The 115,343-nt window shown below is 38.3% G+C and carries 105 protein-coding genes and 2 tRNA genes (1 of these 107 running past the window's edge); 59 read left to right on the top strand and 48 right to left on the bottom strand.

The window, feature by feature from the left end:
- A protein-coding gene (locus tag JIV24_RS01480; RefSeq protein WP_200463224.1) for a YfhO family protein crosses the window boundary here: on the bottom strand, positions 1-1,181 show its start. The gene continues 1,312 nt to the left of window position 1, outside the view; 1,181 of the gene's 2,493 nt are visible here — the first part of the coding sequence; it begins with the start codon at positions 1,179-1,181; its stop codon lies beyond the left edge, outside the window.
- A gap of 117 nt (positions 1,182-1,298) precedes the next feature.
- Here JIV24_RS01480 and JIV24_RS01475 point away from each other — a divergent pair, with 117 nt between their 5' ends.
- The 3 genes from JIV24_RS01475 (at position 1,299) to JIV24_RS01465 (ending at position 3,829) form a co-directional block, all read left to right on the top strand.
- Entirely contained in the window at positions 1,299-1,979 is a 681-nt protein-coding gene (locus JIV24_RS01475; protein WP_200463223.1) for a pseudouridine synthase, read from the top strand.
- Between the two features lie 106 nt (positions 1,980-2,085).
- Positions 2,086-3,147 (top strand): bestrophin family protein, encoded by a 1,062-nt coding sequence (locus tag JIV24_RS01470; RefSeq protein ID WP_200463222.1) that lies wholly within the window; start codon positions 2,086-2,088, stop codon positions 3,145-3,147.
- A gap of 448 nt (positions 3,148-3,595) precedes the next feature.
- A complete protein-coding gene (locus JIV24_RS01465) occupies positions 3,596-3,829 on the top strand; it encodes a hypothetical protein (RefSeq protein WP_200463221.1) in 234 nt (77 codons plus the stop codon).
- 86 nt (positions 3,830-3,915) lie between these two features.
- On the opposite strand, the gene JIV24_RS01460 is transcribed toward JIV24_RS01465, so the two are convergent.
- The gene (locus tag JIV24_RS01460) at positions 3,916-5,466 is read right to left on the bottom strand and encodes a glycine--tRNA ligase (RefSeq protein WP_200463220.1); all 1,551 of its coding nucleotides are present in this window, start codon (positions 5,464-5,466) and stop codon (positions 3,916-3,918) included.
- 373 nt (positions 5,467-5,839) lie between these two features.
- On the opposite strand from JIV24_RS01460, the gene JIV24_RS01455 reads away from it, so the two are divergent.
- Positions 5,840-5,986: a hypothetical protein gene (locus tag JIV24_RS01455; protein ID WP_200463219.1), complete on the top strand. Its 147-nt coding sequence runs from the start codon at positions 5,840-5,842 to the stop codon at positions 5,984-5,986.
- A 78-nt stretch (positions 5,987-6,064) separates the two neighbouring features.
- Here the strand turns inward: JIV24_RS01455 and JIV24_RS01450 are convergent, their stop codons facing one another.
- Both JIV24_RS01450 and galE read right to left on the bottom strand, forming a co-directional pair.
- Positions 6,065-6,283 (bottom strand): DUF5684 domain-containing protein, encoded by a 219-nt coding sequence (locus JIV24_RS01450; RefSeq protein WP_200463218.1) that lies wholly within the window; start codon positions 6,281-6,283, stop codon positions 6,065-6,067.
- 290 nt (positions 6,284-6,573) lie between these two features.
- The gene (galE, locus tag JIV24_RS01445; RefSeq protein ID WP_200463217.1) at positions 6,574-7,602 is read right to left on the bottom strand and encodes a UDP-glucose 4-epimerase GalE; all 1,029 of its coding nucleotides are present in this window, start codon (positions 7,600-7,602) and stop codon (positions 6,574-6,576) included.
- A 503-nt stretch (positions 7,603-8,105) separates the two neighbouring features.
- Between galE and JIV24_RS01440 the strand changes: the two genes are divergently transcribed.
- The gene (locus JIV24_RS01440) at positions 8,106-9,029 is read left to right on the top strand and encodes an HU domain-containing protein (protein ID WP_200463216.1); all 924 of its coding nucleotides are present in this window, start codon (positions 8,106-8,108) and stop codon (positions 9,027-9,029) included.
- A gap of 96 nt (positions 9,030-9,125) precedes the next feature.
- Here the strand turns inward: JIV24_RS01440 and JIV24_RS01435 are convergent, their stop codons facing one another.
- A complete protein-coding gene (locus tag JIV24_RS01435) occupies positions 9,126-10,331 on the bottom strand; it encodes a dipeptidase (RefSeq protein ID WP_200463215.1) in 1,206 nt (401 codons plus the stop codon).
- 229 nt (positions 10,332-10,560) lie between these two features.
- Here JIV24_RS01435 and JIV24_RS01430 point away from each other — a divergent pair, with 229 nt between their 5' ends.
- The 24 genes from JIV24_RS01430 (at position 10,561) to JIV24_RS01320 (ending at position 36,072) form a co-directional block, all read left to right on the top strand.
- Complete coding sequence (locus JIV24_RS01430; protein ID WP_200463214.1) at positions 10,561-10,872, top strand: hypothetical protein; 312 nt, start codon at positions 10,561-10,563, stop codon at positions 10,870-10,872.
- 34 nt (positions 10,873-10,906) lie between these two features.
- Positions 10,907-12,052: an HlyD family secretion protein gene (locus JIV24_RS01425; RefSeq protein WP_200463213.1), complete on the top strand. Its 1,146-nt coding sequence runs from the start codon at positions 10,907-10,909 to the stop codon at positions 12,050-12,052.
- Positions 12,053-12,082: 30 nt separating this feature from the next.
- Positions 12,083-12,445, top strand: coding sequence for a four helix bundle protein (locus JIV24_RS01420; protein WP_200463212.1), 363 nt, complete (start codon positions 12,083-12,085; stop codon positions 12,443-12,445).
- 50 nt (positions 12,446-12,495) lie between these two features.
- The gene (locus JIV24_RS01415; RefSeq protein WP_200463211.1) at positions 12,496-14,664 is read left to right on the top strand and encodes a peptidase domain-containing ABC transporter; all 2,169 of its coding nucleotides are present in this window, start codon (positions 12,496-12,498) and stop codon (positions 14,662-14,664) included.
- 40 nt (positions 14,665-14,704) lie between these two features.
- The gene (locus JIV24_RS01410; RefSeq protein ID WP_200463210.1) at positions 14,705-15,016 is read left to right on the top strand and encodes an HTH domain-containing protein; all 312 of its coding nucleotides are present in this window, start codon (positions 14,705-14,707) and stop codon (positions 15,014-15,016) included.
- A gap of 260 nt (positions 15,017-15,276) precedes the next feature.
- Complete coding sequence (locus JIV24_RS01405; RefSeq protein WP_200463209.1) at positions 15,277-15,486, top strand: class IIb bacteriocin, lactobin A/cerein 7B family; 210 nt, start codon at positions 15,277-15,279, stop codon at positions 15,484-15,486.
- A 5-nt stretch (positions 15,487-15,491) separates the two neighbouring features.
- Positions 15,492-15,680: a class IIb bacteriocin, lactobin A/cerein 7B family gene (locus JIV24_RS01400; RefSeq protein ID WP_200463208.1), complete on the top strand. Its 189-nt coding sequence runs from the start codon at positions 15,492-15,494 to the stop codon at positions 15,678-15,680.
- An 866-nt stretch (positions 15,681-16,546) separates the two neighbouring features.
- Entirely contained in the window at positions 16,547-17,032 is a 486-nt protein-coding gene (locus JIV24_RS01395; RefSeq protein ID WP_200463207.1) for a hypothetical protein, read from the top strand.
- 924 nt (positions 17,033-17,956) lie between these two features.
- Positions 17,957-18,253, top strand: a complete 297-nt coding sequence (locus JIV24_RS01390; RefSeq protein ID WP_200463206.1) for a Bor family protein — start codon at positions 17,957-17,959, stop codon at positions 18,251-18,253.
- Positions 18,254-19,201: 948 nt separating this feature from the next.
- Complete coding sequence (locus JIV24_RS01385) at positions 19,202-20,653, top strand: FAD-dependent oxidoreductase (RefSeq protein ID WP_200463205.1); 1,452 nt, start codon at positions 19,202-19,204, stop codon at positions 20,651-20,653.
- Between the two features lie 61 nt (positions 20,654-20,714).
- Complete coding sequence (locus JIV24_RS01380; protein ID WP_200463204.1) at positions 20,715-21,899, top strand: DegT/DnrJ/EryC1/StrS family aminotransferase; 1,185 nt, start codon at positions 20,715-20,717, stop codon at positions 21,897-21,899.
- 1,088 nt (positions 21,900-22,987) lie between these two features.
- The gene (locus tag JIV24_RS01375; protein WP_200463203.1) at positions 22,988-24,355 is read left to right on the top strand and encodes an amidohydrolase family protein; all 1,368 of its coding nucleotides are present in this window, start codon (positions 22,988-22,990) and stop codon (positions 24,353-24,355) included.
- A 346-nt stretch (positions 24,356-24,701) separates the two neighbouring features.
- Complete coding sequence (locus JIV24_RS01370; protein ID WP_200463202.1) at positions 24,702-24,980, top strand: transposase; 279 nt, start codon at positions 24,702-24,704, stop codon at positions 24,978-24,980.
- A 425-nt stretch (positions 24,981-25,405) separates the two neighbouring features.
- The gene (locus tag JIV24_RS22340) at positions 25,406-26,062 is read left to right on the top strand and encodes a proline iminopeptidase-family hydrolase (protein WP_234445663.1); all 657 of its coding nucleotides are present in this window, start codon (positions 25,406-25,408) and stop codon (positions 26,060-26,062) included.
- Positions 26,063-26,173: 111 nt separating this feature from the next.
- The gene (locus tag JIV24_RS22335; RefSeq protein WP_234445662.1) at positions 26,174-26,449 is read left to right on the top strand and encodes an alpha/beta hydrolase family protein; all 276 of its coding nucleotides are present in this window, start codon (positions 26,174-26,176) and stop codon (positions 26,447-26,449) included.
- Positions 26,450-26,544: 95 nt separating this feature from the next.
- Positions 26,545-27,075: a CIA30 family protein gene (locus tag JIV24_RS01360; RefSeq protein WP_200463201.1), complete on the top strand. Its 531-nt coding sequence runs from the start codon at positions 26,545-26,547 to the stop codon at positions 27,073-27,075.
- Between the two features lie 749 nt (positions 27,076-27,824).
- Positions 27,825-28,340, top strand: a complete 516-nt coding sequence (locus JIV24_RS01355) for a hypothetical protein (protein ID WP_200463200.1) — start codon at positions 27,825-27,827, stop codon at positions 28,338-28,340.
- A 48-nt stretch (positions 28,341-28,388) separates the two neighbouring features.
- Positions 28,389-28,748: a hypothetical protein gene (locus tag JIV24_RS01350; protein ID WP_200463199.1), complete on the top strand. Its 360-nt coding sequence runs from the start codon at positions 28,389-28,391 to the stop codon at positions 28,746-28,748.
- 351 nt (positions 28,749-29,099) lie between these two features.
- Positions 29,100-30,278 carry a hypothetical protein gene (locus JIV24_RS01345; RefSeq protein ID WP_200463198.1) on the top strand — a complete coding sequence of 393 codons (1,179 nt, stop codon included), beginning with the start codon at positions 29,100-29,102 and terminating at the stop codon, positions 30,276-30,278.
- A 329-nt stretch (positions 30,279-30,607) separates the two neighbouring features.
- A complete protein-coding gene (locus JIV24_RS01340) occupies positions 30,608-33,829 on the top strand; it encodes a VPS10 domain-containing protein (RefSeq protein WP_200463197.1) in 3,222 nt (1,073 codons plus the stop codon).
- A 266-nt stretch (positions 33,830-34,095) separates the two neighbouring features.
- Positions 34,096-34,629 (top strand): hypothetical protein, encoded by a 534-nt coding sequence (locus JIV24_RS01335; protein ID WP_200463196.1) that lies wholly within the window; start codon positions 34,096-34,098, stop codon positions 34,627-34,629.
- Between the two features lie 74 nt (positions 34,630-34,703).
- Positions 34,704-35,159 carry a DUF5713 family protein gene (locus tag JIV24_RS01330; RefSeq protein ID WP_200463195.1) on the top strand — a complete coding sequence of 152 codons (456 nt, stop codon included), beginning with the start codon at positions 34,704-34,706 and terminating at the stop codon, positions 35,157-35,159.
- A gap of 71 nt (positions 35,160-35,230) precedes the next feature.
- Complete coding sequence (locus JIV24_RS01325; protein ID WP_200463194.1) at positions 35,231-35,518, top strand: hypothetical protein; 288 nt, start codon at positions 35,231-35,233, stop codon at positions 35,516-35,518.
- An 80-nt stretch (positions 35,519-35,598) separates the two neighbouring features.
- Positions 35,599-36,072 carry a hypothetical protein gene (locus JIV24_RS01320; protein WP_200463193.1) on the top strand — a complete coding sequence of 158 codons (474 nt, stop codon included), beginning with the start codon at positions 35,599-35,601 and terminating at the stop codon, positions 36,070-36,072.
- A gap of 23 nt (positions 36,073-36,095) precedes the next feature.
- Here JIV24_RS01320 and JIV24_RS01315 read toward each other — a convergent pair whose 3' ends face one another.
- Both JIV24_RS01315 and JIV24_RS01310 read right to left on the bottom strand, forming a co-directional pair.
- Positions 36,096-36,902, bottom strand: a complete 807-nt coding sequence (locus JIV24_RS01315; protein ID WP_200463192.1) for a hypothetical protein — start codon at positions 36,900-36,902, stop codon at positions 36,096-36,098.
- A 16-nt stretch (positions 36,903-36,918) separates the two neighbouring features.
- Entirely contained in the window at positions 36,919-37,344 is a 426-nt protein-coding gene (locus JIV24_RS01310) for an SRPBCC family protein (RefSeq protein WP_200463191.1), read from the bottom strand.
- Positions 37,345-37,472: 128 nt separating this feature from the next.
- Here JIV24_RS01310 and JIV24_RS01305 point away from each other — a divergent pair, with 128 nt between their 5' ends.
- The gene (locus JIV24_RS01305) at positions 37,473-39,287 is read left to right on the top strand and encodes an AMP-dependent synthetase/ligase (protein ID WP_200463190.1); all 1,815 of its coding nucleotides are present in this window, start codon (positions 37,473-37,475) and stop codon (positions 39,285-39,287) included.
- 55 nt (positions 39,288-39,342) lie between these two features.
- Here JIV24_RS01305 and JIV24_RS01300 read toward each other — a convergent pair whose 3' ends face one another.
- From JIV24_RS01300 to JIV24_RS01270, 7 genes are all read right to left on the bottom strand, one after another.
- Complete coding sequence (locus JIV24_RS01300; RefSeq protein ID WP_200463189.1) at positions 39,343-40,884, bottom strand: ArnT family glycosyltransferase; 1,542 nt, start codon at positions 40,882-40,884, stop codon at positions 39,343-39,345.
- Between the two features lie 60 nt (positions 40,885-40,944).
- Positions 40,945-41,430 carry an arsinothricin resistance N-acetyltransferase ArsN1 family B gene (locus tag JIV24_RS01295; RefSeq protein WP_200463188.1) on the bottom strand — a complete coding sequence of 162 codons (486 nt, stop codon included), beginning with the start codon at positions 41,428-41,430 and terminating at the stop codon, positions 40,945-40,947.
- A 170-nt stretch (positions 41,431-41,600) separates the two neighbouring features.
- Complete coding sequence (gene glmS / locus JIV24_RS01290; RefSeq protein WP_200463187.1) at positions 41,601-43,436, bottom strand: glutamine--fructose-6-phosphate transaminase (isomerizing); 1,836 nt, start codon at positions 43,434-43,436, stop codon at positions 41,601-41,603.
- A 177-nt stretch (positions 43,437-43,613) separates the two neighbouring features.
- Positions 43,614-44,420: a glucosamine-6-phosphate deaminase gene (gene nagB, locus JIV24_RS01285; RefSeq protein ID WP_200463186.1), complete on the bottom strand. Its 807-nt coding sequence runs from the start codon at positions 44,418-44,420 to the stop codon at positions 43,614-43,616.
- A gap of 23 nt (positions 44,421-44,443) precedes the next feature.
- Positions 44,444-46,432, bottom strand: a complete 1,989-nt coding sequence (locus tag JIV24_RS01280) for a DUF4954 family protein (RefSeq protein WP_200463185.1) — start codon at positions 46,430-46,432, stop codon at positions 44,444-44,446.
- A gap of 255 nt (positions 46,433-46,687) precedes the next feature.
- The gene (locus JIV24_RS01275) at positions 46,688-48,439 is read right to left on the bottom strand and encodes a DUF4270 family protein (RefSeq protein WP_200463184.1); all 1,752 of its coding nucleotides are present in this window, start codon (positions 48,437-48,439) and stop codon (positions 46,688-46,690) included.
- Between the two features lie 12 nt (positions 48,440-48,451).
- The gene (locus JIV24_RS01270) at positions 48,452-49,258 is read right to left on the bottom strand and encodes a glycogen/starch synthase (protein WP_200463183.1); all 807 of its coding nucleotides are present in this window, start codon (positions 49,256-49,258) and stop codon (positions 48,452-48,454) included.
- 246 nt (positions 49,259-49,504) lie between these two features.
- Between JIV24_RS01270 and panC the strand changes: the two genes are divergently transcribed.
- The 4 genes from panC (at position 49,505) to radA (ending at position 52,716) form a co-directional block, all read left to right on the top strand.
- Positions 49,505-50,359 (top strand): pantoate--beta-alanine ligase, encoded by an 855-nt coding sequence (gene panC, locus JIV24_RS01265; RefSeq protein ID WP_200463182.1) that lies wholly within the window; start codon positions 49,505-49,507, stop codon positions 50,357-50,359.
- Positions 50,356-50,706, top strand: a complete 351-nt coding sequence (panD, locus tag JIV24_RS01260) for an aspartate 1-decarboxylase (protein ID WP_200463181.1) — start codon at positions 50,356-50,358, stop codon at positions 50,704-50,706. The genes panC and panD overlap by 4 nt, the downstream gene beginning before the upstream one ends.
- A 146-nt stretch (positions 50,707-50,852) precedes the next feature.
- Positions 50,853-51,347 (top strand): D-glycero-beta-D-manno-heptose 1-phosphate adenylyltransferase, encoded by a 495-nt coding sequence (gene rfaE2, locus JIV24_RS01255; RefSeq protein ID WP_200463180.1) that lies wholly within the window; start codon positions 50,853-50,855, stop codon positions 51,345-51,347.
- 1 nt (position 51,348) lies between these two features.
- Entirely contained in the window at positions 51,349-52,716 is a 1,368-nt protein-coding gene (gene radA, locus JIV24_RS01250) for a DNA repair protein RadA (RefSeq protein ID WP_200463179.1), read from the top strand.
- On the opposite strand, the gene JIV24_RS01245 is transcribed toward radA, so the two are convergent.
- The 3 genes from JIV24_RS01245 to JIV24_RS01235 all read right to left on the bottom strand — a co-directional run bounded on the left by JIV24_RS01245 (position 52,713) and on the right by JIV24_RS01235 (position 57,874).
- A complete protein-coding gene (locus JIV24_RS01245) occupies positions 52,713-55,208 on the bottom strand; it encodes a ligand-binding sensor domain-containing protein (protein ID WP_200463178.1) in 2,496 nt (831 codons plus the stop codon). The two genes, radA and JIV24_RS01245, sit on opposite strands and share 4 nt — an antisense overlap.
- Positions 55,209-55,303: 95 nt before the next feature.
- Positions 55,304-57,049 carry a PAS domain-containing sensor histidine kinase gene (locus JIV24_RS01240; protein ID WP_200463177.1) on the bottom strand — a complete coding sequence of 582 codons (1,746 nt, stop codon included), beginning with the start codon at positions 57,047-57,049 and terminating at the stop codon, positions 55,304-55,306.
- Entirely contained in the window at positions 57,050-57,874 is an 825-nt protein-coding gene (locus tag JIV24_RS01235; protein ID WP_200463176.1) for an alpha/beta fold hydrolase, read from the bottom strand.
- 297 nt (positions 57,875-58,171) lie between these two features.
- Between JIV24_RS01235 and JIV24_RS01230 the strand changes: the two genes are divergently transcribed.
- Together JIV24_RS01230 and JIV24_RS01225 are read left to right on the top strand one after the other, a co-directional pair.
- Positions 58,172-59,461 carry an MSCRAMM family protein gene (locus JIV24_RS01230; protein WP_200463175.1) on the top strand — a complete coding sequence of 430 codons (1,290 nt, stop codon included), beginning with the start codon at positions 58,172-58,174 and terminating at the stop codon, positions 59,459-59,461.
- A 141-nt stretch (positions 59,462-59,602) separates the two neighbouring features.
- On the top strand, positions 59,603-60,052 hold the full coding sequence (locus JIV24_RS01225) for a nuclear transport factor 2 family protein (protein WP_200463174.1): 450 nt from the start codon (positions 59,603-59,605) through the stop codon (positions 60,050-60,052).
- A 107-nt stretch (positions 60,053-60,159) separates the two neighbouring features.
- On the opposite strand, the gene JIV24_RS01220 is transcribed toward JIV24_RS01225, so the two are convergent.
- Together JIV24_RS01220 and JIV24_RS01215 are read right to left on the bottom strand one after the other, a co-directional pair.
- A complete protein-coding gene (locus tag JIV24_RS01220) occupies positions 60,160-61,266 on the bottom strand; it encodes an Sb-PDE family phosphodiesterase (RefSeq protein ID WP_200463173.1) in 1,107 nt (368 codons plus the stop codon).
- 754 nt (positions 61,267-62,020) lie between these two features.
- Positions 62,021-62,332 carry a hypothetical protein gene (locus JIV24_RS01215; protein WP_200463172.1) on the bottom strand — a complete coding sequence of 104 codons (312 nt, stop codon included), beginning with the start codon at positions 62,330-62,332 and terminating at the stop codon, positions 62,021-62,023.
- A 120-nt stretch (positions 62,333-62,452) separates the two neighbouring features.
- On the opposite strand from JIV24_RS01215, the gene JIV24_RS01210 reads away from it, so the two are divergent.
- Positions 62,453-62,611 carry a hypothetical protein gene (locus JIV24_RS01210; RefSeq protein ID WP_200463171.1) on the top strand — a complete coding sequence of 53 codons (159 nt, stop codon included), beginning with the start codon at positions 62,453-62,455 and terminating at the stop codon, positions 62,609-62,611.
- 82 nt (positions 62,612-62,693) lie between these two features.
- Here JIV24_RS01210 and JIV24_RS01205 read toward each other — a convergent pair whose 3' ends face one another.
- The 9 genes from JIV24_RS01205 to metG all read right to left on the bottom strand — a co-directional run bounded on the left by JIV24_RS01205 (position 62,694) and on the right by metG (position 77,982).
- On the bottom strand, positions 62,694-63,215 hold the full coding sequence (locus JIV24_RS01205) for a hypothetical protein (protein WP_200463170.1): 522 nt from the start codon (positions 63,213-63,215) through the stop codon (positions 62,694-62,696).
- A gap of 694 nt (positions 63,216-63,909) precedes the next feature.
- The gene (locus JIV24_RS01200; protein WP_200463169.1) at positions 63,910-65,820 is read right to left on the bottom strand and encodes a S8 family serine peptidase; all 1,911 of its coding nucleotides are present in this window, start codon (positions 65,818-65,820) and stop codon (positions 63,910-63,912) included.
- A 296-nt stretch (positions 65,821-66,116) separates the two neighbouring features.
- Positions 66,117-68,264 carry a hypothetical protein gene (locus tag JIV24_RS01195; RefSeq protein WP_200463168.1) on the bottom strand — a complete coding sequence of 716 codons (2,148 nt, stop codon included), beginning with the start codon at positions 68,262-68,264 and terminating at the stop codon, positions 66,117-66,119.
- A 10-nt stretch (positions 68,265-68,274) separates the two neighbouring features.
- On the bottom strand, positions 68,275-70,176 hold the full coding sequence (locus JIV24_RS01190) for a transglutaminase domain-containing protein (protein WP_200463167.1): 1,902 nt from the start codon (positions 70,174-70,176) through the stop codon (positions 68,275-68,277).
- 269 nt (positions 70,177-70,445) lie between these two features.
- Positions 70,446-72,602, bottom strand: a complete 2,157-nt coding sequence (scpA, locus tag JIV24_RS01185; protein ID WP_200463166.1) for a methylmalonyl-CoA mutase — start codon at positions 72,600-72,602, stop codon at positions 70,446-70,448.
- Positions 72,603-72,636: 34 nt separating this feature from the next.
- Positions 72,637-73,008, bottom strand: coding sequence for a four helix bundle protein (locus JIV24_RS01180; RefSeq protein ID WP_200463165.1), 372 nt, complete (start codon positions 73,006-73,008; stop codon positions 72,637-72,639).
- A gap of 56 nt (positions 73,009-73,064) precedes the next feature.
- Positions 73,065-74,936, bottom strand: coding sequence for a methylmalonyl-CoA mutase small subunit (gene mutA / locus JIV24_RS01175; protein WP_200463164.1), 1,872 nt, complete (start codon positions 74,934-74,936; stop codon positions 73,065-73,067).
- A gap of 196 nt (positions 74,937-75,132) precedes the next feature.
- Positions 75,133-75,582 (bottom strand): DMT family transporter, encoded by a 450-nt coding sequence (locus JIV24_RS01170; protein ID WP_200463163.1) that lies wholly within the window; start codon positions 75,580-75,582, stop codon positions 75,133-75,135.
- 357 nt (positions 75,583-75,939) lie between these two features.
- Positions 75,940-77,982 carry a methionine--tRNA ligase gene (metG, locus tag JIV24_RS01165; protein WP_200463162.1) on the bottom strand — a complete coding sequence of 681 codons (2,043 nt, stop codon included), beginning with the start codon at positions 77,980-77,982 and terminating at the stop codon, positions 75,940-75,942.
- Between the two features lie 191 nt (positions 77,983-78,173).
- Between metG and JIV24_RS01160 the strand changes: the two genes are divergently transcribed.
- The 7 genes from JIV24_RS01160 (at position 78,174) to JIV24_RS01130 (ending at position 82,596) form a co-directional block, all read left to right on the top strand.
- Positions 78,174-79,076, top strand: a complete 903-nt coding sequence (locus tag JIV24_RS01160) for a S66 peptidase family protein (RefSeq protein WP_200463161.1) — start codon at positions 78,174-78,176, stop codon at positions 79,074-79,076.
- Between the two features lie 3 nt (positions 79,077-79,079).
- The gene (locus tag JIV24_RS01155) at positions 79,080-79,442 is read left to right on the top strand and encodes a YraN family protein (RefSeq protein ID WP_200463160.1); all 363 of its coding nucleotides are present in this window, start codon (positions 79,080-79,082) and stop codon (positions 79,440-79,442) included.
- A gap of 96 nt (positions 79,443-79,538) precedes the next feature.
- A complete protein-coding gene (locus JIV24_RS01150) occupies positions 79,539-79,889 on the top strand; it encodes an MmcQ/YjbR family DNA-binding protein (protein ID WP_200463159.1) in 351 nt (116 codons plus the stop codon).
- A 35-nt stretch (positions 79,890-79,924) separates the two neighbouring features.
- Positions 79,925-80,278, top strand: coding sequence for a four helix bundle protein (locus JIV24_RS01145; RefSeq protein ID WP_200463158.1), 354 nt, complete (start codon positions 79,925-79,927; stop codon positions 80,276-80,278).
- 46 nt (positions 80,279-80,324) lie between these two features.
- Positions 80,325-80,906 (top strand): DUF502 domain-containing protein, encoded by a 582-nt coding sequence (locus JIV24_RS01140; protein WP_200463157.1) that lies wholly within the window; start codon positions 80,325-80,327, stop codon positions 80,904-80,906.
- Positions 80,907-81,374, top strand: coding sequence for a septal ring lytic transglycosylase RlpA family protein (locus tag JIV24_RS01135; protein ID WP_200463156.1), 468 nt, complete (start codon positions 80,907-80,909; stop codon positions 81,372-81,374).
- Positions 81,375-81,720: 346 nt separating this feature from the next.
- Entirely contained in the window at positions 81,721-82,596 is an 876-nt protein-coding gene (locus JIV24_RS01130; protein WP_200463155.1) for a tetratricopeptide repeat protein, read from the top strand.
- Between the two features lie 74 nt (positions 82,597-82,670).
- Here JIV24_RS01130 and JIV24_RS01125 read toward each other — a convergent pair whose 3' ends face one another.
- Together JIV24_RS01125 and JIV24_RS01120 are read right to left on the bottom strand one after the other, a co-directional pair.
- Positions 82,671-84,122 (bottom strand): DUF5723 family protein, encoded by a 1,452-nt coding sequence (locus JIV24_RS01125; RefSeq protein WP_200463154.1) that lies wholly within the window; start codon positions 84,120-84,122, stop codon positions 82,671-82,673.
- Complete coding sequence (locus JIV24_RS01120) at positions 84,123-84,752, bottom strand: hypothetical protein (protein WP_200463153.1); 630 nt, start codon at positions 84,750-84,752, stop codon at positions 84,123-84,125. It abuts the gene before it with no gap.
- A gap of 217 nt (positions 84,753-84,969) precedes the next feature.
- Here JIV24_RS01120 and JIV24_RS01115 point away from each other — a divergent pair, with 217 nt between their 5' ends.
- Positions 84,970-86,949 (top strand): thioredoxin domain-containing protein, encoded by a 1,980-nt coding sequence (locus JIV24_RS01115; protein WP_200463152.1) that lies wholly within the window; start codon positions 84,970-84,972, stop codon positions 86,947-86,949.
- A gap of 113 nt (positions 86,950-87,062) precedes the next feature.
- Here JIV24_RS01115 and JIV24_RS01110 read toward each other — a convergent pair whose 3' ends face one another.
- The 3 genes from JIV24_RS01110 to JIV24_RS01100 form a co-directional block, all read right to left on the bottom strand.
- On the bottom strand, positions 87,063-88,529 hold the full coding sequence (locus JIV24_RS01110; RefSeq protein WP_200463151.1) for a M56 family metallopeptidase: 1,467 nt from the start codon (positions 88,527-88,529) through the stop codon (positions 87,063-87,065).
- Between the two features lie 94 nt (positions 88,530-88,623).
- Complete coding sequence (locus JIV24_RS01105; RefSeq protein WP_200463150.1) at positions 88,624-88,998, bottom strand: BlaI/MecI/CopY family transcriptional regulator; 375 nt, start codon at positions 88,996-88,998, stop codon at positions 88,624-88,626.
- 62 nt (positions 88,999-89,060) lie between these two features.
- Positions 89,061-89,636 carry a flavodoxin family protein gene (locus JIV24_RS01100; protein ID WP_200463149.1) on the bottom strand — a complete coding sequence of 192 codons (576 nt, stop codon included), beginning with the start codon at positions 89,634-89,636 and terminating at the stop codon, positions 89,061-89,063.
- A 135-nt stretch (positions 89,637-89,771) separates the two neighbouring features.
- Between JIV24_RS01100 and JIV24_RS01095 the strand changes: the two genes are divergently transcribed.
- The 4 genes from JIV24_RS01095 to JIV24_RS01080 all read left to right on the top strand — a co-directional run bounded on the left by JIV24_RS01095 (position 89,772) and on the right by JIV24_RS01080 (position 93,629).
- Positions 89,772-90,680, top strand: coding sequence for a porin family protein (locus JIV24_RS01095; RefSeq protein WP_200463148.1), 909 nt, complete (start codon positions 89,772-89,774; stop codon positions 90,678-90,680).
- Positions 90,681-90,694: 14 nt separating this feature from the next.
- Positions 90,695-92,245: a WG repeat-containing protein gene (locus JIV24_RS01090; protein WP_200463147.1), complete on the top strand. Its 1,551-nt coding sequence runs from the start codon at positions 90,695-90,697 to the stop codon at positions 92,243-92,245.
- A gap of 130 nt (positions 92,246-92,375) precedes the next feature.
- A complete protein-coding gene (locus JIV24_RS01085) occupies positions 92,376-92,780 on the top strand; it encodes a hypothetical protein (protein WP_200463146.1) in 405 nt (134 codons plus the stop codon).
- A gap of 243 nt (positions 92,781-93,023) precedes the next feature.
- Positions 93,024-93,629, top strand: a complete 606-nt coding sequence (locus tag JIV24_RS01080) for a DJ-1/PfpI family protein (protein ID WP_200463145.1) — start codon at positions 93,024-93,026, stop codon at positions 93,627-93,629.
- Positions 93,630-93,689: 60 nt separating this feature from the next.
- Here JIV24_RS01080 and JIV24_RS01075 read toward each other — a convergent pair whose 3' ends face one another.
- The 3 genes from JIV24_RS01075 to JIV24_RS01065 all read right to left on the bottom strand — a co-directional run bounded on the left by JIV24_RS01075 (position 93,690) and on the right by JIV24_RS01065 (position 94,482).
- Positions 93,690-93,977, bottom strand: coding sequence for a GIY-YIG nuclease family protein (locus tag JIV24_RS01075; protein ID WP_200463144.1), 288 nt, complete (start codon positions 93,975-93,977; stop codon positions 93,690-93,692).
- A gap of 312 nt (positions 93,978-94,289) precedes the next feature.
- A tRNA-Asn gene (locus JIV24_RS01070) sits at positions 94,290-94,363 on the bottom strand.
- 45 nt (positions 94,364-94,408) lie between these two features.
- A tRNA-Asn gene (locus JIV24_RS01065) sits at positions 94,409-94,482 on the bottom strand.
- Positions 94,483-94,719: 237 nt separating this feature from the next.
- Here JIV24_RS01065 and JIV24_RS01060 point away from each other — a divergent pair.
- The 5 genes from JIV24_RS01060 to JIV24_RS01040 all read left to right on the top strand — a co-directional run bounded on the left by JIV24_RS01060 (position 94,720) and on the right by JIV24_RS01040 (position 98,273).
- Complete coding sequence (locus JIV24_RS01060) at positions 94,720-95,700, top strand: adenosine kinase (protein ID WP_200463143.1); 981 nt, start codon at positions 94,720-94,722, stop codon at positions 95,698-95,700.
- Between the two features lie 99 nt (positions 95,701-95,799).
- Entirely contained in the window at positions 95,800-96,987 is a 1,188-nt protein-coding gene (gene kbl / locus JIV24_RS01055) for a glycine C-acetyltransferase (protein ID WP_200463142.1), read from the top strand.
- A gap of 393 nt (positions 96,988-97,380) precedes the next feature.
- A complete protein-coding gene (locus tag JIV24_RS01050; RefSeq protein ID WP_200463141.1) occupies positions 97,381-97,569 on the top strand; it encodes a hypothetical protein in 189 nt (62 codons plus the stop codon).
- A 16-nt stretch (positions 97,570-97,585) separates the two neighbouring features.
- Complete coding sequence (locus JIV24_RS01045) at positions 97,586-97,759, top strand: hypothetical protein (RefSeq protein ID WP_200463140.1); 174 nt, start codon at positions 97,586-97,588, stop codon at positions 97,757-97,759.
- A 118-nt stretch (positions 97,760-97,877) separates the two neighbouring features.
- Positions 97,878-98,273: a hypothetical protein gene (locus JIV24_RS01040; RefSeq protein ID WP_200463139.1), complete on the top strand. Its 396-nt coding sequence runs from the start codon at positions 97,878-97,880 to the stop codon at positions 98,271-98,273.
- Between the two features lie 192 nt (positions 98,274-98,465).
- On the opposite strand, the gene JIV24_RS01035 is transcribed toward JIV24_RS01040, so the two are convergent.
- A complete protein-coding gene (locus tag JIV24_RS01035) occupies positions 98,466-98,837 on the bottom strand; it encodes a YccF domain-containing protein (protein WP_200463138.1) in 372 nt (123 codons plus the stop codon).
- A gap of 109 nt (positions 98,838-98,946) precedes the next feature.
- Between JIV24_RS01035 and JIV24_RS01030 the strand changes: the two genes are divergently transcribed.
- On the top strand, positions 98,947-99,594 hold the full coding sequence (locus tag JIV24_RS01030; protein ID WP_200463137.1) for a hypothetical protein: 648 nt from the start codon (positions 98,947-98,949) through the stop codon (positions 99,592-99,594).
- A gap of 138 nt (positions 99,595-99,732) precedes the next feature.
- Here JIV24_RS01030 and JIV24_RS01025 read toward each other — a convergent pair whose 3' ends face one another.
- Both JIV24_RS01025 and JIV24_RS01020 read right to left on the bottom strand, forming a co-directional pair.
- The gene (locus tag JIV24_RS01025; RefSeq protein WP_200463136.1) at positions 99,733-100,347 is read right to left on the bottom strand and encodes a deoxynucleoside kinase; all 615 of its coding nucleotides are present in this window, start codon (positions 100,345-100,347) and stop codon (positions 99,733-99,735) included.
- Between the two features lie 11 nt (positions 100,348-100,358).
- Complete coding sequence (locus tag JIV24_RS01020) at positions 100,359-101,870, bottom strand: GH3 auxin-responsive promoter family protein (RefSeq protein WP_200463135.1); 1,512 nt, start codon at positions 101,868-101,870, stop codon at positions 100,359-100,361.
- 513 nt (positions 101,871-102,383) lie between these two features.
- Between JIV24_RS01020 and JIV24_RS01015 the strand changes: the two genes are divergently transcribed.
- From JIV24_RS01015 to JIV24_RS01000, 4 genes are all read left to right on the top strand, one after another.
- On the top strand, positions 102,384-103,256 hold the full coding sequence (locus JIV24_RS01015) for a D-hexose-6-phosphate mutarotase (RefSeq protein WP_200463134.1): 873 nt from the start codon (positions 102,384-102,386) through the stop codon (positions 103,254-103,256).
- Between the two features lie 305 nt (positions 103,257-103,561).
- Positions 103,562-105,172: a hypothetical protein gene (locus tag JIV24_RS01010; RefSeq protein WP_200463133.1), complete on the top strand. Its 1,611-nt coding sequence runs from the start codon at positions 103,562-103,564 to the stop codon at positions 105,170-105,172.
- 91 nt (positions 105,173-105,263) lie between these two features.
- A complete protein-coding gene (locus JIV24_RS01005) occupies positions 105,264-105,650 on the top strand; it encodes a hypothetical protein (RefSeq protein WP_200463132.1) in 387 nt (128 codons plus the stop codon).
- Between the two features lie 69 nt (positions 105,651-105,719).
- Entirely contained in the window at positions 105,720-106,553 is an 834-nt protein-coding gene (locus tag JIV24_RS01000; RefSeq protein ID WP_200463131.1) for a C45 family peptidase, read from the top strand.
- Between the two features lie 178 nt (positions 106,554-106,731).
- Here the strand turns inward: JIV24_RS01000 and JIV24_RS00995 are convergent, their stop codons facing one another.
- The 9 genes from JIV24_RS00995 to JIV24_RS00955 form a co-directional block, all read right to left on the bottom strand.
- Complete coding sequence (locus JIV24_RS00995) at positions 106,732-107,658, bottom strand: glycosyl hydrolase family 18 protein (protein ID WP_200463130.1); 927 nt, start codon at positions 107,656-107,658, stop codon at positions 106,732-106,734.
- A 52-nt stretch (positions 107,659-107,710) separates the two neighbouring features.
- On the bottom strand, positions 107,711-108,655 hold the full coding sequence (locus tag JIV24_RS00990; RefSeq protein ID WP_200463129.1) for a flotillin-like FloA family protein: 945 nt from the start codon (positions 108,653-108,655) through the stop codon (positions 107,711-107,713).
- A 110-nt stretch (positions 108,656-108,765) separates the two neighbouring features.
- Positions 108,766-109,554, bottom strand: a complete 789-nt coding sequence (locus JIV24_RS00985) for an SDR family oxidoreductase (protein WP_200463128.1) — start codon at positions 109,552-109,554, stop codon at positions 108,766-108,768.
- 10 nt (positions 109,555-109,564) lie between these two features.
- On the bottom strand, positions 109,565-110,374 hold the full coding sequence (locus JIV24_RS00980; protein WP_200463127.1) for a metal-dependent hydrolase: 810 nt from the start codon (positions 110,372-110,374) through the stop codon (positions 109,565-109,567).
- Positions 110,375-110,579: 205 nt separating this feature from the next.
- Positions 110,580-111,410 (bottom strand): alpha/beta hydrolase, encoded by an 831-nt coding sequence (locus tag JIV24_RS00975; RefSeq protein WP_200463126.1) that lies wholly within the window; start codon positions 111,408-111,410, stop codon positions 110,580-110,582.
- A gap of 247 nt (positions 111,411-111,657) precedes the next feature.
- A complete protein-coding gene (locus JIV24_RS00970; protein ID WP_200463125.1) occupies positions 111,658-112,503 on the bottom strand; it encodes a carbohydrate-binding protein in 846 nt (281 codons plus the stop codon).
- Between the two features lie 342 nt (positions 112,504-112,845).
- Positions 112,846-113,241, bottom strand: coding sequence for a ribosomal maturation YjgA family protein (locus JIV24_RS00965; protein WP_200463124.1), 396 nt, complete (start codon positions 113,239-113,241; stop codon positions 112,846-112,848).
- Positions 113,242-113,306: 65 nt separating this feature from the next.
- Positions 113,307-114,104, bottom strand: coding sequence for a hypothetical protein (locus JIV24_RS00960; protein ID WP_200463123.1), 798 nt, complete (start codon positions 114,102-114,104; stop codon positions 113,307-113,309).
- 147 nt (positions 114,105-114,251) lie between these two features.
- On the bottom strand, positions 114,252-114,956 hold the full coding sequence (locus JIV24_RS00955; protein ID WP_200463122.1) for a Bax inhibitor-1/YccA family protein: 705 nt from the start codon (positions 114,954-114,956) through the stop codon (positions 114,252-114,254).
- Positions 114,957-115,343: the final 387 nt, after the last annotated feature.

Here is a 115,343-nt window from a genome sequence, read left to right as displayed (position 1 = left end):
TTATACAATGGGAAATTGTAGAACATAAAATAGTTAAAGGCCGGAAAATTCTTCCCCCAGGCCAACATGAGTGAAAAGACAGTGATACCAATTAACCACCAACGCTCTTTACCTTTATAATAAAAGGCCCCAATAAAAAACAAGAAGCAGATTAATGCCCCTGCATACACTGGCCCACTGGTAAAGATTCGTCCGCCCCAATATTGACTTGATTGACCAACATATTCTTTTAATCGTGGGTCGACATGCTTCATGGCATCTTCAGAATTAGCCAAGCCAGCCGATTCACCACCTACCACATTAGGCATTAACAGCGTTAGTGTTTCATGCAAACCATAACTCCAGCCAAAGGCGTAATCAACATCCAAACCTGAATGTTCTTTCTGACCTTCTTTAGGCGTTAACTCCGATGCCCCACGAATGGATTCCTGCCCGTATTCATAGGTAGTCAAAAGGTTAGTGATGTTAGGCAACACCGCCAGCATGGCTGCAATTACCAATATGCCTGTTGTGTGTGCAAAAGGCTTGATGGCCTTTTCTTTAATGGCATACACCAAACGCGATAACACAATAAAACCAACCATAAATGCCAGGTAATAGGTTATTTGCACGTGGTTATAGGCAATTTCCATACCCAGGGCTACCGCCGTTATAACACCACCTATAAATCGATTGCGATTGTATGCAAAGAGCACTCCTGCAATCACTGGTGCCATCAGTGCAATGGCATAAGTTTTAGTAATGTGTCCGGCAATTATTATTATCAGGTTGTAGGAACCAAAGGCAAAAGCGATGGCTCCAATCACACAAAGCCAATGATCGACTTTCATACTTAATAACAACAAGTAAAAACCCAGCATGTATAAAAAGACAATGGCTACTGTTTCATATGGTAATCCAAAGCGTGTTGCTTTATTCAGGTAACTAAAAACATTTTTTGAGGCATCGCCTTTGATCTGATAAGCTGGCATACCACCAAACATCGTATTGGTCCACATGGCTTTTTTACCTGTTTGCTTCTCAAAATCAACCAACTCTTTTGACATGGCTTTCGCATGTGTATTATCGAGCTGAGGTAATTTCTTGCCTTCAAGAACCGGCGAGAAATAAACAAAACTTAGTACAATAAATAATAGAAAAGCTCCTAAATAAGGCAGATAGCCTTTAAACTTGTCGAACATGATAACGTATTTACTATTTAGCTTGTGAAAATACGTAATGTTATTGGAATAGAAAAAGCTAATAGCGCTTAGCTAAGAGCTACTGCCTTTTAAATTACCTTTGTAAAAAAATTATCGATGCTCGAAATCATATATCAAGATCAATACATGGTTGTTATCAACAAACCACACGGTTTATTGGTGCACCGCAGTCCCATAGCCGCCGATGCCGAAGAGTTTGCCTTACAAATGCTGCGCGATCAGATTAAAAAATCGGTTTTCCCACTGCACAGGCTCGACAGAAAAACATCGGGTTTATTGGTATTTGCACTCTCAAGTAGTGTAGCCGCTAAGCTTCAAACAATTTTTGAAGATTCAAAAACACAAAAAACATATACGGCAATTGTACGCGGTCATTTTCCGGATGCCATAGAAGTGGATTATGCCCTGACCAATGACAGGGGCAAAACACAGGATGCCATCACACATTTTAAAACAATTAAACGAAGTGAACTACCTATTCCCTTTGGTAAATTCGAAACATCACGCTACTCCTTAATTGAAGCTTATCCAAAGACGGGCCGTATGCATCAGATACGTAAGCACCTCAACCATCTGCGCCATCCTATTATTGGCGATCGACCACACGGCTGCAACAAGCAGAACCGTTTGTTTAAGGAGCGTTGGTACATGACAAATATGCTACTACATGCCCAACAACTGGACATGATACATCCCGTTACAAAAGAAGAGCTCATTTTGAAAGCCACACCATTTGATGTATTTGACAGGATGAAACAAACCCTATTACTGGAGTAATTCCTGAGAGTGCTCATGAGCAACGCGAGGGAATTAGCTTCAGCTCCCTTCAACACTTCAGCTACATTTTTGTTAGTTTACTGAGAACCCCAAATGTGAATATCAGATGCTGACGAAAACTCGCTACTCCTTAAAAGACATGGTGCTATGGACTCGCGCCGAAACACTATTCTTTGTTTTATATGCCCTTTTGATCACTTTCCTGTATGAAGCAATGGGCTTTGTGTTTATTGACATGCCCTGGACACCTATTGCTTTGGTAGGTACCGCTGTGGCTTTTATTGTCGGATTTCAGAACAATGCCGCTTATGGTCGTATTTGGGAGGCTCGCAAGATATGGGGTGGTATGGTTAACACATCGCGCAGCTGGGGCATGATGATACAAGCAATGCTCAGTAATGAATATGCTAAGGAGCCATTGAGCGATGATGAAATCAAAGAACATAAGCAACAACTCATCTATCGGCACATTGCCTGGCTCACAGCCTTACGTCATGCCATGCGGCAAGGCAAAAAATGGGAAGTATTTGAAAAGCATCGCACCAATCGTGAGTGGTCGCGCATGGCCTACATACCCGAACGTGTAACATCATTAAATGATGATTTATTGATGTATCTAGGTCCCGAAGAGCATCAATATGTGATGCAAAAGGACAATAAAGCAGCCGCCATATTATACCTGCAATCATCGCATTTAAAGGATCTGAAAGAGAAAAAAATAATCTGGGAATTTTCCTTTCTGGAACTTGAGCAAAAGCTCAGTGAACTTTTTGACTTGCAAGGTAAATCGGAACGCATTAAAAACTTTCCTTATCCGCGGCAGTATGCCACATTATCGCACCAGTTTGTATGGCTGTTTTTATTAATGCTGCCATTGGCATTAGTCTCAGAGTTTGAAACCATTGCTCAAAAGGTACAAAGCAGTTTTCCATTGGCTGATACTTATTTCGTTTGGTTAGCCGTTCCTTTTTGCGGTGCTGTTTCGTGGATTTTCCATACCATGATGCGCATTGGCACAGTGGGAGAAAATCCTTTTGAAGGCTCGGCCAATGATGTGCCTATCTCCACCATTGCCAGAGGTATTGAACGCGACCTGCGACAATTGATGGATGAGGATGTGGAAGCCATTCCGTCTCAGTTTCCTGAGAAGTTTCATGTACAGATGTAATAAGCTGAGCTTATTTGTAAGTAGCTATCTAACAGCACAGCAATTGCATTTAAGAAATTGTTTTACAACTCAAGCCGTTGAGGCTTCCCCTTTTTGCCTCCAGCTCAAAAAGGGGAGAAAAAAAGCCGCCGACCGAAGCACTCGTTTACCCATTAAGACAACTCTACGGGAAAAATTACTGCTTGTTTATTGCTTCATTCAGCATTATTCAAACAAGTTTGATACTGCTTTCATTTATCGCAATAATTTAAAGATTAACAGTTTGGTATCAAATTTTTCTTCCCTCCGTTTATGTCAATGGGTCCCAAACTACGCTGCTTATGTCGGTATTATGCAATTCAAAAAAAAGATCCTTTTAATACGATTGACGTGTATCCAACCGCCATCAACCATCCTCTAAGGAGAATTTTATTACATTTGGTTAAACGATAAAGCTAAACTCACCTCTATGAAGCGACTAAACATTGTTGGAATCCTTTTACTTATTGTCGTATTAGCAAGCTGCAAAAGCATTGAAATAAGTGGAAGCGGACATGAAGAATATCCGGAATTTAAAGATGGTTACCGGGATGGCGATCCGGATGAAGTAAAGTATACCACAGTTGAAGAATGGAAAAAACTGGAAGAAGAGAAGAAAGCTGCCGAAGAAGAACAAGCCATAAAGGAAAAGAAGAAGAAATAAAACAGCAAAGCCCGATTGAATACTCAACCGGGCTTTATATTTTGTGTCAGGCAATCATTTTCTGCCTGATAACTACTTAGCTATTTCTACAAGTTCTTAAACGCTTCGCGCATGCTTACTTTCTTACTGATGATACCCTGTAGGTCAGTAATTTTCACACGCTCCTGCGCCATGGTGTCGCGGTAACGAATGGTTACTGTATCATCTTCCAGTGCCTGGTGATCAACCGTTACACAGAAAGGTGTACCAATGGCATCCTGACGACGGTAGCGTTTACCGATACTGTCTTTTTCATCGTACTGGCAGTTGAAATCAAACTTCAAGTCATCAATAATGGCGCGTGCTTTTTCAGGCAGACCATCTTTCTTCACCAATGGCATTACGGCCAATTTGATTGGAGCCAATACCGGCGGTAAGTTCAATACCACACGTGTTTCTTTCTTGCCACCTTTACCTTCTACTTCTTCTTCATTATAGGCACCAGCCATAATACTAAGGAACATGCGGTCAACACCAATTGATGTTTCTACCACATAAGGCACATAGCTCTTATTTAGTTCAGGGTCGAAATATTGGATTTTCTTACCTGAATGCTCCTGGTGCTGCGATAAATCAAAGTCGGTACGCGAGTGAATACCTTCTACTTCTTTAAAGCCAAATGGCATTTTAAATTCGATGTCGGTAGCCGCATTGGCGTAATGCGCTAATTTCTCATGGTCGTGGTAACGGTAGCTTTCATCGCCCATACCCAATGACTTGTGCCAACGAAGACGAGCGTCTTTCCAATACTCGAACCACTTCATTTCTTCGCCCGGACGAACAAAGAATTGCATCTCCATCTGTTCGAACTCACGCATGCGGAAGATAAACTGACGGGCCACAATCTCGTTACGGAAAGCTTTACCAATTTGTGCAATGCCAAATGGCAGCTTCATACGACCAGTCTTTTGCACGTTCAGGTAATTTACAAAGATACCCTGTGCTGTTTCGGGGCGCAGGTAAATGGTTTGTGCCCCATCGGCCGTTGAACCCATTTCGGTTGAGAACATCAGGTTGAACTGACGTACATCGGTCCATTCTTTCGTGCCTGATATCGGACAGGCAATTTCATAATCGACGATGATCTGACGTAAATCTTCCAAATCATTATCGTTTAAAGCCTTTGCAAAGCGCGTGTGAACCTCATCAATTTTCTTTTGATTAGCTAATACACGTGGATTGGTTTCCAGGAACTGAGCCTTATCGAAACTTTCACCAAAGCGTTTTTCAGCTTTCTTTACTTCTTTGTTGATTTTCTCTTCGAACTTCTGAATCAGATCTTCAATCAACACATCGGCACGGTAACGTTTTTTCGAATCTTTGTTATCAATCAAAGGATCGTTAAAAGCATCTACGTGGCCCGAAGCTTTCCATGTAGTTGGGTGCATAAAAATAGCTGAGTCGATACCCACCACATTTTCGTGCAACAATACCATGGCATCCCACCAGTATTTTTTGATGTTATTTTTTAGCTCAACACCATTTTGCGCGTAATCATACACAGCGCCTAATCCATCGTATATTTCGCTTGATTGAAATACGAAACCATACTCTTTACAGTGAGCCACCAGCTTCTTAAAAACGTCCTCTTGTGCCATATCTTTTTTCTTATATTTCGTAATCTGAAACATCTCACTTACTGCGAGACAAGTCCTTCCGCCACAGCGGAAGGGCAAAAATAGTTGAAATTTGAAAAGTAGAGAAGTTTTTTGGTAATAACTTAAATTACTTCCTAAAAGCGCCATAATTACAAAACACACATAAATTAGGACTTATTATTACATGAGGTAACTATTCCCTAATTATTACGTATTCCATCATCAACAACTTGTTGTAAGCTTGTAATATTTAATAAAACGAATAGTGATTGACACGCCTGTGTCGAGGGAATGCTTTATTGTGGGAAGAAAAAAATACATTAGACCAACTATATCTGTGGTTAAGATAGATAGGAGTATCTCATTAATTCTGATGAGTACTCAGCTGGGCAATGGGCATGGACAAGGCGGCGGTTATGGACCAGGAGGCAAGCCCAAAGGTGCGGCGCAAGCAAGTTCTCCTTTTAGCGATACGCAACTGGACAGTAATCAATTCAATGATAACCCTTTCGGCGGATAACAACTCGGTTAGATAAATACTTCTTTAAAAAAGCCACTTCAAAACTGAGATGGCTCCATCATACTATACGGTATTGAATTACGAACCAGCTGGTCCTTCATATTTCGCATCACCTAATCCTAGTATTGGATAGAAAATAAATGTGAATGGAGGAATTAACAATCCTAAAGTGAAACCAACGCCTTTACCAAAGCTTTTGGCCAACAAGTTGATTAACCAAATTGCAAAGATGATATTAACACCTGGAATCAAAAGCCATACAATCCATAATATTGGCTTACCAACGATTTCAATCATTACAATGATTGAAAATTGGAATCAATGAAGCCCATCCTGGCTTACCGGCCTTTTCAAAAATACGACACATCGACACAATCATTAAAACAAGAACGACCATGTAAATAAGGCCCCCAAATAATCCTACATTTTCCATATTTCTGTTTTTTAAAATAGGTTAGAAAAATGGTTATACTGAGCTACCCTTGTTTTGTTACAAAAAACAAAAGCTGCCGGTAAAAAACCAGCAGCTTGTTATATTCTGACGACCTATCATCATCAACTCTTATGAAATAACCTTGCTCGCGGACTTAAGATAATCCTCGCACATTCTTTTCCCAGGCCCAGGCCGATGCCAATGTTTCTTCAAGGGTCTTTTCGGCTTTCCAGCCCAACTCGTTATTACCATAGCTTGTGTCGGCCCATATTTTTTCAATATCGCCAGCTCTGCGGTCTACAATCTTATATTTTAGGTCTACTTTGTTGACTTCGATAAAAGACTTCACCAATTGCATCACCGAGTAACCAGCACCTGTACCCACATTAAAGTACTCGTAGTTGGCTTTCGATTTGCCATTTAGCATACGGTCGATTGCTACCACATGCGCTTTAGCTAAATCTACCACATTGATATAGTCGCGAATGGCTGTTCCATCTTCGGTATCGTAATCGTCACCAAAAATGCTTAGCTCATCGCGCAAACCAGCAGCTGTTTGCGTAATAAAAGGCACCAGGTTATTTGGTACACCTACAGGCAACTCACCAATTAATGCTGTAGGATGAGCCCCAATCGGGTTAAAATAACGCAAAGCAATACAGTTCACCTTCTCATTGGACTTTGTATAGTCGCGCATAATATCTTCACAAATGGCTTTTGTATTGCCATAAGGTGACTCCGCTTCTTTACGTGGTGTTTCCTCGGTAACAGGTAATACATCGGGCTGGCCATAAACAGTACATGATGAAGAAAATACCATGTGCGGTACCTTGTACTTATTCATACACTCCAACAAGTTCATTAATGAACCCATGTTGTTACGGTAATATTCCAAAGGCTTCTGCACCGACTCGCCAACAGCCTTGAATGCGGCAAAATGTATGATGGCCTCAACATTGGTGTACTTTTGAAAGAAAGCATCTGTTAAATCTCTTTCTGATAAATCAAATTGCTCAAAAGCCGGACGAATGCCCGTGATTTTCTCAATGTTATCTAATACTTCAATTTTTGAATTGGAAAGGTTGTCAACGATTACAACATCAAATCCTTGTTCCTGAAGCTCCACCACGGTGTGTGAACCAATGTAACCTGTTCCGCCGGTTACTAAAATTTGCTTTGCCATTAGATTAGCTTTTTTTCACCTGACACGTTTGTATTTCATCTCAGGTTGAACTAACAAGCTGTGTATTTTTCTTACGTTTAAGCTTAAAATCACATCAGACTTGTTCGTTTCATCATTAAACGAGCCGTAAAAGTAATAAATCGTTTACAAACCAAGCTCTGAATGATGGGCTAATTTGGCTTTCAGTCTATTAATAAAAGTTAAATATACTTTTATCGGCACGAGTGCGCATTTGAATCATGCTGCAAGCCATCCCTTTTGAGTGGTTTAGAATCATTGATGCACCTGATTTGATGTCATCAGAACTGCTTATTAACAATGCACTTTAATTTTTATCCACAATTCATTATTCGCTATTTCTGCTCTTATTTAGTAACTTAGTCACTTCATCAGCGTTTAAAGGTTAATAACTCGCTTTGTTATCAACCATTTTTCAACAGCTTACCAACACCTGTTGAAAGAAAGTTAATCGTGTAAACAACGTTTTTACTAATTTTGTAATTATGACAGCAGTTGACCAACACATATCTAATCTATTATTTACACATGAATGTGTGATAATTCCTGAATTAGGAGCGCTTGTTTCTACTAATGTGAGTGCCCGTTTTGATGCCGATAAAAACATGTTTTTACCACCATCGAAAGAAATAGGTTTTAACCGAAGTCTATCGCACAACGACGGTTTGCTTATCAGCACTCTGGCACAAGCTAACGACACAAGCTACGGTAAAGCCAAAATAATGGTTGAGGAGTTTGTGGCTGGCATTCGCGCGAATATTGAAAATGGAACACAGGCCAGTATTAGTAAGGTGGGCATCCTGAAAAAAGATGCGTTAGGTTATTTACAGTTTGTAGCCGATAACTCAGAAGCCTACTTAACAGATGCCTATGGCTTATCATCATTTCATTTTAAACCAGTTGTGTCAGCTCAAAAACCACTGACTGAAAACGCTCAGGTTCGTCGATTATTGCAACCGGTAGGCTTGAAACAAATTGCTGCCTCAGTGGCCATGATTGTTGGTTTATTTGCTATTTCTCAGTCGCTTGATAATCCTGTTCGCAAGGACTTACAGTCGGCCAATGCCTTATCGATTATAATGCCTGCTGCCAGCAATGAGTATAGCAGCGAAGAAAGCCTGACGGTTTCAAGGGAAGATATACAAGAAGCCATTGAGGATGAAGAACCAGTAGTGAAAAACAGTTACTACTTGATTGCCGGCAGCTTTAAGACCGAGAGCCAGGCCAAACGCTTTTTAAAAATTGTACAAGAAATGGGTGAAGAACAGGCATTTGTACTGGCCAGCCCCAACAGCAGATACCGAGTAGCCTTAAACGGATATCCTAATAAGACGAGTGCTGTGAATGATTTAGGCGCTTATCGTCAATTGGAGGATTTCAAAACCGTGTGGGTGCTTACTCAGCGATAAGAAACGTTTGTACTTAAATACAAAGGTTGCTTCAGAGTTATTCTGTTGCAGCCTTTTTTTGATGATTATTTTAAAACCTGACAGGTTTAGGTATTCTTATACCTTCGCCGCCTTTTCAACCGCTTTAAATACGCGTAAGAAGTTGCCACCCCATATTTTTAGAATATCCTCTTCGGGATAGCCACGCTTAACCAGCTCTGCTGTAATTTTAGGGAAATCGGCCACATCAACACAATCGGCCAATCCGCCGCCGCCATCAAAGTCGGAGCCAATGCCCACGTAATCGACCCCAACAAGTTTCACCACGTAATCGATGTGATCAACAGCCCGCGCAATGTTTGGCAATTGGGCCGGGTACTTCTTATTGATTTCGCGCCACTCGCCCCAGGCTTTCTTACGCTCTTCATCGGAGGTATAGGTCCAGTTGTTGTATTTCAGGCGAAGCTCCTCCTTTTTCACATAGTTAAGCGAAGTGGTGTCTTCATCCTGAATATAAGCACCCAGAATACAAATTTGAATCACCCCATTATGGGCGGCCAGTGTTTTTATCATCTCATCGTCCATATTGCGCGGATGATTACAGATGGCACGAACCGATGAGTGCGAGGCAAAAACAGGCGCCTTGCTTTCTTTTATCACATCATAAAAAGCCTTGTCGGAAATATGCGATACATCAATGAGCATGCCCAGGCGATTCATTTCTTTAACCACCTCGGTTCCATAGGCGCTCAAACCATTGTGCTCGGCTCCGTTTTTATCGGTTGACGAATCACAGATATCGTTGTTTTTGGTATGTGCCAGCGTTACGTAGCGCACGCCTCGCTTGTAAAACTCCTCTACCCTGCCAATGTCTTTATTAAGCGGAAAACCATTTTCCATGCCCAGGTAAATGGCGCGCTTACCTTGCTTTTCAATGGCGGCTGCATCGTCGGCTTTTAAGGCCAGTGAGGCCATGTCTTTGTTTAAGGCCAGGGCCTTTTCGGTTGAATCAATCATTTGATGCGCCATTTGGTAGGCCAGGGCATAATTCTCATCAGTACGCTGGCGCTGACTGGTGAAAATGGCGAAGAAAATGGCATCTAAGCCACCCGCTTTCATGCGTGGCAGGTCTACCCGGCTCGATGGTGCTTCGTGCGTTTGGCCAATATCAAAGGACTCGCGCAAAAAACGCATGGGCGTATCTACATGGGTATCGATGGTAATGGCTTTTTGATGCAGCTTGTGAGCATCCAAAGGTTTTTGCTGGCAGGCCGATAAAAAGCACAGGCCCATGGTAATGGTGGTTAATGTTTTAAGTCTCATGTGTGTCGATTTTTTACAATGATAATTAAAATCCGCCAAGAGAAAAATAAATCTAAATTTTTATATGTTAATTGAAGAACATGACATTAACCCACGTTCTCTAGCCGTTAGTCATTAAAAACCGTGTATTCGTCAAGGAAACTGAAATTAGCGTTCAAAAAGGTGTTACGATTTTCGTGTACTGCTATTAACTAGTAATTGCTGGTTATTCTCATTTCTCGATTTTGATATGAAATTATTTGACGAATTAAAAGTACTACGAAGAATGTTCGATTTGATTGAAAAGGAACAAACAGGATGCACATGCACATTCCCGAAAAAACTAGGCATTTCAAGAGGGAAACTCTACAACCTTCTTGATGAACTAAAGGATATTGGCATCATTATTAAATACTGCAAAAAACAAAAAACATTCTACTTTAAGGATGCAATCAAGATCAAGGTAGCCGCTCCCATACAAATTCTAAAAGCTGATGAATTGAGTAAAATTAACGGAGGAATCTATACCTCTGTCCATTTTTTTGGACAAGTTCTATTCTAACTTTACATACTTAATAATAAACCTCCTCTTATTTATGAAGCAAATCTTCCCTCCTGACATCACTGAATATTCATTTGAATCGCATTTTCATCGACATAAGCGTCAGTTTTATTGGGTATATATATTAGTTATTCTTTTAGTATCAGGAACCATATGTACACTTCCATTTATAACAATGGAGATAACTACTCAAAGCAGAGGTTCAGTAAAAACAGCATATGAAAATAATCTTATCCAGAGTTCCAATGCGGGCCGAATAGAATATCTGAATATCACTGAAGGAGAAAACGTTCATAAGGGTGATACCTTGTTAGTACTGTGCACCGATCTAATTCAGGAGCACATTCAGTTACTGGACAATACAATTGCTGAAAATAACTTATTCATTCACGACTTACGCAGGCTAATTAAAGGACATACAGATGTATCAACAACTAAATATCGGCAAGAAAGCATCCAGAATCAGGCTGAAGTTGAAAATTTCAATATTGATATAGCCTTGCTTAAAAAGGAATATCAACTGGCTCAAGAATTATATAGCGACAATGTAACACCAGAATTTGAGCTCCTTCTGAAGAAAAACAGATACGATGCTGCTGTATCAAAACTGGACGTCTACAAGAAACAAGCTTACACTGCATGGCAACAAGAATTGGTCAAATTGGAGCAAGCCAATAGAAGACATATGTCAGATATTTTAAAATCAAGAAAAGAGAAAGAATTATATGTATTACGAGCCCCTGTTAATGGCACACTAACACAAATGGCAGGTATTTATACCGGCAGTTACATTACACCCGGTCAGGCACTGGCGCAGATTTCACCAGATAAGGAACTTATTGCTGAATGTTACATCCAACCAAAAGACATTGGTTTTATTAAAAAAGAGCAAAAAGTTCGTTTACAATTTGATGCCTTTAACTATCACCAATGGGGCATGATTGAGACCCAAGTAGCCTGTATATCAAACGACATCATTCTTGTCAATCAACAACCAGTATTTCGGGTGAGGTGTAAATTACCAATCGACTATTTACAGTTAAAATCAGGACACAAAGGCATGGTGAAAAGGGGAATGACCTTAACAGGGCGCTTTGTGCTTACCGAAAGAACTTTGTACCAACTATTATTCGATAAAGTAGATGATTGGTTGAATCCGAAACTAAGAAAGAGTGACTAAAAGAGTGAAGAGTGAAAAAAATTAATAATAATGATGAAAAAGAATAGTCCTTTACGAGATAAGAGTTATCTGTTTGCAATCAAGATTGTTCAATTGGCGCGACAGGTTCAAAACGACAAAGAGTTTGTTTTGAGTCGTCAGATTATGCGTAGCGCTACCGCAGTGGGTGCATTGATTCGTGAAGCAGAATTTGCTCAGAGTAAACTTGATTTTATTCACAAAATGAGCATCTCGCTTAAAGAAGCCAACGAAACAGCATATTGGGTTCATCTCTTGTTTGACACTAAACACATAACCGAAACCAAGTTTACTGTGCTCAATAATCAATGCAACGAGCTAATAGCTATGCTGGTTTCCACCATTAAAACCATCAAAGCCAAGCTAAAATCATAACTATTCACTTTTAGTTCTTACCCCTTAACGATCCGTTCTAACCCTTAACCATGAAAATAAAACAACGCGACATCACCGATTGTGGAGCGGCATGCCTGGCATCAATAGCCGCACATTACAAGTTAAAGTTACCCGTTTCTAAGATTCGCCAGATTGCCGGAACCGATAAAAAAGGCACCAATGTGCTGGGTGTCATTAAAGCCGCCGAAAAGATGGGTTTTACAGCCAAAGGTGTTAAAGGCGGTATCGAAGCCTTGCCAAAAATCCCGCTACCGGCCATCGCACATGTGATTGTTAAGGAAGTATTGCAGCACTATGTGGTCATTTACAAGGTGAGTGCTAAGGAAGTAGAATACATGGATCCAGGTGATGGAAAAATGCATAAAGAATCGATTGCCGCGTTTAAAATGAAATGGACAGGTGTGTTGGCCCTCTTTGCCCCTAACGACGATTTTGTAGCACGTAATGAAAAGGTATCTAACCTCAGTCGTTTTGTGTTTTTGTTAAAGCCACACAAAAGCATGATTATGCAGGCCTTGATTGGCGCCATTCTATACACTGTGCTGGGGTTATCCACCTCCATATACATACAAAAGATAACGGACTATGTGCTGGTTGACGGCAACACCAACCTACTAAATCTGTTGAGCGTTGGCATGATAAGCATTTTGCTGTTTCAGATATTCATTGGAGCAGCAAAAACCATTTTAATGCTTCGAACAGGCCAGCTGATAGATGCTCAATTAATATTAGGCTACTACAAACATCTGCTACGATTACCCCAGCGCTTTTTTGACACCATGCGGGTGGGTGAAATTATATCACGCATTAATGATGCGGTAAAGATTCGTGCTTTTATCAACGATACGGCAGTTAGTTTGGTGGTCAATGTTTTTATCATCTTCTTCTCTTTTGGTTTAATGTTTATCTACAGCTGGAAACTGGCACTTATTATGGCCATTGTAATTCCGCTATATGCATTAACTTATTTTATTGCCAACAAGCTAAATAAAAAACAGGAACGCAAAGTGATGGAGCATGCAGCTGATCTGGAGAGTCAGTTAGTGGAGTCGCTTAATTCGGTACGCACCATTAAGCAGTTTGGTTTAGAAGATTTTACCAATGTTAAAACTGAGCTTCGATTTATCACATTACTTAAAACGGTGTATAAATCGGGTATTAATTCCATTTTTGCCGGAAACTCATCTGAATTTCTAAGCCGGGTATTCACCATTGTTTTGTTATGGGTGGGCTCCTATTTTGTCATCGACAAAAGTATAACACCTGGTGAGTTGCTGTCGTTTTATGCCATCATAGGTTATTTTACTTCACCGGCTGCCAGTTTGATTGGCATGAATAAAACTGTTCAGAATGCCTTGATAGCAGGCGACCGCTTATTCGAAATAATGGATTTGGAACGCGAATCGGATGAAAATAAAATAGAATTACGTAAGGATTTGTTGGGCGATATATGTTTTGAGAATATATCATTTAGTTATGGTACACGGGTGGATGTATTTGAGAACTTTAAGCTGACAATCGCCAAAGGGCAATTAACAGCCATTATTGGCGAAAGCGGTTCGGGCAAAACAACACTGGCAGCATTAATGCAAAAGCTGTATCCGCTTAATAAAGGAAGTATCTATATAGGAGATCACAATATCAATTACTTCGATAATGAGAGCCTGCGCCAACTGGTTAGCAGCGTTCCGCAAAAGCTCGATTTATTTGCCGGAAATGTGGTGGAGAATATTGCCGTAGGTGAGTTTAACCCAGATATGGAACAGGTGCTAGCTATTTGCAAACAATTGGGCATACTACAGTTTATCGAAAATCTGCCCAATGGATTCAATACTTATTTGGGAGAAAATGGCGCTAGTCTCAGTGGCGGACAAAAGCAACGCCTCGCCATTGCACGCGCATTATACCGCAATCCCGAGGTGTTGATTTTGGATGAAGCCACTTCTTCGCTCGACTCGGATTCAGAAGCCTATGTACAAAACACAATCGATCAATTAAAGCAGCAAGGCAAAACCATTGTTATTATTGCTCATCGACTAAGTACCGTGATGAAGGCTGATAAAATAGTGGTGCTCGAAAATGGAAAGTTAATTGAAGAAGGCAGCCATTATCAGCTATATGAACAGCAAGGGAAATACTATAAGATGTGGAAGAAGCAGATGCCTGTTTTTAGTGAAGCATTAAAAATGAAGAACTAATAGATGAGAATGAAAAGTTAAAAGTCCAAAACAAAACACTATGGCTAAACTAACCAAGACCATTGAACTAATGGAAAGAATTGATAAACTTATAAAGCGTCAAGCTACCGGCCCTCCGCCTGAATTGGCACAACGGCTGGAAATATCAAAAGCTTCCCTGTATCGAGTCATTGATGTAATGAGAGAATTTGGTGCACCGATTGAATATTGCCTTTATGAGCAAAGCTATGTATACACCGAAGATGTCGGATTTTATTGTGGCTTTTATTCCATGCCTTTGCAGGAAGACATAATGAAAGTAACAAACGGAGGGTTTAATAACTTAAATTGCTTAACATTTTTCACAATTTAATGTAAGCAGTCTCATTTTTTGAGACTCGCATGTTCTAATATTGCAGAGGTAACGTTACAATACCGATTAGTGATTTTATAAGCTTCAAATGCACTTCGTTTTTTGAAACTGTTAAATCATCTCTCGGCATTATACCAGAGTATTATTTTTCAATTGCTGGTATAAAATACCCCGATGGACGTCCTTGCAAAACTAACCCACCGGGGCGCAGGCCACAGCCTGCACAAAATTAATTATTTATAAACTTAAATTTTGTGAAAATGAAGAATTTAAATGAGTTAGGCGTTCAGGAGATGGATGCAAAGGAAATCAAGATTATTGATGGAGGGATTATTCCATTATTAGTAGTTGCTGCAGTTGGCTGGGGTGGCTTTGCCTTGAGATCCGCTGCAGTTGGTGCTGTAGCTGGAATGTTTAGAGAAAGAACCGGAGATAGTTATGAAAGAGGTTATGAAGCAGGTAATAATTAACAGATATGAAAGAACTAAATTTAATACGAGAGTTAGACTCAAAAGAACTTAAAGAAACTAATGGAGGTATCACACCGCTAGGTGGCGTTTTATTAGTTTTTGGAGTCATTGGAGCAGTTGAAACCGTTGCATATGGCATCGGATATGCACATGGTTGGATTGACAAACAAATTGAGAAGTATTCTACAGAATAATTAAATAAAGGCTGGTATTTATATACCAGCCTAAAATACTACTATGAAAAAAACTATCACCCTAATCATCAAGATATGTATACTATTATTCACAAGCATAGGATTTGTGAATATATGTCAGATAATTATTACAAAAATCTTTGTTTTCATTAATAGGTCCTTCATTATTTCTCACAACGAAAGCATAGTTGCCAAAATAATTGTCCTTGCTTTCTTAATCTTAATATCTATTAAGGAAGGATTTTGGAAAAGAAAAACATTCCTATAGAAATCCTACAGTACTAGTTAATCTATCAAACTTATTAGCTCATGTTCAAAATACGCATAAAAACAAAAAAGCTAATTTCATTACACCATTTTCCTTTGAAAACATAACAACATGTATCAATCAACGAAAAGAAAATCTAATACCTAAACAATCATGTATAAATACCTACTAGTCATCTTAACCTTGCTGCTTGGCCTAGCAAGCATGGTCTCTTCAGATTTTGGTTATATGGTTTCTGCAATTGTTTTATTCGTTATCGCATACAATGTAAGTACAATCAGCCATAAACCATCTATACGACAGCTTCACCTGTTCGCAGTATTATTGTTCGTTACAAGCTCAGTCAATGTACTTAGAAATTATAGTTGCCTGTTGTTAATTGAACCAATCCGAACATCTACAATAATCATGTTTTCAGTTTTTACCACCCCAAAAAAAAGGTGATTTTCGATATAATAAGGCAAAACGATTATCATCGTATAAAGCTTTCAAATTCGTTACGAAACTTCCCGTTTCGCATATAAAACATTGCATCAAAAAAATACAAATGGACAACCTGCTCCATGCTATAACTGATTTAACCTAAAAAAAGTTAACAATGAGTGATTCAAAAAATCAAATTTCTGTAACGATGACCGACGAGAGCATGTTACAAGTTAGTGACTTGCTTAAGCAAATCACTAATGCCATGCCATTTTTAATTGGCATCACACCAGAGCAGCGCAAACGACTGCCCAAAATCAATAAAAGCAATCAGAGTTTTATCAAAGATGTTGAAATGGCTATCAAAAACGATAGTAGCATTTTACCAGCATATGTTAAGCCCGATGAAATGACGAAGGACCTGAACTTGTATGACCAGCTGGAAGAAATAATTGTTCCGCTTAGTTATTTATTGGATCGCTTACGTGATACACAAACACTGGCAGGTTCAGAAGCCTACACAAATGCCTTAATGGTGTATAATATGGTGAAGGCAGCAAACAAAGCTGGCTTACCAGGTGCCAACAGCCTCTATAACCAGTTAAAAGGCCGGTTCGACAGAACCAGCACAATTAACACCGATGAGATAAGTAATAATTAATAGTTTCAGAGAATAGCATGGGGCAATGATTGCCACAGGGGGTACTTCGGAAGTACCCCCATTTTTGTTATCACCCGGGACTAATCGCTCCTAAATGGCATAGGTGGACTTGCAAATAGGAATAATGCACCTTAAAATATGAGGCATGCGATCAAATACCGGACTAAATGGCTTCTATGCAGCAGAGCGGCACTTATATATATGAAACAAGGACAAAAACATCGCATGTAGCCACTTAAAAAACAGAAAAGATAGGTACGAAACCGCATGTACCCCCTTACAAAGTGCTTGACTGTTAGCAGCCCAAAGAATGGTGCGCCATTTGCCACCATCGTTTCGCCAATAAAGCCGGCCTGTCAGCCAGGCCAGACCCCTACTCGATTTGAGGATGAGGTACATGACTAAGAGCAGCCAAACTGTCGTATAGAATTGAGGTGTGATGCTGTTTTAAAGCCCCCTGATGACAATTGTAAACGCACGACTCAATCAAGTAAGCGAATAAATGAGTTATAAAACCGCACACTTAACATACGGTGCACATTAATTATAATGCTAAATACCTAATATCACTGACTCACCCTTACTTGATGGGATATAAATCAATAGGACAGTGAAATAAAGAATATTTTTTATGAGCTAATACTACTTTACTCACGCGATAATGATTGAATTATTAGTAGTTTTATGTTGTATGACAATTTGATATATAGTATATATTAAAAACGTCAGGCGTAAAATAAATGAAATACCATAAGCGCGATATAAAGCATAGTGTGGTATATCGGTTACGTTATGGGCAATCTAGAAAATACATCATACTGAAACTAATATTAAAACAAGATAATGGAGGCCAGAAACCATTTTAAAAAAGGGGCGAATTCCGAAAAGCCTAAAGAGTAGGGCAAATAAATAATTTAAATAATAATGAAAAAAGGATTATTAAAAGTTTTAGGAGGAACCTTGTTAAGTTGTTTCTTATTGACATCATGTTACACTTACACAAGTGTAGTCGGAGATGGTGCACAAGGTAACACAGAAGTTACAGAATGGAATCACTATGTCATTTTTGGATTAGCTCCTGTAGGTGTGTCAAACAGTAAAGAAATGGCAGATGGAGCAGAAAACTATGAAGTGACAACAAGACAAACATTTGTGAACGGACTTGTTTCTGCGATTACATTTGGAATCTATACTCCAACAACTTCAACAGTGAAAAAATAAGAACTTTGAACACCGTAGGATTAAATTCTTACGGTGTTTTTAATTTTTCATTTATGAGAAAAATAATATTAGTGCTGTCAATAATAATTTCTGTAATTCTATTAATTAAAATAGTTGGAATCCTTATTAAGGATTTTAGTAGGTTGACAGAATATGGCTGGGGTTACCTTGTTGGACTATTTATTTTATTTTTAGTTTTTATGCTTGTTAGTTATCTGACAGGGAGGAAAGTAATAAAAAAAACCATAATCGAGTAGGCTGCCGATAGGCCATTAGCCTATCGGAGAACCTCTCGCACCACCCAGCGTACAGGTCTCGTACTGGGCGGTTCGTTAATCATCAATACTAAGTTCTTTTCACCTTAGTAGCTATGCTCTACTTTATGAATAGGCTAGATTCATACGAAAACTTCCTATTCTAATTTCGAGCAGATTAACGTTCAGCCCTTCACTGGTGTGTGAGTCCTCTGCATTTTTCTATGCCGCTCATTACAACTAGCTACGATGGCCTCGGCTGACTGCTCTGCTCTACCATCTCGTGATTACAGAGCTCTCCCTTGGTAAGGTAAATGTCCTTTGGTTAATCGCTGCCGGATCTACTGTTTCGGCATTTCGTTCCGTTGAACGTTCTGACGTTGGCATGATGTGTTACCTTATCCAGCGTCACTTGGAATAAACCAATTTCAACTTAGTTGCGGATGTCATGGCACAAATAGTTTTGCATCTTATGTCTGCTGTCGACTACCAACTACATTGAAACGACAGGCACCATCGTTTCAACCTGATAAACAATACTTTTCATATGCGATTCCTACTTTACTCACGCCTACTTGTGTTAATTATGTGTAGTTTTATATTATGCCGTCTAATATGACAAAAGTGAATGATCGAGGGCATGGGTGATTTATATTGAGAAATAGTAATAAATCTAGTAACTGCCTAGCACATTTTGAACGTAAAACAACATATTAACGAATACGATCTCCTAATACTAGGTGCAGGTATTAATGGCTCTATGCTATACAGGATAGCTACAGACTCTTCTAAAAAAGTATTACTATTAGATAAGAATGACTTTGCTTCAGGCTCTTCTCAAGCTTCAGGTATGATGGTTTGGGGAGGTATCTTGTACCTGCAAAATTTTGAATTCAATCTTGTCAGAAAATTATGCAAAGCCAGAGACAGACTTATTAAATACTCCAAGCATGTTTATACTCGGAGGTTCAGCTATACTTTTCTTAAAAACAGTGAAAGATCTTTTTTCATAATGCGAGCTGGCTTAGCCTTATATCGGATTCTTGGATTACTAAAGCGAGGAAAAACTAAATGCTTTGCTAACAATAAGCTTCCTTTCAACTGGTCTAAGACTCTTTTCAAAGGAGGATTGTCTTATGAAGAAGGATTTTTAAAACTGAGCGATTCACAATTCACACTGGATTGGATTTTCAGGCAAAACGCAACCGAATCAAAAGCATATAATTATACAAACATTCAATCCATAGAATGGGAAGAAAAAGAAAACCATTTTAAAATTCTGTTTATTAATTATGAAAAGGTTAAAACAACTGTATACGCAAAATCGATCGTAAATACCTGTGGCATTTGGGCTGATAATGTCAATAAACAGTTTAACATACAAACAAAGGCATCGCACCACTTAAGTAAAGGAGTTTACTTGCTTTTAAACAATCCTAAAACTCAAAAAGACGCGTTCGTTGTTGATATGGAAGAAAATAACGATACATTATGCTGGGTGCCATGGGGAAATACAATAATGTGGGGACCAACAGAAACTTCAATTATATCAGAAAAAGAACTGCCTGTTACAAAAGAAGATGTCACATTTCTTTTAGACAAGTTAAATGCTAAACTTAAAAATAAGATATCCAAGTCTGATATAATAAATGTTAGAACAGGCATCCGCCCACTTGTAAAACAAAATGATAACGAAGTAAAGTACAGTCTCGATCTAAGCCGAAAAGCCATATTCGAATCCAACAAAAAGATTCCATGGCATACTGTTTTCGGAGGGAAACTATCTGGAGGGTTAGAGTTTTCAAATGAAGTATATTACAAAATATTTAAGGAGAGCCCCAATCCTATCAATTTCAACTCAACAGTGCAAGCACCTACAACAAACGAATTTTATAATGGAATTGAATTGCCTGATGTTGATTGGACTGTAAAGAATACACAGGTGAGGTGTCTAGATGATTATTTAAGACGCCGAACTAATATTGCACAATGGATTCCAGTTGGTGGTCTTGGTTTCAAAAATGAATACCTTCACGATATAATGAAAATTAGTGAGTTGATTCATTGTTCAAAATCAGAAGCTGAATTCGATTTCAAAAAATATACAGAAACACAACGTAAAGAACGAACAACATGGGAAAACTAGCTTTACAGGGTGGTGAAAAATCTGTTCAATCTTCAACGGATACACATAAGGAACAAACACAATGGCCTCAGCTGGACAAGGTGAGTTATCCTCTATTAATTCTCTATTCGAAGATGCCAACATTTCAACTCATCCAATAATTAGAGAACTAGAAAAAGCATACCGAGAAAGGATTAGGTCAAAATATGCACTTGCACATAATAACGGCACATCTGCTTTAATGGCTGCTTTTTGGGCACTTGATTTAAAACCTGGTGACCAAATACTAGTCCCAACTGCAACTTTTTGGGCTAGTGCTCTTCCAATGATGTGGCATGGTCTGGTTCCTATCTTCTGTGAATCAGAAGACACAGAGCTTGGTCTTGATTTGGAAGATATCCGAGCTAAATGGAATCCCAATGTAAAAGCTATAGTAATTGTGCCTCTATGGGGTATACCAGGGAACTATGAAGCCATTCTCAACTTTGCTAAAGAAAAACGCTTACTTATAATTGAAGATGCTTCACATGCGCATGGAGCTCAATTTAAGAATAAGCCTGTTGGATCGTTTGGAGACATATCTGTTTTCAGCCTTCAAGGTGATAAACTTGCTCCCGCTGGCGAAGGCGGTATGCTATTGACCAATAATCTTGAATATTATAATAAAGCAATACTCTTTGGAGATATAACCCGAATAGTTGAACTCGATACTCCTGACAGTAGATTTGCTGCAACAAGTTTTGGAGTCAAAACTAGAATTGCTCCCGTATCTGCATCAATCGGGCTCAACTCATTAAAAAAGCTTGATGAAAGAAATGCCATTAGAAAGTCTAATATGATCAGGTTATCTGAAGCATTAGAAAACTATGGCTTTAACTGTTATACTGATACTGAAAACTGGAGTCGCACATATTTTGAATTTGTAGCAAGACCTCAGTTGAATAATAAAAACAAATTAACAGCAACTGAATGGGTTAAAGCTCTTCTATCCGAGGGGTGCGATGTTTCTGAACCAAGATATCCTCTATTACATGAACAGCCATTTTTCACGGAAGGAGCATATAAAAAAGTCCTTAGATTGGATGATTCACTTTGCCCTGAATATAATCCAGGAGGGTTTGATAAAACTCGAAAAGTAAATGGTGAACTAATCAAATTCCCTTGTTTTACGACTACGCATACCGATCTGCTTGACGAATATATAGATGCGATTCATAAAATTGGGCGTTCGCAAGATGTAATTAAAACAATACTAGAAAACAGTTAAATGCAATACAAAATATACAACACCCTGATGCACCTTGTACATTGGGTAATTATATTAGCATCAGTTTTTGGTTTTCTATTGACTAACTACTTGTTAATTTACCTACTACTACAGTTTCTAATTCTGTGTTCATGGTTAGGATATGGCTTTTATGACAAAAGATGGGGGCGCTGTATAATCACAGAAATACAATGGAATATAAAGGATGCGTACAAACTTCGCCCTGAAACAGAATCATATATCCAATATTGCTTGAAATACAAATTCGGAATCAACTCAAACGAATCCAAAGTCGAAGTATATATAATAGCCATTTATGCAATTACTTTCATAGCAGGCATTGGGCGGTTTTATGAAGTCCTACCCTAAGGTACTTGCTACAATCGAGTAGGCTGCCGATAGGCCAATAGCCTGTCGGAGAACCTCTCGCACCACCCAGCGTACGGGTCTCCTACTGGGCGGTTCGTTAATCATCAATACGAAGCTCTTTTCACCTTAATAGCTATGCTCTACTTTATGAATAGGCTAGATTCATACGAAAACTTCCTATTCTAATTTCGAGCAGATTAACGTTCAGCCCTTCACTGGCGTGTGAGTCCTCTGCATTTTTCTATGCCGCTCATTACAACTAGCTACGATGGCCTCGGCTGACTGCTCTGCTCTACCATCTCGTGATTACAGAGCTCTCCCTTGGTAAGGTAAATGTCTTTTGGTTAATCGCTGCCGGATCTACTGTTTCGGCATTTCGTTCCGTTGAACGTTCTGACGTTGGCATGATGTGTTACCTTATCCAGCCTGACAGCCTCGTATCAGGTTTATTCGCAGGTATATTTTAATAGGAGCTTATGATACGCTTCGCTTAATTCTGTTCGTCAGTACCAACCACGCAGTCTGGCTTACTTCAATCCCAAGGTCACCCTTGACGAGCTTGCCACTTGCTTTGCTTCAGGTCGTTAATCCTGTGCATACGGGACTTACACCCTTTGGACTTTCTTCTGTAACTAGAAGAATTTTTATTATATTTACCATTCAAGACACACACGTTAGTATGAATAAGAAATGAGCGCAAACCATTTATACTATTAACTATGAAATCAAATTTATTTAAAAAAAACGCAATTTATGCTCTAATTGGATTTTGCATTGTCTTCGCTTCATGTAGCACACCAATACAGCACGATCTGGTTATCAGCAATATAAATATTATTGATGTAGAGACTGGAAAAGTCATACAAAATCAAACAGTTGCAATAGACAGTAACCGGATATCAGAAATATATTCAAAAAAAAATGATTTTTCAGTTTCAACGCAGATCATTGATGGTGATGGCAAATTTATGACTCCTGCCCTGTGTGATAATCATATGCATATTTCATTATTAACTTCTTACGGTGGAGATACTTTGCAAAATGAATTAATTGAATTTATTCGAAAAGGGGTACTTTATTTTCGTGATGTGGGAGGTCCGGTTGATGTGTTGCAAGAGTTAAAAAGTAAAATCAGTTCCGGTAAATTGGTGGGGCCCGACATATATTTCACAGGACCGATGTTGGAAACTGGTCCATTACATTGGGAAAAACACAATGAAAAACTTCCCGGTTTTACTGTTTCGTTAGATACAAGAAAGGATGTGGATTCGCTGTTACCAGTATTAGCTGAAAAAGGTGCATCAATGATAAAGACTTTTAATAATATCAATGCTGAATTGTATCCGTACATTGTGGATGTAGCAAGGAAATACAATCTGAAAGTTGTTCATGATCCAGGATTAGCTCTTTTAAACCAGGTACCAATTAATAAGGCTCTGGAACTGGGGGTTACCAGCATCGAACATTCCACTCCAGCTTGGTGCTATATTTTAAAAGATAAATATCGTGCAGAACATGAAACACTACTTCAACAAGATTCAAATCTTCAACAACGAAGGACATTTATGTCTAAGATGGCAGATGTTGGGATTGAAACTATTTCAGAAGATCGGCTGAGAGCATTATGCACTCTTATGAAGGAGAAAAATGCAGTGTACTGTCCTACACTGGGTGTATTCAATAGCAGGTTATTAAGAATAGAGGAACAGATAGCAAATGGTAATAACGATGAGATGCTAATCAAGGAAAAAAATATATGGAATAATTTTGCAATCATAGGTAACTATATTGTCCGCAAGTTCTCGGAAAATGGAGTTAAGTTACTTGTAGGTCAGGATAATATAGTGCCTGAAGGAACTGTAAAAGAAATGATATTCATGAATAAAGCAGGTGTGTCTAACATAGAAGTGCTGAGAGGAGCAACCCTCTATGCTGCTGAATGGTTGGGATTAACGGAGAAGTATGGATCAATTAAGCCCTCCAAAAGAGCTGACATGCTTATTCTTAATACTAATCCGCTTGACGATATTGCCAACATGAATGACCTGTTTATGGTAATTCAACATGGGAAAATTGTTAATCAATAAGGTTTACTAGAAATGAAATATTATTTTAATTCAAAAAGGAAAAGTAATTTGTCTTATCAAGACTTATCCAGCATTTATAATACAGATAATTAATAACACATGCTAACACCCTAGTATAAACCAATTGGCGTTCGTGAGGATTTGGAGGTGACGTTGGTTAATCGACCACCGCCAAATCTTTGATTTGGCTTTATAAAAAAGGTAAAAACAAATAAAAGATTTGGCTCAGAGAGTGTTTGGTGGTAAGGTTTCGTTAAATCGCCAACGCTTCATTCCGCCAACCGTCAGACTGTCTAAAAACCTATCTACTAAGAATCACGAGATCAGTTTTTTTGTATCTTCAGGTATGAAATACATCCAAGGTCAAAACCGCTCTCAAATTCAATTATTCACCCTTACGCTTGATGATGCTATTGAAGCTGATAATGAAGTCAGGTTGATAGATGCCTTTGGGTCACATCTTGATTTAGAAGAGTTGGGATTTGATATGCAAGCTGGGGAGAATGGACGCCCAAGCTACCACCCTGGTGATTTATTACGATTGTTTATTTATGGATATCTAAACCGCATTCGTTCATCACGCTCCCTTGAAAAAGAGTGTAAACGTAATATTGAAACCATGTAGCTGCTAATAAAGCAAGAATTGAAGCAAACCCGAAACTTTATAAACGCAGACAGGCCATTGTGGAGCATTCCTATGGTACCATTAAACGTCAATGGGGTTTTGATCATATCATAACAAAAAAGTCTATTAGCAGAGCCAGCGCAGATGTTGGCTTCATAATGACAGCCTATTGTCTCTTAATTAATATTGTGCGGTTAGATTTGTTAATAGGTGTTTTAAGCCTATTTAATGCGTTTAAAAAGGTCAAAAACGCTATATATGAGCATGATTAGTTATTTGGAAGAAATGAACGTAAAAACACATTCCCTTTTTAACTCTCAGAACTTAAAGCTATATTTAACTAATAATGCGCTAGCATAAATCGTTTTTAGACAGACTGTCGTTGTAGTGCATTTTAGAAGACATAGTAACTAAAACCATATATTATGAAGATCTTTTGGTTGTTTTATTTATTATTTCTAATCACTCAGAGTTGTTCCAATATTCAGGATACCAACAATGGTAAAGTAACAGAAAGTAGCTATTTTGATTATTCCGGCCGGGATGATAAATTGAGTGGGGGAGCCAGAATGATCCCGATTAATACACCTTCCGGTGAATATAAGGTTTGGACTAAAAGAGTCGGGAATAATCCTAAGATAAAAGTACTTTTACTTCATGGGGGGCCGGGTTCAACTCATGAATTTTTCGAATGTTTTGACTCTTATTTTCCTCGTAAAAATATTGAATATTATTACTACGATCAGCTAGGGTCTGCATATAGTGATCAGCCAGATGATTCCAGCTTATGGAATCTGGAAAGATTTGTGGATGAGGTAGAACAGGTGAGAGTTGCACTTGAGCTCGACAAATCAAATTTCTACCTGTTTGGCATTTCATGGGGTGGAATTCTTGGGATTGAATATGCTTTGAAATACCAAGAAAATCTAAAAGGACTGATTATTTCTAATATGGTATCATCAATACCTCTTTATAATAAATATGCAAGTGAAGTACTGGGACCTCAGCTTCCTCGTGAAGTTTTAAAGGAAGTAAAAGAAATTGAAGCAAAAGGAGAATTTGATAATCCGAAGTATATGTAACTTCTGAGAAAACATTACTATTCTAAACATTTGCTTCGAATTCCTGAGAAAGAGTGGCCGGAGCCGATATCTAGAACTTTTGCCAAGGGTAATCATGCATTGTACTTAGCAATGCAAGGTCCCAGTGAATTTGGAATTGTTGGTGATGCAAAATTGAAGAATTGGGACAGAAGTAAGGACTTGAGTAAAATAACAGTTCCTACATTAACAATTGGAGCTAAATATGATACAATGGACCCTGAGCATATGAAATGGATGTCTACTAAGGTTAAAAATGGGAAATATTTATATTGCCCAAATGGAAGTCATTCTGCTATGTATGATGATCAGGAAGCATATTTCAGAGGTTTGATTAGTTTTATTAAAGATGTGGATAGGAAAAGATAAAAAATACCGAACTACAATTCAACACGCTATTATAGCACATGCTATTGCACAGTGCCATATAGCGAGACCGTTGTAAATAATAAAAACAATTTATTATGCAGTGCTTAATTTATATAACAATAATATTAACCTATATGACCTCACACATAATCTTTGATTTTAACAAAAAAACAAACATTGAAAACTGGATAATTGTTGATGATGTTGTGATGGGAGGAAAATCATCAGGTACCTTTAAGTTAAGTGCTGAAGGCCATGGTGTTTTTGAAGGTGCTATATCACTGGAGAACAATGGAGGATTCTCTTCTGTCCGTTATAGGTTCGAAAAAACACTAATTAGGGAGTCTACTAAGATTATTCTTAAGATTAGGGGAGATGGTAAAAAATATCAATTTAGGATAAAATCCAATTCTGATGATTATTATTCCTACATATCACCTTTTTCGACAACGGGAGAATGGCAAGAAATACAAATTCTTCTAAAAGATATGTATCCTTCTTTCAGGGGTAGAAAACTTGACCAACCAAATTTTTCGAATGACTATATTGAAGAAATAGCCTTTTTGATCGGGAATAATAGTCAAGAAGAATTTAAGTTCTTGATAGATAAAATAGAATTAAAATAAATTGATATTCAAAAAAAATAGAAACTATTTAAAACATAAAATACACACCATTAAAACGGACGTTTATTCAAGTGGTTATACCCAATTTGGAATTCCAAGCTGCCAATGAATTCATTAAAGAAATTGTTTTGGATAAAGTAGAAAACGAAAAATAAAATCGACTCTTACGTTGAAATCTATCGAAGTAACTTCCTGCGATTTGTTGTGAGAAAGAATAGATTTAAAGTCAAGCGTCTGAATTCCAACAGTCTGAAATTGATATTTTTCTGGGTTTTTGATAGAGTTACATATCGAATGGCTCACAGACAATTGGCTATAAAATACACTGGCATTAATTCTTTAAGTAATGAAGTATTTAAAGAACAAAAAAGGCTATTAAAGCTAATAAATGAAGAGTATGAAGGTTGGTGTGAACAGAAAGATTGCAGATTAAGAAAAACTGGGTACAACACGCTGCAATTGTGCATTCGCGCTTAAAGCATATTGGTAAGTCTTTAGCTTCGGCTCCACACAATTTGAAAGTTTAGTAAGACCAAATTCCCTTACACACCATGCGGCAGGCCGTTAGGCTTAGCCATGACCCGAATACCGAGAGTTCAACTCTCTGATAATAGAGCCATATTAATAGTGACAGACAGGAAAAATAACACTCCATTGATCCTTAAATTATTTATAAGAACATAAATCTGAAATATCAATTAGCTTTGCTATTTGTCTTTAATTCTGTACCTTTAATAAAAATTATTGGTATGAAAAGGGTACTACTTTTTATATTAGCAATCGTGATTTTTACCACATGTGAAAAGGAAGACAATCCCACCCCTTCATCTACAGATACCTTTCGCATCTCTCAAATGGCCAGAATAACATCAGAATATATTTCAGAATCTCATTTTTCTTATAGTGGTAACAGGTTAGTTGAAATAAATGAATACAGGTCGGACGAAAGCGGTGAATTGATTCTAAACGGCACGTCCGTATTCAATTACAATGGAAACTATGTAACAGCAGATATTACAACTGTCAATTATTCGGGTGTATTTGCACCTGTATCATACCGTGAGTATGAAATTGATAATGGGCAGGTAATTGGATGTACAGGTATATGGGGAGATGATTATTACAACTACACCTATTCCGGAGATAAAATTACAGAAATGGTAGAAGATAGAATTGACGATATTTCAAGAGAAAAAAAGGATGTTTTTAAAATCATCTTTGAATACAATAACGACCTGTTAACAAAAGCTAATACATTTTCATGAGAATATAATCTAAATGGAAGCTATGGCGATTACCAGCCAAGTGGTAAAATGATTAGAACCTATTCCGGCACAAAAGTAATTTCAGAGGTTTCATATGAAATTGCTGATTCTGGGGAATTCCTTAAAACTACAGAAAAAGAATATTCATACAGTAATGATAATGTTCTAGGGGAAGAATACAGTGTTTACAACACACATACTGTTCCCATTGAAATAAAACATTTCGAGACCGCAATTTCAACGTTTAATTCACAAGGCTTTTTATTAGAAAGAAAAGTGTATGATGAATCAGGAGAGCTAAAAGAAACAATTACATTGAAATACGAACAAAAAGAGGGTAATGAAATGCTGTTGTTGCTACCTCCACATTTTCTGTTAATAGATTATCCATATACATTAAGATTATAATTAAGTTATACTACTAGTTAAATTATCAGTACATATAGCCTATGCACAACAATGTAAAAAAAATAGCTATTAATAGCTATTAGTCTGGCTTTTGCACAAGCAATGAACATCACCAAAACTTCTGTTTTGGTAAGCAATAAAATTAAATTTATAACCAAAATAAAAGCTTCGGCTCATGCATGGGGATAGTGAGGTGGTTTCTAATTCGGCTACTATTCTTATACGAGGCCATTAGGGCAAATTTTACGCAAACTCACATAATTTGAACAGGTAAAATAGCAAAATTAAGATTGATTAGAAGGACATTACTGTAAAATGTATCCATTAAGTAAACCTAAAAATAAATAGTATATGAAACGATTTATATTAATGGTTCTGTGCTTTCTTTTTTTCATCCAATTGAAAAGTCAAGAAGTAATGCAACTGGAACATTCACTTAGATGGGTATCAGAATATAACTTCCCTAATCTTCTGGAAAATAAGAGTTTTGAACATGAGCTGATTCAAAAAATAAAGAGTCGGCTTTCACAAAAGCTTGCCACAGATCAAATTAAAATGCCTGACCATATAAATTATCGATTAATCAATGCTTTCGGAAAATCAAAGATCAAATTTCCGAAAACAAGCACTAAGGAAACCCAAATTGCCATTACCTCGGCTATAACCCGAAGTACAGTTGGTTTTAGAATTCTTTGGAGCATGCATGTAATTGTTAAATCAGGGAAAAAGATAATACTGGATAATACCATGCAACACGAATTGGAACCTTTCTCGGTTAGTATAAGATTAAGCAATAAAGCTTGGTTGGACGAATCTAGTTTTGCCAACGTCTTCATTCAATTACTTGAAGAGTGCCTTGGTCAAAGAGAATATGCAAATAAGGTGATTACGCTAGGTTCTTTAGATATGGTCAAAAAACAGGTGGAACAACAAATTCAAATTGATAAAGAATATACTTTGGCAGTTTGCGGAGCCATGATGAAAGAAAGCAATGCTTTATACCGATTATTAAAAGATTCGGCAATCATAAACGAATTTTATTATAAAGAAGGATGGGATAAGGGAACGGGCGGATTACTAACATCGGAGTATATAGTAAAAAGTCTATTTTCAAGTTTAACAGGCATTGAATTGTATTACAGTTACGAGTCAACGCAAGTAAGACAAGGTACTATTACAACAATAAGTGGTAACAAACAGAGAGTAAAGTTAGAATGGCTAGCAGAATTAACAGAAGAAATATCCAGCGATGAAATTGTGGAGGGGAAGATTATTTCTCCGATAACAGGTCAACTGCATCAAAAAGAATCTTTAACCGCGCAGTTTGTATTATATTTGGAACATGAACCAATAGAAATCAAATGGAGAGACGCACATTTTAAGATGGGAACCGAGGATTGGATGGAATCTAAATATTCCATAGTTGGAGAATACAATAATCAACCCTTTGAATTGGTATATAAAGAAATTGACGCTTATGTAAGTATTTTTTTGGGGGGGTATAGAAGTAGCTGTTCTTTCTTTAATTAATGTGAATCCTAAAAGTAATTCTTCAGCAGGGGTATCCTTATCGAAAAATAAAGTTTTTATAACTGAAACAACCACCACTATAGGGAAACCTAAAATGGACATTAAAAGTGCCGAAATGTATCCTTTATATTCAACAAACCAAATATCCGATGAACAGGTATCAGAAATAGGATATCTTTTGCTGTTACTATTTTTTACTATTGGACAAATGGGTTAAATACATAAATCAGGAGGTATGAAATAAAAACGCCCTACAAAACGCTATTATCGCACAGTGCCATATAGCGAGACCATACTAGCTCAATAGATAATAACCTAAATACAAACACATGCCACAAACAAGAAACAAAGGATGGATGCTTGCAAGTGCTTTATGCATAGCCCTTATGGCTTTTAGCTTGCCATCCAATGCGCAGAAAAACAAAAAAAAATCTTCTTCAAAGTCAGAGCCCTTTGCCCTCACAAGTGAAATGCTCAACATGTACCAATTCAGGAACATTGGTCCGGCCGCTTATTCGGGACGCATCTCCGACTTTGCCGTTAATCCCGAGAATACTTCTGAGTATTATGTTGCTGTTGCATCTGGTGGTTTGTGGAAAACCACTAATCATGGTACCACCTTTGAGCCCATCTTTGACGATCAGCCGGTTTTTTCTATTGGTTGCTTAGCCATGGACCCTAACAACGCCAATGTGGTTTGGGTAGGAACAGGCGAAAACAACACGCAACGTAATCTGGCCTATGGCGATGGTGTATACAAGACAACTGATGGCGGTAAGTCTTTTACCAACATGGGTTTAAAAACCAGTTCTCAAATTGGAAAAATAATGATCGATCCACGAAACAGTAATGTGGTTTATGTGGCATCGCAAGGACAAGCCTGGGGTCCGGGTGGAGAACGCGGATTATACAAAACGACTGATGGTGGTCAATCGTGGGAACGCATTCTCGAAATAGGCGAATATACCGGTATATCAGATTTGGAGATGGATCCAAGAAATCCGGATATCCTATATGCGGCCTCTCATCAGCGCGAACGTCGTGTATGGTCAAAAATCAATGGTGGTCCTGAGTCGGCCATTTATAAATCGGTGGATGCCGGAGCAAGCTGGACCAAACTGAAGAAAGGCCTACCTGGTGGTGATGTGGGTCGAATTGGCCTTGCCCTATCCCCTGCCAATCCTGATATTATTTATGCTGTTATTGAGCTACCGGGTAACAAAGGCGGTGTTTATCGCTCAAATGATATGGGCGAAAGCTGGGAAAAGAGAAGTGACAAAGTATCGGGCAGTCCACAATATTATAACGAACTATATGCTGCTCCCTACGATCCGGATTTGATTATATTAATGGATACACGCGCGGCCCGATCGGTAGATGGTGGTCAAACATGGGAAAGCATCGAAGGCAAAAATAAGCATGTTGACAATCATGCCATATGGATGAACCCTGAAGATCCGGATCATTACATCATGGGTTGCGATGGCGGAATCTATGAGACCTACGATGCCGCAAAGACCTGGCAATTTGCCAGTAACCTGCCCATCACACAATACTACCACGTTAGAACTGATAACGAATATCCGTTCTACAATGTCTATGGTGGTGCCCAGGATAACGGTTCGTGGTTTGGACCTTCACAAACACATCGCCAAAATATTGTAAATGCCGATTGGACCTATGCCATTGGTGGCGATGGCTACCTGTCGATACCTGATCCTAAAAATCCTGACATTCACTACTGTGAATCGCAGTATTGCGGCATCAGACGATACGACCGAACAACCGGGAACAGTATTTCCATTCAACCACAACCAACCATAGATGAAGAGTATCGCTGGAACTGGAATACGCCATACCTTTTGAGTCATTTCGATAATAAGACCCTGTATATTGGTGGCAACTATGTGTTAAAAAGCACGGATATGGGTGGTACATGGGAAAAGATATCGGCTGATTTAACCAGACAGATTGACCAGAACAGCTTGCCAATGATGGGCAAGATATGGCCTCCTGAAGCGGTAGCGAAGAACATGTCGACATCGAAGTTTGGGAATATTTTTGCCCTGACAGAATCCCCCTTAAAACAGGGCATGCTTTATGCCGGAACCGATGATGGCTTAATCTGGCTAACTGAAGATGATGGTGCCAACTGGACGAAGTATGATACCTTTACCGGAGTGCCTGACATGACCTTTGTGAATTATATCACTCCATCGATGCATAACGAAAATGTGGTGTATGTTTGTTTCGACGGACGTAAGAACAGCAGTGATTTCACACCTTACCTCATCAAAAGTACCGACAAAGGTAAAACCTGGACGTCAATCGCATCTAATCTGCCTTCAGGAACGGTTTATTGTATTCAGGAAGATCATGTGAACCCTGATTTATTGTTTATTGGCACCGAATGGGGCGTTTGGACCAGTATTGATGGTGGTGAAAAATGGGTGCAAATCAAAAACGGCTTGCCAACTATACAGGTCAAAGAATTAACCATTCAAAAACGAGAAAATGATTTGGTGGTTGCTACTTTTGGCCGTGGTTTTTATGTCTTAGATAATTATTCGGCCTTGCGTACTTTAAGCGAGGAAATCAGCGAAAAGCAAGCACATCTGTTTGAAGTCAATGATGCGCTGCTGTATTTTCCTTCCAGCAACCTAAGATACCAGGGTGAAGTACATTTCAGAACGCCCAATCCGGAGCCTGCAGTTAAGTTTGATTATTATATTAAAACAGGCTACAAAAGCTTAAAGGAGAAACGCAAAGAGGCTCAAAAAGCAGCCGAAAAGTCTGGTGGCACCTTTAAATATGCCTCTGATGATGAGTTATTGGCCGAATCACAGGAAGAAAAACCAAAGCTGATTTTCACCATTTATGATGCCAATGACAACATCATGCGAAAACTCAGCACCAATCTGAAGAAAGGTTATAATAGCTTATCATGGGATTTAGCCTACCTGACTACACGAGGACCAAAAGTCCCACCGGGAGAATACAAAGTGGCTATTGACAAAAACGTGGCCGGAACATTTACTAGGTTAGTTGGCAAACAAGCATTTAATGTTGTTTCTATTCCTAATGCATTGGGCAAGGCTAATTACGCTGCTAATTTTGAATTCTTAAAAGATGTAAGCGATTTAAATGCCCGGGTAACTGCAGCAAGAGCTAAGATTAAGGAGATGAATACTCGCCTGGAGAATCTTAAAACCATTCTGGCAAAAACGCCTGTTGAAGCCAATGTATTGGTCAGCAAAGTGGATGAGGTACAAAAAGAAATCGATGCAGTATCCAAAGTGATTATAGGAGGTTTCGGAGCTAAAAATACCGTGAGCAGCAGAGTACGTTTCGCGATGTACGCCACTTCGTACGCACAGGTTGATGCAACAGGAGCTCAGAAAGAACAGTATGCGATGGCACTTAAAGCCTATCAGGAAAAAGAAGATGTTTTAGATGCATTGTTTAAAACAAAGCTACCAGCCTTAGAAAACGAAGTTGAAGAAGCTGGTGGTGTTTTATACAATACTCCTTCTACCAGTCGATGGTGGTAAAGGCAAATGAGATTTTATTTTAATATGAAGAGGCTGTTTTTATGACAGCCTCTTTTTGAACAATCGACTTAAATATCAGCGAATAAGCCCTTGACTTGCGGAGCTTATCATTACGTCGATTACAAAACATATTTAAAGCAATTTATCTGAAGGGGCAGACGTCACTTGCTACATAAATAATGAAGAGATTTTTATCAGCCACCACTACTTTACTCACGCCAAGATGTATTTGTTTTTAGTAGCTTTATGTTTACAACAAAAGACAAATGACAGACTTACTTAAAAAACTAAAACTACTTGCTTTTTTAAAAACAGAACTTGAGATTAGCAAACATGACTTTATTAGCAGACTTAGAACAACTGTTGACGAAGGCGAAACAGGCATGTTCGCAGAAGCCTTTGATGCCTTTTCATCAAGTAAAAATGAATATAAAGGACATGTTGGATTTGATGGCTTTAAAATTAAGCGACGCCGACGTTTCTTTGATATGAATATGAATCTGGCCATTGCTAAAGGAAGCTATATACAACACGGCGACAAACTGTTAATAGATACAGAAATTAATGGTTTTAGAGGTATGATGATTCCCTTCTATATCGGTTTAATTATCGTCTATGCAATTATTTTTATTGCCTTTTTAAGCGTTGATAATATTGAAGGCAATATGGATTATATGGCAATCCCATTTATAATCATTCACGCTGTATTTATGGGTGGTATACCATATTTAATGATGCGTAGAAGTGTAAGTCGGATGAAACATGAATTAGAGCGTGAATTTTTCTTTCTGACTAAATAAGAGGAATATCAAGCACCTTATTCTGTCCAAAGAATTATTAAACCGCATAAAATCAAGAAACTTTAACGCACCTCATGCAAAACCTTATTTTTATAACTACAGCTGTTTTATTACTGATAACTACTTTCTTTCTCATTCGTTCGTACTACCGAAATAATCTACTTTCAACCGTGGAAAGTGTCTCTATCATAGATATTCATAACGAACAAATCAGAGATTACGCCTTTTTAGCTGATATGCGAAGCGACTCATACTTTCCTTCATTTCTGGTGGATAAATGCGAAAGTATCCTCATTGAACTGTGTATTAACATTGAACAACGCCAACCCCAAAATTTAAAGGAATTGTATAAATTAACACATACTGCAACACGGAAAATGAACGCATTAGAAAGCGAGTTCTTTGAAAATGATAGTGAAATTGAGACAGCTGCTCGCGAATCTATTGGTAAGGAATTCGAATTTATTGCCAAAGCTTACACTTTTAATAATGCAAATATTGAACGATTAATTGCCCCAAGAAACTGGTGATAATAAAGCTTAGCCGTTTTATTATTTTGAAAGATGAAAATTAGCAATTTGTTTAACAAAAACCGAAAATAATGACTGGCGGATTAGGCTTTGTTAAAGACGGTACCAACAATCAAAAAAGCAATCGCCGAATGGTGAAGGATTTACATGACAAACATTTTAAGTCGTCATCACCCAAAAGTGATTTCTCCAGGAAATTTAGAGAACGCAATAAGGCTGATGCCGTGACCTTAGAAGCCATTAAGAAGAGAACAATATCAGAAAGACGAAAGAGCTTAATAAAGAGTCTTGTATTGATGGTCGTAGCTGTAACAATTGTTGTAGTAATTTACTTCCTGCCAAAACTACTCGACATATAAATAACAAGTAAACATACGTAGCCTCACTCTTGCTCCTGACTTTATAGATATATAAATACACAACTAAAGAACTATATTGAATGAATAAATTAAAACATGGCCTAGATCGTATTCCAGTTGACATTAAAGCTTCACTGCTGCTGGCATCTGTCATATTTATTTTCTGGATCATTATGGAATATGCCAATGATAGAGCAACATACGAATACCTTTTGCAGTTTACTGGGTGGAATCCAGGTTCACATTATAGTTCAATGGTATTTTTTATACCTTTATTCGGAGTTAATATTATTCTAGATGACAACAATGCCAATCGATATATTTTAATAATCAGAGGATATCTAATAATCATGTTATCATTGCGTATTAATTATGGAATCCAAGACGGGATGCTATTTACTCCCGAGTTATTAACTACAGATAACCCATACCTAAGAACCAGTCCGTATCGCCCAATTTATACAATACTATTACCATCAATTTGGCTGATATTAGTTGGCTTTAAAACTTTTATGGATTATCTACGCAATAGGAAACAATTACTAGCCAGGTAGGCTGAAATGGATCTTTCAGGGTATCATTTCACCTGCACATGAATATGGTCGTCGTGCCTAACTGAATGACAGCCATGGAATCGGATTTTCTTGTTTTTTAATCGTAAGCGTTCTTTTAGGTGAGGTTCTAAAAACACCTTTTCAACGGCCTCATTTTGTGTGAGTACATCCATTAATGCTTTATTGCCTTTTTCCGAAAATCGAAGTTCACTATTAATACTTCCGAGCGTAAGGTATTTAGGCATATCGTAATAAGAGAATCCGGCTGTTTGGCAGGCCTTATTTTGATTTACCTCTCCATTGCGCGGGCCTTCAAACACGCCATAGCCACTCACCGATTTGGATGAATTAACAATTTCTCCATGCCTGTTTTCATACACCAGACTTAAGTCAAGTTTTTTACCATCAAAATGGCTTAAGTGAGGTAACAATGGGAAACCATCAATCAGTGGAAAACAAGCATCGAGGTAACGTATAACTATCTGACTATCTTGTTGCCTTAATGATTCTGTCACCTCCTTCAGGTAGTCATTCACCTCCGCTCGTACATAGTTACGATTCATCAACACAGTCATGTAATTAGCTGGTTGCAAATTATCGTAATGTACAATGCGCTCACGATTAAAAAGTTTAGCCAGCATAGGGGTTGTTACAAATGTTCCCAGACAATAAATAATAACAAAAGCGGCTACCCCTTTTAACGGAAAGTTGTATTTGATACGACCACAAAACACAAAAGACATCAGATACACCACCCCACCAATTTGTGTTAGCAAGGTGAGTAAGATAAACACACTAACGTGCACCAATATCTTTGCTCTTCGTTTCATTAACTGCTGCGTTATGCTACGCAATATAGCTTTTTAATCGTTCTTTTATAAAATATCGCCATCCGTTTTCACAATTCTCGCGGGTAAACTCCGGCACTTTTGGCCGAAACGTTTCCAATCCTTCATTGGTCAGTATCAACCTCGTACGACCAGCCATCTCGTTCAATTCAAACGTGACATAGCCAACACCATCGAAACCGTCATAGGTCCATTGGTATTTAATCAATTCCTCTTCTTTGACGTCAACTATCTTCCAAACATGCATAAATTTTCGTTCGCCGGCATCCACCATAAAGCTCGTTTCAAAACCTAGCTCAGCTTTAAATGCCGGAATATTGTCAAAAAACCATTGGCGCATCTCCTCAACTTTGGTAATGGCCTGCCATAATTTCTTTGTTGAACAATTAAATTCCTCCTGACAAATGATTACATCTTCTTCCATCTTACATTTTCTTGCAAAATACAGGTTTATACCTAAACACCAAAGCGTTATACCTTTTCGTGTCGACTTTCAAAAAAATTATATCTTTGTCGGTTGAGTTTGAGTGGAAAATCCAATAAATCAGTTTTATGGAGATTAAAAGGACCTTTGATTTGCTTGCTAATCTCAAGCATAATATCAACAAAGACGATATGCTATGCGCCAAGCGCAATGGTGAATGGGTTAAGTTTAGTGTTAAAGAATACAGTGAGCAGGCAAGGCTATTTAGTTATGGTTTGCTGGCCAAAGGCTTTCAAAAAGGTGACAAAATTGTAACCGTTTCTAACAATCGTCCTGAATGGAACTTTGTGGATATGGGCATGTCAATGATTGGCGTGGTTCATGTGCCGGTTTACCCAACGATATCCGACGAAGAATATAAGTACATACTGGAGCATAGCGATGCCAAAATGCTTATTGTTTCAGATGTCATACTTTATAAGCGACTAAAAGAAGTATCTAAAGAGATTGAATGCATTAAAGAAATATACACCTTTAATGACATTAAAGACGCAACAAATTGGAGTGAAATAACCCAGCTAGGCGAACAGGAACGTATAAAATGGAAAGATGAGTTTAAAGTGATTCGCAACTCTATTTCTGACGAAGATTTGGTTTCGATCATTTATACTTCGGGAACAACTGGCAACCCTAAGGGAGTGATGCTAAGTCACAAAAACTTCATGAGCAATATGAAGGATGCCATTCCTCGTTACCCCTTAAGTCCAAAAGACAACATTTTGAGTTTTCTGCCTTTGTGCCATGTGTACGAGCGCATGATTAACTACCTTTTTCAGGCTAACGGCTGTAGCATCTATTATGCCGAAAACCTGGCAACTATCGCTCAAAACCTGGTGGAGATAAAAGCCACTGCCTTTGTAACAGTACCTCGCGTTATTGAGCGTATATACGACAAACTGGTTTCTAAAGGGAATGATTTATCGGGCATTAAGAAAACCTTATTCTTTTGGGCCATGAAACTGGGCGAGCGCTACCGAACAAATGGCAAGAATTATCCACTATATGCTGCCAAACTTAAAATAGCACGTAAGCTTATCTTCTCAAAATGGCAAAAGGCTTTTGGAGGCAACCTGCGCTTTGTGGTTAGTGGCGGAGCTGCCCTTCAGCCTCGTTTAAGCCGCTTATTTTTTGCTGCCGACATTCCATTGATGGAAGGTTATGGCTTAACCGAAACAGCGCCTGTATTGGCATCAAATTACATCCATGAACCGGGCAATTTAATGATTGGCACAGTTGGCACTGTGTTCAACAGCGTTGAAATACGAATTGACGAAGATGGGGAGATATTAGCCAAAGGGCCTAATGTGATGATGGGCTATTACAAAGACGAGAAAACAACTGCCGAAGTAATCGACAAAGATGGCTGGTTTCATACTGGTGATATTGGTACTCTCATTAAAGGAAAATACCTGAAAATTACGGACCGTAAAAAAGAGATGTTTAAGCTCTCAAGTGGCAAATACATTGCACCACAAGCCATTGAAAACCTATTGAAAGAGTCTGACTTTATTGAGCAGGCTATTATCGTTGGTGAAAGCGAGAAATTTGCCGGAGCACTATTGGCTCCAAACTTTGAGTATCTGCATATGTGGGCACACGACAACAAAGTTCATTTCCGCGATAATCAGGAGCTGATCAATAACGAGAAAGTGTTTGCCATCTATCGTAAAGAAGTGATGCGCTTTAATAAACTAATTGGTAAGCATGAAGAAATTAAACGTTTTCGTATGGTTCATGAAGCCTGGACTTCGGCCAGCGGTGAGTTATCGCCAACATTAAAACTACGACGTCGTATTATTTATCGCAAATACGCCGACATCCTACGTGAGATGTATGCTTATGCAGAAAACGAAGAAAACAAAGGTTCGATTAAGTTTAACTAATTCGAATTCCAGCATAAAACAAAAAGGCTTTAGAAATAATTCTAGGGCCTTTATTTTACTTAACAATTCCATCAAACCCCCAAATACTTACAAGACCATTTGATGTAAGTAAGTTTACTTTCTCATTGAATTCAGGATATGAGTTTAATACACCTTCAAAGTAGGCATTATGGGTTACTATAAAATCGTAATCTTTCTTTAGCTCTTCCTCTATTTGTTCATTAAATTTCCATGCTACCCTATATGCAGGTCTTCTCCATCCCATCATTGGAGAATTCCAACCAGCCCCCGAAATTATAAGAACCTTTGCATCATGTGAAACTACATTATCCAGAAACTCTGAGCTGTTAGAAAAATCCTTAATTACCAAATCAACTCCACTGACCTCTTGTTTATCACTATATTTTCTAACCTGATGTTCTAATGCAACAGAAAAGGTCCCAACAATGAATAAAGAAACCAATAGCATTACAACAGTTTTATTGTATTTACTAAAATCTATCGTATAAACACAATATAGCAAGCCTATTGTCAAAGGAGGCAACCAGGTATCAAGAGAATAATAATCGTGAGCTGATAGATGCCAAGACATTAGCAGAGTAAACATTACTGTGCCTATTACAGAGAAAAACAACCAGCTTTCCCAATCCCCTCCTCCTTTTGCCTTTTGCCTGTTTGCCAAAACAATAACGACAATCAATCCAAATAAGTGCGTAAACGGTAGAAATCCTCTTAAATATCCTTTACCAATCCGAAACAAATGTATCAGTAGTGCAGAAAACGATTCTGCTGGCAATGGACTACCTTGAAAAACGGAACCATATTTAAAGGTTAATATTTTATTATAAATGAAGTAGGCTCCAATGATAAGCAAACCAATAGTGACAGGAATTAATCGCTTTTCAAACTGACGCTTTCTATAGCTTGCCCAACTCAATGAACTAAAAACAGCAAGCAAAGTAATGACCTGAGTAAATCGCAACAAAGCAGCAAGTGTTAAAAACACAACACCCCAATAAAAATATTTATTTGTTCGATAATGCCAATACTTAAAAAATAAAGCGATACCAATTACCTGAATATTAAAGGCCGCTGCAGAAACATGGAATCCATTTTGATAATAGCTATAGATTGGCTGGAAAATGATAAACGAAACTACAAATAAAGCTATCCAAAGCCCTTTTATTTTATATAGAATCCTGTACAAAGTCAACAATCCTAAAAAGCTTATCAATAATGAAACTATCCTGAAAACCCAAGGCTTCGTAGTACCAAGTACATTCATTGAAACAGCAACAATATAATGCAATATTGGAAAGTCAACTGCAGTGATACCCTTAGCTTCATTCAATTCTTCATGTGCGGGAAACTGTAGACTTAAGGCAAAAGTTTGAGGATGAAAAAAATCAAAATTATTATCGATAAACCCTAATGCAAGCGCATAATGATCACTTTGAGCCCAAGCGTGAATTCGTGTTGGCATTTTGTTAAAACTCAAATAATGCAAAAACCCAATACTGATAACAAAAAACAAAATAAAAACAATTATTGGATTAGCCTTTTCAATTTGTCTGACCATAGGAAAATTGTTGTTCATTAATTCTGGTTATTAAAACGGATGGTTATATTGGATATTATGAAGTGCCATGTTTTTCAATTACAAAATTACGAGCTCCCAATATCCGACATCAATCCACTTATCGAACTTTCGTCCAACCTCTTTGAACTGACCTATCTTTTCAAATCCAAATTTCTCATGCAAAGCGACGCTGGCCTCATTAGGTAACGAAATACCGCCAATTAAGGCATGCATATTCATTGATTTAAGCTCTTCAATTAATTGCGTATAGAGTTTGGTTCCAATTCCCTTTCCTTTTGCTTCAGAATGCAAATAAACCGAGGTTTCAACTGTTCTGCTATAAGCTTTTCGTCCTTTCCATTCACTGGCATAAGCGTAGCCAAGTATTTGATTGTTTTCTTCGTAAACGAGATAAGGGTACTTATCACCGATACTCGCAATACGTTGCTGCATTGTTTGCGCATCTATTGGCTCAAGCTCAAAAGTAGCGATACTATGTATGATATAATGATTATAGATGGCGACAACAGCCTCTGCATCTGTAGGATTAATCTGGCGAATCATGATGAAGGTTTATCTAGTTAAATGCAATAAAAATAAATAAAAAACATGATGATGCCCAACAAAAAAGTAAAGCCCGTATGACGTTTCAAACGGGCTTTTACTGAGAGATAAACCTTAAAATATTACAATGATTGCCACTCTTAATCGAATGGCAACGAAGTAATGCAACTTTATTCCACGGTTACTGACTTAGCCAGGTTACGTGGTTGATCCACATTACAGCCTCGCATAACTGCAATATGATACGATACAAACTGAAGTGGAATACTTGTTAACAGCGGCGCAATTGCTTCGTGGCAATCTGGCACCTCAATCACATGGTCGGCCATCTTCTTAATCACATCATCACCTTTGGTAACAATGGCTATAACCTTTCCATTACGCGCTTTCACTTCTTGTATGTTACTAACAATCTTTTCGTACGACTTATCTTTTGTTGCCAATACAAACACTGGCATATTTTCATCGATAAGTGCGATCGGCCCGTGCTTCATTTCTGCTGCCGGATAACCTTCGGCATGAATGTATGAAATTTCTTTCAACTTCAATGCACCTTCCAAAGCGACCGGAAACAAATAGCCACGCCCCAAATACAATGCATTATTGGCATCTTTATAGGTTTCAGCAATGGCTTTAATCTGTTCTTCTGACTGAAGGATGGTTCTGATCTTATCAGGCACCTGTATTAATTCGCCAATTAGTTCTTTGTAATCTACATCTTTGATGTGACCTTTAGTCTTGCCAAGCAAGAAGGCCATCATGGTTAAAACAGTTACCTGCGATGTAAATGCTTTGGTTGATGCCACACCGATTTCAACACCAGCATGCGTATAAACACCAGCATGTGTTTCGCGCGGGATGGACGAACCAGCCACATTACAAATGCCTAAAATGGTTGCTCCTTGCTCTTTGGCCATTTTTATGGCAGCCAGGGTATCAGCCGTTTCGCCACTTTGCGAAATAGCAATGATGACATCATCTTCATTGATAACCGGATTGCGGTATCGGAACTCACTGGCATATTCTACCTCAACAGGTGTACGGGCAAATTCTTCGAATAAATATTCACCAACAATACCAGCATGCCATGATGTGCCACAGGCAGCAATAATGATACGTCGGGCTTGCGAGAGTTTAGGTAAAACATCAATAATGCCACCTAAAAATATTTTAGAGTGATCTAATGAAACACGACCACGGAAGGTATCTTCAATAGAGATAGGTTGCTCATAAATCTCCTTCAGCATGAAATGCTCATAGTTGCCTTTATCAATTTCATCAATGGTTAAGTTAACCTTCTGAATCTTTGGCTTCAAGGCATCATTTTCAATGCTCTTTAGCGTTAGATTATCCTTTTCAATAACTGCCACCTCCTCATCGTTCATATAAATGACCTGATCGGTGTACTCCACTATCGGTGTTGCATCTGATGCCAGAAAATATTCCTTCTCACCTACCCCGATTACCAATGGGCTACCTTTTCGAGCAGCTATTAACTTATCTTTCTCATCGGTACAGGTAATCACCAAACCATAGGCTCCAACCACTTTAGTAAGAGCCAGTCGAACCGCCATTTCAGCGTTTACCTTTTTATTGATGTAGATATTTTCTATCAGGTTGGCCAACACTTCGGTATCCGTCTCACTTTGAAACTCATATCCACGGCTAATCAATTCCTTTTTTAAGTGCGCATAGTTTTCAATAATACCATTGTGCACCACTATAAATTTACCATTTTGTGATACATGTGGATGCGCATTGTTATCACTCGGCTCGCCATGTGTAGCCCAGCGCGTATGCCCCATACCAATCGATCCTGAGATCGATTTTCCTTTGGCATGATTCTCCAGATCCTTAACTTTCCCTTTGCACTTATAAACGTTGATTTCACTATTTATAAGGGCCAAACCAGCCGAGTCATACCCGCGATATTCCAATCGTTGTAATCCCTTTACGATAATAGGGTAAGCTGTCCTTCCTCCTACGTATGCTACAATTCCACACATATACCTTTAGATTCTAGATTAAAGACATAAGATGTAAGACCTTCTTTTCAACTTATATCTGTATCAGTATTAAAATTCTATTTTTCCTAAAGCTGTAAGACGAAAAAGAGGAACTCTATTGGGAGTCCCTCTTCAAACAAATGTGTGTTATACCGATAAAGGCTTAAATGCCTTTTGCTATTTCAATAGACTTTCAGGTGCTAAATTGTCTTTTTCAATATCCTTGAAATAATTATAAGTCCCAACCTTTAATTCGTAGGTTGCTGCCTCATCACAAACAATTACCCCTTTAGGATGCATTTGCAATGCACTAATGGTCCACATATGATTGACTCCTTCTTCTACAGCATGTTGTAAAGCTCTCGCTTTGTTATGACCATTGACAATAATCAACACTTCTTTCGAATCCAAAACTGTTCCCACGCCAACAGTTAAAGCTGTCTTAGGTACTCTGTTTGGGTCGTTATCGAAGAAACGTGAATTAGCTATAATGGTGTCATAGGTTAACGTTTTAACCCTTGTACGGGAGCTTAATGATGATGCTGGCTCATTAAATGCCAGGTGACCATCAGGGCCAATACCTCCCAAAAACAGGTCGATACCACCCAACTCCTTAATTTTATCTTCGTAACGCTGACATTCTGCTTCAGCATCCTCAGCCTGACCATTTAATAAATTGGTATTTTCAGGCTTTATATCAATATGGTTGAAAAAGTTGTCCCACATAAATGTGTAATAACTTTGCGGATGTTCGCGAGGAATCTCACGGTATTCATCCATATTAAAAGTCACCACATTCTTGAAAGATACTTTTCCTTCCTTATTCAGTCTGATTAGTTCTTTATATGTCCCCAATGGAGACGAGCCCGTTGGCAAACCAAGTATAAAAGGCTTATCTCCCTTATGCTTGTTAATCTTTTGTGCAATGTAACTTGCTGTCCATGAAGAAGCCAGTTGATAATCCGGCTCGATAATTAATCGCATAGTAATCTATTTAAGGTTTATCTCTACTTTAAGAGGATAAGCCTTTCTTTCAGTTCTTCAGCCAGTCTGCTTTTTTCCCTGATATGATTACTGATGTCCTGCACCGACGGATGTTTCTCAAATTCACCACGCACCTGTTCAAAGTCAGAAATACGAGTTTCCTCAGATCCATCAATACCAAAGCCCGTTTGATTGTTCAACGTGAACTCCTTATGAGCATCGGCATATACCATATTATCTAATTCAATTACACACTTTTTCCACTCATCTACAAAGGTCAAAATTTGATCGATTTCTGCTTTTTGGAAATCCAAATCAAATTCGTCCTTAAAAACTTTCAGGCACCATGTCCATGCATAATCAAAATAGTTGTCATGCAATGATTCATATCGTTTATTGAGCTCATCAAGATCCGATATGTTATCATTTTGCAAATCATCAAGCAGGGTCATTACCCTCTCCTTAGGAACAAGCAAACCAGCCATGTCAATCCACTCCCCAATTCCAAAATCGGAAGCTTTCGAAAGGCTATTTCTTAATTCACTTAACGATACAAAGATAACATCTTCCAGCTTCTTAATAAGTGCATTACCTAAAAATTTTATTATTCCGGTATTATATAGCTCAATACCACGCCTTAACGAGCCATTTGCTATCTTCACACTATTGTACATGTAATAGTCAGACGTTTGCCCCGAAGACTGCATTAAATCTTTCAAAACCTTTTTACCATTAATCATCTTTTGAATGGTAAATGGGCTCAATAGGTTGAAATTTATGAAATCCAACAACTTACTATCTGTCCGCTTATCACGTTTTGGCCATTTTCTGGCATCGCGAATAGTACCTACACTGCGTAAATTAACGCCCGGCGCCAGTATACTTTCGTCTTTATTTTCGATTAAATAAGAAAACGGAAGCTGTGAAGTATCCGGATTGCGATAATGACGCCCCATTACCAATGAAAAAGCCCCAATACGAGCTGGCCAAAGTAAATATGAATCACTGGTTGTTTTAGAGCCTCTTTCTACCACCCCCTGATGGATTGGCCCCAACTTATACATGTGGTTACTCTGATTGGAGCCACTCCCCGCATTCATAAACGAAAAGTAACCAGCAATCAGTAATGTTGACTTATGATGCGTAACAGTATAGGGGCCGGCAAAAATAGAACAAGCCTCACCATGAAAGCCCTGACAATTGGCAAAGAAAACAGAGTTTTCGGCCGAATAGTGTTTCCCAAGTTCACAGCCCTGCCCAATAAAACACTTCGACAGTAATGAACTATCACTCACCCTACTGCCCGAAGCTGCAATAAAATCTTCAGCAATTACACCTGGTCCAAAATAACTCGGTGCTTTATAACAACTATTAATGGAGCCATTACATAAGCGATAGATACCTTCCACTTTAGCAAAAGCACCAATATTTACATCAATAATAGTTCGGCAATTAATCAGCAGAGCACCTTCACTAATAGTACCCATCGAACTGCAAATACCTTCCCTGTAATTATCAATCAGTTTTTGCAACTTTTCGATGACCACCGGTTGATGACGGTACATAGCCATAATATAGGCGGTGTGTGCCGATAATTCGTTGTAAATAGATATTTCGCGCCCACCAGCTTCATTCAATGCCGATACCTGTACTCCATTACCAAAGCAATTTTCTTTCTCTGTAATGATAGAATCAACATTCTCAATCACCACATTTGAATGAATGTGATAGTTGGCAATATGGTTTTTTACCTGATTAATGTATGCATCTGATTCGATGATGCAATTATGGATAGTAGCATTGGAGATGCCGGCTTTTTTTTCAACTCCTCCCGGGAATGTGAAACTTCTGCTAAAATAACCAAGCTTAACGTTTCCTGAAAAAGACACATTACGTATGGCTGAAGGATTGAACGCCTCATCAACTAAAACCAGTTGCCAGTTAGAGCAGATGCAACTTCGTTGCTCTAACTCTTGTATTTCTTGTTCAGTTAATAAACGGTATTTGTTCATTCTCTCAATTAAACTCCATTATCTGAAGCGAATGTAGGCAAGAATTAATTATGATAGCAATACAGGAATGAAATAAAAGGGAATAATAACAAAAACGCAAGTGACTTGTCAATTTATAAAGGAATCGGAAATGAGGCTGTTGTCATACAAAAGACATTTAACTTACGAACAACTTGCATTTCGTTAGTAATGGAAAACAAAAATGGGATGCCAATAAAGAGACATCCCATTTTATTATTCTAATATATCATTTACCTACCTTGGTCGATACTGGTAATATTTTATAATCATCTTCATTCGCTTATCAAACGTCTCTCCGTCAATTTCAACCTCTTCATTTGTTTCTGAACCACTATAAAGAATCACCCTTTGGAAGTTAGAAGTTGTACTCTCAGGCCCAACAAAAAACTGTTTATCTTCAAGCCCAGCACCATCTTCGTTACGCATGACGTAATTAAAGTAATCAGCACGCATAATAAAACGATATAAATACTCAATATCGCCTTCATCGTTATAACGTCCAACACGCTCTCCTGTACCAATTCGATTTCCCTGACTGTCCGAATCTCCTCCAAATACCGGTGTAGTCACTTTATTTCCATTAACGACAATTGAATAAACCGGATCAGTCAACTCACCTTTATCATCAAGCCATTTAATATTTAATCTACTTGGTATTGGATAACGAGCAATACTAGCTGAATCCATGGCTACCTCCATATAAAATTCAATATTCGCCACCATATGATAATCAACTACAGACATTGGCTCAGGAGTAGCCGGATTCCCTATTGAATCAACCCAATTTAATATTTCATCAGGTAGTTCCATTTCCATATAGCTACCTGCCATACCCTGAATATACAATCGTTCCGGATCTTCATCAGTAATATCAATATTATCGGTATTTAATGCATGTTTATAGGTATTAAAACGTACATTCTCAAGGTTAATTGGGAATGAATACTGATATGTTGATGTCGTATCATTTATAACTGAATCGGAATTCATATATAAATGATCGCGTGATAAATGAATGGTTAAGTTACTGGCGATTGCAGAACTACTCAACAGATTCACTTTTGTTAGCCAACCATTGCCATTACCAATAGACACATCATCTAGGGCAACATAGATACCGTTAAATACATCTTTAAAAGTAGCAGATGATTTCAAGTCTGATTCGGTCATGTTAAAGAATCGATCTCTCACCTCATCATTTAATTTAAAACGCCAGTTCTTAATTGTTGACTTATTATCATTAAAATTATCATCGAGCCAAGCACTATCTTTCAATACTTTAATCTTATTATTATCCCATAAGTATTCTGGAGCATTCCACAAACTGTCAGGATAATCCCATAAATTAGCCCAATTTGTTGACTTTAAAGAGTCTGGCACTTCATTATTCGGATGAACGACTTGTGATGCGATAGGCGTTGTGAAATACATACCTGTCACATCATGATCGCTATAAAACACCTGATTTATAGGACCAAGAGGAGAACTTAGTTCATAGATATTTACGTTCTGTCCATGCTCCATGTCGCCATACCAATTATTAAATTGATATTGCATATTCATAACTAAACTATCAACCTTCCATTCATCATTAGGAAAGTCTGTAGTATTGGTATTATTAAACTGGTACAAGACTGTATCTTGTTCTTCATTATTAGCATCGATATATTCAATGGAAAAGGCCACTTGGTTACCAATTGAAAAATCGGTTAAAAAAGCTGCCTTCGACTGACCAAAAATCGGATCATTAAATTCACCAATAATACCATAGGTTGCGTCACTGGTTTCAACACTTGTTCGAGCAATATTTTTTGTTTCGAGCAAATGATTATCATGCACCTTGCCTTTTATCATCTCACCATCGGGCAACACTTCGCCTGTCAACCGGGCCGGCTCATCTTTACATGCAACGGTTAAAGAAAGAAGGCCAATAATAAATAATTGGCCTGCAGACATTAATATCTCTTTTAAAGAATATTTCTTCATAAGTTTTGTTTGTTAATCAAGCAATGAATCGTAGAAACCATTGTAAGCTCCAACATAGCTTTCTTCATCGTGATAGCCTAAAAATGGCTTACCCGATTGCTTTATAAACTCACTAATCTCAGGATTTATTGTTTCGCTACCCTGAATTACACCGTCTGACATAGAAATAGCTAACTTAGTTAGGTTCACATAGTCATTGGCAGCCATTACTTCTAAATCACTATCTTCGACCCCGTCTAACTTTAGTTTCTCCTTGAAGTTTTCGCTCCACTGTTTGTTAAAGTCATTGTCGTAAACGGTATAAACCACTTTTGAATTCGCAAAGTGCGGATCTTCATTCATGGCTTTTTTAATGTACAATGGTGCTAAAGCTGTGAACCACCCGTTACAGTGAACCACATCAGGTGCCCAACGTAGTTTTTTAGTAGTTTCTAATACTCCACGAGCAAAAAAGATTGTACGCTCATCATTATCTTCAAACTCATTTCCTTCAGCATCAACCAGAGTTGCTTTACGCTGGAAATAATCTTCGTTATCGATAAAATACACCTGCATGCGAGCTGCCTGAATAGATGCCACCTTGATAATCAAGGGGTGGTCAGTGTCATCAATAATAAGATTCATACCCGACAGACGTATTACTTCGTGTAACTGGTTACGACGTTCGTTAATACAGCCAAAACGCGGCATGAAAGTTCTAATTTCCTTTCCTAATTCCTGAATGCCTTGCGGAAGGTAACGACCTATTTTAGACATTTCTGTCTCGGGTAAGTAAGGTGTTATTTCTTGAGAGATGAATAAGACTTTTGCTTTTTCCATTATGTATACTGGTAGAATATTTTTAGCAAATGCAAAAGTACGAAAAATAAACCACCTGACAAATAAAGGCCTTTTATGCTTAGCGTTTTAGGATTTAATCGTCTTTACATTCCGTATTAAGCACAATCTTTTTATAAATATTTACATCAAATGTGATAAGTATTTTATTACTTTGCCCCGCAAAATTTTCTTGGCACATTTAAGCATGCTTAGTGCCTGTTTATGTGTCAATTAAAACCATTAACCATGCAAGTAGTTCATACCATTGCTGAGCTTAAGCAGCTAACTGATAGAGCCAGAGAAAAAAGGCAAACAATTGGTTTTGTTCCTACAATGGGAGCATTGCACAATGGCCATTTGTCGTTGGTCGATAAAGCAGCCGCACATGCCGACATGGTAATCATCAGTATTTTTGTTAATCCAACTCAGTTTAATAACGCGAAGGATTTGGAGCGCTATCCGCGAGATATGCAAACCGACTTAAAAGCACTTTCAACCGTTAAGTGCGATGTTATTTTTGCCCCGTCGGTTGAAGAAGTTTATCCTGAGACTGATAATCGACAATTTAATTTTGGCGAATTAGAAACAGTAATGGAAGGACAGTTTCGTCCTGGTCATTTTAATGGTGTTGCACAAGTTGTTAGTCGCTTATTTGATATGGTCAATCCTGATAAAGCATTTTTTGGTCTAAAGGATTTTCAACAGTTGGCCATCATCAGAGCCATGACCAAACAACTACAACTAGCTGTTGAAATAGTGCCTTGCGACACAATTCGCGAAAAAGATGGCTTGGCAATGAGCTCACGTAACACCTTACTTAATGATGCTCAACGAAAAAATGCACCTGCCATTGCTCGAACTTTATTTGAATCTTGTAACTTTGTACCCGATACATCGGTAGAAAGTGCGAAAGAAGCAGTGAAGCAAGCAATAAATGCTAACGATGAGCTGGAAGTTGAATATTTTGAAATTGTAGACGGATATACGCTTCAGCCTGTTGACAACTGGGATGAGAGTGAGTACATTGTTGGTTGTATTGCGGTATTTGCCGGTGAGATAAGATTGATAGATAACGTGACATACAAATTATTGGGATCATGAATGTTGAGGTTGTAAAATCGAAGTTACACAATGTTTCAGTTACTGAAGCAAACCTGAATTATGTAGGAAGTATTACCATTGATGAAGACTTAATGGATGCTGCTAACATCATTGAAAATGAGAAAGTTCAGGTAGTAAACAACAACAATGGCGAGCGCCTTGAAACTTATGTTATTAAAGGCGAACGCGGTTCAGGCGTTATTTGCCTGAATGGAGCAGCAGCAAGAAAAGTAGCAGTAGGCGATGTTGTAATCATTATCACCTACTGCCACATGGAGCTGGCAGAAGCAAAACAATTTAAACCAACATTTATTTTTCCGGATACGGCAACCAATGCCTTGGTATAATAATATCAAAATAGCTCATTAGCCCATAGGCTGATGCAAAATATAGCAATAGAACCTCGACAGATGTCGGGGTTTTATTATTTTTGGAAGGATAATAAGAAGCATTTGCTCAACATCAATATACAGTTCAACAAATCAATATTGAAATGACTCAACTTGATAAAATACTCGGTAAAATAAAAAGCAGACCTGAAGCACAAAGTATTGTTGAACAATGGTCAAAGACAAACGAAAGTATTGTGTTCACCAATGGATGCTTTGACATTGTACATCGCGGACACATCGATTATTTATCAAAAGCAAAAGATAAGGGTTCAAAGCTAATCCTTGGTCTTAATACCGATGCTTCGGTTCAACGCTTAAAAGGACCTCAACGTCCGGTAGTTGATGAGCAAAGTCGTGCCATATTAATGGCTTCGCTACAGTTTATCGATTTAGTTGTGTTTTTCGATGAAGACACTCCTTATGACTTGATAAAAGCACTACAACCCGATGTATTGGTAAAAGGAAGCGATTACAATGCCAGTGACATTGTGGGTTACGACATATTAATGGCTAAAGGTGGAAAGGTAGAAACCATTGATTTTGTTCCAGGATTCTCAACATCATCCATTGTAGAAAAGATTAAAACATCGATGTAATATGGCTAAATCCAAATCTGTTTTTGTTTGTCAGAGTTGTGGTAATGAATCGCCCAAATGGGAGGGCAAATGCTATGCCTGCGGTGAGTGGAATACCTTTGTTGAAGAAACCAAGATAACAGGCAAAGCTAAAAATAGTCGGCCGGGAACTGTTATAGCCGAGCGAACGAAACCCATGCCGGTTTCAAAAGTATCAGTTGAAGAACAGCCGCGACTTAGCACTGGAAACGATGAACTCGATCGTGTTTTAGGAGGAGGATTAGTACCAGGCGCCATGGTGCTTATTGGCGGTGAGCCTGGCATTGGTAAATCAACACTAGTGTTGCAAACGGCATTGAATTTACCAAATGTAAAAGTACTCTATGTTTCTGGTGAGGAAAGTCCGCAACAGATTAAATTACGCGCCGATCGTATTTCAAGTGCATCGGCTGATAATTGCCATGTGGTAAGTGAAGTGTTGGTGGAACACATTATCAAACACATTGATAATGAAAAGCCAGATGTGCTTGTAATTGACTCGGTTCAAACCATGGAAACTGAGCGAATAGAATCAGCTCCTGGCAGCGTTTCGCAAATTCGGGAATGCACAGCAACCATATTACGTGTTTGTAAGGAAAAACACATTCCTGTATTTTTAATTGGTCACATCACCAAAGAAGGCAGTCTGGCTGGACCAAAAGTATTAGAACATATGGTAGATGTTGTGCTCCAGTTCGAGGGCGATCGTCATCATATGTATCGTATTTTGCGCTCAATAAAAAACCGCTTTGGCTCAACCAATGAGATTGGTATTTTTGAGATGCTGGGGTCCGGTCTTCGCGAAGTGAGCAATCCATCAGAACTACTTTTGGCAACACAACAAAAGCAAATGAGCGGCGTGGCCATATCGGCAGCATTGGAAGGCGTTCGTCCATTTTTAATTGAAGTACAGGCTCTGGCCAGTACAGCTGCTTATCAAAATCCACAGCGTTCGGTCACTGGTTTTGATTTGCGTCGCCTCAACATGCTACTGGCAGTACTGGAAAAACGTGCGGGCTTTAAACTTGCCGCTAAAGATGTGTTCTTAAACATTGCTGGCGGACTGAAAGTTAACGACCCGGCCATTGATTTAGCCGTAATAACCGCTGTGTTATCATCTAATATGGATATGACCATATCGCCAGATATATGCATGACGGGTGAAGTTGGTTTATCTGGTGAAATTCGACCAGTTACCCGATTGGATCAACGTATTGGTGAAGCCGCCAAATTAGGGTTTAAAAGCATTATAATACCAAGCTATGTAAAAGGCGTTGAACTCGGTAAGTTTGATATTCAAATAATCAAAGCCAATAAAATTGAAGAGGCTTTTAAATTTTTATTTGCTTAGGATTCGATTTCGTTCTTTGACTTTTGGTTGATTTGATTGTCATAGAAATATAGTACGAAGGCAATGGAAACTACAGCTAAAACAATGATGACATAGAGCCAAGGAGATGTTGAGAAAGGAGGCTTAATTTTGATATAAAGAACAGTTTCCTCACTTTCAAGATTTCTGTTAGCAATAATCGATTTAATTTTTAAAGTATAATCATCTGGTTTCAAATTATGAAAGGAGATCCTGTTTTTATTACCAAGATCAATCCATTCATCATGTAACTCATCAATTTTGTATTGATAATTTATGAGCTTAGTACTAAGATATTCAAGATTTGAATAGCTTAATTCAAGTATTTTATCTTTATGAGATAAATTCAGTTGTTTGGTTTTGCTTAATTCTCCCTTGTATATTTGGCGACCATCGGTAGCAATGCCATGATTTATCTTTTGATTCAATATTGACAACCCTGTTATTACAACTGGCTTCGGTTTTTTGGCTTCTAGCTGATTATCTCCATCAATAACTTCTATCCCATTATCACTTCCACAAACTATGTTGCCATTTCTCAGCTTGACGATGGCATTGTAATTAAAGACATTACTTTGTAAACCATCTTCCACAAAAAAGTGAGTAAAGAGTCTTGTGTTTAAATTAAAAATTGAGATTCCATGCTGAGTCGTAATCCAAAGATTTTGGTGATCATCTTCTGTAAGTCCAACGATTGAATTACTAGCTAAACCATCTTCCTTGTAATACGATGTAAATATTTCACCATTGGGATTAAACTCATTTAATCCATAATCAGAGCCAGCCCAATAAACACCTTTACTATCAATCAACTGGCACCTCACCATATTATTCGATAAGCTATTGTCATCAAATGGTCTAAACATAAAAGCTGTAAATTCATCTTTCTTTCGGTTATACCTCATTACACCACCTCCATTGGTTGCAACGTAAATACTCCCGTCCTTATCCTCAATAAATGAAAAGATATTATTACTACTTACAGGTTTAATTTTATCGCTTGAGTATGCATAAACAACAATCTCTTGTGTTTTTGGATTATATACATTAATGCCTCCTCTAATGGTTCCAATCCATATCAATCCTTTTGAATCTTTATAGATAGTTCTAACAAAATCACTTGATAAAGATGGTAGCTGATCCTGATTTGTTTCAAAGCTTCGGAAAACATTCAGCTCTTTATTAAAAATATTAATGCCACCGGCATATGTACCCAACCATAATTCATTATTGATTTCACTAATTGTCATTATAGTATTATCAACAAGTCCATCTATCGTCGTATATGTTCTAGTGTTGTTAAAATCACCATCCAGTCGACTCAAGCCATTTTCAGTAGCAAGCCATATATCTCCATCTGAATCTTCGAATATTGAATTAACATCATTATTTCGCATTGAACTATTGCCATAATCATCACTATCCAGATGAATAATATTATCCTGTTGCATTTTGCAAATAGACAAACCTTGCCTATAACTACCAACCCACAGATTATCAATATCATCAATTAAAATAGTTGATAAAGAACATGAATTAACACCTACCTTTTCAGATTGGTTTAATTTGTAATTAAAAAAAGAAGGTATGGTTTGATCATAACAGAAGAGACCACTTCGATTACTTGTAAACCAAATCCTATTTTTATTGTCCAAGACTAAGTCTCTAGGAGTATCATTTTCATGGAAACCTTTAATATCATTACTACCGTAGAATTGTTTACACTGTTTATCATACTGATTGAACCGACATAAACCCTTATCCTGTATTGCCATCCATACAAACTTATTTTGATCAATCACAATATCCAGCACTTCCTCTTCTCCCAAGACATTATCCAATTGCCTTATCTTTAATATGCTATTGGAATCCATGTTTAGTAAATTTACACCTCCTCCATAAGTACCTACCCACATAACATTTTTCTCGATCGCTAAGGATGTAATGAATGCATTTGATAATCCATTAGAGGTGTTAAAAACCTCGAAAGTGTTATTCTCTGGATCATACTTGTTTAAACCGTTTCTTGTGGCAATCCATATAATGCCTGCCTCATCTTCAAGTATATCAGTAATATTATTTGAGCTTATACTATTATTACCTGGCTTATGGTAAAAATAGCTGATACTGTCCCTGATACTGTTTAATCTGTTCAGGCCACCTCCTAATGTGCCAATCCATATATTCTTCTTCGAATCTTCATACAAACAATTTATATTATCGCTACTTAGTAATAAATCACCGTCGCCATAACTATGGATGCTTTGAAATTCATAACCGTCATAACGATTCAAACCTGCAAATGTACCGATCCAGATAAAACCTTGAGAGTCTTTAATAATAGATTTTACACCATTGTGTGAGAGCCCGTGATCAACCGTCAGGTGACGAAATTTAAGATCTGAATCATTACTGAAAGCCGTGACATATACAACGACACATACTACAACTGATAATAATTTTCTAGCGTTCAATGGCAATGGTTTACTGGTTAATAGCTCGTAATAAAACTAATAAAAAAATGATAACGCAATACTTAGCATGATAATATCTACAGTCCCATCTTTTTCTACGACAACTGAGTTTTAGTGTATGGTATCGTAAAATAAAAAGTCGAGCCTTCTCCAGGAGTAGAATCCAAACACATTTGTCCGTTCATTTTTTGAACCAGATTGGAGCAAATGGCCAGCCCTAAACCAGTACCGCCTACATTCACCGCATCTTTGTCTCTGATTTGCACAAACCGTTCAAATATTTTATCCTGGTCAATTGCTTTAATACCCATTCCGGTATCTCGTACAAAAAATTCTATTTGATCATCTCTCAACTGATACCCCAGTTCAACAAAACCTTTATCAGTAAATTTTATAGCGTTGTTTACCAAATTTGAGAGAATCTGTCGCAGGTGTGTACCATCGGCTTCTATTGTGGCATCGGCATCGTTTAGTGGTGAATGTGTTAAAACATCAATGTGGCTCTTTCCTGATTTATGAAGAAGAGATATCATATTGATGGACAAATCAGAAATTAATTCGTTTATACTAACAGCACTGTTGAAAATCTTGACCTGTTTGGCTTCTATTTTTGAATAATCTACAATATCGTTTATCAGGTTTAGCAGATGCATACTATTTTTAAAGATGATATCGGCATACATTTTCACTTCACTCTCAGTCATTACATCTTCACTTAAAAGCTCACTAAAGCCAACAATGGCATTCATAGGTGTACGAATTTCATGACTCATATTGGCCAAAAATGCTGATTTGAGTTTTTCTGATTCCACAGCTTTATTAAGGGCTTCGACGATACTTGCCTCATAGGCCAACTGTTCCGATATATCACGAGCTACTGCTATAATGTATTGTTTGTCACCATCACCAAATCGTCGTGTATGAACTTCCAGAGGCAAGATTCCTCTCTTGGTTTTTATCCGGGCCTTATAAATCGACCGGGCTTGCATAAAGTAGCTTACAAGCTGCTGCCTCTCCTCATGGCTATACGCATCATCAAGCAATGTGAGGGGATTGGCCCTTATAAGCTCTTTTTCATGATAACCTGTCATTTTTATGGCTGCATCATTCATCTCAATGCACCCAAGCACCACCTCCTTATGCAGTTCCCATAAAAAGATGGCATCATTGGCCAGATTAAACAGTTGACGATACTTTTCTTCTTCCTGTTCGAGCTGTTGCGTTCGGTCTTTGACGCGATACTCAAGTTGTAGGTTTAGCTCATGTAACTCATCCATCAAGCTAATGCGATCCCATTTATCAATCACGATTTGGATAACCTGATGAAAAGGATGAAGATCTTTAGAAAATGGATCTTTAGTATTGCCATTACTAATAAAAATGAAGACCCCATTTTTGAGAGTGCGTGTGTGAAAAGTGATGGCCAGAAACTCCTTCGGGATAAAAAGGCGTGATGATCCACTTAACTGAAAAGCATCGGGGCGGTCTTCTACTGAAAATCGTACTATTGATTCGCTTATAAACTCATGCGCCAAATCCTCCGACAATAATAAGGTTCCTTCACAGGGTTCTTTACTAAATAAAGAGCAATATTGAACGATAGGTTTCCAGTGCTTAGTGTCGTATCCGAAACAAGCGCAATAGGGGATGTTTTTAAGTATTGATATTTTCTCAAGCACTGATAACAAGAGTACTCTTTCATCAGAAACAGACTCAAAACTCTCGTTGATAAGGCTAAGTAACAACATCTCCTCAACCCGATTAGAAAGGGAATTATTCTCCTCTTCAAGAGCTTTTATTCGCTGTTCAAGCCTTCGTATTTTGTCCAAATAATCACTCATCTAGCGCTTAATAAATGTGTGTAAGTAATTTGCAATCAAAGCAGGTTCATCTTCTTGCAAAAAATGCCCTGCTGTAGGGATTATTTTTAACATACTTGTTTTAATATTCTTGTGCAGCCTTTCGGCTATTTGCTGGCTTAAATACACATCCTTGTCGCCTCTAATAATCATTACAGGCATCTCTAAACAAGCCAATTCATCAGATATTTCAAGTAGATCCTGATTGTTTAAACAATGAGCAAAATACAAAAAGGCTTTTCGACCGGCACTGGTTTTCATGGGGTACCAAAAGCAATCCATCAGTTCTTTATCTAAGCGGGCCTGATAATACAAGCCCCGCTTGACAATAAACCTGAAAGCTCCCAAATCAAGAGTAGCCATTGCCAGTTGCCTGATGATGGGGGTTCGCATGGTGATAATGGGTTGTACAGGCCAAAAATCATACGCCACCGTATTCATCACTGTCAAACTAAATACCAACTCAGCATAGCGCACCGCCATTATTTGACAAATACCTCCGCCCACATCGTGCCCAACCAGATGAACTTTAGGAATATGAAGCGCCCGAAGCAATTCAGCTAAAATGCGGGCATGATTTTTTAATGAAAACTCAATGTCAATTGACTTATCTGAATCTCCACAGCCCAGCAGATCCACAATAATTAACTCATATTTATCTTCGAGATACGGAAATAGGTTGCGCCAGATAAACGAATAGGTAGTAATACCGTGCACCATTAATATTGGGTCACCCTGGCCACAACGGTAATAAACCATTTCGTGATTGTCGATTACAATACTATGTCGGTATTTTTTGTTAAGCATCTTGCCGGTTTCTGCTCAAATAAGTTAGGGAGTATTTTGGGGAAAAGCCAGATAAAGAGCTTATACACGCTTTGGCTGTTCTTTATTAATACCTTATTAGCAGTCAATTATTACAATAATAATTAGTCAACCTTTACCTTATGAACCTTTTTTTACAGACCATGTTACTTTCATAAAGCTACAGATTAAAAAAATCTAACTAGCTATTGCCATCTTAAATGGCTCGCCTTAACTTGCTGTTTCGTTAAAAAAAAGAGATTGTTTTTTATTACTAATCAAATTACTAAACGCTGTATTATGAAAAAGATTTTTGGACTTCTATTGGTATTGGTCGTGGCTTTCTCAGGCTGTAATGATGATGATGATGATGATGATGGACCAACAACCGGTATAATAAAAGGCATGGTGACGGATGCTGATTCTAACACTGCACTACCCGATGTAAGTATTATGCTTTTTGACGCTACCACCAACGAAGCGGTTGGCGCAACCATAAAAACTGATGCCGAAGGGAAATACTCAGTTACTCTTGAGCCTGGCATGTTTTACCTGAAATTATTTAAACAAGGGTATAACAATAATCCGCCTGCAGGTGTAACTCCATTAAACATTACAGTTAGCGAAGGAAGTGAATCGGTGAATGATTTTAAAATGGAACCAAGCGATGTGGTTGATGGTGGCTCTATCACTGGTAAGGTAAGCGTTGGTGGCAATGGAGTGATGGGTGCCTATGTGGTTGCTTCTATGGGCGACATGGGATATGCAGCTGCTACCGATAAAGACGGTAATTACTTTATATACAACCTTCCGGCAGGCACATACTCAACAACAGCTTTTATAGTAGACCACAATGCAACACCTGTAAGTGTTACCGTTACAGCCAACACCAATTCAGTTGGTGACATCATTCTTACGGCAGATGCCTCAAGCAGCTTAAGTGGTACATTAACCTTCCTGGCTACTGAAGGAAAAGATGTGAATGTTAATTTATTACATCCAGCTACCGGAGAGCCAATACCTGGTTTAGTTGATATGTCGGAAAATATGTCGTATTCGATGAGTGGCATACCTAATGGTGAATACCTGGTGAAGGCCTCCTTTGAAAATGACACTTACGTGGTTGACCCCGATTGGATCATAAAAAACGGCGAACCAATGTTAAACGCAAGCGGTAGTGCCTCAGTGATTAATTTTAGCTTAACCGGTGCTGTTACACTTAATAGGCCAACAAATGAACTTAGCACAACGGTACCTGTTGAAATTTCTAGCACTACGCCAACCTTTGAATGGACACCTTATTCAAGCACCAGTGATTATGTGATAGAAGTATCTGATGCCAATGGTAATGTTATTTGGGGTGGGTTTAATAATGACGGAGCCTTGCCTGTTAAAAACATAAGTATCGAAGCAACAAGCATTGTTTACAATTCAGATGGCATGGCTAGTATTGCTAACCTGGAATACGATGTGGTTTATCGCTGGAAGATATATGCCAGTAAAGACGATACCAAAGAACCAACACTTTGGAAACTCATCTCGGTTAGTGAAGATCAAATGGGACTGTTTATAGTTAAAGAACAACAATAGAGGTTTAGGTTAATAATGAGTAAACCCATCCGGATAAATGGTTTCCGGGTGGGTTTATTTATTTAATAACTAATCATTTCGTATTTGACATTAGCATACTATCAGAATTATATTTGCTTTTTCACCTATAAACAACTTATCATGAAATTATTAGCAATTTATCTGGCAATGCTTAGCCTGCTTCTTTTGCAAAGCCTGCAAGCACAAAACACGCAAGTACAGAAAGAAGTTGAAAAAACAATCCAATCCCTCGTTGAATACTCAGTGGACAAAAACCTCGATAAGTCTATGTCGTTTTGGTCAGATAGTGATGACTTTACCTATATCGCTGATGGAAAACAACTCAATTTCACCGAACTTAAACAGGTCTACAGCGATTATTTCCAAAACCGCGAACAAGTTAAAATAATCAGTCAATCATACACTGTTCATGCTATCAATCAATACAATGCCATATGTATTTGGGAAGGTACAGAGAAAGTAAAGATGAAAGATCAGGATGAAACAGTGGTGAATTGGATTGCTACCTTAATAATGGAAAATAAAAAAGGAGGTTGGGTTATAACCCATGGTCATACGAGCCATTTTTAAGTACAAAAGCCACCCGCAAGCAAGGTGGCTTTCTATTTTAGTTTAAGCAGTTAATAATTAACACTAAAAATTTCTAAACAATGGAAGCAAAACACTGCCAATTAACTTTACATTAAATCTATTTGTAGTTTTTTATCCATTCCGATGTGGCAATTATCAAGGGTGACCTTAAATGCTTTACTACTTTTAGCTAAACGAACAACAATCGTTTTGCGGGGCTGAAGCGTAAAATTTGCTGGAGCTCCATTGCTTTTGGTTTCATTGATAAATTCAAATTGCATATCGCTTGAATTGCTTAGCTCCATATACACATGCTTATCATCAGTATGAAAAGCTGGTTTAAGCGTCACCGAAGCCTTAAATAACTGCTTTATCAATTCTTCGGGCCCGGCTAATTGCTGATCAAACCAGGCGATAGTGCGTGCTGACTCAATCGCTTCTCGCACCCCTTTTTGTGTTCTCTCTTTTGCAAATAACAAAGTCATTGGACGATGAGCATGCTTTACATCATATACATAACCCGTAACACCATGTATATCGCTATTGGCAAAAACAGCCAGATTATAATCAATACACCATTGTAGGACAATTGGATACCATTCGTTATAGTTCATCACTTCCATTCCCTGCACCAGTCCTTCCTTAATGAGCTTCTGATGTACTTCATAAATCAAACAGGTATCGGGCTGCTGCGCTTTCCATCCGGGGTGGTTCCACAACAATAAGGCATTCTGTTCTTTTACCTCTTCAAATGTTTTTTCAACCTTCTTGTGATGAAGTGCATCGGCATCATTAATAAACAAAGCATTTAAATGTCCGGGTGGCATCTCACGAGTTATTTCGGCAGCTTTAATTAGTAAGATATTGTGTTTTTTTGCCTCATTTATGGCTAGTTCATAAGAGTGATTGTGCCCCTTTTGCATATATGCTTTATGCGGACGATACTCCAGGTGATCGGTAATAGCCATCACGTCTATTCCTTCAGCCCAGCACTCCTGGATTCTAATTGTTGGCCAAACCAATCCATCTGAAAACACAGTGTGAATATGAAAGTCGCCCTTTAATGTTTGATAACCTTCGATGTTTGGAATCAGAATGTTTTTGCGTTGTGCTGTTTGCTTAATCCTCAATTCAATATTATTAGCATTTTGCTGTGCCAGCAACGTACTGACACAAAATATACTTGAGAGGAGTATTACATATAGTTTCTTCATCTTTTCATAGATTACTGATTAGTATATTGTAAAAATAAGAAACGCAATGATTTAAACAAGAAAACAAGTGGCGATAAGGGTGAATCTCTTAAACCCGCAATATGCATTAGAAAATCTATTACACATTGAAATTGCTTCAAAACAAGTCACTTCGTTGTTTCATCTCAACTCATCAGAACGGTGCTATGCCTCGCTTCGATAAAACCTTGTTTTATTAGGTTCTGATTATTGCTTTGCTCAACACAGTTCAAGTAAACTTGACTTTGTATTCGCCTTACGCAATTATTGCACTTTCAATGTTCATGACGACATTCTAATACATAATCCGGGTTAGAGGTATCGGCGGAAGACCTGAAGGTGGTTCTAAATGATTTGGAGACATCGCCGTAGAGAAAAAAGGTAGCTCTGTATCGCTCAGAGGTATCGCCGAATGATTCGGCGACAGTTTCGCAAGCCTCGAAGGCAGTTCTAAACTATTCAAAGACATCGCCGAGAAGCATAGAGCTATCTCTACGTCATTCGTAGCTGTCTACGCACATTCCAGAGACGCCGCCGAATGGTTTGGCGATAGCTTTGCGGGCCTTGGTGACAGCTCTGAACCATTCAAAAGTACCGTTGAAGAGCTTGGATATCGTTAAAAACCGATGTCATCGCATAAAGCGATGACATCGGTTCCCTTGCTATAAGTCACAATTTGATACATAAAAAGCACCGCCGGAACGCAGTGCTTCTCCCAATTAGTAAGGCAGAATCTCTAGTTTCTGAACTTACGCATTTTTTTAACTATCTCGTTGTCTTTACCAAGCAGACCAGATAAGAGGTCGGCTGTATCGGAAGCTGCACGATAGGCCACATCTAAAGTATCATTGGCCACTTTGGTGGCATCTTTAGCTGCAGCATGTGCTTTTTGCTGCTGAAGCTCGGCCAGGTCACAGGCCTTTTTGCTTTCGCCAAGTTCTGTAATTTTCACATCGGCTTTATAGCCTTTTAATACTAAAGTTTCCTTTTCATCTTGCAACAATTCAATCATTTGGGTTACAAAGTCGCGTTTGGTTGATTCTTTCATCTTGAATTCAATTTTAAAGTTTATTAATGTTACCAATTGTTCCGGTGGTTAATGTGCACATGTACTATTAACGTGTTGTTAAGTAAGCGAAAGAAACGTCATGTACAACTCCGTTAGTTGATGAAAGGTGGGAATTTTATGATAAAAGGAGGGTTTTTATTGATTAGTGGATTATTTGATGAATTGGAAAAGGAAGAACAAATTCATATAGAAACGATTGATGATATTTATAAATACTCAGATAAACTAATTGACACAGTTTTGAGGCATATGAATTAATGCCCTTATATCGCATTATTCGCAAAAAAGCCACCCCAAAATGAGGTGGCTTTTATATATCTATTGCATTGATAGGCTTTTCTTAGAAAGGCATTTCTACCGACTGGATTTGAACGAAAAACTTTCCTGTATACTCTCCTGAGAACACAGTTTCGTCTTCCATCGTTAAGTCCATTACAACAGAGTAGTTATCTCCGCCATTATGCGTAACGGTAACTGTTCCTGATTCAAGGCTTGTGCTTTCGATCGCCATTTCACTTTCGCCTTCTCCTTCAAAAACAGTGTAGTTAGTCAAGAAATTATCCATTACCATGTCTCCATCAGCAAGCGGATATGAATAAGTCCCAGGAATTGTTTCTTCTGAAGACGGCTCTATTGAAATTGTTAGTGTTTTTGTTTGTTCAGCACTTGCATTAATTAGGCTAATATTTGCAATACTTTCTTCGCCTACAAAAATGCCCTGCAAAACAGCACCATTAACATTAAAAGATTCTTCTCCGAGCTGTACGCTATTAACAGATGGTTTTTCATCTTCATCTTTACTACAGCTAAATAATGCTACACATACTAAAAGACCTAAGCTTAGTTTTAATAAATTTTTCATTTTTGAATGTCTATGAGTTGTTAATAATGATTATTCTCATTGGCTATACATGTTATTAAAAAAATGGTTGCAGCCAAAGTAACATAATCCAACTCCATAGTGCATTTATAGGTAAATCCCTACTAACGTAAGACGCAAAAGTATTGGGGTAGTAACATCATCATAGCCCGGTACCGTTTGAACAATTGAGGGTTCAACAAAAGCCAACCTTGAAAAAGATTTCTTTGTAACAAACCAATATTGTCCTAATTATTTTTTGAAATTGGGCTATCCGCCCAAACCCGACTTACTTTTTGATCTTGATGTCAAAAACTAAGGAAAAAGCATCAAGGCTGCACCAGCTTCGATCAAAAAACTACAGTTGATGACTGAAATTGTTTTAAACTCGACTTTTTACGTTCCTCAAAAAGTCTCAAGCAGAAATCGATTCTTAACCGTCAAATCAAACTTGTTTTTTGGTTTACCGGCTGAGGCCGGTTCGTAACATGATGTTTAGAGCCTTGAATAAAATCGTTTAGGACGCTATTGGCAACAAACCATAAATTTCATATCAACTACCTCATAAATATTATCAATATGGCACTTGGCTATGTAAGTAGTCCTCGTTTCGCTTTTAGAGATAAAAAATATTTATCATGAACAAGTGCTCTATAATTAAAAGCAAATTGCTAGCAGAAACCGAGAGAAATTAAGCCTAATCTTCTTCCTCTTCCCATCTAAACTCCATCAGACGGGTATTCTTAGCTTTCTCAATGGCATTTTTCGGATGAATAAGTAAAATATCTTCATCGCTTCTAGTAGCAGTAGAAACAATTATATCAACTAATTGCGAAGGCGACAATATGGGATTAACGGCCAACATTTTGGCAGCCAGATTAGCCACCTGAGGCGAAGCCATTGATGTTCCTGAATAGGCAATGGTACTTCCTCCGGGCACATAACTGGCAACCTCATATCCATTGGCAAATACATCAACACTTTCACCTTCGGTAGTAAACGAAGTTTTGCGTCCGGCTTTGTCAACAGCACCTACAGTAATGAGGTTTGGGTAATTAAGACTGGCAGGGAAGAAGGCTGCGAAATCAGCGTCATTATTTTCATTACCGGCTGCACAAACAAATAAGACATCAGGTGCCGAACTTACCGCCTCGATAAAAGCCATGCGTTCAATTTCGTATAGTTTTTTCGCCAAGGCTTTGCGTTCTTCTACATCATTACCATAACCATTAATTTCGAGCGGCCTTAGAAATTCATAATCATAATCGACCGACCAGCTCATATTTACCACTCTGGCACTGTTATCGTCAAAGTAGGTGACCACATCTTTATACATTTGAGCCCAATTTTGAGCCTTATCAACAGTTAGTACATCAGGGATATTCCGGTGATCAAATGTTAGTCGGGCACACAAAACTTTTGCCTTTGGATTGCCATCAACAACAATACCCGCCACATGTGTACCATGTGCATAAAGCCCATATAGTCCAAGCCTTTCAATAAACCTATCAAAATCATCGGGTTCAAATGCTGCAAGATATTTTTTCAATTCTTTGGCTTCATCCGATTGAATATTAGCAATCAAATCCATTAATCCTTTTGATGATTCTTTAATACTATCCATTTGTTTATCATCATATTCAACAGGTAATAATATCTGAGATGTTTTCTTACCTTCTTTTGTATAGGCAATTCCATTAACATCATCAATAAAGCCATTTTGGTCATTATCTTTTTGATCGATGATTTCCTCTCTGTTGTTCCATCTTTGATTGTCTGGCAATACTGATATATCAATCCCTGAATCCCAAACCCCTATTGTAACATTCGTCAAATTGTGCTGAAGCAGTACCGAATCTCTCTCTTCCCAGATGTCGAGCATCTCCGTTTTGATACCGTATAATTCAATTGCAGTGGCATATGATGCATAAACATCATTTTTATAAGGCATAAAGAAGTTTAGATCAAAGTATGATCCAATTAAGCTGTAAACCATATCTCCGGGTATTTTTCCCTTATTATTATCTAACATCTTTTGAGTAGATCCTTTGACCTGTCCGATCACCAGATTTTCACTGTATATTTCAAGTATTCCTTTGGTTTGCTCAACATCTTCCTGAATAAGAGAAAAATCAACTACTTTGAAAAAATCATCTAAGAAGGAAGACACTTCGTTGCCTATTTTTGTGCTAGTTGTTCCATCGTATTTAGAAAAAGCATTTACAAGGGCCTCAGTCGTTAATCCTCGTATTAATTTATCCGACTCCTTGTCTGATTGTACTCTGCTTTTTTGTATATACTTCAGAGCAGCAACATAGTCTTTTTCTAATACTGCAATAACTCTAAGCTTAGAATAAATGCCATTTAAACTGGACTTATCTTTTATTTCATAAGTATCAAGATCATTTAACAAATCATGCTTTATAAGGGCAGCTAAGTCCAACACATTCTTTTCATCCTGAATAAAAGTTACTGCATCTTTAATTTGTAATTCGTAGGTATGCTTTGGAAGATCTTCTGCTTTTGTAACAACAATTTTTTGTTGCGCAAAAGCACTAAAAAGCGGTGCTGCAAGAGTTGCAACAAGACAGATTATAATTGACTTCATAACATTGATTTAAGTTTTTAAATGGGTGTTTTCTAATGTGCAAATTTACTGTCGAACTAAAGAGATGTCAATTAATCATTATCCCTACCCAGTATTCGAAAACTTTTATCATATGCCTTTATGAAAATACAAAAGCCACCCCAAAATGAGGTGGCTTTATTATATTTTTAGAACTATATATCGTCTTGTGCAATTACTGGCACATCATTTTCAACTAATTAAAGCAGATATTGAATACTTGCTACAATTCTAATACATGTTAACTACTATATATTTACAACCAAAGAATTCCATCCCTACTGCTTCCTCAACAACACCTTACTTTCAGTGAAAGTCGCTGCTGCATTTAAGAAGGCAACATAATTTGGCCATGCTTCTGCTTTGTCATATATGTTATTATAGAACTTTTCAGAAGTAACAATTAACTGATTTTCTTCCAGTTTCGCAGTTGTAATAAAAGCACCTTGCTCATTCTCTATTTTGGTATTTAGCTTATCAACACCTTGTACGGTATAACCTTCAGGAATAGTAACACAAATGGTGTAAGAATAGGCTCGAGGACTATACTGATAAATGCCTTGTTGACGTTCTAATTCTTCTTTGTCGATTTTTGTCTGGTTCTGAATGAGTTTACCTATATTCAGCATATAGTTACGTCCGGCCTTATTTACCAGTTCTTTGGTTTCAAATGTATATTGATATTTCATTTCAGGCAGTGTATCGAATCGACCACTTTGAAGAAGCTTGAAGTCAGAAACTGTATCAATTTCAAAATCATAACTATTATCTGTTATGGCTTTTAGAGTCTGATTACGATACTGTTCCTTCGTTTTTAGGTAAGATTCACGAAGTCCTAGAAGTTTCTTTTTCATCCAAAGTGTACCTTCAAAATCCTGTTTCATTTCAAACTTTGCACTTTCTTCCTTTTTATAGTCATAAATATCAAGTAATGAATATTGTGCATAAGTTTTCTGAGAACCACTCAGAGTGCTATGTATATCAATCGTTGCCGATTTAAAATCGTTACTTAGAATAACATCTAATGTACTCGTTTCTTTATTGTCATCTTTACTAATAACGGGCAGCGTTATTTTTTCAATTTTCCAGTCTGCGAAGTTGGCATTTCCATCTACAATGTATGCTTCAGTGCCCATTAAGTCGTCATCAAACTCACCTGGCATACGGAAATTATCTACAGGCGACAGGTATAAGAATTCATCACCTTGCTTCACCCTTATTAAGTATTTTAATTCATGCTCTAATAACACATCATCAATTGAAGCGACATCTCGCGGAACGGCAAACACAATGTCATGAGGTATATCTTGCTGGGCTAAAAAGACTGCGAAGCGGTCAAGGCTTTGAAAAGCATTATCTTTGTAAATGGCCAAACTTTGATTCCAAGTATCTTTATCAGCTATTGTATGCACCTCTTCCCACGTAAGCTCTTCATTACGACGGAAATAGAATCCAGCTTTGGCTTTTTCAAAGTTACTGGCATGCTTATCCACATTTTTTTTGACATGCTTAATCATCGACTTCGGGTCGGAGTATGTATTTACAAAGATGTATGTTAAAAAGTCTGTCAATTCCTTTTCTGTTACTTCACTTTTTACAACACCCGGTTCTCCCAATAAGACATCATTATTCCTGACGGCCTTACCCGAAGCATATGCAGCTCTGAATTTAATAGTAGGCAACTCACGATAAGGGTAAAACCATCTTGTATCCTTTATGCCTTCGCGGTTTTTATCAATCAGATAATAGGTAACGTCATCAGTATTTTCGTCTACTTCTTGCTGTAGTTCCGGTGCCCCGTTTACAGCATTCATCGAGATAAAACATCGGCGCTGTGCTTTAAATTCAAGTCGTTGTTCGATTACCGGATATTGCTGTGGCAAGTCATACTGCACAGGGCTGAAATAATACATATTTGATGAAAGAGGAAGTGTCTCTTCCTCACAAATATAGTAATCTAAGATATCACCTTCCTCCAGATTAGGAATAGCCAACTTTTTATAAGCTCTTGTTCTTCCTCCATTTTTCATCTCCATCTCAACAGCCTTTGAGTGATCAATAACTAACTCACGACCATCCGATTTAATGAGTTTAAATCCCGTATACACAGAAAGAGCTCTGCGCTCAGAAGGAAAGCTTATTTCGGAATATTCATTTAACGCATTTTTGTCGTTAAGCTTGATACGAACATGATAATAACTATTGGCTTGCAGTTCTTTTATAAGGGCAGGTTTACGATATTCAAATCGGTTAAGTTGTGCTAAAATCACAGCCGAACTATTATTCCATTTTTCAGGTATAGTGGTATTCGTAAACGCTGTATTGGCCGAGCTCCACATCTCAGCCTTAATCTCTTCGCGCTTTTCATTGCCATTCATCAGTTGTAGTGAGGCAATGAATAGTACAATCAGTAATCTTAATTTCATTGGGATGTATTTATAGTTTTTTAAGAATAATCTGGTCGTTATAGAATGTATTGAGCTGTTCTACAAGTGTATTCCATTTCTCAAATTGATTAGGTAAAATCAAACCATTATTTACCGTTACCTGATTTGTATAGGTTATTGTTTTGCCATTTGATTGCATACCAACATTAACCGATATTTCCCCATCACAGAATTTGACCTCTTCGGGCAGATAACTCAACTTATAGCCTTTGGGTATAGTAAGCGTCTTAATGGTTTTTGATTTAACCTTTTTACCAAATGAGAAAGTACTTTTTCGATTTTTATCAATATTGGCTCCACTCATTCGTTGATCCCAGTCGAGCCCAATAAATAATTCGTTGTCAAACTCACTAATTCTATTCGCTAAATTATAGTTATAACTTAGCTCAAGTGGCTTATCTCTATCTGATTCTGGTGTATTATTGATTTGCACAATATCCTCATTAGTGGATTCAGAAACAGACAAGTAATCAAATAAATCACTTTTATCTTCTACTTTTGTATTGTTTGAGAGGTAGAGTATATCCTTTTTTGTTTCTCCATTGACAAGCAAAGTACCATTACCTATAAGATTATTGCTTTCAATACGTATGCTTTCAGTTCGCAGCAACAAATTATTATCTGCACTATGAATAGGAACATGCCTGCGTAAAAAGTTCTCACCATCTTCTATCAACATCTCCTTCCCCTGAATTCGTTCGGCATTTTTACCTAAAGCAATATATTTTTCTGTTGCATCCAATACATACATCTTCTCACCCACAAAAGCAGTACATATCATATGATTGTCAACTCCTAATGATGGTATATCGTAATTATAAGGTATTTTACTGGTACCTATCCATGTCAAGCGTGCATCAATGCCTGCTAATTGCAACATTGACTTTGTAAGTATTGCCATTCCTTTGCAATCACCATAGCGGTTGTTGTATACATTTTGAGGGGTATCTGGTTTAAAACCCGCAATACCATCTTCAAATGCAATGTATTTTATATTTTCCTGCACCCAATAGTAGATCTTTTTAATCTTCTCCTCTTCACTCTTTTCATCGGCTGTTAATTTTTCAACTAAAGTGCTATATGGCGAATTATCAATTTCCACTTGTTGAGCAAGGCTATGATACCAATTGTACAAATCATTAACATTGCCAATAACTGCCCTCTTGTTACCATCAGCCATATAGCTTTTGGTCACAACAACAATATGCGGAGCATGGTACAAAATACCCTGAGAGCTATCTTCGTCTTTCAACTCCTTTAATTGTTCACAATTAAATCGAATCACTGAGATTCCATCCTTATCTTCCTCTGTGCGGGTAATATTATAGCCTTCAAAGTTCATTTCAATCAATTCAACGTCAACACCATGAGGGATATGAAATGATATTTCTCGTTTATGCACTGGCTCTGAGTCATGAATAAACACCTTAGTGAGGTACTTAGGGTCTTTATAAAGGCAAGTAGAACGGAAAGTTACTTCTGTTGATTCATACAACATATCAAAACTAAAATGACCAACCTTAGCATCAGAATAAAAGATATCGTCTACCTCATAATTACCATATACTTTATTGTATTTCAGTATTCCCCGCCCTGATGAATACTTTGCTGATCCATGTGTAAGATCAACATTATTGTTGTAATACACATTCTTATAGTATTTAAGATTGCTCTCTAGTGAAATAAGATCTGTTTGTTCCTTTTGTTCTACTTGCAAGCCAATACTCGTGATGTTAAATATATACTGAGAATTATAATCCGAAGAAACAATCTTAGCTTCAGGATATAGTGTTTTTAGTTGCTCTGCCTTCTCAGGGTTAGTGTATCGTTTTTGTGCCAATACACCAACATGCATCACCATCAATGCCAGTATTATAAAGTTCTTAGTCATTCTGAATGGGTATTATGAATAATTAGCTTAAAACTATACGCACTCAGGTTATTTATGTTTCATAATTAAGGCTAATGTCTAAACGGATTAAAAGCATCTTGTATGTGAGTTGATCACATGCAAGATGCTTTTTTCGAGGGCAAAAATAATTTTTGGGTACAGAGCAACAAGAAGTGCGCTTGAGGTAAAACAAAAGCCACCCCAAAATGAGGTGGCTTTCTTATATCCCATACACAGTGCACTATACACCATGCGCTATAACCATTTCATTATTCTGCAGCTTGCTCCATTAATAAGTTCAAGATGTCAGAACCTGCTTTGGCAACTGATGTACCAGGACCGAAGATTGCAACAGCACCTGCGTTATAAAGGAAATCGTAATCCTGTGCCGGAATAACACCACCACAAATAACCATAATATCCTCGCGACCCAGCTCCTTCAATTCAGCAATAATTTGGGGAACTAAAGTCTTATGACCGGCAGCTAACGACGATACACCTACTACGTGTACATCATTTTCAACAGCTTGCTTAGCGGCTTCAGCTGGGGTTTGGAACAATGGTCCCATATCTACATCAAAACCAATATCGGCATAACCTGTTGCTACTACTTTAGCACCACGGTCGTGTCCATCCTGACCCATCTTCGCAATCATAATACGAGGCTGGCGTCCTTCTTTTTCAGCAAATTGCTTCGCTAATTCTGTGGCTTTTGCAAACTCTTTGTCGTCTGCTGCTTCTGCGCTATACACTCCTTTAATTGATCTGATTACTGCATTATATCTACCTACAATCTTCTCACAAGCGTCAGAGATTTCACCTAATGAAGCACGTTTTTGAGCAGCATCAACGGCTAACTCAAGTAAGTTACCTTCACCTGTTTCAACAGCTTTAGTAATAGCAGCCAATGCAGCTTGTACTTCATCTTCATTACGGTTAGCACGCAAAGCTCCTAAACGCTCAATTTGTGAACGACGTACTTCCATGTTATCCACATCTAAGATGTCAATAGGATCTTCTTTCTCCAGACGATATTTGTTAGTACCTACGATGGTTTGAGTCTTTGCATCGATTTTAGCCTGAGTACGAGCTGCAGCCTCTTCAATACGCATCTTTGGAATACCTGACTCAATAGCCTTAGCCATACCACCTAAGGACTCAATCTCCTGAATGTGCGCCCAGGCCTTTTCTACAAGTTCGTTAGTCAAGGACTCAACGTAGTATGAACCAGCCCATGGATCAACAGCCTTACAGATTTGTGTTTCATCCTGAATGAAAATCTGTGTATTACGAGCAATACGAGCAGAGAAGTCAGTTGGCAAAGCAATTGCCTCATCTAAGGCATTGGTGTGTAACGACTGTGTGTGACCAAGGGCAGCTCCCATTGCCTCAACACAAGTACGACCAACGTTGTTAAACGGATCCTGCTCAGTTAATGACCACCCTGAAGTCTGTGAGTGCGTACGTAACGCCAAAGACTTAGGATTTTTAGGATTGAATTGCTTCACAATCTTCGCCCATAGCATACGACCGGCACGCATCTTGGCAATCTCCATAAAGTGGTTCATACCAATGGCCCAGAAGAATGATAAACGAGGTGCAAAAGCATCAATATCTAATCCTGCCTGAGTACCAGCACGAAGGTATTCTAAACCATCGGCTAGAGTATATGCTAACTCAATATCAGCGGTAGCACCTGCTTCTTGCATGTGGTATCCTGAGATAGAAATTGAGTTAAACTTAGGCATCTTCTGTGAAGTATATTCAAAGATGTCGGCAATGACCTTCATCGAGAATTTAGGTGGATAGATGTAAGTATTACGCACCATGAACTCCTTCAAGATGTCGTTCTGTATAGTACCAGCCATCTGCTCCAGCTTAACACCTTGCTCTAAACCAGCTACGATGTAGAATGCCATTACCGGCAATACAGCACCGTTCATAGTCATGGATACAGACATTTTATCCAATGGAATTCCATCGAATAACACGTTCATATCAAGGATAGAGTCAATAGCTACACCAGCTTTACCCACATCACCTTCTACACGTTCGTGGTCTGAATCATAACCACGGTGTGTCGCCAAGTCAAAGGCAACAGATAAACCTTTCTGACCAGCAGCCAGGTTACGACGGTAAAATGCATTTGATTCCTCTGCAGTAGAGAATCCTGCATACTGACGAACCGTCCATGGACGCATCGCATACATCATTGAGTAAGGTCCGCGCAAATACGGAGGTAAACCTGCAGCATAATTCAAATGCTCCATACCTTCTAAATCGTCCTTACTATATACTGGTTTAACAGGAATTTGCTCTGGTGTTACCCAGTCTTTTTTAACCCCGTGTTTTTGTTCCCAAGCCTTGGTATCCTTGCTACCACATGGCTTAGATTTAATATCTATGTTATTAAATTTTGGTCTCATTTTTTAGATTTTTAGATGTTTAGACAATAGACGATTAGATATTATCTGCCAGAATTTTACTGTCAAATGAAGAAATCATCTTTTGAACTTCATCAATTTTATTTAGATATTCATCTAAAGTAGATTCTGAGATAAACGTAAGATCAAAAGAAAGATATAACTGTGTTTCAAGCTCTAAAGCTGAACTATAAGCAATCTCCAGGAAACGACTAAACTCCTTACTCGTTTTCCTACCAGAACCTTCAGCAATATTAGAAGGAATTGATATTGAAGCACGCCTCATTTGGCTCACTAATCCATACAGTTCGGATTTAGGAAATTTAGATGTAAGCTGATAGATGTCTTTCACAAGAGCTCTACCTTTCTGCCAAATCTGTAATTCCTTAAAGTTATGCTTCCTTTTCATTGCTAATCAATTATTCTTTCAATGGTCTTAAGTCTAAAAGTCTATAGTCTCAAAGTCTATTTTTCTAGAACCATCTCGTTAAAGCCTTGCAATGTCTCCAATACATTTGAACGAACATTCACAAAGTTGGTGATACCTTTCGCTTTTAGCTCATCGGCACAAGCAGGAGCTCCTGCAATTACTAATGGCGTATCGCCTAATAATTCCTTAGCTTTTGGAGCTGCTTCAGCATATTCGTCATCGGCACTACAAAGTACAACGATGTCGGCATTAGCTGCTTTAGCTGCTTCAACACCAGCCTCGATAGTTTCGAAACCTAGGTTATCCTGAATTTCGTAACCAGCACATCCGAAGAAGTTACCCGAAAACTGAGAGCGTGCTAAACGCATGGCTAAGTTTCCGTATGTCAACATAAATACTTTTGGACGCTTCGTTGCATTCTCAGTTGCTAAACGTAGCTCTTCAAAATCCTGAGCACCGCGGAACAAGTTGATTGGTTCAACTTCTTTTCCTTCACCACAACAACAAGCCGACTTAACTAATTTCTTAGCATCGATAACATCAGAGATAATTTCACCTGTATTAGGGAACTGGTTTGTTCCTAATAGGTTTTCGCGACGAGTAGCAACGGCTTTACGACGTTTTTCAGCTGTTTCTTTCACAAGACCTTGAATAAAGCCTTCTTTCATTGCAGCAATAAAACCACCTTTGTCTTCTACCTCAACAAATAATGCCCAAGCTTCCTCAGCCATGCTATTTGTAAGGTTTTCGATATAATATGAACCCGCTGATGGGTCTACAATCTTTTCGAAGTGAGATTCTTCTTTCAACAATAACTGTTGGTTACGTGCAATACGCTCTGAAATATCATCCGACTCTTTATATAAAGTATCGTATGGCTGAACAGTTAACGACTGCGTTCCACCTAAAGTAGCAGACATTGCCTCAGTTTGAGTACGAAGCATGTTTACGTTTGGATCGAAAATAGTCTTGTTCCAGTCTGAAGTTTCAGAATGAACATGCATCTTGCAAACCTCAACACCAGTTGGTTTATAAGCTTCAACAATTTTAGCCCATAACATACGACCAGCACGTAGTTTAGCAATTTCCATAAAGTAATTACCACTTACACCCAAGTTAAACTTAATGTTGGCTGCTACATCGTTAATAGCCATGCCACGCTCAGTTAACTGCGTTAAGTACTCATTACCCATAGCCAAGCCGAAAGCTAACTCCTGCACGATAGATGCACCGGCGTTGTTGAAATGACGAGCATTAACACCTACAGTTTTAAACTGTGGAAAGTTCTTAGCTACTTCGGCCACTTCTTTAACTTTGTCTAGCGCTTTTTCAGTTTCGCAACATGCTTTTCCATTGATGGTTAAATCACCAATCGGGTCAAAGTTGATAGAACCCTTAACCTCAGCATGTGTACGGTTCATCTTGTTAAGAACAGCAACAACAGCATCCACTAACTCCTTGTTTCCGCAACAAGCGTTGAAGTTAATTTCTACATCGTCAGAAATAATGTTCTTTAATAAAGCCTCAATGTTAGCTTCTGAAATTAGCGCTTTGTCTTCAATAACAAATCCGATACTGTCAACACCTTTGGTAAGGACAGTTAATGCTTTTTCGTTGGCCGCTTTTACGTCTTTTACAACGATATCCTGACGTACGAACCATTTGTTCGACTTAGCATTGTTACCGCGAACATACGGGAACTCGCCAGGCTGGCTTTCAAGATAGGTTAATGATTCAAGGTCTTCAGAACGATAGAAAGGCTGTACGTTGAATCCTTCATTGGTTCTCCATACCAGCTTTTTCTCAAAGTCTGCTCCCTTTAGGTCTGCCGTGATTTTATCCATCCACTCTTGAGTAGATACTTTCGGAAAATCACTAAATAACAGTTGATTTGTTTTATCTGCCATAATGTAACTGTTTGTTTTTTCCAAGGCGCAAAAATAAACCTTTTGTTGATATTAAATAGATATTTTAACTGTTTTTAATAGTGTTGTAAAGCATGATAATCAATAACATATGCAAGTATCTTCATGCATGACATGTATTACATGCTCCAACTTGTACTTACTCAGTTAGTTATTAACGCTAAATTTCTCTAATAAATTAAAATCGTTGGACTAGTAAAACGCCAATAATCAACAAAACAATACCAATAATTCGACCTGGAGATACTGCGTGAACGGCCACATTAAAGAGTCCGTAATGATCAATGACCGAAGCTACAATCATCTGACCACCAATGGATGCACCTAACATGGTTGCAACTCCAATTTTAGGAATAAGGATAATGGCTGAACTGACATAGATGGCGCCTATGATGCCGCCAATAAAAAGATATAAAGGCATTTCAGCAATCAAAGCTTTCGATGGTAATTCGGTTCGCATAACTATGTTTAATGCAAACAAAGTAATTGTGCCAACGAAGAAACTGACAAAAGCAGCCTGTGTAGGACTTTTTAAAATACCACCCAGTTGCGAATTGATGCTGCCTTGCACCGCCAATAAACCACCTATTATTAATGCAATGCCAGTAAGAATATATTTTAGATACATATAATGCAGGTTGTTTTTTGCGCAGTGCAAGTTACGTGAATAAACACAGAGACGCAAAGCTAATTTAAGAAGGGCCAAGAGAGGTGAGTTGATTTACATGACGAATTAAACTTAACGCTGAGACGCAGAGTTTTTTTTATTGTAGAGAACCTCATATAAGTGTTGAAGGCCTTATTGCAATTGGTAGAATATCAATCAATTCAATTGCATTTATAAAACTCGGTGCCTTTGCGATTATGCGTTCAAATAAAAAAATCGCACCTAAAAAGATACGATTCTATATTTTATTCGGACTGCAAACTTCGTGCTAAATATTTCGTTCATCATCCGCCTTCCGTCCTCTGTCACACGTCTTCTCTACCTTACTTCTGATCCTTCTTTAACCGCATTAGCAGGTGCAACAAATTCTAACTTCCCTGTCGCATCTTCAGCCATTAAAATCATGCCTTGTGATTCGATTCCACGGATTTTACGAGGAGCCAGATTCACCAATATACTCACTTGTTTGCCAATAATATCTTCAGGTTTAAAGAACTCGGCAATACCCGATACAACAGTGCGCTGATCGATACCAGTATCTACTTTCAACTGGAGTAACTTCTTCGTCTTAGCCACTTTCTCAGCCTCAACAATGGTTCCAACACGGATATCCATCTTCACGAAATCATCAAACTCAATGTTTTCTTTGGCAGGAGCTGCAGTTTTATTAGCTGCTTCATTATCAATCTTAGTTTGCTCTAATTTATCCAATTGACTCTGAATGGTTTCATCTTCGATTTTTTCGAACAACAACTCAGGTTTGTTTACCATGTGACCTTCAGCCAAGAAATCCAATTTACCAGAATCGGCCCATGTTAAGCCTCCCAGATTTAGCATGGTCTGCATCTTCTTAGCGGTAAATGGCAAGAAAGGTTCAATCAAAATAGAAACATTTGCCGTAATCTGTAGCGCAATATTCATAATGGTTTTCACTCGCTCCGGGTCGGTCTTCATAAGTTTCCACGGCTCCATATCGGCCAGGTACTTATTACCTAAACGCGATAGATTGATGGCTTCTTTCACAGCTTCACGGAACTTGAAGTTGTCTAAAGCATCTTCTACTTTCTTAACTAAAGCAGGAATCTCATTTAAGGTTTCCTTGTCGTAGTCGGTTAATTCACCCTGTGCCGGAACAGCTCCATCGTAATACTTGTGTGTTAATACAATGGCGCGATTGACGAAGTTACCTAAAATAGCTACTAACTCGTTGTTGTTACGTGCCTGAAAGTCCTTCCAGGTAAAATCGTTGTCTTTTGTTTCAGGTGCATTGGCCGTTAAAGTATAACGCAATACATCCTGCTTATCTTTAAAGTCTACCAAATACTCATGCAACCACACAGCCCAGTTACGTGAAGTTGAAATCTTATCACCTTCAAGGTTTAAGAATTCGTTAGCTGGTACATTCTCTGGTAAGATGTAGCTTCCCTCAGCCTTCAACATCGATGGGAACACGATACAGTGGAACACGATGTTATCTTTTCCAATAAAATGTAACATACGCGAGTCTTCACTCTTCCAGTACTTTTCCCACTCAGGCGTTAATTCTTTTGTAGCCGAAATATAACCAATAGGCGCATCAAACCATACGTAAAGCACTTTGCCATCAGCACCTTCAACAGGAACAGGCACACCCCAGTCTAAATCACGACTTACGGCACGTGGCTGTAATCCAAGGTCAATCCATGACTTACACTGACCGTATACATTCGATTTCCATTCTTTATGTCCGTCGAGAATCCATTCTTTTAAAAATGGCTCGTGCTTATCCAAAGGTAGGTACCAGTGTTTCGTTGATTTTACAACAGGCTTACTACCAGAAACAACCGAACGTGGGTCAATCAAGTCAGTAGCATTTAATGAAGTCCCACAGCTTTCGCACTGGTCGCCATAAGCGCCTTCGCTTTTACAATGTGGGCAAGTACCAGTAATGTAGCGATCGGCCAAGAACTGCTTAGCTTCTTCATCGTAATACTGTTCCGATTCCTTCTCAATAAACTCGCCTTTGTCGTAGAGGGTCTTAAAAAACTCTGAAGCTGTTTCGTAATGTGTTTTGCTTGTGGTGCGCGAATACACATCAAATGAGATACCGAATTTCTCAAAAGAATCTTTGATGATGCCATGAAATTTATCCACCACATCTTGTGGCGTGATACCTTCATTTTTAGCCTTTAATGTAATGGGTACACCATGCTCATCTGATCCTCCAATCAATACAACATCTTCCTTTTTTAATCGAAGGTAACGCACATAAATATCAGCTGGGACATATACACCCGCTAAGTGACCAATATGAACAGGACCATTGGCATAGGGCAACGCAGTGGTTACCAACGTTCTTTTAAAATCTCCGGCTTGCTTCATTCTGCTTGAATTATTTTTTGGTTCGTTGAGAACCCGATATTCTATGGTTTATTTTAATTGCGCAAAGATATGCAAAGTAATTTATTATAGAAGTACGATAAAAGACATAAGATTTAAGCATCAAGGCACAACACGATTTTCGTTTTAGAGATTATCTTGATACTTTTATCTTAAATCTTGATACTTCTGTTATGATATTCCCCAAATCTCTCGAAAAAGGCTCTACAATAGGCATAGTTGCTCCGGCAGGAAAGATAGAAGCTGAAACCATTCATTTTGCTGAAAAGTTCTTTCATAAAAGAGCTTACAAAGTGGTACTTGGTGAAAATGTGTGTAATTCGTTTCATCAGTTTGCCGGTAATGACGAACACCGTGCTGCCGACCTACAACACATGTTGAACAGTCCTGAAATTGATGCTATTTTTTGTGCTCGCGGCGGTTATGGCACTATTCGTATTATCGACCAGATTGACTTTACACATTTCCTGGAATATCCTAAGTGGCTTGTGGGCTATAGTGATATAACCGTGCTACATGCAGCTCTTCAAAATAAAGCAGGTGTTGCTTCCATCCATGGGCCCATGCCAAAAAACTTCCCAGACAAAGCAGATGATGAAGAAGATATGGAAGCACTTTTTGATTTGTTACATGGCCAATTTCCCGATTATTCGATAAAACCAAATGAGAATAACCGCAATGGTGAAGCTGAAGGAATATTGATAGGGGGTAATTTAGCTCTTATTTATGCTTTGCGTGCTACACCTCTGGATACAAATCCGCATGGAAAAATCCTTTTCATTGAAGACATTGGCGAATACTTATATAGTGTGGACCGAATGATGCAAAACCTGAAACTTAGTGGTTTCTTAAAAGAACTTAGCGGAATAATCGTAGGAGATTTTACAGATATGAAAGACAATGATGATCCTTATGGTCAAACGGCTTTTGAAATTGTTAAGGAGGCTGTTGCTGAATATGATTATCCGGTGATGATGGGCTTCCCGGCAGGGCACGACCATCTGAACCTGCCATTGGTATTTGGTAAGCGAGTAAGCATGAAAGTAGCATCTGATTGTTGCCAATTAACTTTCTAAACCATGGCCGACCACAATGAACTGGGCAAAACGGGTGAAGCCATTGCGGCCGACTATCTGGAGCAAAAAGGTTTTGAAATATTGGAACGCAACTGGCAATACAACCATAAAGAGATTGATCTGATTGCCCTGCATGACGATTATCTGGTGGTGATCGAAGTTAAAACCCGAACCACAGACGGTTGGGAGAACCCAAAAGAAGCCATAACCAACAGTAAGATTCGTTTTATTGTTGAAGCAACAGAGGCTTACATCAATGAGATGGACATTGAAAACGAAGTGCGCTTTGATGTGGTAACACTAATTCCTGATGGAGACGATTGGAACATTGAACACATTGATGAGGCGTTTCATCCGAGTTTGTAAGGCAAAAGTTTGAAGATAGAAATTCACCTTCTGCTATTAAAACAAACTCTCATCTCTACTATTTCACTATATTTCCAACCATTAAATCACAATCATATGAATATCGAAGAATTTAGAGAGTATTGCATTGCCAAACCGGCTGTAACGGAAGAGTTCCCGTTTGATGAAGTAACATTGGTTTTTAAAGTTGCTGGAAAAATGTTTGCTCTCACCAGTCTGGATAAGGAGTTTTATATGAATTTGAAGTGTGAACCTGAACGTGCCATTGAACTACGTGAAAAACATACGGCCATTAAACCTGGTTGGCACATGAACAAAAAGCACTGGAACTCTGTATATGCTGATGGTACATTAAAAGATGATCTCATCAGAGAATTGATTGATCACTCTTATGAATTGATCGTTAAAAGTTTGACTAAGAAAGTAAGGGAAGAAAACGACTTATAGACACGAGACGAAAGACATAAGATAAAAGACTTAAAATGCATAATTTCAGAGAACTTAAGGTTTGGCAAAAAGCCAGACACCTTGTTAAAGACATTTATCTACTAGCTAAAGATTTACCAGAAGAAGAGAAGTTTGGACTTATTAGCCAAATGCGACGAGCTTCGGTTTCAATCCCTTCAAATATTGCGGAAGGAACTGGGCGAAGAACAGATAAGGAGTTTGGGCGTTTTCTTGACATTGCTATAGGTTCAGCGTATGAGTTAGAAACTCAATTAATGCTTTGTTTTGATTTAGACTTTATCACTGACGATACATTCAATGAGCTTGAGATAAAAGTTCAGGAGATAGAAAGAATGATTAGTGCATTAAGAGAAAGACTAAGCCAATAACAAGTTTATCTTTTATCTTGCGTCTTATGTCTTTAATCTTAATTAAATGAAAAAACTCGCTAAATACTTTTTCCAGGGATTATTATATGTAGTTCCTTTAGGCGTTACAATCTATGTTCTTGTCTTTGCATTTATTTGGCTCGATGGCTTGTTGCTCGACTTAGAAATATTTCAGCATGAGCCATACGCACAATTCAACTTTCCGGGATTAGGATTATTAGTTATTCTATTATTAATAACACTAATCGGCTTTATTGGTCAGAAGCTGATAACTGCTCCCATAGAAAACCGCTTTGAGCGAGGATTAAAAAAAGCGCCCCTCATTAAAGTTATCTATTCATCAGTTAAAGACTTACTTTCAGCCTTTGTTGGTAAAGAGCGCAAGTTTGAAAAGCCGGTATTGGTGACACTCGATAAGGAAGGCATTCTGCAGCGACTTGGATTTATCACCTCATCTGACCTTAATGAATTAGGCGTTAAAGATAAAATTGCTGTATATCTGCCTAGCTCTTATGGTATATTGGGCGAACTGTATGTTATTCCATCTGATCATGTGAAACCCATTGATGCACATCCGGCTGATGTGATGAAATTTATAGTTTCAGGCGGTGTTACAAAAGTGAAATAGATGCGATTACTCCTGATAATATTACTTGTTATAACCTCTAAATTATATGCACAGGAGTTTGAACAAATTGGCAAGGCTTCTTATTACGCTGATAAGTTTGAAGGTCGTCGCACAGCCAATGGAGACACCTTTAGCAACTCATGTTTAACAGCTGCTCACAAAACACTCCCGTTTGGAACGAAGCTAGTTGTCACCAATATGGCAAATAACAAGCAGGTTATTGTCACCATTAATGACCGGGGTCCTTTTATTAAAGGTCGCATTATCGATGTGAGCCAAACAGCTGCCAATAAACTTGACTTTATTAATCAGGGCATTACTGAGGTAAGAATTGAAAAGGCGCATAAGCCGATTGATGAAGATGAGTTGCTACAAGCATTAATGACACTTTCTGTTAATATTAAGACACCAGTTGATTTTGCGTATCTTTCTAAAAAGCTGCATCTTAAACAAATACCCAAGCGCTAATAATTGATAACCACCTCTCTTTTCTTGGCGAAGTTCTCCTCCTATAAAAAAGTGAAGAAAGATATACAGCTTGTAAGCCAAAGCTCTTCTTCTACAAACTCCCCCATCGCCTTCGGCACTTCCCCCTGAAAAGGAGAAGATTTGATTTACAGCTTAATATAACAGTAAACCTTCAACTCATTCTCAACTCATAAACTCTAAACCCAAACTCTTATCCTCAACATTTAAACTAATAAACTCACTTCACTTTCAACTCATCTCCTATCTTATGTCTTGCGTCTTATAAAATTGTTCGGCACAGCTTTTGATTGTATCTTCGCCTTTTAAACACCAAAACACGATTAAGATGAAAAAAGTAATTATCATATTAACAGCTGCCATATTGGTAGCTTGTAACCCAACAGCCAAACTGCCAAGCCTTCAAACTGGTGCTGATGCTGCCTTTGAGCAGGCCGATTATAATACCGCTTACACCATGTACTCCGAGTACATTAATCTGGCAAATGCAAATGGCGTTGAAGTGAGCAATGAACTATATCTGAAACAGGCGCAAAGCTGTGCTCAACTTGACAAAGTCGATGAAGCGGCCAGTATTTATAGCGAACTTTTAAAAGATGATGGCAACATCAAATTAGTTGCTGAGTATGCACAGATGCTGCAGAGCAATGCTAAAGTAGATGAAGAAATTGCTCTTTGGACCAATAATGCCGAACGAATTACTGACAACAAACTGGCTAAGCTAAAAACCGAGCGTCTGGTATTCCTTAATTCATCGAAAGAGGATTACGCAGCTGTGATGGATGCGTATACCAATAAAGGCGATGCTACCTTATCGAAAGAAGCACAATTGGAATACATTAAAGCTCTCGAAGCTTCTAAAAAAGGTTCTGCTGCTGTAAAAGCCTGTAATGCACTGATTAAAGCTAATCCGGATTATAAAGCCGCGTTGGACTGGAAAGCCAAGTATTATTATGAAAAAGCCGAGAAGCGATACAAGTATGAGATGGCAAAGTACAACAAGAACAAAAACGCCACTACTTATGCTTATCTGCGTCGGGATTTAAAAAAGGTATCGGCAGATTTCCGTATTGCGCGCGACACACTATTAAAGCTTCGTAAGATGGAACCAACGAATAAATCGTATATCAGATATTTAAAAAATACTTACTTGCGACTAGACCAAAAAGACAAGGCAGCTCAGTTGGATAAGTTGCTTAAGTAATTTTTTTGAAACATATTTCAAACCTGTCAGGTCTCTATGTCCTGACAGGTTTTTTTGTGTCTTCAGGATTCAACTCACCTCTTTCTTCTTCCCTCCCCTTTGTACGGACTGTGGTAACATGGCAAGGCACTGATGCCATTTTTCGATTGCTGCTCTTTTACTTTGCGTTCGCTGCAACGTGGCACAAAACTCACGCCAAAGCGCAGGTTCAGATTTCGCTGATTCTCAACCTTTAGAAAACCAAACAGATTATCAGCTGCTGCATGCAAATGAACAGCTCCCAATTTAACACCCAGCCCAGCACCAATATTAAAGTAATCGCCATTAATAGCAGTATAAGAAACAGAAGCATTCAATCTTTTATAATCGTAAGTATTGGCTGAGAGCGTAAAAGCTGGCATGACTTTATTACGCTGAATACGGCTGTAAAATACTGCTCCGCCATTAATATGATTATTCAGTTTATGGCTTGCTCCCAAATAAATTTCCGGAGTTAGCCTAGTACTAAAGCCTCCATCATCAGGTATTGGTAAAAACTGGTGCCTTAGGCTATCATTTAATTCCTGCGCATAATCACCGCTATTAAAATCGGTTGATGAATCGGTACCTGTAAATTCAAAAACGCCATCTGATACAAAAGTATTGAGTTCTGTACGCCACCCTATTAAACCTAAGTTAAGCAGGCTTCCCGAGAACGTTGTTTTTTCATCGTAATGATAGATAAAGCCAAAATCGAAGCCTACACCCAGGTTCTTGCTGTTCATCATGTATTGCATCCAGTCAATGTCTTCGCGTAATTCAACATTTTCGACATAACCTTCATCATCTAACTCAACATCTATGGGTAATGAAGTTTTAATTTTTGTATCTAAATCGATTAATAAACCAAAATTATTGGCATTGGCCGAGAGCCCGCCTTGTGTACGAGGTGTGTACAGGCTTCCTTTTCCGAACAACAATTTGGCATGCATACCCAGAGTCAGACGATCAGACACCGAACGAGCTATGCCTAAAGCGTATTCTCTAAAATGCATACCATTAAGACGCAAACCATCAATTGAAGCCTCTCGGCCAACAAACGGCGTATTACCATACCAAGCCAGTTCGGCCACGGCTTTAGGAACCGTATTATATGATGTTACTTTTTCACTGATAGATAGTGTTATCCAATTATTTTTTACCCAAAAGCCAGCATACAGTGGTGTGTAATGAACTGTTGATTGCACAATCTCGGTATTATTTAGATTGCCAATAATCTGATCGAAATTAAAATAGCTGGAATCAACAGAGCTGTCATAGCGCAACCCTTCATTCAACGAAAAAGCACTGTTGTTATAATTAGCATGTACCGATGAGAGCCCGGGAAAGCCAACAATCCATTTACATTGGTAACTAACGGCAGGATTAACATAGTTGGCTTGTGGTACATCGTGCATTAAAAATAGCGTGAGGTTTTGTTGTGCCATTATCGGCTTGACACAAACAAGCAGCATTATGAGAAGGATATATTGGTATGCTTTCTGCATCTACAAATTATTAATGCTATAATCAATTTGTGCTTGTACCCCAACGGCTGTATTGATGCTATATTCTTCAAAGCTATTAACAACCGGGTCGGTTAATAACAGACCGTTAACCTCTGCTTTAATTATTAACTGTTCAGCATAAAGTAGTTCATCAATCTGCTCATCACTCAAGAATAACTGGTATGGATAAGTATCCGTATGCTTTTCTCTGGTGACTTTTCCATCTGCATCTATGTCTGCCGCTAATACATGTATTGGCTCTGGTGTTAATGCAATAGCATACCCCATCAGATCAATATAGAACAGCTCCACAGCCATATTAGCCGGATAACGATTTGTGATATCAAACTGCAGCATCAGCGTAACAATATATTTTCGTTCGCTAATCGACGACTGCAGATTAAAATATACTGTATCTGTTTCATGCCAATTTACTTCTTCAGCATCAAGCGGATTGGGCAAGGATATAGGTAAATCATTGACATCATCATATTGTACTAGCAACTTACCCAGAGGCAATGACAGATTAGGCTTATACTCAAGCTCTTCAGATATTTTATCAACATCTAAACTTGTGCATGACAACATACCAATGATAATTAGTAAATATATTAATGAACGTTGAAGCATCGATATATCTTTTTACAACTAAGAGAGCTATTAATCAAACCAATTGGAAGACGAAATTATTGCCCGCTTAGTTGGTAAGGTAACAAAATATTTGCGCATTTACTGAACTACAAGATTCTTTCACTGTTGTGCTACTATGAAAAAGCTTGCAAAACTTGTAACGATAATATTCTTAATTACAAGCTATAGCTGCACCTCATCTCAAAACAGATCAAACATGCACACCAACGCCTTAATCAACGAAACAAGCCCTTATTTGCTTCAACATGCTCACAACCCGGTTAACTGGTATCCATGGAATGAAGAAGCCTTACAAAAGGCCAAAACCGAAAATAAATTATTGCTGATTAGTGTGGGTTATTCGGCCTGCCATTGGTGCCATGTAATGGAACACGAATCGTTTGAAAATGAAGAAGTCGCATCAATTATGAATGAGCACTTCATCTGCATAAAAGTCGATCGTGAAGAACGACCTGATGTGGATAAAATATACATGGAGGCAGTGCAAATGCTGACCGGAAGAGGCGGTTGGCCGCTTAACTGTTTTGCATTGCCCGATGGACGACCTGTGTGGGGAGGCACATATTTTCAGAAACAACAATGGCTACAAGTGCTGAATCAACTGGCTGAGCTAAATAAAAACGGCAAAGAGAAATTGCAACAACAAGCAGATGCATTGATGCAAGGCATTCAACAATTAGAGATGCCATTGGCTGACAATACGGATGCGCCTGACATATACAAAGCAATACAAAACAGCAGTAAACGCTTTGATACAAAATTTGGTGGTTTTGGCGAAGCTCCGAAGTTTCCGATGCCCGTATCTCTTAATCTCATTCATCAAATTGGCAGCTTGCAAAACGATTCTGAACTGTTGTCATTCCTTTACCTTACACTCGATCACATGGCATCGGGTGGAATATATGATCAGGTTGGCGGTGGCTTTGCACGGTATTCGGTCGATGAACGATGGTTTGCTCCCCATTTCGAAAAGATGTTGTATGATAATGCTCAACTCATTTCGTTATACAGTAATGCCTATAAAACAAGTCGCAATGAATTATACAAACGTATTGTGGATGAAACAATACAATTTGTTGAGCAAGAATTAACAGCTCCCGAAGGCATTTTTTACTCTGCCTTAGACGCAGACAGCGAAGGTGAAGAGGGTGAGTTTTACATTTGGAAATATCTGGAATTAAAAGAAGTTATTGGAGATGACGAGCATTTCTTTAGCTATTTCAACATCAAAGAAAATGGGAATTGGGAAATGGGCAAGAACATCTTACATGGTGAAATAAGCAGAAACCAATACGCCGAACTACACCAGCTTGACTGTGAAATCTTCGAAACACAAATAGATGCAGCACTTGACAAGCTTTATGATGTTCGTAAAAACCGCATTAGACCGGAATTAGATGACAAAGCATTAACCTCATGGAACGCATTGATGATTAAAGGTCTGTGTGATACCTACCAGGCTCTTGGTGAAGAAAAACATCTGCATATGGCAGAAAAAGCAATGCAATATCTGATCAAGCAAGTCAAACAAGATGATGGTCATTTATTACGAACCAGTAAAAACGGCATTAGCAAAATTGATGCTTTTCTGGATGATTATGCCTTTATGATAGAAGCACTCATCAGTTTATACGAAGTGACCTTTAACGAATTTTACCTCAACGAAGCCCAAAAACTGACACACTATACCATTGATAACTTTTATAACTCAACAGCACAAGTGTTTTACTACACATCAAAGAGTGGCGAACAATTGATTGCCCGCAAAACCGATGTGCAGGATAATGTGATTCCCTCATCGGTGGGTGCCATGGCCAATAATCTGATTCGATTACACCAATTGTATCACCTGCCCGAATTTGAAGAAATAGCCAATGTACTGATTCAAAAAATGTACAAGCTGGCTGCCGAACATCCGACATACTATGCACAATGGGCTTTATTAACGCACCTACAAAATGAGCGTCAGGAAATGGTGATTACTGGTGAACAGGCTATTCATTACAGAACAGAACTGCAAAAGCAACTACGGCCAGGTGTGGTTTATGCTGGCTCTGTCGATGCAACATCTGAGCTTGAAATACTGAAAGACCGTTACAAGGAAGGAGTAACTTTGATTTACAAATGCAGAAATAAAACATGTGAGTTACCGGTGGAAAGTCCACGGAATTTATAAAGCGGTATCATTATCCACGAAGACTCAATGTTCGCTAAGAAATCAGTGACATAAACCAGAACATGCGACCTATCAGTTGATAAATCGCATGTTACTATAGGTATTTACATTTATTAGTTTGAAGCTACTGGAGTAGCTTTGCCATTTTTATCAACAACAATTGAAGCAATTGAACCATCGTCATTAAAAATAATATCAACACCTTTTTCTTTGTTAGCTTTTATCATTTGAGCTTGCTCTTCAGGTGTATATTTCTTTTTATTCTTCTCTCTTTGTTGCTTAATATCATCACCTCCATTTAACGAGAAATTAATCGGTACAGTATAACTCACATTTACAGCTTTTCCTCTTTGTTTGCCAGGTATCCATTGTGGCATTGATGATACCACACGAACGGCTTCATCATCCAAAATGGAATGTCCACTGCTACGGGCCACTTTTACATCCCTTACATAGCCATCATCAGCGACTATAAATGAGATATATGCACGTCCGAATGCTCCGGCTGCTTGTGCTTCTAACGGATACTTAACTCCTGTAGCAATAAACATACGAAGTGCCTGTTCGCCTTTTTCAAATTCACCTTTGGGGAATTCAGGCATTTCTTCAACAACAAAGAATACAGGCCCACTTGCCTTAAGCTGCGCATTGGTATTTTCAATGGCTTCCTTAATTTCGGCTTCTTCTTGCGTCATTTCCGGTTCTACATCACGTAATTCGCAGGCAAATAACACCGCAACCATGGATATAGTAACAATGGAAAACACCGATTTTAAACTAAATAATTTTTGAATTTTATCTTTCTTCATCATGGTAAATCGTTTTTTAGTAAGCGACTGGTTGAAGTTATTCACCGGCAGCAGGCGGGTACCCGTGGCCTGAAACAACAACAACTCTTTGTAACTTTTAGCTGAATAACCTTTTTTGAGCACCTGCTTATCAGCCTGAAACTCGTGTAGCTCTTTTAACAAACTGCGCAAGAACCACGCAAAAGGGTTGAACCATTGAACTATGAGCAGCACTTCGAGCAAAAGCACATCCCAACTATGCTTTAGCTTAACGTGTGTGAGTTCATGAATCATAATCTGTTCCAGCTCCTTATCGGAGTAGCGCGACTGATTAACAAACACCACATGAAAGAATGAAAAAGGATTGAACTGACCGGGCAAGTCAGCCACTTTATAACCCTCATAACTAACCAGTTTTACTTTACCGGCCAATCCGCCCAATCGGATAAAGCCAAAAAGCAAGCGCACTAGTAAGCCAATACAACCAACAATGTATAACCATTTAAACGCCGATGACTGGGCTACAACCGGCACTACAACCGCCTTAGTGTTTTGGGCATAAACAGTAATGGCTTCAATCACATTACCAACATACACTTCGCCTTCAGGAGCAATTGTTCGATAGACAACAAATGTCAGAATAGGTGCAATTGTTGCTACCAACAGGGACAATAACAGGTAAAAACGATTAAATTTAAATGTTGGTTCGGCATGCAAAACCAAACGGTAAAATGCCGTTAGTAAGCCAAGTATAATAGCCGATTCAAATAAATAATTGACGATTAGATCCATAGCGCTAGTTATTTAAGTTGATGGGAAATAGTTGTGAATTGATGATAATTATAGTGAGTCAGGTAATCGTATACTTCGTCACTACATCATCAAATCATTCCTTTTCCCTATCCAAATCTTTCTTTACATCATTCAGTAATTCCTCTAATTGCTCAATATCCATTTTGTCTTCTTTGGCAAAAAAGGACACCATGTTTTTAAACGAATCCTGAAAATAGTTCGACATAAAGCGCTTCATAAAGGCTTTTTTATAAATCTCCTTTGAGACTATTGGAAAATACTCATACCCCTTGCCCAACTTTTCATGGTCGACAAATCCTTTGTTCTCGAGAATACGTACAATGGTAGATACGGTATTGTATGCCGGTTTGGGTTCCGGCATGAGTTCTATGATGCTTTTTACATTGGTTTTGCCCAATTCCCAAAGTTTTTGCATCACTTGTTCTTCTGCTTTTGTTAGTTCTTTCATTCTATTCAACTAAAACGTTAGTTCAAATATAGGACTAAAATATAAGTCTCAAAACTTTTCCACTATTTTTTTAGTTGAATTGGACTTTTATAAGATTCCTCCATCAAAATTTTATCGATAAAGTCACGTAATACATCGTGCCGCTTAATTAGTTCTTCGGCCTCATCTTCATCGTATGCCTTAACGGTTACAGCATCGATAAACTCAACTCCTAAAGCCTTAAATATGCGTCTAAATTGCTCAATGGTCATATCACAATCACCCACTCCAGAGCCAGCAGGAAGCAATAATCCCGCGCGTTTACCATACAGTTTTTTATTAGCAAAATAGGGTCTGAATCGATCAATCATCAGTTTGGTTTGCGCAGAAGGGCCAAACCAGTAGATAGGTGTTCCAAAAATAATAACGTCGGCCCATTCCATGGTATTGTACAATAGCATCATGCCATCTTTTTGTGAACATTCCATGGCGTCACTCTTGCAGTCTCTACAATCGAGACAAGGTTGAATTTTATGATGATAAAGAAAATAGGTTCTGCATTCGACACCTTTGCCCTTTAAACGTTTTGATAATGTACCGGCCATGGTGGCAGTATTTCCATTACTTCGAGGACTTCCTATAAATATAGCGACATGCATAAGGTTAAAATTTAGTTATAACATACAAGATACTAATGTTTTAAATCTTTATCCATTATAAAGGATAAAATTCGCTGTAACAAATAATCGAAGATGCGCGTCCTACTTCTGAAAATGAAATAAAAGACTATGGCTATGAAAAAGATATTTACGATAATAACCCTAAGTATTATTTGCGTTCTATCAACAAGCAATATATTAGCACAAGAGAAAACAAAAAGCATTGTTACAGTTGAAGAAAAGCATGGCAAAAGCATTGTGAAGGCACCTGGTGTAAAAGTTGAAGTGGATGAATTTAATGATACCATCACCAAAATAACGATAGGCACACGACGCTTCGAAATAATCGAAGATTACAACCGGGCACGCGTTCGTATGGTAAGAGTGCCTCGCGAAAAATTTAAAGGGCACTGGGCAGGCTGCGACATCGGTTTTAACGGCTACCTCACTGCTGATTTCTCAACAGATATTCCCGCTGAAGATAACTGGATGGATTTAAATGCCTCCAAATCGGTTACCTTCAGTATTAATTTTTTACAGTACAATATTGGATTACAGCGTCATAAAAATAATTTCGGAATGGTACTGGGTGCCGGATGGACTTTTTATAACTACCGAACCGATTTGCCTTATACCTTTGAGCGCGATCCTAATACCGGAGAGACAATTGGTGTACCTGTAGATCCGGCACGAAGCGTTGAAAAAAACAAAATAACCGCATCGTTTATTAATATTCCGCTATTGTTTGAATGGCAAATACCAGCTTCGGAACCATTCCACCGTTTTTATATTTCAGCAGGACCTTATTGTGGATTTAAGCTGGGCAGCCATACCAAAATAGTATACAAAGAAGATGGTGATCGCAGCAAAGACAAAGGCCGTGGTGATATTAATCTTACACCGTTTCAATATGGTGCCATGGTGCGACTGGGTTACCGCTTTATCAACCTATATGCCTCGTATAACTTCTCAACATTTTATACCGAGAACAGAGGCCCTGAACTGTATCCTTTTACAATTGGATTATCACTTGTTCAATTTTAAAAAACTAAACTATCATGTTTAAAATATTTTCCACTTCCATATTTGCCTTACTTATCACTTGCATGAGTACTATGGCGCAAACCATTGAGCCTGAAATTGCTTCACTGTATGAACGCCATTGGGAAATTCAGTCGGGCATTTACCGGGTTATGCAAGATGGCAAAGTAGGTATTGTACATGCCAATGGGCAAATTATTGTGCCTTGCGAATACAATCAAGTCTGGAATCTGGATGATAACGGCTTTTTCCGCGTATTAAAATCAGGCAAAGCTGGCATTTTTCATATCAGCGGTCAAATTATCATCCCTGCCGAATACGACCAGGTGTGGCCATTCAACAACGATTTAGCCAAAGTACTGAAACAAGGTAAACTTGGTTATTTTAATAAACAAGGCGAACAGGTGGTACCGTGTGAATATCAGCAGATATGGGCCTTTGATAATGACCGAGCCCGAGTGCTCAAAGGTGGAAAAATTGGTTACATCGATCAATATGGTCACGAAGTTATCCCATGCGAATACCAACAGATATGGACCTTTGAAGATGGTAAAGCCCGTATACTGAAAGATGGCAAGGTTGGCTACATCGATTACTATGGAAATGAAGTGATTCCTCCAATGTATATCCATATTTGGGCCTTTGAAGATGGTAAAGCCAAAGCTTTATTGGAAGGACAAATGGTGTGGATAGACGAAACTGGCCAGCCCCTGGACATACCTGTACCTCCGAGTGAATACCAGGAGCCTTCATCTACCAAAGTGACCACAAAAGGAGATAGCGAAAAAGAAGTGGTTATTGAAGACGATAAGGGTAATAAAACGCATATCAAAATATTAGGAGGCGATATTGTTATAAACGAAAAAGGTAACGACACATACATTGAAATAGGCGCCAGAGAACGTGAGCGAAATCGCTATCGTAACCGACGTTTTAAAGGTCATTACACGGGTGTAGAATTTGGTTTTAACAATTATGTGACTTACGATAATAGCACCAGCCTGCCTCCAGCTGATTCATACATGGAGCTTAATGCAGGCAAGTCAAATACATGGGCCATAAATGCACTGCAATGGAGCATTGCCCTCGACCGACGAGGTAATATTGGATTAGTAACAGGCTTAGGCATTGAATGGAATAATTATCATTTTTCGAATCCGATTATTTTAGCCAAAGATGCCGATGGTAACATCACCTATGAAGATGCCACTCGTCCCTTAGATAAAAACAAGTTGGTTACCACGCATTTGAATGTGCCTTTGCTTATGGAATTTCAAATTCCAACACATCGCTATCGCAATTCATTCTATTTCTCAGCAGGAGGAATTGGAGGGATGCGAATCAACTCCTATAACCGTATTATCTACGACGATAACGAAGAGCCACATAAGCAAAAGAAGAAGAGCAGCTACAACATACAAAAATTCAGATATGGTGCCATGGTACGAATGGGCTACCGTGCCATCAATCTTTACGGCACTTACTATTTCTCAACTTTGTTTGAAGAGAACAAAGGCCCTGAACTTTACCCGGTATCGGTGGGCTTGAGTATATATCTGGACATATAAAAAGAGCAAAGGATATACCCCAAAGGCACTAAGGACACAAAGCAAGCGTTTTGTGAGCTTAGTGCCTTTATTTTGCGATCTTTATTAAGTGTTTTATGTTATTGATATGTCATAATATAAAGCCCAAATTATGAATCACCGAACCTTATTATTTATCATTCTTTTAATTCTTTCTTCATGTTGCCGTGTACTGGATAGTTTATTAGAAAAAGACTATCGTTCAAATTGTATATTTATAGAACAATCAAACCTTCAAGTAATTACCCCGGGAAAAGCGGTTATATATGCAAAAATTAAAAATACGGGTGATTTGGTTCTTTATGATATAATGGCAACAGCAGAGTTGAGTAAAGATGGTGTTATGATAGAAAAACAGAACGTGAGAATACCATCACTGAGTACTGGCGATACAAGACCGATCGCCTTCCATTTTCATAAGATATTATACGGCTCTGAATACGATGAAGTAAATCTTTCTCTCATTTGGAAAAGCCATGAGCCTTCAGATTATTATGATGATGACTGCGATTTTTAAATCATAGATGACATCTCTCATTTCTATTTATTCAAGAAAAAATTGTTTTGAGAAAACTCTGAAAATAAGCCTCTCGAAAGCATCACGATACGCCCATGTCTGGTTTCTTTCCAAAGTCTTTTGTCTTGCCCCCATCCTTATTCATTCGCCTAATACTCTTTAAATTATTGTGAACAATGCCTTATCATGATTGGTTTTGTTACTAATCCTTGTGACATTTGTTGTTCATTTATATCAGTTATCATGAAAATCACATTGTTTTTTATCGCATTCTTAACTTGCTATACTTCTTACTCTCAAGATGCTAACAAGGTGCTCATTCTAATAAAGGAAGAATCATCACAGTTAGAGTTTATGCTGGAAAATGAAGCACTTAAGATGAGTGAAATGCTTGAGAATTCAGGTTTTGAAGTAACTACAGCTACTGTTACAGGAAAGAGACTTCATGTCGGTTCTGTTTCATTTATTCCTGATTTAAAGCTGAACCAGGTTAATATAGATGATTACGATGGGTTTATAATTCCATGTATGATCGTAGATAAAACCGCAGAAGAGACCGTTTCTTTTGTAAAAAACGTTGTTAAAAGCAATAAGCCAATTGCAGCACAGGTAGCTTCGGTATATTTACTTGCTGAGGCCGGTGCACTCAAAGGGAAAAAATATGCGCTGTATTCTGATCAAAGTGCAAAAAGTGCTTTTGAGGGAAGTGTTTATGCAGGAAAAGGTGTGGTAAAAGATGGAAATATAATAACTTCAGGAGGGTGTCCGTGGGCCGAACATAAAAATAGGGGGAAAGATCGGACAACTGAATTGACACAGGCTTTTATTAATATGGTAAAGGCGCACTAAAGAAAACTGCGACTTACGAGTTAGTCCCGAGGCCTCGGGACTGCTCTAACAACCACCCTTTCAACTAGACGGTTGATATAATCTTTGCTTTGATGATTCTCTATTAGATCTTCTAGGAAACGGCGACTCTTTTTGGCGTTTAACAAAGCGTTCTACTTTCAGTGCTTCTCCTAGATTTTGAGAAACTATAAATTGAGCCTTTAATTCCCATGATTGATATTTTGCAGTGAACTTGGATTTATTTTCATACGAATTATGCACTAACAAGCGTTTTTCAGGATTAGGAGAATAGCCAACGTAGTATTTATTAGCACTTTGAGAAAAAAGTATATTGATATAGTAGTTCATCTACCTAAATTAGAAATTCTTTCCAAAACTTCCAGACATAAAAAACCACCACAAAAACTGTGATGGCTTTAAAAGCTCCCTAAGTTCCCGAAGCATTGGGAGAACATACGACCTACGGATTAATCCCGAGGCCTCGGGACCGCTCTAACTTTGCACCTTTTTGATTAGAACATTGATTAAAACAGTATTATGACTATTCTTAATTAAGTATTCTAAAAAATGACGACTATTATGACTTTCACCACCAAGTTATTGACCATAAATGGCACACAACAAAAAAAGCCACCACAAAAATTGTGATGGCTTCTAAAGCTCCCCAGGTAGGACTTGAACCTACGACCTACGGATTAACAGTCCGCCGCTCTAACCAACTGAGCTACTAGGGAAAATATTTTCAAAAATTTAAAAGCTTTCGTTTAAGCTTTTTAAAGCTCCCCAGGTAGGACTTGAACCTACGACCTACGGATTAACAGTCCGCCGCTCTAACCAACTGAGCTACTAGGGAATTTATTTTCTCAAATTATTGAGTTGAGTTTATCTACGGATTAATCCCGAAGTCTCGGGACCGCTCTAACCAACTGTTTTATTAGAGAATTTTGTATTTCAACATGTCTTGAACTCCTTATTTGAGGAGGCATTTTCGTCAAATGCGTTGCAAAACTATAAGGAATCTTCAAAAGATCCAATATCTTTGTCGAAAAAATTCAGAATAAATTTACATCAAAATATTAAACTATTAGAAATGAGCAGTGTATTAGGATTAGGAAATGCCTTGGTTGATGTGTTAGCAATGCTAGAAAGCGACCAAATGCTTGTAGATTTAAATTTACCGAAGGGAAGTATGCAATTAGTTGACGAAGCGGCGGCCCAAAAAGTAAAGGAAGCCACCTCTCATATTAAAAAAGATTTGGCAAGTGGTGGTTCTGCTGCTAACACCATTCATGGATTGGCAAGCTTAGGCATTAAAACCGGCTTTATTGGTAAAATTGGTAAAGATGAACTAGGGCAGGTATTTAAATCGGACATGACCGAACACAACATTACCCCTCACCTACTCGAATCTGATACACAAAGCGGACATGCAAATGCTTTAATCAGTCCTGACTCGGAGCGCACATTTGCTACTTTCCTGGGAGCTGCTGTTGAATTATCACAAGATGATATTATCGATGAATTGTTTACCAACTATAAATATTTCCATGTTGAAGGCTATTTGGTGCAAAACAAAGCACTCATTGAAAAAGCCTATAAAATGGCAAAAGCCAATGGCTTGATCACTAGTATTGATTTGGCCAGCTTCAATGTCGTTGAAGATAACCTGGAATTCTTAACCAAGCTGATTCACGATTATGTGGACATTGTATTTGCCAACGAAGAAGAAGCAAAAGCATATACAGGTAAAGAGGGAGAAGATGCACTTCATCAATTAGCCGAAGGCACCGAAGTAGCGATTCTTAAACTGGGCAAAGAAGGCTCAATGATTAAACGTGCTAACGAAGTGGTAAAAGTGGGTATCATCCCAGCTAAAAGTGTTGACACAACAGGTGCCGGTGATTTATATGCCGCAGGCTTCTTGTTTGGTTTAATTCAGGATTTACCATTGGATAAATGTGGTAAGATTGGTTCTATCCTTTCTGGCCATGTTATTGAAGTGGTTGGCCCTAAAATGAATAAAAACACCTGGTCGGCCATTCAGGAAAAGATTAATACTGAGTTAAATTAAGCACTTAGCACCAAAATGTGCTTTTCGTCATTGTTCTTTATAGATGATGACCGTACTTTTGCGAATTAATTCGATTAATCACACTGTAAAACAATAGTCATGTACGGTAAATTTCAGGATTTTCTTGTAAATGAAATCGAGGCCATTAAAGAGTCTGGTCTTTATAAAAATGAGCGTGTTATCACTTCTGCTCAGGGAGCTGAGATAGAAGTTGGTGGAAAACAGGTTCTTAACTTTTGTGCCAATAACTACTTGGGTTTGTCATCACACCCACGCGTTGTGAAGGCTGCTCAAAAAGCAATGGACACACATGGTTATGGTTTATCTTCTGTCCGTTTTATTTGTGGAACACAAGATATTCACAAAGAGCTTGAAGCTAAAATTGCAAAGTTTGTAGGAACAGAAGACACTATTTTATACGCAGCATGTTTCGATGCCAATGGCGGTGTTTTTGAACCGTTGTTTACGGCTGAAGATGCTATTATTTCTGATGCTTTGAACCATGCATCTATTATTGATGGTGTTCGTTTATGTAAGGCAGCTCGTTATCGCTATAAGCATGCCGACATGGCTGATTTGGAAGAGCAATTAATCAAAGCTCAGGAACAACGTTTCCGCATCATCGTAACCGATGGCGTATTCTCTATGGACGGCGACATTGCTAAATTGGATAAAATCTGTGATTTGGCCGATAAGTATGATGCTTTGGTAATGGTTGATGACTGTCATTCGGCAGGATTTATTGGTAAAACAGGTCGCGGAACACACGAGTACAACAATGTGATGGGCCGTGTTGATATTATAACTGGTACACTTGGTAAAGCTTTAGGTGGTGCCTTGGGTGGATTTACAACCGGTAAGAAAGAAATTATTGACATGTTGCGTCAGCGCTCACGTCCATATTTATTCTCTAATTCATTAGCTCCGGCAATTATCGGTGCGTCATTAGAGATATTCGATATGTTGACAGAGTCAACTGAATACCGCGACAAAGTAATGGATAATGCTGATTATTTCAGAGCTCAGTTAGAAGCTGCCGGTTTTGACTTAAAACCAAGCAAGTCGGCCATTGCTGCTTTGATGTTGTACGATGCCAAACTATCGCAGGAGTTTGCAGCCAAGTTATTGGATGAAGGTATTTACGTAATAGGTTTCTATTACCCTGTAGTACCAAAAGGAGAAGCTCGTATCCGTATTCAATTATCTGCGGCACACGAACGTCACCACTTAGACAAAGCCATTGCTGCTTTCGTTAAGATTGGTAAAGAATTGAAAGTGATAGAATAAGTCTACAGTTAATAGACATTAGATAATAGTAAAGAGCAGTTCGTATGAGCTGCTCTTTTTGTTTCAATAGACCTAACGCAACTAATGATACTTTAAAAATTTCATATCTCCATTTGCTATTACTTATTTTGTCATATTCCAATTTACTAGATAGTATAACGCGTTTTGCCAGATAATGTGAATCTCATTCAATAGCTATATTACTCAGTGAGGTAATGTATAAATATTTTCATTATTAAGGATCAGTCTTAGAATTTGAGACTGATAGATATTATTATTGCATATGTAACGTTACAATACACCCCGATGGACGTCCTAACAAAACTGTACCACCGGGGCGCTGGCCACAGCCGGCACAAAATTAATTATTTTTTAAACTTAAATTTTGTGATAATGAAAAACTTAAATGAATTAGGCGTTCAGGAGATGGATGCTAAGGAAGTAAATAGTACCGTAGGAGGAGTGGTATTATGGGTACTTGGAGCTATTGCAGGAGGTATGATATATGACTATCTAAATAATAGTTCAGAATGTAATGCTGCAATGGCAGAGGGTTTCGAAAGAGGAATGAATAGGTTTTAAGCTAAAATTAGAAATTATGAAATATATTGAAATAACTAAACTAGAAGAACTTACTGTTTGTGAGAGCAAAAAAGTAAATGGTGGGGCTTACGATATATGGAGGGCAATTGGTGATTCATTTGGAACACTATTTGCCATGCACAAGTTTCATGCTGAGACCGCTCCATGGGTATCATTCGGTTCTAAGTAGATAACTAAAATGATATTTAATAAAACTCGTTCATCGAAAAAAAATGATGGACGAGTTTTATTCGAATTTAAAATAAGTTTTAGTAATAATTTAATGACTATTATTTTATAGTGCACTAATGAAAGTAGAGTTTAAAAATAGAGCTTATCTTATAGTTTCAGTAATTATAGTTTCATCTGCTATTCTTCTGACGAAGACCTATCGTCCATATATTTATTCGAATAATATTAATGATTTTGGATTTGCAGATACAATAGGCAGTTTGATTTCTGTTATTGGTTATTGTTTTTTCATTTGGGGTTTAAAAGAATATTCTAATAGGAGTAAAAATATCCACATAATTACTTCTACAATAATTTATAGCTTTCTATGGGAGTTTATAGCATTAATGAGATGGCATGGAACATTTGATTGGAAGGATATTTTAGCTGGGATTTTTAGTGGGATTTTTACTTTTGTTATAAAAGAGTTCATTGAGGCAAAGAGCTTGAAAACTCCCAAGAGCAGCACTTGATAATATAGCCAATTTTCACGTGCATCATAGCATCTCACTATATCGCTTTATAAAAGGCCTATTGCTATTGCATATAAAGCAATGCTACATTCTTGATTAGCGATTAAGTTGAAGGTAATAGAGAGCTTTCTCGTTGGTACGTGTTAGAAAACATTAAGAACAGTTCGATTGAGCTACTCTTTTTTTATGCCTTTATGAACGTACATCCTTTCCAAACGGCACCAAAGCAATATGCGCCAATTTAAAGTGTTGGCGGGCAAAAGGGATTCCAATAATGGTAATGGCCAATAGAATTCCAAAAATCAGGTGAGAGATAGAAATCCAGATGCCACCGATGAAGATCCAAATCACGTTCATCAAAGTATTCAGGCAGCCGCTGGCTTGTGGCTTATCAACCACCTGAGAACCAAATGGCCAAAGAGCCAACACTCCCAGCTTCATGGTTTGTAAGCCAAAGGGTATACCAATAATGGTGAGCATTAATAACAAGCTGGCTATAAAGTATTCGATGGCAGTAAGCAGTCCACCAAATAAAAGCCAAATAAGATTTCCGATAATTGACATAGATTGAAGTTTAGTCCGAATATTATTGTCGGAGTTAGTTAAATTCATTAGATGTACATCAAAACTAATAAACATTTTCTATTTTCACAGGTGACAATAAAACCCATATATGCGATTCTTTATTCTTTTACTATTGCTATGCTCTCTATCCGGCATTTCTAATGCCCAGGATTATTTTATAGGCGGAAAAGTAGGCTATTCGTTTCCAACCAATATTGGCAATCCTGATAAAGAAAATGGATTTGCAAAATATGCAAATAACGGCTGGCAAATAGCCTTCTTTGGAAAATGGTTTTATAACAAATCCTTGTCATTAGGAACCGATTTGGGATACCAGTATCAGGGACCAGGAGATAAGTGGGATGTAGGCAACTATGGTGAATTTAAAAATGCATCGTACCAAACCATCAGACTGCTATTGAATGGCACTTATTATTTAAGTCAAAACGACATACGTCCATACATAGGTGTATCTTTCGGAGCATATTACCTAATTAACACTATAGACTTTAATGCAACCCAAAATTATCAATCCATTGAATATACAGCTAAAGTATGGAAACCTGGATTAGCCCCACAACTAGGTTTACTTTTTGAATTATCTAAAAAAACTATGCTAGATATTCATCTGCAAATGGATATTATAGCCAATATGGAAGCGATTTATCATCCGGATGCTGAACCCGATTACACCGAAAATCCGCATGAAAAGCAGAATCAGATAAGTATTGGCATTGGTTTGTTGTTTGGATTGTAAGCTCCTGTTTCTTTAATAAAGGCTAAGACTCCCCCATCGCCTACCGGCACTTTACCACGGTGAAGACTAGTACACACCTCTATCTTCAACGATGATAATCAAAGGGAGAACATATTTTCTTAAGTCTCGATACTTTTACTAGAACAAACCGTTTAGCTCAGCATTCACTTTGTCAATTATCATACTGAGGTCGCTCTTGTTTTTGATAAAGTCAATTTTATTGGCATCGATAATGAGAAGTTTGCCTTTGGTATATTTATCAATCCAGGCTTCATAGCGTTCGTTGAGGCGCTTAAGGTAATCCAGTCGGATATTGTTTTCGTAATCGCGCCCTCGCATCTGAATCTGTTCCACCAAAGTAGGAATCGATGCCCTTAGGTAAATCAATAAATCAGGCGGCTGCACCATGTTACTCATCACTTCAAACAGCGATTCATAATTGTCGTAATCGCGGCGGCTCATTAGCCCCATGTCAAACAAGTTAGGTGCAAAAATATAGGCATCTTCATAAATGGTACGATCCTGAATAACTGTTTTACCCGTATTCCGTATTTCCTGTACCGATGAAAATCGGCTCTTCAGGAAGTAGACTTGCAGGTTAAATGACCAACGTGTCATATCTTCATAAAAATCGGCCAGATATGGATTATCTTCCACGTCTTCAAAATGCGCTTCCCACCCAAAATGATGCGCTAATAATTCGGTTAACGATGTTTTTCCAGAACCAATATTTCCTGCTACGGCGATATGCATATATTTCTTTTCTAGTTATTCAGTTTCAATAATTCATCGATGTACTCACGATTGTTGGCCAGGCGTGGTATCTTATTCTGTCCGCCCAGCTTATTTTTGCTCTTCAGCCAGTCCATAAATAAATGATGGCGAGCCACCACAACATCGGGGCCATCTAAGGTGATGCCTTTATAACGTTTGGCTTCATAGTCGCTATTAACTTCCTGAAGCGTTTTATCTAATAATTCGGTGAAATTCTCCATTGAATCAGGCATCTCATCAAATTCAATCAACCACTGATGTGCACCTTTGGTCTTTTCATCCATAAAAACCGGAGCAGCAGTGTATTCCTTAATAACGGCATGTGTTGTTGAGCAAGCTTTTTCAAGGGCCCGATCAGCATTTTCAATCATCAACTCTTCACCAAAAGCATTGATATAATGTTTGGTTCGACCGGTAATAATTATTTTATGCGGGCGCAAGGAAGTGAAGCGAACAGTATCGCCAATCATATAACGCCACAAGCCGCTGTTGGTGCTAATAACCATGGCATAATCAACACCCATTTCCACATCTTCAATGGCTTTAGCATTCGGGTGCGGATGCGTGATTTCATTTAGAGGAATAAATTCGTAAAAAATACCATAATCCAGCATCAACAGCATGCCCGGATCAGTTAAATCGTCCTGAATACCAAAAAAGCCTTCTGATGCATTATAGGTTTCCTGGTAATTCATTTTATCAGTTGGTATCAACTCTTTATACTGCTTGCGATAGGGTGTAAAATTGATGCCACCATGCATAAATAACTCCAGGTTGGGCCATATCTCCAACAGGTTTGACTTACCGGTTTGATTCAGCACATGCTTAATCAAGACCATAAACCAGCTTGGTACACCTGCCAGTGAAGTCACATTATCATTTATGGTTGTTTCGGTAATTTTTTCAAGCTTGGCCTCCCACTCATCCATCAAGGCGATGGATTGCTCAGGCGTGCGAGCAAAATGTGTCCAGAAAGGCAGGTTCTCAATTAAGATGGCCGACAAATCGCCATAATAACTGTCGTTGCTAAAATTATTGATTTGGTGACTACCGCCTAATGTTAAGCACTTACCGCTAAACATATCCGATTCAGGATTATTCTGAAGGTAAAAAGCCAGAACATCTTTTCCGCCCCTGAAATGACAATCTTCTAGTGTGCCTTTAGTAACCGGAATAAACTTGCTTTTGGTAGACGTTGTGCCCGAGCTTTTGGCAAACCATTTAATATCTCCCGGCCAAAGAAGGTTACTCTCGCCTTTTCTTAAACGTTCAACATAAGGCCGTACACCTTCGTAATCACGCACAGGAACACGTTCTGCAAATGTTTTATAGTTTTTGATACTCTTAAAATCATACTCTTCACCAAAGGTGGTATGTTTTGCTGCATCAATTAACTTTTCAAACTCTCCCGTTTGAACATCCTCTGGGTTATTCTTAAAATGTTCAATCTGCGAAAGACGTCGGGTATTTACTAATGATATAATAGAACTTATTATGGGCATAAATTACATGTCGGTTAGCGTGTTTCCTTGCCGCTCCCTTTTTCAGAAGCTCATTCTTTAATCCTGCTTTGCTGACGATTCAGACTCACAGGGATTAAAGATAATTAAAAATGATTGCTCTATATGATATTTAGTGGGTATAGTTTTCATTTTCGTGTTGGGGTTTTTCAACCCCAAACTCCACCTTCATTTTTTATTCGGAAGCGCTTGTCTTTATATGCCCTCATGAATAACTAAGTAATTTCCATGATGAAAAAACAGAAGCAGAAAAAAACGGCGAACCCTGCTTGCGCTCATAAAACTAGGGTTGCATGACGAAATCGTTTGTTAGACAATGCTTTGCCTAGCCTAATAACAACTTCCTACTGAAGCAACTAAGAATAATCAATTCTTAGTTGTTTCGATGTTTTATGGTATACTTTAAGTAAGCTTTGTGCCTGTTTGGTTTATACGAAATATGCTTTTGTTATCGCTCCTTATTCAATACTTTTGTGGTCAATCAAAACACAAACGATGAATCCGGAAACATTAAACACACAGTTTGGAATTCAAAACAAAATCTCATTTAAAGCTTTTGAACACACCACTATTGCTACACTTAAGAGTGAACAAGCCACTGCAGTCGTCTCGCTTTATGGCGCTCATGTATTAAGTTTTACACCTAATAATGAGGAGGATGTTCTTTTTGTTAGCCCACATGCTGTTTATAACGAAGGAAAAGCCATACGTGGAGGTATTCCTATTTGCTGGCCCTGGTTTAATGCACACCCGCTTGATAAATCATTGCCATCACATGGTTTCGCACGCATTTCAACATGGTCGGTTATTTCAACAAACACCAGTTATGATGGAGTTCAATTAGAGTTAGGCCTTTCAGCCAATAGCGATACCATCAAATTGTGGCCCTATCAATTTGAAGCCAGATTAAAAATTAGCTTAAATGATAAATTGACAGTTGAGCTCACAACTATCAATAAAGATGATAAACCATTCGATGTTAGTGCAGCACTGCATAGCTACTTCAACATTTCCGATATTAATACTGTTGCACTTGAAGGTTTAGAAGGCATGACATATATGGATGATGTTGCTAATTGCGATAGCACCCAGCATGAAAAGGAGCTTCGTTTTGGCCGGCGAGCCGACCGACGATACAAAGCTGTTGGTACAACAATCATTAAGGATGCCAATCGAAACATTGAAGTTACCAAAGGCGGAAGTGGCATTACGGTTGTCTGGAATCCGGGAGAAGAACTTGCGATGCAAATGCCTGATTTATTAGATGGCTATAAAAACATGTTGTGTGTTGAGGCGGCTAATAGCTTAGATGACACCATTACTATTCAAGCCGGTAAGCAACATACACTGTCTACAACAATTGGATAGACTTAAACCCGAATTTCACTCACCAGAACTATAGTTAGCCTCGTTTCAGAAAGCCCTAAGGCATAATTCGGGTTAAAAAACGATTTAAAAGCAATCTTAATTTATAAGGTTGCTTTTAAAAATTGTTGACAGTCCTTATTCACTAGAGTACATTTGCACCAAATAGAATTATTCCCTCTACCTCTCAGGTACCGCAATACAAATAGTATTTGACACTCATACTAGTCAAAGGGCTATTATTTTCCTTTCTACCTCTCAATGTTCTTTCTCCTAAGAAAGAACCACTAAATTTTAATCTAGTCATTATGAAACAGTTGAAACAACCTGTGTCATTGATTCTGTTATCATGCTTGCTGGCTATGGCCTGTAGTGATAAACAAGATGCTTTTATTCTTCCATCAGATGATGAACAGAGCACTAAACCATGGTATGAATTAGCAGAGCTTTACGATTTTGACAGAAACACCATTTTTGTACAAAGCGGTGAATCAATTCAGGAAGCTATTAATGTCGCCAATGGTGGTGATGTCATTTACATTGAACCTGGCACTTATTCCGAAGCACTCACGATTGAAAAAGAGAACATTCAGTTAATCGGCATTTTTAACGATAATCAAAAAGTAATACTTCAAAACCCAGGCAGTCATATTACTGCCATCAAAGGTCATCAAAGTACTGAAGTAATTAATATTGAACCAACTGGATTTGCAAATGATGGTGTCAGTATCGAATCACTTAACAGTCAATCTTTAAAAGGCCGACGCTCACATATGAAGATGAATCGAAAACATCTTGGTGGCAATATTTACCATTACACTTTTAATGTACAAATGGGATATGGTGAATACGACAAAGTGATAATTCACAGGGTGATTAAAGAACAACGACCATACAGAGCCCTCAAAACCAAAGGCAATATTTTTATGGTGCACGGTGCTATTCAGGACTTTGAAGATATCTTCTTAAAAGCTGGTGCTTTAGAGATAAATGAACAAACATCAGCGCCTTATTACCTGGCACAACATGGCATTGATGTCTGGGGCATCGATCTTGCCTGGACAAAAGTACCGATGGAGCCTTCTGACTTCAGCTTTATGAAAGAATGGGGCGTAAGCAGAGATATTCATCATACCTTAACAGCCATGACCTTTGCGCGTTTCATTCGTGGCTTTACAGGCCAAGGTTTTAAAAAAATGAACTTGCTTGGCTTTAGTTATGGCGTATCGGTAGCCTACGGTGCTGCTTCATTGGAAACGCAACAACATCGAATTTGCCGCGATATTAAAGGACTTATACCTGTTGATAGTGAGTTTAAAGGAAATCCAAAAAATAATGAGTCAGCTTGCTCTGTTGCGGCTAGTCACATGGCATTGATTAATGATGGAATGTACCATTACCCATGGGGTGTAGGCTTTATTCAACTGGCAAGTATGACCATGGCAGCGCCTGATGATATGTCAACAATTTCAGGATTCGAAGGTCTTACTAACCTTCAAATGATGATGGCCATCGGATCAGGACATGATGGCACGCACTTCCATGGCGGCAACCCTTTTGGCTTTACATATACCGACCCAATGCGATTTGTCCGATTGGGCACACAACTATCTCCTCACATGCCACGTCTCGCATTTTATGAAATGGTAGCTGTTAGATGTCCTGATTTAGATGTGAATATTGATGACTACATACATAAGATTAAAGTGCCGATATTTTTTATAACAGCTGAAGGTGGCGCCGGACCAATGGGTAATTATACCACCAGTCTTACCAAAAGTAAAGATATTGAATGGCTAAATATTAATGATCCGAAGCAGGATACAGAAACCGATTTTGGCCATGCTGACCTTTGGATGGCATATCAGGCAAGCGAATGGGTTTGGAAACCTTTAAAACTCTGGCTACTCAAACATTGACATTCTATCCCTCATCTTTTTTAAATACTGACAAAGCTCTTTGTTTTTTTCTAAGCAAAGAGCTTTCTTGCTTTTTAAATACAACACACCTATGAAAAATCTATTTTTAGCCCTTCTGGCTTTACTAATTGCTATTCCTTTTAGTGAAGCTTGCACTACAGCAGTCATCTCGGGCAAGTACACTGCCAACAGTCGCCCCATTATCTGGAAACTTCGCGACACCGAAACTTTTGAAAATAAAATGCGCTATTTCAGGGATGGCAAATACGATTACATTGGCATGATTAACTCCAAAGATGCCAATGGTGAGCAAGTTTGGGGTGGTTCCAATGCAGCCGGTTTTGCTATTATGAATAGTGCTTCCTTTAACCCGCAATATGTATTAGAAAATCTATTACACATTGAAATTGCTTCAAAACAAGTCACTTCGTTGTTTCATCTCAACTCATCAGAACCGTGCTATGTCTCGTTTCGATAAAACCTTGTTTTATTGCACTTTCAATGTTCATGACGACATTCTAATACATAATCCGGGTTTAATGTTAACATGGATGACACTACTTCGTTTAAAGACCAGGAAGGTTTTTTTATGAAAGAAGCCTTGATGAAATGTGCAACATTGGCCGATTTTGAGAAGTTAATAGAAAACCGTCCGGTACCTAAAGGCCTGGCAGCGCACTTTGGCGTATTGGATGCACAAGGAGATGTGGCTTTCTACGAGGTAAATAATCGCCGTTACACAAAGTTTGACGCCAACGATCCGGCCGAAGCCCCCAATGGATACATCATTTGTACCAACTACTCTTTCACAGGAAAAAAGGATATTGGCTACGGTTTTATCCGCTACCAAACAGCTCAGAACTTATTCTATCAGGCCGATGCCATGGGGCAACTTAATAGTCAAACCATCATTCAGGATTTCTCACGTTGCCTGAAACATGCGGTAATGGATGTAGACTATCGCAAAGAATACAGTAGCGTGCCAAAAGGACAAAACTTTGTTAACTCGGGTGATATGATTACACGTTATGGCTCATCATCAACCATACTAATTGAAGGTGTAAGCAAGGACGAGTCTCCTGACTTATCGACCATATGGACCATGATTGGCTTTCCCAATACATGTTTGACAATTCCAGTTTGGGTCAGAGGAGGTAAAAACCTGCCATCTGTTTTAGTGGCCGAGGGCGATGAAAACTGTGCATTAAACCAATGGGCCATGAAACTGAAGGATCGTTGCAATCCTATTAAGCGTTCGGCAGGTTATAAATACCTGAATGTGTCAGAATTAATTAACCAGGAGGGAACGGGTATTATTCAGCAATTAGAGTTGGTTGAGCAAAAGATATTTACCGGAACCTACTCAATACTGAAGAAGTGACACAAGCAAAATCCTGATAAAAAAGAAATTACCTTGTACTACAATTGGCTGAACGAGCTTGCACACAAAACCTATACAACACCTTAAGAATACAACATGGTAACCACAAAGGCACTAAGGCTTTCTTAGTTCCTTTGTGGTATTTTTTTACAAGCCACCTTTCTTATTGTGGATGTTATTACTTATTAAATTCATCAATGGCATTCAATAATGAATTAGGCTCGGTACAATCAATGTCATGCCCCAACTCCCATATCATTATACCTCCCAGCCTATTTTCCTTTATAAAAGTCTGCTTACGCTTTAAGGTAAATGAGGTATCAAAGAAATAGCCTTTGTAAAGTCCTTTTTTACTGATTGAATTATCTAAACCTGGTACTTCGCGGTAGGCCATGGTTTTTTGTCGTTGCCAGCGATGACGCCCATAAAAAGGCACACCAACAAATAACTTCCCGGCCGGAATACCATGCTTAATAAATCGCTTCACTGCTCGTTTAACCAAAGTATAGGATGCATGTCCCTTACACGGACTCACATTGTCGTAGGTCATGAGATTAATGCCTTTTAGGTATGGCTCCATTCTCGATACTAAACCCGCTTGTTTGTCCCAGAATCCAACGGCAATGCTAATTCCTATATCATGCGGCTGGAGTACTTCGTGTAATTCTTTCACTAAAGAGACATAATCATTTAATTGCGCTTCATTCTTTGGATATTCCCAATCTAAATCAATGCCTTGTAATTGATAATCCATGCATAACTGAAGTACATTTTTACAAAAAGCACTACGCATCTGATCCGAGGCACATACGGGAGCAAAAAAGTCAGAACGTCCCCATCCGCCAAAGCAAACGCTTAAATCAACGGCCTGAATTTGCCTTACCGAATCCAGGTAATTCAAATCATCTCTTGATTTCTCAATGTCAAGTTTCCCATTTTCATCCACATCCAAACCAAAGTAAATGGCTTCGGTTATGCGTTTAAAAGTTTCGGTGTTGATGGCTTTTACGCTGCGTTGAGGAATGTATCCCACAACTTTGTTTTGCGATTGAATGGCGAAACTACAGCCAATACTCATTACAAAAAGATACAGAAGTGATTTCATGTTGCTGATTTTAGATTAGTGATGTCTAAGTTACAATAAATCAGACAATCGTTTAGCTCCATTCTCGTTTCAACAAGGCATAGATCACATCATCGACCCATTGACCATTTATGCAGATACTTTCAACAAAGTGAGCCTCTTTGCGAAAACCAAGGTGCTCAACCAGCTTGATTGAGGCTTTGTTAGCCGGATCGATGGATGCTATTATTCGATGCTTATCAAGTTCTTTAAAGAGGTAATTAATTAACACTTGAATGGCCTCTCTGGCATAGCCTTTTCCTTGAAAATCTTTACTAAGTGTGCAACCAAACTCAAGCTGTTCTTCATCTATAAAATGAATGCCTAGGTCTCCGATAAGCTGTTCGCTTTCTTTCTCGATGATTGCTAACTGAAACCAGGTATCAGGCACATTAAATGTGGTGGATATTTTACTAATAAATGCTTCTACATCGCTAAGTGTTTTAGGAATCCAACCCTGATACTGATTGGTAATAGCATCGGAACGGTAGGCGAAAAGAGCTTCTTTGTCGGTAAGCTCTATTGCCCGAATAATAAAGCGCTGTGTTTCCAATTGCGGTGCTTCCATCGTCTCACCAGTTGCCAACAAGGTCTCTTGTGTGTTTACCGGTTTCTCTTTGACCATCTGCAATAAATCAACACCATTCAGGTCGGCCTGACAAGCCTCCTGAAAAGATAGCTTTAAGCCTGATTGCTTAGCCTTAATCATACCATGTACAACGTTTTCTATATTTCCATCCGCCAAACCAAAAGCTTCGAGCTCTTCTCTTTTCAGCCCAAGGTTCGCTTTGTGTGATTCAATTAATCCCTTCACTATTTGGCTCATAGGTGATTTTCGGATTCTCATTAGCACCATTTCGGTCAAGCTTATATTCACACCTGAAACAAGTGTAACTATCCATAATAACCATGGCACGTAATACAGGAAAAGAAAAGCAAAGGCAGCAATAATAATGTAGAAGAATACTGTAGAATCCATAAAGATATTGGTTAATTGAATTTAAATATAGTCATTGTCCTTATGACATCTTCTTCACCTCATCATTAAAATATTCTTCAAGGCTATGTTCGCCAAATTGTTGGGCAACATTATCGTAAGCCATGGCTGTTAAAAAACTCAATAGGGCCATAAGTTTTGGCAGATGTAAATGTTCGCACCAGGGAAATGGTAAATCGTCGGATCCAATCGGGCAAATGACTAATCTTAATGGGTTTATCCCAGGCTTTCAGTGCCAGTTGAGCTAATTCGTTATGGGTCAGGATGTCTTTTCCTCCGGCCGTCACTTCTTTGTCGCCGCTTAGCATGGTATCAACACAAACTTTGGCCAGGTCTTGACCATGAATGGGATTTAATCGTAACTGACCATTACCAAACAGGTAAACCCTTCCGCCTTTGGCCATATCAAGAAAATCGCGCATATCGGAGGAAAAACCATTGGGTCTTAGCACTGAATATTGAATACCAGAAGCTTTTAATTCATCAACAAAGCGTTCTTTGGCTTCAAAAATTTTTAGCTGTCTGAGTTTATCTCCGCCTATAGCCGAAACATATTGAAAAGCTTCCACTCCATCCTGAAGAGCTTCATTTAATAGGTTGGCATTACCCTGGTAATCGACATCCATGTAGGTCATTCCATCCTTTTGACGCGTGATACCAATGGTCGAGAAAACCCAATCGATATCTTTTGTGATTCCTTTCAACGATGCAGGCTCAGAAAGCTGAGCGATAAAACAATCATCTACCGTATCAAATAATTCTCTTTGACTTTCCTTACGAATTAAGGCCCTTACCCAATACCCCCGTTGCTTCAATTCTTTAACCAGGTATTGTCCTAAATAGCCTGTGGCACCAGCTACTAATACTTTTTTATTGCTCATGATTTTTACTTCAAAAATAGATACTCAGCAAATTATCGAAAGTAACCATCGAATTATAAATATCTTCTCCTAATATTTCCTTTTGTAATGCTTTCGATTTAGCTTCAAATGCATGATAGGAATTTGTACTCCCTGAATAGGCGAAATCAAAATCTCTTGAACCAACCTGTACTACCGAAAGCATTAAGCCCATACAGAAAACACCTGCTATAACAATATTCTTTACGCGATTATTAATAAACCTGAGTGCTAACAATAAAAAGTTCAATAAAAAAACGCCACACACAATTAAAAATATATCATAGTTGTTCCACCACCATATATGCCCGAATCCGCCAATGTAGGTTTCTGAAGGCCAAAACAAATTAACCCCTCCCCAATTAGATGCTGGTGTTGGCATATCTTCCAATAAGTGTATTAGAAAACCAAGTATAAAAGCCAAATGCATGAATCGATTGACTTTGAAATGCTTTATGAACGCAGTTAAGCGAAACTGCTTGAATCGTGTATTATTAAGATAAGCTATTACACCAGCTATTGTAGAAATTATAAGGGCGGCGCTTATCGAATGCATAAACCCATGGTGTGAATACCAAAATTTGGCTGAATAAATTTCCCGACCACTATGAGTTAGGTCGAACAGCTTTCCGAACGTCGCATCAAACCCTGACCATAGGCTAATCGCATCGACATCGGGCAATGCACCAGCCAGGCCACCAATGGCGATAATTAACAATTGCTTGCTATAGGGTGCCTTGCAAAAGCCAGCAACTAAAGTACCAGCAGCCAATCCTGATATGGTATGAGTTAGTATATCCATTTTTTAAAAGTAAGTACAATTATTGCCTACTTCTTCCTTTTCACTCAGGGACATCGCTTTTAAACATTTTAACCACCTCCCCACTTCGTGGTACTCCTCCTTGACAAGGAGGAGAATGATGAAAAACCGTCCCCTCCTGAATTTTAGAGCCTGTCCCGATTTCTATCGGGAAGGGGTGCCGACAGGCGGGGTGGTATAATAAGTTTTAAAAGCGATTCCCATGCCTTTTCACAATCCGTTCCACCTCTTTTAACAACAAAGGGAAAGCCGGCTCCGTCATGCCATGGTCGTAGCCATCGAGCTCCATAATGCGCGTATCATTATGTCCCGCAACTTTCATCATGCGCATCATATAGGCATTCTCTTCGTATCGCCCCAGTAGTTCTAATTCACGATCGCCAGTAATTAACAACAATGGTGGTGCATCGACCCTAACGTGGTATAATGGAGCCAAATCATCAATAATTGGCTGCGTGCCTTCAATACCTCGCTCCTTGCGAACCGTAAAATGAGTGATGGTATGCCCGCTAAAGGGAATTAAGCCCGCAATAGTGTTGGCATCGATGGCATGCTTGTTAAGCCAGCGCTTATCCATGCCTACCATGCTGGCCAGGTATCCACCTGCCGAATGGCCAGATAAAAAGATAAGAGAGGCATCGCCCCCATACTGTTCGATGTTATTAAAAACCCAGGCTACCGACGCGGCAGCATCTTCAATATAGGCTGGTGCGCTTACTTTTGGATGCAAGCGATAGTTAACTGCTACAACAGCAACTCCTTTGTTCTTTAGTGCTTCAGGAATTTCTTTATGACCGGCTTGTATGCCACCACCATGAAACCACACGATAGTAGCAAACGACTTCATATTGTTTGGGTAATACACATCTAAGACACAACGCTCATTGATATAGTCATCGGACTGGTTAAGCGTTTCGTTATAGTATGGTATGTTTTCTTTGGTTTGATAAGTTGTTTCTTGTGCCTGAATTAAGAAACAATAAAGTATGAAAACAGTCAGAATAAGAAATTTAGTCATGTCGAAAGATAATAATAAATAAGATTGCCCTGCCGTTTCCTTATGTCATCAAGCGTGATTAGTCTTTATTCTTCTTTGCAAATATCGCGGAATAATGATTTGTTGACTTCTTACATTACAAATAACCTCCACTACACGAGAAGATACTGGCAGTAATACCGTTTGGTCAATAAAATGATTTAAAGCTTATTTTGTTATAGAGTTGGTATAACAAGGTAGCCCGAGACTTTGACAGAAGCTAATTGCATTAAATTGTTGATCCTTCAAAAGCAAGATGTTTTATCCGGCATATACTATATTTTTTAGTGGATTTAAATTCCACCCGAATAGTGTGTATAGAATCTGTTATGGAGGTGACTGGGATATTTGCAGAAACATCCATCCAAGGTTTTTTATTGGTTTTGGCAGATATATCAATTTGTTCTACTTCCTTACCATCTAACAATATGTTTAATGCCCCATGTTCTAACGATCTTATATTTAACTTCAATTCAAGGGTATTGTATGATGAACTCACATCATCATACTTTATCATATACTCGGCCCAATCGCTGTTTCGTAACATCATAACTACAGGTCGGCTTTCCATGCCGGCATCTGTATCTCTAACCTGTATCGGCCCTATTCCTGACATATCAGAATAGTTTTCCACCTCAATTTTACCGGGGATTTTGTGCGGTTCATTAGTGTCTTCATTACCTAATTGCGCCACCTTTTTATTGTATAGCTCTTTAATACGAGCTTCATCTACTACATGCCAATATGGGCCACGAGCTTTCCGTTCAAGATAAACTTCACAACCTTCGGCACTAAAAACATAAATGTATGGTAAACCCTTAAATCCTTTCTCTTCAAATAGGGGGTGCCTCTCAAAATTACCTATGATTTTATCTTTGGTGATGCCTTGCCTTATTTCTAAGATATGATAACGAGAAGGTATTTCAATCCGACGAAGACGACTTTTGTAAGGTTCGTCTGCCTTTACCTTTTTCAGCAAACAGTCTGGTTTGGCACTATCATATATTAAATCAAAACGTGCCCCTTCGCATGCAAGCAACAAGGGTATGATACAAATTAAATATAAAAGTCTCATGGTTGGTTATTTAGTTCACTAGCGTTATTACTGCTAATAAAAACATTTAAGTCATAATTGTTCAGCATTGCTATAAACTAGACCTACAGTGTTTAAACCAATTAGACAGATTTTTATACCTAATACCGATTGAATATCGAAATGAGCCTTTGGTTCGCATACTCCCAAAGACTTTTTCGTTTATTATCGGCATTAACGATTGCAATTCTAAAGTTTCGCTAAAGTCTCACTTTAAAATGCAATTGGTATAATTGCCGGTAATCCGAGGATAAAGAACTCAGTTATTATCATAGAAGTTCCCTCTTGTGGCTTTGATTATATTGACGAATGCATTATTCACACTCATCGTGAGGACACACGTGCGAGCAAAAGGTATTTTTCAATTGTCATACCAGTTCCTACTCCCAACGTGTATGCGATTAAATCACTCCATAAAAATCCCTTTCCTAATATTAGTGCACCGAAAGTATTATTTCGAATGGCAATAATCCAATCCGCTTGTAAAAGCTGACTAAATTCAACCAGGAAGCAAATGCATAAACTTAAAATTGTCAATTTAACAGGACTAATCCGAGGAAAGATGAAACCTATCATCCAATACATCATCAAAGCCCATAAGGCATCTCCTAAACCCAGATTAATAAAATCCGGAAGGTATTCGGCGTAATATCTTGATGCTAAACCAATGATAATGGTAGTGATTATCAATAGCAGATACGTAATTTTGCTTCTTTTCATATCAAGTATATTCCGTTTCTTTGGTGGTTATTTCCCTTTTTATATCATCTGGCAGATAAACATTCCTAACTCCCTATCTTCCCATAACTCTGATACTCCGAAAAATAGATAACAATGCGCTGATCGCCTTTGATTACAGGATAAAATAACTCATAACGACCATCGTGCGAACTATAGCGATAATGCACGTTGCCTTCTTCAAAAACACTGTTTAGGTAGTCACGCTCGGGCTGTGTGGTTTTTCTGATGTAAGAACGCTTGTGTGGTGGAATACTATCTTTGCGAATGCCATAGTAGTAATCATCGGTAAAGCCTAAAAAGGCCGGTTCATCGTAAATAGAGTCCTTCACCAGAATAGCCACATGCGGAAAGTTATCATCCGTTTTAGATAAGACATCCAGTATCTCCTGTGTCTCCTTTATCCACTCCATATCAAAGCTATAATTAAGCAGATGAGCCCTCTTTTTACTATTGGTTTCAACAATTGACTTGGCCGACTGCACCAATACCTGCTCTTTCTTGCGCGATGTTAGATAATCACCTCCAAAAAGAAGCAGCAATAAAACGGGAAAGCTTGCCAGTAATATCCAGCCGTATTTTTTACTATGCTTGCCCAGTTCAGTGTCCTGGTTGTGTTTTTGTGCTATGCGCGTGAGGTTAAACATGATATTGATAATTAATGCGCCCGACATCAAAGCCAGAATACCTAATATGCTCATGTAAAAGCTCTCGGTTAGGTTTTCGCGGAACACCTTAAGCCCAAATACTTCGATGGTAATAAAAGTAAAGACCCATAAGATGAGCAGTACAATGGATATAATGCCAATAAGGTTGCTAAGGCGAACAAGTTGTTTTGGATTCATAGTGTTTGTTTTATTAGTTTGTTTTACCATGCCAGCCGAATTATACCAATTCGTTTGATATAATCAATGGTTGCAAACTACTTGTTAGTTGCGACGTAAATTACCCTAGCAGGGATTCACTTTCTTAATTAGTCAAGCCTTTGTTCTTTATTTTCTTCTGCCAAATAACCTTAGCAAATACAGAAATAGGTTAATGAAATCGAGGTACAAAGTTAAAGCACCCATAATCGCTTCTTTCTTATCCTCATCTGTTCCCTCATTACCAATAATATTCATCTGCTTAATCTTTTGCGTATCGTAAGCTGTAAGCCCTACAAAAATTAAGACCCCAATATAAGTGGTTATCCAGTACAACATTTCATTATGAAAGAACAGGTTAACCACCGATGCAACGATAAGTCCGATTAAGCCCATTAACAATAGATTACCAAATTTTGTTAAATCTGATTTAGTGAAGTAGCCATAAGCACTCATTATTCCAAAAGTGCCTGCGGTTATATAAAAAGTAGTTGCTAATGATTCTTCGGTGAATGCTATAAAAATGGCGGATAAGGTCACGCCATTTAGAAACGCATAAAAAATAAATATAAGGGTAGCTAGTTGAGCTGATATTTTCTTGACAACAGAAACTAAACTGGCAACCAGTATAAATTCTAAAATTAATAATCCATAAAACAGAATTTCATTGCTAAAGATCAAATTCACCAGTGCTGGTATTGAAGCGGTCCACTTTGCAACTAATCCTGTTATTATTAAGGCAAAAGACATCCATGCATATACTTTAATCATGAATCGTTGCTGCTCTGCTGCTAGTTCAAGCTCTTTTGAATATGAAATCGAATTTGTAGTCATATGATTTATTTCTTAGTAATTACTTATGGCTCTATATGGTATATAGTGGGTATAGCTTTAAGTATCATGCTGGGGTTTTCAACCCCAAACCCCGACTTCATTTTTTCAAAGATGAAAAAACGCAAGCAAAAAAATCTTCGGCTATACCATTTTAATCCAGAGTTTTTCTCTATTGCTCCTTCAATCTCTTTCCTATAGATATTTAATTCAAACTCTTGATTAATAATTGGTAAAAAATTTAATCTAATATTACTCACTGATGTTTCCCACGTAAGTTAAAACGCTGAATGTCAAGCAAAAAGAAGCATGATTCGCTTTGTTAATTCATTAATAATCAGTATATTAATGGTGCGATATTAACAAAAGAATCATGCTTCAGAATAAAAG

It is taken from the genome of Carboxylicivirga marina (assembly GCF_016612505.1).
Lineage (GTDB): Bacteria > Bacteroidota > Bacteroidia > Bacteroidales > Marinilabiliaceae > Carboxylicivirga > Carboxylicivirga marina.
This window is presented reverse-complemented; position numbering and strand designations above follow the sequence as displayed.

What these genes read in the sequence shown, in the direction of transcription:
- JIV24_RS01475 (WP_200463223.1), top strand. Translation starts at nt 1,299, where the DNA reads ATGCTCGAAATCATATATCAAGATCAATACATGGTTGTTATCAACAAA.
- JIV24_RS01470 (WP_200463222.1), top strand. Translation starts at nt 2,086, where the DNA reads ATGCTGACGAAAACTCGCTACTCCTTAAAAGACATGGTGCTATGGACT.
- JIV24_RS01465 (WP_200463221.1), top strand. Translation starts at nt 3,596, where the DNA reads ATGAAGCGACTAAACATTGTTGGAATCCTTTTACTTATTGTCGTATTA.
- JIV24_RS01460 (WP_200463220.1), bottom strand. Translation starts at nt 5,466, where the DNA reads ATGGCACAAGAGGACGTTTTTAAGAAGCTGGTGGCTCACTGTAAAGAG.
- JIV24_RS01455 (WP_200463219.1), top strand. Translation starts at nt 5,840, where the DNA reads ATGAGTACTCAGCTGGGCAATGGGCATGGACAAGGCGGCGGTTATGGA.
- JIV24_RS01450 (WP_200463218.1), bottom strand. Translation starts at nt 6,283, where the DNA reads ATGATTGAAATCGTTGGTAAGCCAATATTATGGATTGTATGGCTTTTG.
- galE (WP_200463217.1), bottom strand. Translation starts at nt 7,602, where the DNA reads ATGGCAAAGCAAATTTTAGTAACCGGCGGAACAGGTTACATTGGTTCA.
- JIV24_RS01440 (WP_200463216.1), top strand. Translation starts at nt 8,106, where the DNA reads ATGACAGCAGTTGACCAACACATATCTAATCTATTATTTACACATGAA.
- JIV24_RS01435 (WP_200463215.1), bottom strand. Translation starts at nt 10,331, where the DNA reads ATGAGACTTAAAACATTAACCACCATTACCATGGGCCTGTGCTTTTTA.
- JIV24_RS01430 (WP_200463214.1), top strand. Translation starts at nt 10,561, where the DNA reads ATGAAATTATTTGACGAATTAAAAGTACTACGAAGAATGTTCGATTTG.
- JIV24_RS01425 (WP_200463213.1), top strand. Translation starts at nt 10,907, where the DNA reads ATGAAGCAAATCTTCCCTCCTGACATCACTGAATATTCATTTGAATCG.
- JIV24_RS01420 (WP_200463212.1), top strand. Translation starts at nt 12,083, where the DNA reads ATGATGAAAAAGAATAGTCCTTTACGAGATAAGAGTTATCTGTTTGCA.
- JIV24_RS01415 (WP_200463211.1), top strand. Translation starts at nt 12,496, where the DNA reads ATGAAAATAAAACAACGCGACATCACCGATTGTGGAGCGGCATGCCTG.
- JIV24_RS01410 (WP_200463210.1), top strand. Translation starts at nt 14,705, where the DNA reads ATGGCTAAACTAACCAAGACCATTGAACTAATGGAAAGAATTGATAAA.
- JIV24_RS01405 (WP_200463209.1), top strand. Translation starts at nt 15,277, where the DNA reads ATGAAGAATTTAAATGAGTTAGGCGTTCAGGAGATGGATGCAAAGGAA.
- JIV24_RS01400 (WP_200463208.1), top strand. Translation starts at nt 15,492, where the DNA reads ATGAAAGAACTAAATTTAATACGAGAGTTAGACTCAAAAGAACTTAAA.
- JIV24_RS01395 (WP_200463207.1), top strand. Translation starts at nt 16,547, where the DNA reads ATGAGTGATTCAAAAAATCAAATTTCTGTAACGATGACCGACGAGAGC.
- JIV24_RS01390 (WP_200463206.1), top strand. Translation starts at nt 17,957, where the DNA reads ATGAAAAAAGGATTATTAAAAGTTTTAGGAGGAACCTTGTTAAGTTGT.
- JIV24_RS01380 (WP_200463204.1), top strand. Translation starts at nt 20,715, where the DNA reads ATGGCCTCAGCTGGACAAGGTGAGTTATCCTCTATTAATTCTCTATTC.
- JIV24_RS01375 (WP_200463203.1), top strand. Translation starts at nt 22,988, where the DNA reads ATGAAATCAAATTTATTTAAAAAAAACGCAATTTATGCTCTAATTGGA.
- JIV24_RS01370 (WP_200463202.1), top strand. Translation starts at nt 24,702, where the DNA reads ATGAAATACATCCAAGGTCAAAACCGCTCTCAAATTCAATTATTCACC.
- JIV24_RS22340 (WP_234445663.1), top strand. Translation starts at nt 25,406, where the DNA reads ATGAAGATCTTTTGGTTGTTTTATTTATTATTTCTAATCACTCAGAGT.
- JIV24_RS22335 (WP_234445662.1), top strand. Translation starts at nt 26,174, where the DNA reads ATGCAAGGTCCCAGTGAATTTGGAATTGTTGGTGATGCAAAATTGAAG.
- JIV24_RS01360 (WP_200463201.1), top strand. Translation starts at nt 26,545, where the DNA reads ATGCAGTGCTTAATTTATATAACAATAATATTAACCTATATGACCTCA.
- JIV24_RS01355 (WP_200463200.1), top strand. Translation starts at nt 27,825, where the DNA reads ATGAAAAGGGTACTACTTTTTATATTAGCAATCGTGATTTTTACCACA.
- JIV24_RS01350 (WP_200463199.1), top strand. Translation starts at nt 28,389, where the DNA reads ATGATTAGAACCTATTCCGGCACAAAAGTAATTTCAGAGGTTTCATAT.
- JIV24_RS01345 (WP_200463198.1), top strand. Translation starts at nt 29,100, where the DNA reads ATGAAACGATTTATATTAATGGTTCTGTGCTTTCTTTTTTTCATCCAA.
- JIV24_RS01340 (WP_200463197.1), top strand. Translation starts at nt 30,608, where the DNA reads ATGCCACAAACAAGAAACAAAGGATGGATGCTTGCAAGTGCTTTATGC.
- JIV24_RS01335 (WP_200463196.1), top strand. Translation starts at nt 34,096, where the DNA reads ATGACAGACTTACTTAAAAAACTAAAACTACTTGCTTTTTTAAAAACA.
- JIV24_RS01330 (WP_200463195.1), top strand. Translation starts at nt 34,704, where the DNA reads ATGCAAAACCTTATTTTTATAACTACAGCTGTTTTATTACTGATAACT.
- JIV24_RS01325 (WP_200463194.1), top strand. Translation starts at nt 35,231, where the DNA reads ATGACTGGCGGATTAGGCTTTGTTAAAGACGGTACCAACAATCAAAAA.
- JIV24_RS01320 (WP_200463193.1), top strand. Translation starts at nt 35,599, where the DNA reads ATGAATAAATTAAAACATGGCCTAGATCGTATTCCAGTTGACATTAAA.
- JIV24_RS01315 (WP_200463192.1), bottom strand. Translation starts at nt 36,902, where the DNA reads ATGAAACGAAGAGCAAAGATATTGGTGCACGTTAGTGTGTTTATCTTA.
- JIV24_RS01310 (WP_200463191.1), bottom strand. Translation starts at nt 37,344, where the DNA reads ATGGAAGAAGATGTAATCATTTGTCAGGAGGAATTTAATTGTTCAACA.
- JIV24_RS01305 (WP_200463190.1), top strand. Translation starts at nt 37,473, where the DNA reads ATGGAGATTAAAAGGACCTTTGATTTGCTTGCTAATCTCAAGCATAAT.
- JIV24_RS01300 (WP_200463189.1), bottom strand. Translation starts at nt 40,884, where the DNA reads ATGAACAACAATTTTCCTATGGTCAGACAAATTGAAAAGGCTAATCCA.
- JIV24_RS01295 (WP_200463188.1), bottom strand. Translation starts at nt 41,430, where the DNA reads ATGATTCGCCAGATTAATCCTACAGATGCAGAGGCTGTTGTCGCCATC.
- glmS (WP_200463187.1), bottom strand. Translation starts at nt 43,436, where the DNA reads ATGTGTGGAATTGTAGCATACGTAGGAGGAAGGACAGCTTACCCTATT.
- nagB (WP_200463186.1), bottom strand. Translation starts at nt 44,420, where the DNA reads ATGCGATTAATTATCGAGCCGGATTATCAACTGGCTTCTTCATGGACA.
- JIV24_RS01280 (WP_200463185.1), bottom strand. Translation starts at nt 46,432, where the DNA reads ATGAACAAATACCGTTTATTAACTGAACAAGAAATACAAGAGTTAGAG.
- JIV24_RS01275 (WP_200463184.1), bottom strand. Translation starts at nt 48,439, where the DNA reads ATGAAGAAATATTCTTTAAAAGAGATATTAATGTCTGCAGGCCAATTA.
- JIV24_RS01270 (WP_200463183.1), bottom strand. Translation starts at nt 49,258, where the DNA reads ATGGAAAAAGCAAAAGTCTTATTCATCTCTCAAGAAATAACACCTTAC.
- panC (WP_200463182.1), top strand. Translation starts at nt 49,505, where the DNA reads ATGCAAGTAGTTCATACCATTGCTGAGCTTAAGCAGCTAACTGATAGA.
- panD (WP_200463181.1), top strand. Translation starts at nt 50,356, where the DNA reads ATGAATGTTGAGGTTGTAAAATCGAAGTTACACAATGTTTCAGTTACT.
- rfaE2 (WP_200463180.1), top strand. Translation starts at nt 50,853, where the DNA reads ATGACTCAACTTGATAAAATACTCGGTAAAATAAAAAGCAGACCTGAA.
- radA (WP_200463179.1), top strand. Translation starts at nt 51,349, where the DNA reads ATGGCTAAATCCAAATCTGTTTTTGTTTGTCAGAGTTGTGGTAATGAA.
- JIV24_RS01240 (WP_200463177.1), bottom strand. Translation starts at nt 57,049, where the DNA reads ATGAGTGATTATTTGGACAAAATACGAAGGCTTGAACAGCGAATAAAA.
- JIV24_RS01235 (WP_200463176.1), bottom strand. Translation starts at nt 57,874, where the DNA reads ATGCTTAACAAAAAATACCGACATAGTATTGTAATCGACAATCACGAA.
- JIV24_RS01230 (WP_200463175.1), top strand. Translation starts at nt 58,172, where the DNA reads ATGAAAAAGATTTTTGGACTTCTATTGGTATTGGTCGTGGCTTTCTCA.
- JIV24_RS01225 (WP_200463174.1), top strand. Translation starts at nt 59,603, where the DNA reads ATGAAATTATTAGCAATTTATCTGGCAATGCTTAGCCTGCTTCTTTTG.
- JIV24_RS01220 (WP_200463173.1), bottom strand. Translation starts at nt 61,266, where the DNA reads ATGAAGAAACTATATGTAATACTCCTCTCAAGTATATTTTGTGTCAGT.
- JIV24_RS01215 (WP_200463172.1), bottom strand. Translation starts at nt 62,332, where the DNA reads ATGAAAGAATCAACCAAACGCGACTTTGTAACCCAAATGATTGAATTG.
- JIV24_RS01210 (WP_200463171.1), top strand. Translation starts at nt 62,453, where the DNA reads ATGAAAGGTGGGAATTTTATGATAAAAGGAGGGTTTTTATTGATTAGT.
- JIV24_RS01205 (WP_200463170.1), bottom strand. Translation starts at nt 63,215, where the DNA reads ATGAAAAATTTATTAAAACTAAGCTTAGGTCTTTTAGTATGTGTAGCA.
- JIV24_RS01200 (WP_200463169.1), bottom strand. Translation starts at nt 65,820, where the DNA reads ATGAAGTCAATTATAATCTGTCTTGTTGCAACTCTTGCAGCACCGCTT.
- JIV24_RS01195 (WP_200463168.1), bottom strand. Translation starts at nt 68,264, where the DNA reads ATGAAATTAAGATTACTGATTGTACTATTCATTGCCTCACTACAACTG.
- JIV24_RS01190 (WP_200463167.1), bottom strand. Translation starts at nt 70,176, where the DNA reads ATGACTAAGAACTTTATAATACTGGCATTGATGGTGATGCATGTTGGT.
- scpA (WP_200463166.1), bottom strand. Translation starts at nt 72,602, where the DNA reads ATGAGACCAAAATTTAATAACATAGATATTAAATCTAAGCCATGTGGT.
- JIV24_RS01180 (WP_200463165.1), bottom strand. Translation starts at nt 73,008, where the DNA reads ATGAAAAGGAAGCATAACTTTAAGGAATTACAGATTTGGCAGAAAGGT.
- mutA (WP_200463164.1), bottom strand. Translation starts at nt 74,936, where the DNA reads ATGGCAGATAAAACAAATCAACTGTTATTTAGTGATTTTCCGAAAGTA.
- JIV24_RS01170 (WP_200463163.1), bottom strand. Translation starts at nt 75,582, where the DNA reads ATGTATCTAAAATATATTCTTACTGGCATTGCATTAATAATAGGTGGT.
- metG (WP_200463162.1), bottom strand. Translation starts at nt 77,982, where the DNA reads ATGAAGCAAGCCGGAGATTTTAAAAGAACGTTGGTAACCACTGCGTTG.
- JIV24_RS01160 (WP_200463161.1), top strand. Translation starts at nt 78,174, where the DNA reads ATGATATTCCCCAAATCTCTCGAAAAAGGCTCTACAATAGGCATAGTT.
- JIV24_RS01155 (WP_200463160.1), top strand. Translation starts at nt 79,080, where the DNA reads ATGGCCGACCACAATGAACTGGGCAAAACGGGTGAAGCCATTGCGGCC.
- JIV24_RS01150 (WP_200463159.1), top strand. Translation starts at nt 79,539, where the DNA reads ATGAATATCGAAGAATTTAGAGAGTATTGCATTGCCAAACCGGCTGTA.
- JIV24_RS01145 (WP_200463158.1), top strand. Translation starts at nt 79,925, where the DNA reads ATGCATAATTTCAGAGAACTTAAGGTTTGGCAAAAAGCCAGACACCTT.
- JIV24_RS01140 (WP_200463157.1), top strand. Translation starts at nt 80,325, where the DNA reads ATGAAAAAACTCGCTAAATACTTTTTCCAGGGATTATTATATGTAGTT.
- JIV24_RS01135 (WP_200463156.1), top strand. Translation starts at nt 80,907, where the DNA reads ATGCGATTACTCCTGATAATATTACTTGTTATAACCTCTAAATTATAT.
- JIV24_RS01130 (WP_200463155.1), top strand. Translation starts at nt 81,721, where the DNA reads ATGAAAAAAGTAATTATCATATTAACAGCTGCCATATTGGTAGCTTGT.
- JIV24_RS01125 (WP_200463154.1), bottom strand. Translation starts at nt 84,122, where the DNA reads ATGCAGAAAGCATACCAATATATCCTTCTCATAATGCTGCTTGTTTGT.
- JIV24_RS01120 (WP_200463153.1), bottom strand. Translation starts at nt 84,752, where the DNA reads ATGCTTCAACGTTCATTAATATATTTACTAATTATCATTGGTATGTTG.
- JIV24_RS01115 (WP_200463152.1), top strand. Translation starts at nt 84,970, where the DNA reads ATGCACACCAACGCCTTAATCAACGAAACAAGCCCTTATTTGCTTCAA.
- JIV24_RS01110 (WP_200463151.1), bottom strand. Translation starts at nt 88,529, where the DNA reads ATGGATCTAATCGTCAATTATTTATTTGAATCGGCTATTATACTTGGC.
- JIV24_RS01105 (WP_200463150.1), bottom strand. Translation starts at nt 88,998, where the DNA reads ATGAAAGAACTAACAAAAGCAGAAGAACAAGTGATGCAAAAACTTTGG.
- JIV24_RS01100 (WP_200463149.1), bottom strand. Translation starts at nt 89,636, where the DNA reads ATGCATGTCGCTATATTTATAGGAAGTCCTCGAAGTAATGGAAATACT.
- JIV24_RS01095 (WP_200463148.1), top strand. Translation starts at nt 89,772, where the DNA reads ATGAAAAAGATATTTACGATAATAACCCTAAGTATTATTTGCGTTCTA.
- JIV24_RS01090 (WP_200463147.1), top strand. Translation starts at nt 90,695, where the DNA reads ATGTTTAAAATATTTTCCACTTCCATATTTGCCTTACTTATCACTTGC.
- JIV24_RS01085 (WP_200463146.1), top strand. Translation starts at nt 92,376, where the DNA reads ATGAATCACCGAACCTTATTATTTATCATTCTTTTAATTCTTTCTTCA.
- JIV24_RS01080 (WP_200463145.1), top strand. Translation starts at nt 93,024, where the DNA reads ATGAAAATCACATTGTTTTTTATCGCATTCTTAACTTGCTATACTTCT.
- JIV24_RS01075 (WP_200463144.1), bottom strand. Translation starts at nt 93,977, where the DNA reads ATGAACTACTATATCAATATACTTTTTTCTCAAAGTGCTAATAAATAC.
- JIV24_RS01060 (WP_200463143.1), top strand. Translation starts at nt 94,720, where the DNA reads ATGAGCAGTGTATTAGGATTAGGAAATGCCTTGGTTGATGTGTTAGCA.
- kbl (WP_200463142.1), top strand. Translation starts at nt 95,800, where the DNA reads ATGTACGGTAAATTTCAGGATTTTCTTGTAAATGAAATCGAGGCCATT.
- JIV24_RS01050 (WP_200463141.1), top strand. Translation starts at nt 97,381, where the DNA reads ATGAAAAACTTAAATGAATTAGGCGTTCAGGAGATGGATGCTAAGGAA.
- JIV24_RS01045 (WP_200463140.1), top strand. Translation starts at nt 97,586, where the DNA reads ATGAAATATATTGAAATAACTAAACTAGAAGAACTTACTGTTTGTGAG.
- JIV24_RS01040 (WP_200463139.1), top strand. Translation starts at nt 97,878, where the DNA reads ATGAAAGTAGAGTTTAAAAATAGAGCTTATCTTATAGTTTCAGTAATT.
- JIV24_RS01035 (WP_200463138.1), bottom strand. Translation starts at nt 98,837, where the DNA reads ATGTCAATTATCGGAAATCTTATTTGGCTTTTATTTGGTGGACTGCTT.
- JIV24_RS01030 (WP_200463137.1), top strand. Translation starts at nt 98,947, where the DNA reads ATGCGATTCTTTATTCTTTTACTATTGCTATGCTCTCTATCCGGCATT.
- JIV24_RS01025 (WP_200463136.1), bottom strand. Translation starts at nt 100,347, where the DNA reads ATGCATATCGCCGTAGCAGGAAATATTGGTTCTGGAAAAACATCGTTA.
- JIV24_RS01020 (WP_200463135.1), bottom strand. Translation starts at nt 101,870, where the DNA reads ATGCCCATAATAAGTTCTATTATATCATTAGTAAATACCCGACGTCTT.
- JIV24_RS01015 (WP_200463134.1), top strand. Translation starts at nt 102,384, where the DNA reads ATGAATCCGGAAACATTAAACACACAGTTTGGAATTCAAAACAAAATC.
- JIV24_RS01010 (WP_200463133.1), top strand. Translation starts at nt 103,562, where the DNA reads ATGAAACAGTTGAAACAACCTGTGTCATTGATTCTGTTATCATGCTTG.
- JIV24_RS01005 (WP_200463132.1), top strand. Translation starts at nt 105,264, where the DNA reads ATGAAAAATCTATTTTTAGCCCTTCTGGCTTTACTAATTGCTATTCCT.
- JIV24_RS01000 (WP_200463131.1), top strand. Translation starts at nt 105,720, where the DNA reads ATGGATGACACTACTTCGTTTAAAGACCAGGAAGGTTTTTTTATGAAA.
- JIV24_RS00995 (WP_200463130.1), bottom strand. Translation starts at nt 107,658, where the DNA reads ATGAAATCACTTCTGTATCTTTTTGTAATGAGTATTGGCTGTAGTTTC.
- JIV24_RS00990 (WP_200463129.1), bottom strand. Translation starts at nt 108,655, where the DNA reads ATGGATTCTACAGTATTCTTCTACATTATTATTGCTGCCTTTGCTTTT.
- JIV24_RS00985 (WP_200463128.1), bottom strand. Translation starts at nt 109,554, where the DNA reads ATGAGCAATAAAAAAGTATTAGTAGCTGGTGCCACAGGCTATTTAGGA.
- JIV24_RS00980 (WP_200463127.1), bottom strand. Translation starts at nt 110,374, where the DNA reads ATGGATATACTAACTCATACCATATCAGGATTGGCTGCTGGTACTTTA.
- JIV24_RS00975 (WP_200463126.1), bottom strand. Translation starts at nt 111,410, where the DNA reads ATGACTAAATTTCTTATTCTGACTGTTTTCATACTTTATTGTTTCTTA.
- JIV24_RS00970 (WP_200463125.1), bottom strand. Translation starts at nt 112,503, where the DNA reads ATGAGACTTTTATATTTAATTTGTATCATACCCTTGTTGCTTGCATGC.
- JIV24_RS00965 (WP_200463124.1), bottom strand. Translation starts at nt 113,241, where the DNA reads ATGAAAAGAAGCAAAATTACGTATCTGCTATTGATAATCACTACCATT.
- JIV24_RS00960 (WP_200463123.1), bottom strand. Translation starts at nt 114,104, where the DNA reads ATGAATCCAAAACAACTTGTTCGCCTTAGCAACCTTATTGGCATTATA.
- JIV24_RS00955 (WP_200463122.1), bottom strand. Translation starts at nt 114,956, where the DNA reads ATGACTACAAATTCGATTTCATATTCAAAAGAGCTTGAACTAGCAGCA.